Origin of the sequence: Caballeronia eucalypticola, assembly GCF_047608185.1 — a bacterium.
Classification (GTDB): domain Bacteria; phylum Pseudomonadota; class Gammaproteobacteria; order Burkholderiales; family Burkholderiaceae; genus Caballeronia.
On record NZ_JBLKRU010000001.1, the window covers coordinates 112,995 to 228,337 of the forward strand.

96 protein-coding genes, 1 tRNA gene and 8 pseudogenes are annotated in these 115,343 nt (G+C 58.6%); 43 read left to right on the forward strand and 62 right to left on the reverse strand.

Annotated features, from left to right (window positions below; translation table 11 throughout):
* Nucleotides 1–72 precede the first annotated feature (72 nt).
* From esaR to def, 8 genes are all read right to left on the reverse strand, one after another.
* Complete coding sequence (gene esaR / locus ACMX25_RS00565; RefSeq protein ID WP_414947634.1) at nt 73–792, reverse strand: response regulator transcription factor EsaR; 720 nt, start codon at nt 790–792, stop codon at nt 73–75.
* Nucleotides 793–3,180, reverse strand: a complete 2,388-nt coding sequence (locus ACMX25_RS00570; RefSeq protein ID WP_414947927.1) for an ATP-binding protein — start codon at nt 3,178–3,180, stop codon at nt 793–795.
* Between the two features lie 31 nt (nt 3,181–3,211).
* Nucleotides 3,212–3,820: a DUF4390 domain-containing protein gene (locus ACMX25_RS00575; protein ID WP_414947635.1), complete on the reverse strand. Its 609-nt coding sequence runs from the start codon at nt 3,818–3,820 to the stop codon at nt 3,212–3,214.
* Nucleotides 3,817–5,301: a 16S rRNA (cytosine(967)-C(5))-methyltransferase RsmB gene (gene rsmB, locus ACMX25_RS00580; protein WP_414947636.1), complete on the reverse strand. Its 1,485-nt coding sequence runs from the start codon at nt 5,299–5,301 to the stop codon at nt 3,817–3,819. Before rsmB ends, ACMX25_RS00575 begins: the two co-directional genes overlap by 4 nt.
* Nucleotides 5,302–5,508: 207 nt before the next feature.
* Nucleotides 5,509–6,366, reverse strand: coding sequence for a zinc metalloprotease HtpX (htpX, locus tag ACMX25_RS00585; RefSeq protein ID WP_414947637.1), 858 nt, complete (start codon nt 6,364–6,366; stop codon nt 5,509–5,511).
* Nucleotides 6,367–6,520: 154 nt separating this feature from the next.
* Entirely contained in the window at nt 6,521–7,171 is a 651-nt protein-coding gene (locus ACMX25_RS00590; RefSeq protein ID WP_414947638.1) for a LysE family translocator, read from the reverse strand.
* Between the two features lie 73 nt (nt 7,172–7,244).
* On the reverse strand, nt 7,245–8,237 hold the full coding sequence (fmt, locus tag ACMX25_RS00595; RefSeq protein WP_414947639.1) for a methionyl-tRNA formyltransferase: 993 nt from the start codon (nt 8,235–8,237) through the stop codon (nt 7,245–7,247).
* A gap of 49 nt (nt 8,238–8,286) precedes the next feature.
* Complete coding sequence (gene def, locus ACMX25_RS00600) at nt 8,287–8,790, reverse strand: peptide deformylase (RefSeq protein WP_414947640.1); 504 nt, start codon at nt 8,788–8,790, stop codon at nt 8,287–8,289.
* 212 nt (nt 8,791–9,002) lie between these two features.
* Between def and dprA the strand changes: the two are divergent.
* The 3 genes and pseudogenes from dprA to ACMX25_RS00615 all read left to right on the forward strand — a co-directional run bounded on the left by dprA (nt 9,003) and on the right by ACMX25_RS00615 (nt 13,715).
* Nucleotides 9,003–10,320, forward strand: a pseudogene (gene dprA, locus ACMX25_RS00605) (DNA-processing protein DprA).
* 84 nt (nt 10,321–10,404) lie between these two features.
* Complete coding sequence (locus tag ACMX25_RS00610) at nt 10,405–10,782, forward strand: thioredoxin family protein (protein WP_414947641.1); 378 nt, start codon at nt 10,405–10,407, stop codon at nt 10,780–10,782.
* Nucleotides 10,783–11,066: 284 nt separating this feature from the next.
* Entirely contained in the window at nt 11,067–13,715 is a 2,649-nt protein-coding gene (locus tag ACMX25_RS00615) for a DNA topoisomerase III (protein WP_414947642.1), read from the forward strand.
* A 110-nt stretch (nt 13,716–13,825) separates the two neighbouring features.
* On the opposite strand, the gene ACMX25_RS00620 is transcribed toward ACMX25_RS00615, so the two are convergent.
* Both ACMX25_RS00620 and ACMX25_RS00625 read right to left on the reverse strand, forming a co-directional pair.
* Nucleotides 13,826–14,944: a LysR family transcriptional regulator gene (locus tag ACMX25_RS00620; protein ID WP_414947643.1), complete on the reverse strand. Its 1,119-nt coding sequence runs from the start codon at nt 14,942–14,944 to the stop codon at nt 13,826–13,828.
* A 336-nt stretch (nt 14,945–15,280) separates the two neighbouring features.
* Nucleotides 15,281–17,131, reverse strand: coding sequence for a phosphoenolpyruvate carboxykinase (GTP) (locus ACMX25_RS00625; RefSeq protein WP_414947644.1), 1,851 nt, complete (start codon nt 17,129–17,131; stop codon nt 15,281–15,283).
* Between the two features lie 496 nt (nt 17,132–17,627).
* Here ACMX25_RS00625 and ACMX25_RS00630 point away from each other — a divergent pair, with 496 nt between their 5' ends.
* The gene (locus tag ACMX25_RS00630; RefSeq protein WP_414947928.1) at nt 17,628–18,641 is read left to right on the forward strand and encodes a D-2-hydroxyacid dehydrogenase family protein; all 1,014 of its coding nucleotides are present in this window, start codon (nt 17,628–17,630) and stop codon (nt 18,639–18,641) included.
* A gap of 7 nt (nt 18,642–18,648) precedes the next feature.
* Here ACMX25_RS00630 and ACMX25_RS00635 read toward each other — a convergent pair whose 3' ends face one another.
* The 3 genes from ACMX25_RS00635 to ACMX25_RS00645 are packed head-to-tail and all read right to left on the reverse strand — an operon-like array spanning nt 18,649 to nt 20,437.
* Complete coding sequence (locus tag ACMX25_RS00635) at nt 18,649–19,125, reverse strand: OsmC family protein (protein ID WP_414947645.1); 477 nt, start codon at nt 19,123–19,125, stop codon at nt 18,649–18,651.
* A gap of 24 nt (nt 19,126–19,149) precedes the next feature.
* A complete protein-coding gene (locus tag ACMX25_RS00640) occupies nt 19,150–20,025 on the reverse strand; it encodes a patatin-like phospholipase family protein (protein WP_414947646.1) in 876 nt (291 codons plus the stop codon).
* Nucleotides 20,026–20,032: 7 nt separating this feature from the next.
* Nucleotides 20,033–20,437 (reverse strand): PaaI family thioesterase, encoded by a 405-nt coding sequence (locus tag ACMX25_RS00645; RefSeq protein ID WP_414947929.1) that lies wholly within the window; start codon nt 20,435–20,437, stop codon nt 20,033–20,035.
* Nucleotides 20,438–20,687: 250 nt separating this feature from the next.
* On the opposite strand from ACMX25_RS00645, the gene ACMX25_RS00650 reads away from it, so the two are divergent.
* Nucleotides 20,688–20,763, forward strand: a tRNA-Lys gene (locus ACMX25_RS00650).
* A 300-nt stretch (nt 20,764–21,063) separates the two neighbouring features.
* On the opposite strand, the gene vapC is transcribed toward ACMX25_RS00650, so the two are convergent.
* The 3 genes from vapC to ACMX25_RS00665 form a co-directional block, all read right to left on the reverse strand.
* Nucleotides 21,064–21,468 carry a type II toxin-antitoxin system VapC family toxin gene (gene vapC / locus ACMX25_RS00655; RefSeq protein WP_414947647.1) on the reverse strand — a complete coding sequence of 135 codons (405 nt, stop codon included), beginning with the start codon at nt 21,466–21,468 and terminating at the stop codon, nt 21,064–21,066.
* Entirely contained in the window at nt 21,465–21,659 is a 195-nt protein-coding gene (locus ACMX25_RS00660; RefSeq protein WP_414947648.1) for a type II toxin-antitoxin system VapB family antitoxin, read from the reverse strand. Before ACMX25_RS00660 ends, vapC begins: the two co-directional genes overlap by 4 nt.
* A 371-nt stretch (nt 21,660–22,030) precedes the next feature.
* Entirely contained in the window at nt 22,031–22,171 is a 141-nt protein-coding gene (locus ACMX25_RS00665) for a hypothetical protein (RefSeq protein ID WP_414947649.1), read from the reverse strand.
* Between the two features lie 912 nt (nt 22,172–23,083).
* On the opposite strand from ACMX25_RS00665, the gene ACMX25_RS00670 reads away from it, so the two are divergent.
* A complete protein-coding gene (locus ACMX25_RS00670) occupies nt 23,084–23,224 on the forward strand; it encodes a hypothetical protein (RefSeq protein WP_414947650.1) in 141 nt (46 codons plus the stop codon).
* 242 nt (nt 23,225–23,466) lie between these two features.
* Here ACMX25_RS00670 and ACMX25_RS00675 read toward each other — a convergent pair whose 3' ends face one another.
* A complete protein-coding gene (locus ACMX25_RS00675; protein ID WP_414947651.1) occupies nt 23,467–23,826 on the reverse strand; it encodes a helix-turn-helix domain-containing protein in 360 nt (119 codons plus the stop codon).
* 150 nt (nt 23,827–23,976) lie between these two features.
* Here ACMX25_RS00675 and ACMX25_RS00680 point away from each other — a divergent pair, with 150 nt between their 5' ends.
* On the forward strand, nt 23,977–24,402 hold the full coding sequence (locus ACMX25_RS00680) for a hypothetical protein (protein WP_414947652.1): 426 nt from the start codon (nt 23,977–23,979) through the stop codon (nt 24,400–24,402).
* A gap of 30 nt (nt 24,403–24,432) precedes the next feature.
* Nucleotides 24,433–24,879 carry a hypothetical protein gene (locus tag ACMX25_RS00685; protein WP_414947653.1) on the forward strand — a complete coding sequence of 149 codons (447 nt, stop codon included), beginning with the start codon at nt 24,433–24,435 and terminating at the stop codon, nt 24,877–24,879.
* Nucleotides 24,880–24,932: 53 nt separating this feature from the next.
* On the opposite strand, the gene ACMX25_RS00690 is transcribed toward ACMX25_RS00685, so the two are convergent.
* Complete coding sequence (locus tag ACMX25_RS00690) at nt 24,933–25,139, reverse strand: hypothetical protein (protein WP_414947654.1); 207 nt, start codon at nt 25,137–25,139, stop codon at nt 24,933–24,935.
* A 503-nt stretch (nt 25,140–25,642) separates the two neighbouring features.
* Between ACMX25_RS00690 and ACMX25_RS00695 the strand changes: the two genes are divergently transcribed.
* A complete protein-coding gene (locus ACMX25_RS00695) occupies nt 25,643–25,960 on the forward strand; it encodes a type II toxin-antitoxin system PrlF family antitoxin (RefSeq protein ID WP_414947655.1) in 318 nt (105 codons plus the stop codon).
* Nucleotides 25,960–26,436 carry a type II toxin-antitoxin system YhaV family toxin gene (locus ACMX25_RS00700; protein WP_414947656.1) on the forward strand — a complete coding sequence of 159 codons (477 nt, stop codon included), beginning with the start codon at nt 25,960–25,962 and terminating at the stop codon, nt 26,434–26,436. The genes ACMX25_RS00695 and ACMX25_RS00700 overlap by 1 nt, the downstream gene beginning before the upstream one ends.
* 255 nt (nt 26,437–26,691) lie before the next feature.
* Here ACMX25_RS00700 and ACMX25_RS00705 read toward each other — a convergent pair whose 3' ends face one another.
* The 3 genes from ACMX25_RS00705 to ACMX25_RS00715 all read right to left on the reverse strand — a co-directional run bounded on the left by ACMX25_RS00705 (nt 26,692) and on the right by ACMX25_RS00715 (nt 29,134).
* Nucleotides 26,692–27,957, reverse strand: coding sequence for an MFS transporter (locus ACMX25_RS00705; protein WP_414947657.1), 1,266 nt, complete (start codon nt 27,955–27,957; stop codon nt 26,692–26,694).
* 40 nt (nt 27,958–27,997) lie between these two features.
* On the reverse strand, nt 27,998–28,561 hold the full coding sequence (locus ACMX25_RS00710) for an isochorismatase family protein (protein WP_414947658.1): 564 nt from the start codon (nt 28,559–28,561) through the stop codon (nt 27,998–28,000).
* Between the two features lie 108 nt (nt 28,562–28,669).
* Nucleotides 28,670–29,134, reverse strand: a complete 465-nt coding sequence (locus ACMX25_RS00715; protein WP_414947659.1) for a MarR family winged helix-turn-helix transcriptional regulator — start codon at nt 29,132–29,134, stop codon at nt 28,670–28,672.
* 607 nt (nt 29,135–29,741) lie between these two features.
* Between ACMX25_RS00715 and ACMX25_RS00720 the strand changes: the two genes are divergently transcribed.
* Entirely contained in the window at nt 29,742–30,032 is a 291-nt protein-coding gene (locus tag ACMX25_RS00720) for a hypothetical protein (protein WP_414947660.1), read from the forward strand.
* A gap of 69 nt (nt 30,033–30,101) precedes the next feature.
* Here ACMX25_RS00720 and ACMX25_RS00725 read toward each other — a convergent pair whose 3' ends face one another.
* Nucleotides 30,102–30,272, reverse strand: a complete 171-nt coding sequence (locus ACMX25_RS00725; protein WP_414947661.1) for a hypothetical protein — start codon at nt 30,270–30,272, stop codon at nt 30,102–30,104.
* A 302-nt stretch (nt 30,273–30,574) separates the two neighbouring features.
* The gene (locus ACMX25_RS00730) at nt 30,575–30,895 is read right to left on the reverse strand and encodes a DUF4148 domain-containing protein (RefSeq protein WP_414947662.1); all 321 of its coding nucleotides are present in this window, start codon (nt 30,893–30,895) and stop codon (nt 30,575–30,577) included.
* A 267-nt stretch (nt 30,896–31,162) separates the two neighbouring features.
* On the opposite strand from ACMX25_RS00730, the gene ACMX25_RS00735 reads away from it, so the two are divergent.
* The 3 genes from ACMX25_RS00735 to ACMX25_RS00745 all read left to right on the forward strand — a co-directional run bounded on the left by ACMX25_RS00735 (nt 31,163) and on the right by ACMX25_RS00745 (nt 33,922).
* The gene (locus ACMX25_RS00735) at nt 31,163–31,348 is read left to right on the forward strand and encodes a hypothetical protein (RefSeq protein WP_414947663.1); all 186 of its coding nucleotides are present in this window, start codon (nt 31,163–31,165) and stop codon (nt 31,346–31,348) included.
* Between the two features lie 154 nt (nt 31,349–31,502).
* Entirely contained in the window at nt 31,503–32,435 is a 933-nt protein-coding gene (locus tag ACMX25_RS00740; RefSeq protein ID WP_414947664.1) for a 2-hydroxyacid dehydrogenase, read from the forward strand.
* Between the two features lie 122 nt (nt 32,436–32,557).
* Nucleotides 32,558–33,922 (forward strand): MFS transporter, encoded by a 1,365-nt coding sequence (locus ACMX25_RS00745; RefSeq protein WP_414947665.1) that lies wholly within the window; start codon nt 32,558–32,560, stop codon nt 33,920–33,922.
* Nucleotides 33,923–33,965: 43 nt separating this feature from the next.
* Here the strand turns inward: ACMX25_RS00745 and ACMX25_RS00750 are convergent, their stop codons facing one another.
* The 4 genes from ACMX25_RS00750 to ACMX25_RS00765 all read right to left on the reverse strand — a co-directional run bounded on the left by ACMX25_RS00750 (nt 33,966) and on the right by ACMX25_RS00765 (nt 38,117).
* Nucleotides 33,966–35,720 carry a tetratricopeptide repeat protein gene (locus ACMX25_RS00750; protein WP_414947666.1) on the reverse strand — a complete coding sequence of 585 codons (1,755 nt, stop codon included), beginning with the start codon at nt 35,718–35,720 and terminating at the stop codon, nt 33,966–33,968.
* Between the two features lie 109 nt (nt 35,721–35,829).
* Nucleotides 35,830–36,426 (reverse strand): lipocalin family protein, encoded by a 597-nt coding sequence (locus tag ACMX25_RS00755; RefSeq protein WP_414947667.1) that lies wholly within the window; start codon nt 36,424–36,426, stop codon nt 35,830–35,832.
* A 97-nt stretch (nt 36,427–36,523) separates the two neighbouring features.
* Nucleotides 36,524–37,906, reverse strand: a complete 1,383-nt coding sequence (dbpA, locus tag ACMX25_RS00760) for an ATP-dependent RNA helicase DbpA (RefSeq protein WP_414947668.1) — start codon at nt 37,904–37,906, stop codon at nt 36,524–36,526.
* Nucleotides 37,907–37,919: 13 nt separating this feature from the next.
* Complete coding sequence (locus tag ACMX25_RS00765; protein WP_047895277.1) at nt 37,920–38,117, reverse strand: hypothetical protein; 198 nt, start codon at nt 38,115–38,117, stop codon at nt 37,920–37,922.
* A gap of 236 nt (nt 38,118–38,353) precedes the next feature.
* On the opposite strand from ACMX25_RS00765, the gene sbcD reads away from it, so the two are divergent.
* Both sbcD and ACMX25_RS00775 read left to right on the forward strand, forming a co-directional pair.
* Nucleotides 38,354–39,577, forward strand: a complete 1,224-nt coding sequence (gene sbcD / locus ACMX25_RS00770) for an exonuclease subunit SbcD (RefSeq protein WP_414947669.1) — start codon at nt 38,354–38,356, stop codon at nt 39,575–39,577.
* On the forward strand, nt 39,574–43,014 hold the full coding sequence (locus ACMX25_RS00775) for an AAA family ATPase (protein ID WP_414947670.1): 3,441 nt from the start codon (nt 39,574–39,576) through the stop codon (nt 43,012–43,014). The genes sbcD and ACMX25_RS00775 overlap by 4 nt, the downstream gene beginning before the upstream one ends.
* Before the next feature lie 7 nt (nt 43,015–43,021).
* On the opposite strand, the gene ACMX25_RS00780 is transcribed toward ACMX25_RS00775, so the two are convergent.
* Nucleotides 43,022–43,837 (reverse strand): hypothetical protein, encoded by an 816-nt coding sequence (locus ACMX25_RS00780; protein ID WP_414947671.1) that lies wholly within the window; start codon nt 43,835–43,837, stop codon nt 43,022–43,024.
* Nucleotides 43,834–44,232: a tetratricopeptide repeat protein gene (locus ACMX25_RS00785; RefSeq protein ID WP_414947672.1), complete on the reverse strand. Its 399-nt coding sequence runs from the start codon at nt 44,230–44,232 to the stop codon at nt 43,834–43,836. Before ACMX25_RS00785 ends, ACMX25_RS00780 begins: the two co-directional genes overlap by 4 nt.
* Before the next feature lie 413 nt (nt 44,233–44,645).
* Here ACMX25_RS00785 and ACMX25_RS00790 point away from each other — a divergent pair, with 413 nt between their 5' ends.
* Nucleotides 44,646–46,307, forward strand: a complete 1,662-nt coding sequence (locus tag ACMX25_RS00790) for an SWIM zinc finger family protein (RefSeq protein ID WP_414947673.1) — start codon at nt 44,646–44,648, stop codon at nt 46,305–46,307.
* A 595-nt stretch (nt 46,308–46,902) separates the two neighbouring features.
* Complete coding sequence (locus tag ACMX25_RS00795) at nt 46,903–47,550, forward strand: WD40 repeat domain-containing protein (protein WP_414947674.1); 648 nt, start codon at nt 46,903–46,905, stop codon at nt 47,548–47,550.
* Nucleotides 47,551–47,901: 351 nt separating this feature from the next.
* Here ACMX25_RS00795 and ACMX25_RS00800 read toward each other — a convergent pair.
* A pseudogene (locus ACMX25_RS00800) lies at nt 47,902–48,848 on the reverse strand (LysR family transcriptional regulator).
* A 171-nt stretch (nt 48,849–49,019) separates the two neighbouring features.
* Between ACMX25_RS00800 and ACMX25_RS00805 the strand changes: the two are divergent.
* Nucleotides 49,020–50,238 (forward strand): annotated as a pseudogene (locus ACMX25_RS00805) (FAD-dependent monooxygenase).
* A gap of 265 nt (nt 50,239–50,503) precedes the next feature.
* Here the strand turns inward: ACMX25_RS00805 and ACMX25_RS00810 are convergent.
* Nucleotides 50,504–51,049: a MarR family winged helix-turn-helix transcriptional regulator gene (locus tag ACMX25_RS00810; protein ID WP_414947675.1), complete on the reverse strand. Its 546-nt coding sequence runs from the start codon at nt 51,047–51,049 to the stop codon at nt 50,504–50,506.
* Nucleotides 51,050–51,316: 267 nt separating this feature from the next.
* On the opposite strand from ACMX25_RS00810, the gene ACMX25_RS00815 reads away from it, so the two are divergent.
* The 4 genes from ACMX25_RS00815 (at nt 51,317) to ACMX25_RS00830 (ending at nt 55,267) form a co-directional block, all read left to right on the forward strand.
* Nucleotides 51,317–52,678 carry an MFS transporter gene (locus tag ACMX25_RS00815; protein ID WP_414947676.1) on the forward strand — a complete coding sequence of 454 codons (1,362 nt, stop codon included), beginning with the start codon at nt 51,317–51,319 and terminating at the stop codon, nt 52,676–52,678.
* The gene (locus tag ACMX25_RS00820; RefSeq protein WP_414947677.1) at nt 52,675–53,607 is read left to right on the forward strand and encodes an alpha/beta hydrolase; all 933 of its coding nucleotides are present in this window, start codon (nt 52,675–52,677) and stop codon (nt 53,605–53,607) included. The genes ACMX25_RS00815 and ACMX25_RS00820 overlap by 4 nt, the downstream gene beginning before the upstream one ends.
* 56 nt (nt 53,608–53,663) lie before the next feature.
* Nucleotides 53,664–54,740, forward strand: a complete 1,077-nt coding sequence (locus tag ACMX25_RS00825; protein ID WP_414947678.1) for a porin — start codon at nt 53,664–53,666, stop codon at nt 54,738–54,740.
* A gap of 332 nt (nt 54,741–55,072) precedes the next feature.
* Nucleotides 55,073–55,267: a hypothetical protein gene (locus ACMX25_RS00830; RefSeq protein ID WP_414947679.1), complete on the forward strand. Its 195-nt coding sequence runs from the start codon at nt 55,073–55,075 to the stop codon at nt 55,265–55,267.
* 470 nt (nt 55,268–55,737) lie between these two features.
* Here the strand turns inward: ACMX25_RS00830 and ACMX25_RS00835 are convergent, their stop codons facing one another.
* Entirely contained in the window at nt 55,738–56,655 is a 918-nt protein-coding gene (locus tag ACMX25_RS00835; protein WP_414947680.1) for a LysR family transcriptional regulator, read from the reverse strand.
* Between the two features lie 96 nt (nt 56,656–56,751).
* Between ACMX25_RS00835 and ACMX25_RS00840 the strand changes: the two genes are divergently transcribed.
* Both ACMX25_RS00840 and ACMX25_RS00845 read left to right on the forward strand, forming a co-directional pair.
* Nucleotides 56,752–57,648 carry an SDR family oxidoreductase gene (locus tag ACMX25_RS00840; RefSeq protein ID WP_414947681.1) on the forward strand — a complete coding sequence of 299 codons (897 nt, stop codon included), beginning with the start codon at nt 56,752–56,754 and terminating at the stop codon, nt 57,646–57,648.
* Between the two features lie 19 nt (nt 57,649–57,667).
* On the forward strand, nt 57,668–58,180 hold the full coding sequence (locus tag ACMX25_RS00845) for a lipocalin-like domain-containing protein (RefSeq protein ID WP_414947682.1): 513 nt from the start codon (nt 57,668–57,670) through the stop codon (nt 58,178–58,180).
* A gap of 471 nt (nt 58,181–58,651) precedes the next feature.
* Here the strand turns inward: ACMX25_RS00845 and ACMX25_RS00850 are convergent, their stop codons facing one another.
* The 6 genes from ACMX25_RS00850 to ACMX25_RS00875 all read right to left on the reverse strand — a co-directional run bounded on the left by ACMX25_RS00850 (nt 58,652) and on the right by ACMX25_RS00875 (nt 65,617).
* The gene (locus ACMX25_RS00850; RefSeq protein WP_414947683.1) at nt 58,652–59,593 is read right to left on the reverse strand and encodes a CPBP family intramembrane glutamic endopeptidase; all 942 of its coding nucleotides are present in this window, start codon (nt 59,591–59,593) and stop codon (nt 58,652–58,654) included.
* A gap of 314 nt (nt 59,594–59,907) precedes the next feature.
* Entirely contained in the window at nt 59,908–60,708 is an 801-nt protein-coding gene (locus ACMX25_RS00855; protein WP_414947684.1) for an energy transducer TonB, read from the reverse strand.
* 600 nt (nt 60,709–61,308) lie between these two features.
* Nucleotides 61,309–62,193 carry an NmrA family NAD(P)-binding protein gene (locus tag ACMX25_RS00860; protein ID WP_414947685.1) on the reverse strand — a complete coding sequence of 295 codons (885 nt, stop codon included), beginning with the start codon at nt 62,191–62,193 and terminating at the stop codon, nt 61,309–61,311.
* A 144-nt stretch (nt 62,194–62,337) separates the two neighbouring features.
* Nucleotides 62,338–63,423 (reverse strand): alpha/beta hydrolase, encoded by a 1,086-nt coding sequence (locus tag ACMX25_RS00865; protein WP_414947686.1) that lies wholly within the window; start codon nt 63,421–63,423, stop codon nt 62,338–62,340.
* A 76-nt stretch (nt 63,424–63,499) separates the two neighbouring features.
* Nucleotides 63,500–64,357 carry an aldo/keto reductase gene (locus ACMX25_RS00870; RefSeq protein WP_414947687.1) on the reverse strand — a complete coding sequence of 286 codons (858 nt, stop codon included), beginning with the start codon at nt 64,355–64,357 and terminating at the stop codon, nt 63,500–63,502.
* Nucleotides 64,358–64,522: 165 nt separating this feature from the next.
* Entirely contained in the window at nt 64,523–65,617 is a 1,095-nt protein-coding gene (locus ACMX25_RS00875) for an alpha/beta fold hydrolase (protein WP_414947688.1), read from the reverse strand.
* A gap of 226 nt (nt 65,618–65,843) precedes the next feature.
* Between ACMX25_RS00875 and ACMX25_RS00880 the strand changes: the two genes are divergently transcribed.
* Nucleotides 65,844–66,791 (forward strand): GlxA family transcriptional regulator, encoded by a 948-nt coding sequence (locus ACMX25_RS00880; protein WP_414947689.1) that lies wholly within the window; start codon nt 65,844–65,846, stop codon nt 66,789–66,791.
* 147 nt (nt 66,792–66,938) lie between these two features.
* On the opposite strand, the pseudogene ACMX25_RS00885 reads toward ACMX25_RS00880, so the two are convergent.
* From ACMX25_RS00885 to ACMX25_RS00905, 5 genes and pseudogenes are all read right to left on the reverse strand, one after another.
* Nucleotides 66,939–67,016: pseudogene (locus ACMX25_RS00885) on the reverse strand (integrase); the annotation flags it as partial.
* Between the two features lie 241 nt (nt 67,017–67,257).
* Nucleotides 67,258–68,694, reverse strand: a complete 1,437-nt coding sequence (locus ACMX25_RS00890; protein WP_414947690.1) for an ISKra4 family transposase — start codon at nt 68,692–68,694, stop codon at nt 67,258–67,260.
* Between the two features lie 412 nt (nt 68,695–69,106).
* Nucleotides 69,107–70,006, reverse strand: a complete 900-nt coding sequence (locus ACMX25_RS00895; protein ID WP_414947691.1) for a dienelactone hydrolase family protein — start codon at nt 70,004–70,006, stop codon at nt 69,107–69,109.
* 468 nt (nt 70,007–70,474) lie between these two features.
* Nucleotides 70,475–71,677 carry a hypothetical protein gene (locus ACMX25_RS00900; protein ID WP_414947692.1) on the reverse strand — a complete coding sequence of 401 codons (1,203 nt, stop codon included), beginning with the start codon at nt 71,675–71,677 and terminating at the stop codon, nt 70,475–70,477.
* Nucleotides 71,678–72,110: 433 nt separating this feature from the next.
* A complete protein-coding gene (locus ACMX25_RS00905; protein WP_414947693.1) occupies nt 72,111–72,440 on the reverse strand; it encodes a hypothetical protein in 330 nt (109 codons plus the stop codon).
* 147 nt (nt 72,441–72,587) lie between these two features.
* On the opposite strand from ACMX25_RS00905, the pseudogene istA (ACMX25_RS00910) reads away from it, so the two are divergent.
* Both istA (ACMX25_RS00910) and istB (ACMX25_RS00915) read left to right on the forward strand, forming a co-directional pair.
* A pseudogene (gene istA / locus ACMX25_RS00910) lies at nt 72,588–73,933 on the forward strand (IS21 family transposase); the annotation flags it as partial.
* Nucleotides 73,926–74,522, forward strand: a pseudogene (gene istB / locus ACMX25_RS00915) (IS21-like element helper ATPase IstB); the annotation flags it as partial. The pseudogenes istA (ACMX25_RS00910) and istB (ACMX25_RS00915), both read left to right, overlap by 8 nt.
* 9 nt (nt 74,523–74,531) lie before the next feature.
* Here the strand turns inward: istB (ACMX25_RS00915) and ACMX25_RS00920 are convergent.
* The 4 genes from ACMX25_RS00920 to ACMX25_RS00935 form a co-directional block, all read right to left on the reverse strand.
* On the reverse strand, nt 74,532–74,783 hold the full coding sequence (locus ACMX25_RS00920; protein WP_414947694.1) for a hypothetical protein: 252 nt from the start codon (nt 74,781–74,783) through the stop codon (nt 74,532–74,534).
* Nucleotides 74,784–75,245: 462 nt separating this feature from the next.
* Complete coding sequence (locus tag ACMX25_RS00925) at nt 75,246–76,004, reverse strand: molybdate ABC transporter substrate-binding protein (RefSeq protein ID WP_414947695.1); 759 nt, start codon at nt 76,002–76,004, stop codon at nt 75,246–75,248.
* Nucleotides 76,005–76,066: 62 nt separating this feature from the next.
* Nucleotides 76,067–76,666 (reverse strand): cupin domain-containing protein, encoded by a 600-nt coding sequence (locus tag ACMX25_RS00930; protein ID WP_414947696.1) that lies wholly within the window; start codon nt 76,664–76,666, stop codon nt 76,067–76,069.
* 250 nt (nt 76,667–76,916) lie between these two features.
* Nucleotides 76,917–78,125, reverse strand: a complete 1,209-nt coding sequence (locus ACMX25_RS00935) for an alpha/beta hydrolase family protein (RefSeq protein ID WP_414947697.1) — start codon at nt 78,123–78,125, stop codon at nt 76,917–76,919.
* A 501-nt stretch (nt 78,126–78,626) separates the two neighbouring features.
* Between ACMX25_RS00935 and ACMX25_RS00940 the strand changes: the two genes are divergently transcribed.
* Complete coding sequence (locus ACMX25_RS00940) at nt 78,627–79,763, forward strand: sensor histidine kinase (protein ID WP_414947698.1); 1,137 nt, start codon at nt 78,627–78,629, stop codon at nt 79,761–79,763.
* A gap of 250 nt (nt 79,764–80,013) precedes the next feature.
* Here the strand turns inward: ACMX25_RS00940 and ACMX25_RS00945 are convergent, their stop codons facing one another.
* Together ACMX25_RS00945 and ACMX25_RS00950 are read right to left on the reverse strand one after the other, a co-directional pair.
* Complete coding sequence (locus ACMX25_RS00945; RefSeq protein ID WP_414947699.1) at nt 80,014–81,846, reverse strand: sensor domain-containing protein; 1,833 nt, start codon at nt 81,844–81,846, stop codon at nt 80,014–80,016.
* 893 nt (nt 81,847–82,739) lie between these two features.
* Nucleotides 82,740–83,372: a hypothetical protein gene (locus ACMX25_RS00950; RefSeq protein WP_414947700.1), complete on the reverse strand. Its 633-nt coding sequence runs from the start codon at nt 83,370–83,372 to the stop codon at nt 82,740–82,742.
* 110 nt (nt 83,373–83,482) lie between these two features.
* Here ACMX25_RS00950 and ACMX25_RS00955 point away from each other — a divergent pair, with 110 nt between their 5' ends.
* Together ACMX25_RS00955 and ACMX25_RS00960 are read left to right on the forward strand one after the other, a co-directional pair.
* Nucleotides 83,483–84,691: a sensor histidine kinase gene (locus tag ACMX25_RS00955; RefSeq protein WP_414947701.1), complete on the forward strand. Its 1,209-nt coding sequence runs from the start codon at nt 83,483–83,485 to the stop codon at nt 84,689–84,691.
* 251 nt (nt 84,692–84,942) lie between these two features.
* The gene (locus tag ACMX25_RS00960) at nt 84,943–86,331 is read left to right on the forward strand and encodes a sigma-54 dependent transcriptional regulator (RefSeq protein ID WP_414947702.1); all 1,389 of its coding nucleotides are present in this window, start codon (nt 84,943–84,945) and stop codon (nt 86,329–86,331) included.
* Between the two features lie 558 nt (nt 86,332–86,889).
* Here ACMX25_RS00960 and ACMX25_RS00965 read toward each other — a convergent pair.
* Nucleotides 86,890–89,916 carry an ankyrin repeat domain-containing protein gene (locus tag ACMX25_RS00965; protein ID WP_414947703.1) on the reverse strand — a complete coding sequence of 1,009 codons (3,027 nt, stop codon included), beginning with the start codon at nt 89,914–89,916 and terminating at the stop codon, nt 86,890–86,892.
* 722 nt (nt 89,917–90,638) lie between these two features.
* On the opposite strand from ACMX25_RS00965, the pseudogene istA (ACMX25_RS00970) reads away from it, so the two are divergent.
* A pseudogene (gene istA / locus ACMX25_RS00970) lies at nt 90,639–91,370 on the forward strand (IS21 family transposase); the annotation flags it as partial.
* Nucleotides 91,371–91,376: 6 nt separating this feature from the next.
* On the opposite strand, the gene ACMX25_RS00975 reads toward istA (ACMX25_RS00970), so the two are convergent.
* The 3 genes from ACMX25_RS00975 to ACMX25_RS00985 form a co-directional block, all read right to left on the reverse strand.
* Nucleotides 91,377–93,617, reverse strand: coding sequence for a recombinase family protein (locus ACMX25_RS00975; protein ID WP_414947930.1), 2,241 nt, complete (start codon nt 93,615–93,617; stop codon nt 91,377–91,379).
* A gap of 114 nt (nt 93,618–93,731) precedes the next feature.
* Entirely contained in the window at nt 93,732–94,184 is a 453-nt protein-coding gene (locus ACMX25_RS00980; RefSeq protein ID WP_414947704.1) for a helix-turn-helix domain-containing protein, read from the reverse strand.
* A 188-nt stretch (nt 94,185–94,372) separates the two neighbouring features.
* Nucleotides 94,373–94,672, reverse strand: coding sequence for a DUF5372 family protein (locus tag ACMX25_RS00985; RefSeq protein WP_414947931.1), 300 nt, complete (start codon nt 94,670–94,672; stop codon nt 94,373–94,375).
* A gap of 14 nt (nt 94,673–94,686) precedes the next feature.
* Here ACMX25_RS00985 and ACMX25_RS00990 point away from each other — a divergent pair.
* The 3 genes and pseudogenes from ACMX25_RS00990 to ACMX25_RS01000 all read left to right on the forward strand — a co-directional run.
* A pseudogene (locus tag ACMX25_RS00990) lies at nt 94,687–95,466 on the forward strand (Mu transposase domain-containing protein); the annotation flags it as partial.
* 11 nt (nt 95,467–95,477) lie between these two features.
* A complete protein-coding gene (istB, locus tag ACMX25_RS00995) occupies nt 95,478–96,245 on the forward strand; it encodes an IS21-like element helper ATPase IstB (RefSeq protein WP_414947705.1) in 768 nt (255 codons plus the stop codon).
* Between the two features lie 331 nt (nt 96,246–96,576).
* Nucleotides 96,577–97,962, forward strand: coding sequence for a restriction endonuclease subunit S (locus tag ACMX25_RS01000; protein ID WP_414947706.1), 1,386 nt, complete (start codon nt 96,577–96,579; stop codon nt 97,960–97,962).
* A gap of 470 nt (nt 97,963–98,432) precedes the next feature.
* Here the strand turns inward: ACMX25_RS01000 and ACMX25_RS01005 are convergent, their stop codons facing one another.
* From ACMX25_RS01005 to dnaA, 6 genes are all read right to left on the reverse strand, one after another.
* Nucleotides 98,433–98,957, reverse strand: a complete 525-nt coding sequence (locus ACMX25_RS01005) for a hypothetical protein (RefSeq protein WP_414947707.1) — start codon at nt 98,955–98,957, stop codon at nt 98,433–98,435.
* Nucleotides 98,954–99,388 carry a helix-turn-helix domain-containing protein gene (locus ACMX25_RS01010; RefSeq protein ID WP_414947708.1) on the reverse strand — a complete coding sequence of 145 codons (435 nt, stop codon included), beginning with the start codon at nt 99,386–99,388 and terminating at the stop codon, nt 98,954–98,956. The genes ACMX25_RS01005 and ACMX25_RS01010 overlap by 4 nt, the downstream gene beginning before the upstream one ends.
* Entirely contained in the window at nt 99,375–99,791 is a 417-nt protein-coding gene (locus ACMX25_RS01015; RefSeq protein ID WP_414947709.1) for a type II toxin-antitoxin system RelE/ParE family toxin, read from the reverse strand. Before ACMX25_RS01015 ends, ACMX25_RS01010 begins: the two co-directional genes overlap by 14 nt.
* Before the next feature lie 1,001 nt (nt 99,792–100,792).
* Nucleotides 100,793–103,264: a DNA topoisomerase (ATP-hydrolyzing) subunit B gene (gene gyrB / locus ACMX25_RS01020; protein WP_414947710.1), complete on the reverse strand. Its 2,472-nt coding sequence runs from the start codon at nt 103,262–103,264 to the stop codon at nt 100,793–100,795.
* Nucleotides 103,265–103,433: 169 nt separating this feature from the next.
* Entirely contained in the window at nt 103,434–104,537 is a 1,104-nt protein-coding gene (dnaN, locus tag ACMX25_RS01025; RefSeq protein WP_414947711.1) for a DNA polymerase III subunit beta, read from the reverse strand.
* A 342-nt stretch (nt 104,538–104,879) separates the two neighbouring features.
* The gene (dnaA, locus tag ACMX25_RS01030) at nt 104,880–106,481 is read right to left on the reverse strand and encodes a chromosomal replication initiator protein DnaA (protein WP_414947712.1); all 1,602 of its coding nucleotides are present in this window, start codon (nt 106,479–106,481) and stop codon (nt 104,880–104,882) included.
* Between the two features lie 417 nt (nt 106,482–106,898).
* Here dnaA and rpmH point away from each other — a divergent pair, with 417 nt between their 5' ends.
* The 4 genes from rpmH to yidC all read left to right on the forward strand — a co-directional run bounded on the left by rpmH (nt 106,899) and on the right by yidC (nt 109,709).
* Nucleotides 106,899–107,033 (forward strand): 50S ribosomal protein L34, encoded by a 135-nt coding sequence (rpmH, locus tag ACMX25_RS01035; RefSeq protein ID WP_006998755.1) that lies wholly within the window; start codon nt 106,899–106,901, stop codon nt 107,031–107,033.
* 38 nt (nt 107,034–107,071) lie between these two features.
* Complete coding sequence (rnpA, locus tag ACMX25_RS01040; protein WP_414947932.1) at nt 107,072–107,578, forward strand: ribonuclease P protein component; 507 nt, start codon at nt 107,072–107,074, stop codon at nt 107,576–107,578.
* A 68-nt stretch (nt 107,579–107,646) separates the two neighbouring features.
* Complete coding sequence (gene yidD, locus ACMX25_RS01045; RefSeq protein ID WP_414947713.1) at nt 107,647–108,027, forward strand: membrane protein insertion efficiency factor YidD; 381 nt, start codon at nt 107,647–107,649, stop codon at nt 108,025–108,027.
* Nucleotides 108,028–108,035: 8 nt separating this feature from the next.
* Entirely contained in the window at nt 108,036–109,709 is a 1,674-nt protein-coding gene (gene yidC / locus ACMX25_RS01050) for a membrane protein insertase YidC (protein WP_414947714.1), read from the forward strand.
* A gap of 78 nt (nt 109,710–109,787) precedes the next feature.
* Here yidC and ACMX25_RS01055 read toward each other — a convergent pair whose 3' ends face one another.
* Nucleotides 109,788–110,207 (reverse strand): transcriptional regulator, encoded by a 420-nt coding sequence (locus ACMX25_RS01055; protein WP_414947715.1) that lies wholly within the window; start codon nt 110,205–110,207, stop codon nt 109,788–109,790.
* A 313-nt stretch (nt 110,208–110,520) separates the two neighbouring features.
* Between ACMX25_RS01055 and mnmE the strand changes: the two genes are divergently transcribed.
* The gene (gene mnmE / locus ACMX25_RS01060) at nt 110,521–111,909 is read left to right on the forward strand and encodes a tRNA uridine-5-carboxymethylaminomethyl(34) synthesis GTPase MnmE (protein ID WP_414947716.1); all 1,389 of its coding nucleotides are present in this window, start codon (nt 110,521–110,523) and stop codon (nt 111,907–111,909) included.
* Between the two features lie 68 nt (nt 111,910–111,977).
* Nucleotides 111,978–112,115, forward strand: a complete 138-nt coding sequence (locus tag ACMX25_RS01065) for a hypothetical protein (protein ID WP_414947717.1) — start codon at nt 111,978–111,980, stop codon at nt 112,113–112,115.
* 46 nt (nt 112,116–112,161) lie between these two features.
* On the opposite strand, the gene ACMX25_RS01070 is transcribed toward ACMX25_RS01065, so the two are convergent.
* Nucleotides 112,162–112,788, reverse strand: a complete 627-nt coding sequence (locus ACMX25_RS01070; protein WP_414947718.1) for a LysE family translocator — start codon at nt 112,786–112,788, stop codon at nt 112,162–112,164.
* Between the two features lie 537 nt (nt 112,789–113,325).
* Here ACMX25_RS01070 and sap1 point away from each other — a divergent pair.
* Together sap1 and ACMX25_RS01080 are read left to right on the forward strand one after the other, a co-directional pair.
* A complete protein-coding gene (sap1, locus tag ACMX25_RS01075; protein ID WP_414947719.1) occupies nt 113,326–113,670 on the forward strand; it encodes a surface attachment protein Sap1 in 345 nt (114 codons plus the stop codon).
* 318 nt (nt 113,671–113,988) lie between these two features.
* Nucleotides 113,989–114,540 (forward strand): YaeQ family protein, encoded by a 552-nt coding sequence (locus tag ACMX25_RS01080; RefSeq protein WP_031360972.1) that lies wholly within the window; start codon nt 113,989–113,991, stop codon nt 114,538–114,540.
* A gap of 25 nt (nt 114,541–114,565) precedes the next feature.
* Here the strand turns inward: ACMX25_RS01080 and ACMX25_RS01085 are convergent, their stop codons facing one another.
* Nucleotides 114,566–114,973: a VOC family protein gene (locus ACMX25_RS01085; protein WP_414947720.1), complete on the reverse strand. Its 408-nt coding sequence runs from the start codon at nt 114,971–114,973 to the stop codon at nt 114,566–114,568.
* Between the last annotated feature and the right edge of the window lie 370 nt (nt 114,974–115,343).

Below are 115,343 nucleotides of genomic sequence, written 5' to 3' on the forward strand. Positions count from 1 at the left end.
TTATGTCGCTCAAGTGCTTTTTGCCAACTTTTCACTGTAACGATCCTCGTTCACCTCCTCTTCCCCCGCCAGTCAAGCCTCGCTCTTGTTCTTGCCCAGATCCACACCGAGCTGCTTGAGCTTGCGATACAAGTGCGTGCGCTCCAATCCGGTCTTCTCCGCCACCCGCGTCATGCTGCCGTTTTCACGCGCCAGGTGATACTCGAAGTACGCGCGCTCGAAGGCATCGCGGGCATCGCGCAACGGGATGTCGAAAGAGATGGACGCCGTCGCACCAGCCGGACCCGCAGCGGCACCTAGCGCGCCCGAATCTCCGCCAGCGAGACTCAGCGACGAAGCCACCGGCAACGCAGCGGAAGCCGGCAATGTCGAACCACTCGGCGGCAACGCCGGCCGCATGGCGGTGTTCGCGATGGGCGCGGCAGCCGTGCCGCGCGCAAGACCTTGCTCGACCGCCTTGAGCAGTTTCTGCAAAGCGATCGGCTTCTCGAGGAAGTTGAGCGCACCAATCTTCGTGGCTTCAACCGCCGTATCGATAGTCGCATGGCCCGACATCATGATCACCGGCATGGTGAGTTTGCCTTGCGCCGCCCACTCTTTTAGCAGCGTCACGCCGTCGGTATCGGGCATCCAGATGTCGAGCAGCACGAGATCCGGCGCCTGCCGCAACCGGTACTCTCGCGCATACTGCGCATTCTCCGCCGTCTCCACCACGTGACCTTCGTCGCTCAGGATCTCCGAGAGCAATTCCCGGATACCCATTTCGTCGTCTACCACCAGGATGGTTGCCATTTACGCTGCCCTTGTCTGCACTAATGCTTTTGTCGTTCCGTGGCTCGCCGCCGCCAAGGGCGGTGTCGCGCCCGGTTCGGCGGAATCTTCCGCGAGTTGCAGGAACAAAATCGAGATCTGCGCGCCTTCGATCACGTCAGGGGTCTTCGAACGATTGCGGATGTCGATGCGCGCGCCATGCTCATCGACGATCTTCTTTACCGTTGCAAGACCCAGACCCGTGCCCTTCGCCTTGGTTGTCACATAAGGCTCGAATGCGCGCGAGAGAATTCGCGCGGGAAAACCAGAACCGTTATCCGATACCGTCAACCGCACCGCCACGCGGGCATGACCTGACGCATCGGAGTCGCCATATTCTACTGTCTTCGTTTCAAGCAGCACGCGAGGTTCGGCCACATCGGCCACCGCATCCTGCGCGTTCTGTAAAAGATTGTGGATAACCTGCCGAAGCTGCGTGGCATCGCCGCGAATCACCGGCAATTTTGTCAGTTCCACCGTGATGTGACTCTTGCCTTCTTCAATGCCATACAACGTCAGCACTTCGGCCACGAGATCGTTGAGCTGCAGGTTGCCCAGGACAGCCGGCGGTGTGCGCGCGTATTCGCGGAAGTCGTCGACCATCTGCTTCATCGCCTGCACCTGATTCACGATGGTCGTCGCGCCGCGCTTGAGCACTTCGGCGTCGGCAGGAGCGAGCTTGTCGGCGAGCTTCATTTGCAACCGTTCAGCCGATAACTGGATCGGCGTAAGCGGATTCTTGATCTCATGCGCGAGCCGCCGCGCCACTTCGCCCCACGCGACTGAACGCTGCGCGGAGATGACGTCGGAGATATCGTCGAATACGACTACGTAGCCCGTTGTCTCGGCGTCGTCGGTATCGCTTTCGGTCAACGTCAACAACTGCGTACCGCGTACCAGCAAGGTCAACGGATCAGTCTCGCCAGCCACCGGAACGGCCAGTTGCTGTTGCCAGTGACCGCGGTCACCAATCGGCCGACCACTGCCGCTTGCCGCTGCATCGCGATCCGCGAATGCCTTGCGCACCATCGCGCCGAACTCGGACAGCACACCGATCTGTTCAAGCGGCAAGTTCAGCGACGCAGTGAACGGCTGCCGGAAAATCCGCGCCGCGCCGCGATTTGCCGTGGTCAGGCGGAACTGCCGGTCGAACACGAACACGCCGGCGGTCAGGTTAGCAAGAATGCTTTCGAGATACGCCTTCGAATGTTCGAGTGCGATCCGGTTGTTCTCAACCGCCGCACGCGCCTCCGACAATTGCCGCGTCATCGCGTTGAACGACTGCGTGAGGAAACCGAGTTCGTCACGCGACTTCACTTCGCGCTTGGGCGTGTAATCGCCCTCGGCCACTTCCTTCGTGCCTTGCGCGAGCAGGAACAACGGCCGCGCGAGTTGATTGCCAAGCGCGAGCGCCAGCATCATGGCGATGAAAGTCGCGAGGAACAACGCCAGCGTCAGCGTGCCGATATACATCTTGCGCAAGCCAGTCCGCCCCAGCGCCTTTTCCTGATACTCGCGATACGCGCGCTGCACGGCGTCGGCATTGCGAGCAAGCGCGGTGCTGACCGGCTGCTCGATTTGCAGGAAACGTTCCGCCGGCTGCAGTTCAGTCGTCGAGCTATCGGGAATCTTGACGATCACCCTCAGCCTCAGCGCGCCCTTGGGTCCGGTCAGGCTTGCATCGCCATCGACCTCGCCTTCAATAGCGCCATACGGCCTGCCGCGCGCCTGATTCAATTGCAGCGGCGTTGGCAAGTCGTCGGGCACGAGCGCCGCGAAGTTACTCGATGCCTGCGCCACCACGCGCACATCGGGCGCGGTTCCGGAGCCGCCCCTCGCCGGTTCAACGATGGTCGCATCCTGCACGTTGAACTGATCGCGCAAGCGCAACAGCGTGAGCGTGAGACTGGTTGGATCGGCGCTGGCAAGCTGGTCGCCCATCAGGCGGCCTTTGTTCTGCAGATCGGACAGCGATGCATCGAGCATGCCGCGCCCAAGATTCAGCCCCGACGTGAGCGCGGTTTCCACGTTCACGTCGAACCATGATTCGATACTGCGCGACACGAACTGATACGACACCACGTAGATAATCCCGCCCGGGACCACGCCCACGAGCGCAAAGATAAACGCGAGTTTCGCGAGCAGCCGCGTGCCGAATTTGCCCTGCCTGACCCGGGTGATGATGATTGCAACCAGCCCGATCACGATCAGGATCAGCACGACCGCCACCGCGAGATTCGCGGCATAGAGCCACTGATAATAGCGATCGAAGAACTCGGTGTTCGCGCTGGCAAGGGCCAGCATGACCAGCAGCAAAATAGCCGTGAGCGCGACCGTGACCACGAGCACGCGAACCACAATGCCCGTCATGTTCGTGCGGCGCAGCGGCCGGCGGCGTAGTTTATTTAGCACTGGTCGCCGCCGTAAAAGTAAAACGCTTCCAGTCGGAAGAAAGATTCCAGTCGCGGTTGTTGACCGCGTCGATCTGGAACGGCTTGGGCATTAATGCGATATCGAGCTGCATGCGAACCGACGCGTTGTACGTCTCGCCAGGCTGGACCTGGTTACGATCGATCACGTGCCACGACGTCACATGCTTGATGACGGCAAGCGCCTCTTGCAGCGTAGCGAAGCCAAGCTGCAAGCCCCCCGTGGAGACACGATATTCGCGCGTCAGGGGTTGAAACGAAAGCCGAATGCTTTGCGACACGCTCACCGGCTCTTCGTCGAACCAGTACCAGCGCGGCCGGGAGAGATCGAAATCGGTTGTGAAATACAAAGGCACGCCCTTGTTCACGGCGTCTTCAAGACTGCTGTTGAGATCGAAGTCGAAACGGGCGTCGAGACTCCAGCCCGATCCGTCCGCCTGCAACGACGCGCGCTGCACAGCAATGGGATCGGCCTGCGCAGCCGAAACAGGCATGAACGACAGCGCAAGGCTCAATAACAGGGCCAGCACGGCCTGGCCGGCAGGCGCGAGCCGCAGCGGGAAAAAGCGTTTGATCGTCACCGTTTCTGAAAGCGCGCGTAGAAGAATCCGTCATGGTCCGCAAAGGCTTGCGCGTCCCGCGCAGATGATGTGCGGGTACGTTGCGCCTCGCCTGAATTGTCCGTCAGCGAGTTCGTGACCGGGTCCGGTGATACTTGCGAACCAACCGCGCCGGCGCGGCTGGCTGTCGGCAATAATTGCCCCGGCGCGTCCAATCGTACCGCATCTTCGTGCACCTCTCCAAACCACTGCGCCTGCAACTCGCCCTCTTCGGGGAAGATCGAACACGTAACGTAGAGCAACTCACCGCCGGTCGAGACCAGTGGCCAGAGCGCGGCGAGAATGCGGCGCTGCTCTTCGACCAGGGCGGCAATGTCGGTAGGACGGCGCAACCAGCGAATGTCAGGATGGCGTCGAACGATCCCCGACGCTGAGCACGGCACGTCGGCGAGTATGCGATCGAACGGATCGCCGTCTGACCAGGCCGACGGATCGCCGGCATCGCCTACGCGAATTTCCGCCTGCACATTCAGGCGCTGCAGGTTCTCCCCGATACGCCGCGCGCGCACCGGGTCGCTTTCCACCGCGATCAACTCGACATTCGCCAGTTCCAGCACGTGGCCCGTCTTGCCGCCAGGGGCCGCGCAGGCATCAAGCACGCGCATGCCGTCGCGCGCGTTCAGCAACTGCGCGGCAAGTTGAGCGCCAGCGTCCTGCACCGAGACGACGCCATCGGCGAAACCGGGAATCTTCTCGACGGACATGGGCGTCTTGAGGCGCACGGCGTGAATACCGACGGCTTCGGCTTCTATGTGCTCGGCCTTGAGGACGTCGATATATTGCGCGACGCTCATGCGCCGTGCGTTGACACGCAACGTAAGCGGGCCTTGCCGGTTACCGGCGTCGAGGATGTTTTCCCACTCGTCTGGCTGGCTGCGCTTGACCGCGTCGATCCACCACGCGGGATAGTTGAAACGCGCGACGGGGTTGCTTTGAACCTCGGCCAGCAATGCATCACGTTCGCGCAAAAACGAGCGCAGCACCGCGTTGACCAGACCCTTCGCAAACGCGAACTCGCGCCGTGCGGCGATGGCGTTGACGGCTTGATCGACAATGGTGAAAGGCGTGTACGCGGCGTGGGCTTCGTCATCGACCAGCAGCGCGAACGCGCAGGCCATCACATTCGATACATGCGGCGGCGGCGGCTTGCGCACCAGTTTTGCGATCAGCGCGTCGGCCACGGCAAGACGCCTCAACGTGCGATACGCAATGTCCTGCGTCGCCCCGCGGGACACCGCCACGTGCGTTGTCGCAATAACCGTCTGCAAGGCTGCGGGCAACGCGGAACCGGCACGCACCGCGCCGAGCGCTTGCGCGGCGGCATCGAGCGCGAACGCGAGTGAATCGGGAGCGAGGTTAAGCGTGGCGAGACGGGCGTCGGACGACGCTCGGCTGCTGTCCGCCGATGAAGCTGTGCGGCGTCGGAAAGGCTTTTCGGTCATGTCGGGGCGAAGGCGTTCGAGCCGGCCGATGCCGGTCCGCACAAACGAAGCATTGTAACTTGCGAGGGGTTTGGCCTGAGATTAGGACCCGGACGATGGCCGAACGGTCGGGATTAGAGGCAGTCCGCTGTTTATGACATGGTTTGAAAAAGCCCACCGCCGCTTGCGCGGCGATGGGCTTGTGGCTGCGGCCTGAGCCCAGCGTCATTATTCCATCCGTCCGGTTCGCGCCATCTCCATCAGGCGCGCGACGCGCTCCTCGGTCGCCGGGTGAGTGGAAAAAAGCTTGGAAATTCCACCGCCCGCCAGCGGATTCATGATCATCATTTGCGCGGTGGCAGGATGCTGCTCGGCGGTCGGAAAAGGCACGCCCGCTGCATACGCGTGAATTTTCTCGAGCGCGCTGGCAAGTGCCTGCGGATCGCCGGAAATCTGCGCGCCGCCGCGATCGGCTTCGAATTCCCGCGCCCGGGAGATCGCCATCTGGATCAGCGCGCCCGCCAGCGGCGCCAGCATGGCGACGGCAATACTGGCGATTGGATTCGAGCGCCGGCCGTCGGAATCCCGCCCGCCAAAGAACATGGCGAAGTTGGCCAGCGCCGAGATCGCACCGGCCATGGTGGCGGAAACCGTCGAAATCAAAATGTCCCGATGCTTCACGTGCGCCAACTCATGCGCCATCACGCCACGCAATTCGCGCTCGGACAACACCCGCAGGATGCCGGTGGTCGCCGCCACCGCCGCGTGCTCCGGATTACGGCCGGTTGCGAACGCGTTGGGCGCGTTTTCGTCGATGAGATACACCTTGGGCATGGGCAACTGCGCGCGCGTAGCAAGTTCGCGAATCATCCGATAAAACTGCGGCGCGCTGGCTTCGTCCACTTCCTGTGCGTTGTACATCTTCAGCACGAGCTTGTCGGAGAACCAGTATGAGAAGAAATTCATGCCGAGGGCGACGAGCAGCGCGAGCATCATCCCTTTGCTGCCGCCGATCATTCCGCCGATTACGACAAAGAGGGCCGTGATCGCTGCCATCAGCATCGCCGTTTTGACCCAGTTGAACATGTCTTGAACTCCTCACCCAATATCAATGCGCGTTACGCGCGAGCGGCCGAAGCGGCCTTTTTGCCTGACCGGGCAATCCGTCAAAGATAGCCGGCCCCGGATTGTAAGCAAAATGTTAGATAAGGGCATCGCGGAAAAATTCAATCGCTTTCGACTACCTATGCGAACTCGCCAGCTTGATGCCCAATCCGACGAACGCACTACCCACCACCCGGTCCAGCCAAAGCTTGACGCCCGGTTTCCCGGAGAAGCGTTGCGTCACGCTGCCCGCGATCCACGCCACGAACGTATTCCAGAAGGTGCTGACCAGCACGAACACCAGGCCGAGTGCGAGGAACGCGAGGGTCTTGTGCGCGCTGTCGGCAGCAACGAATTGCGGGATGAACGAGACGAAGAACAGCACCACTTTCGGGTTCAGCACGTTGGTGACGAAGCCCTGCGTGAAAAGCTGTTGCAGCGACTTCGGCGCAGTGCGAACGCGGGAATCTTCTACTTCGTCGCTGGCTTTCGTTACCGCCGGCTTCGCGAAGATCAACCGCACGCCGAGATAGATTAGATAAATCGCGCCTGCGAACTTGACGATAGTGAACGCGGTAACCGACGCCGCCAGCAACGCCGTCAGCCCGAATGCGCAGGCCAGCGTATGCACGATGCAGCCAAGCGCAATACCCAGCGCCGATACCACACCCGCGCCCCGTCCTTGCGCAACACTTCGGCCGACGATGTACGCCGTATCCGGTCCCGGCGTAACGCTCAGCAACATGACGGCGACGATAAACAGCGTGAAACCGGTGATTCCAAGCATTGCGGGACCTTCGTTTTGTTTTTGCTGGCTTTAGATGTTTTGGCAGCTGCGCAGGAAACGCTCCGGCACCGGTTCAGGCACCCGGCGCCACTTCCTGAAGTTCGAATCGTTGCCCTTTAACAATAGGCGATCCGGCAAGAAATTCGCGTACCGGGAGTCGTTTGCCGCCGGGCTTTTGCAACTGCGTGAGACGCAAGCCGCCCTGAGCGCAGGCAACCACGACACCCTCCGGGCTGCTTTCCACAATCACGCCGGCTTCGGCATCGTCCGGCAATTCGACCGGCTCCGCCGCCCAGATCTTTACGACCACGCCATCAAGCGTTCCAAACGCGCCGGGGAACGGGTCGAAGGCGCGAATCTGGCGCGCGAGCATGCTTGCCGGACGCCGCCAGTCGAGCGCCGCTTCGTGCTTGGCAATCTTCTCCGCGTAGGTCGCGCCGTCCTTCGGCTGTGGCGCGGCGGGCAAGGCGCCGTCGCGCTCGATATCCCGCAGCGCTTCAACGATCAGATCCGCGCCGAGCTGCGCCATGCGGTCGTGCAGCGTGGCGGTGGTATCGGTGGAACCGATTGGGATATGACCTTTGACGATCATCGCGCCGGCATCGAGCCCGGCATCCATCTGCATCAAGGTGATACCCGTCTCGGCGTCACCGGCTTCAATCGCACGATGAATGGGCGCGGCGCCGCGCCAGCGAGGCAACAGCGAACCGTGGATATTGATTGCGCCCAGCGGCGGGATGTCGAGCACTTCCTGCGGCAGGATCAGCCCATATGCCGCCACGACCATGATGTCGTGCGGCGTGGCCTTCAAGAGCTCAATAGCAGCGGCCGCTTCCTCGGGATACTTGCCGTTGCGCCGTAACGAGGTTGGCTGCGCCACCGGCAAGCCGTGCTCGGTCGCAAACCGCTTCACCGGCCCGGCGGCCAGTTTCAAACCGCGCCCGGCAGGCCGGTCCGGTTGCGTCAACACGAGCGGCACAGGAAAACCCGCTGCGTGAATGGCGGCCAGCGCGGCAGCGGCAAATTCGGGTGTTCCGGCAAATACGACACGCAGCGATTGAGTCATCGATTCAGCAACCTGCAAATTCCAGCATCAGTCTTAATGAATCGACGCGTCACAGCGCCTTTTCGAGTTTTCTCATCTTGCCGCGAATTCGCGTCTGCTTAAGCGACGACAAGTATTCGACAAACACGCGCCCCATCAGGTGATCCATTTCATGCTGGATGCACACGGCGAGCAACTCGTCGCAGTCGATTTCGAACGTCTCGCCCTTCTCGTTCAGCGCGCGCACGCGGACCTTTTCCGGGCGCTCGACGAAGTCGTAAATGCCTGGCACCGACAAGCAGCCTTCCTCGTGATCCTTCTTCTCGTCACTCGACCAGATGATCTCCGGATTGATGAAGGCCTGAAGCTGGTCGTGCGTGTCCGATGTGTCGATCACGATCACGCGTTCATGCACGTCAACCTGGGTCGCGGCAAGGCCGACGCCAGGCGCCGCGTACATGGTTTCAGCCATGTCGGCGACAAGCCGGCGAATCCGGTCATTGACGACCTCTACGGGCTTCGCGACCTTGTGCAGACGCTTGTCCGGGTACTTGAGTATGTTGAGCAGAGCCATGATTCAGATTATCGACGCACGCCGCAGCGCGCGATAGTCGGCCATTCGGCCAGGTTGTAAAAGAGTGCCGGTATCGGGAAGATGATTGGGCCGAAATGCGGCGCTTCAACGTCGTTTCTGCGCCGCTCGTGGGGCGGCAACGCGTAGTCCGAACAGCCGGAAATCAGGCCGCTCGACAATCCTTTCGTATTTCGGAATATGAAAATTTTAACATGACAGCTTTCCTGCTGCCGACGGCCGACGCCACGCCCTGTCTGGGCGAAACCGATTTACAGGACCTTTCAGCGTGGCTGCGGCTAGCGAACGCGAGCGGTTTGCCGCTCATCGCGCTGCGTGCATTGCTTGCGGAATTCGGCGGCCCGCAGGCGGTATTGAACCAGCCATTCGGTGCGCTCGCAGGGTATCGCCAGCGTGAAAGCTGCGCATGCCGTGCTGGGTCCTCCGCCACGCTCGGAACTCGGCTCATTCGACGAATGCCTGGCGCGCACGCTCGAGTGGGCGTCGGTTCCAGGCAACAGAATCGTCACGCTTGCTGATTCAGCGTACCCACCTGCGCTTCTGACCATGCCCGATCCGCCACCGCTGCTATATATAAAGGGCCGGCTGGACCTGCTCCAGGCGCGAGCAGTTGCGATCGTCGGCAGCCGGAGTGCAACGCATCAAGGTATTGATGACGCCCGCCGCTTCGCGCACGCCCTTTCCGAGGCGGGCCTCGTGATTGTGTCTGGGCTCGCGCTGGGTATCGATGGCGCCGCGCATCGCGGCGGGCTGATCGGTCCGGGCGGCACGATTGCGGTTATTGGAACGGGTGCGGATCTTGTTTATCCGCCACTGCATCACGCGCTGGCGCATGAAATTGCGCTGAACGGCACCATTGTGTCGGAATGGCCGCTCGGCACGCCGGCCCGGCCGGCGAATTTTCCGCAACGTAACCGGCTGATTGCGGGGCTGACGAGTGGCGTGCTGATCGTCGAAGCAGCCATGCGCTCGGGTTCGCTGATTACCGCCCGGCTCGCGAACGAAATGGGGCGCGATGTTTTCGCGATTCCCGGATCGATCCACGCGCCGCAGTCGCGCGGGTGTCATCGGATGATCAAGCAGGGGGCGAAGCTGGTCGAAACGCCCGAGGATATTCTCGAAGAGTTTGGTTTCGCGGTTTCTGCCGTAGCTGCGGAGGCTTCAGTTCCAACACCACGAAGGCGGGGGAAACCTCGGCCAGCAGAAGTCACCAGCACCGAACCGGCTACCAGTGAATTCGCGCTGGAGCTTCAAGACGCGTCAGGCGCATTTTCCACCGCGCGCGGCGCCAAGCCGGCGAGCGCGTCCTGGGCCTACGCTTCCCTAAAATCTGCCAATCCCGAAGCCGAACGCCTGCTCGATGCACTCGGACACTCGCCCGCGACGCTTGAAATTCTCGCTGAACGGACCGAAATGAATGGCGCAACGTTGCAAAGCCTGCTGCTGCAACTCGAAATGTCGGGGCGCATTGGGGCATCGCCGGGAGGACGCTTTACCCGGCTTGAACGCTGATTTTTCGACGCCATGCTACATTCGCGACAAAATCCGCTTCCTGCAAGACCCGCACATTACCGACGAAAAGGATCGCAAGGAACCATGCCCGCGTTGAATCTCGACACCGACGCCGATCAGATTGCCGAGCGCCTGGCCAGCGCCGGCACGCTGCTCGTCGCCTGCCTGTGCGCCGAATGGTGCGGGACGTGCCGCGATTATCGCGAGAGTTTCAACCTGCTCGCCGATGCCCATCCGGACATCTGCTTTGCATGGATCGACATCGAGAACCAGGCGGATCGCTTCGATGACCTCGATGTGGAAAATTTTCCGACTGTGTTGATCGAAGACGCCGTGACAACCCGTTTTTTTGGAACGGTGTTGCCCCAAACGTCCATTGTTGCGCGCATGTTGACCGACTTGAGCGCGTTGCCGCGTATGGTGGGCGCACCGAAGATCCGGCCCGCGCTGGTCGTCGCGTGAACTGACGCGCGAGACGACGCGCGAGACGAGGTTTGCATCAGCGGGTGAATCAGATCAACCGACAAGAACACCATGCGCACCTGAGCGCATCCGTAAGCTGAAACGGCTTTTGCGCTTGCATCACAAAGCGCCCACATTCACCGTTCGGCATCCCGCGTTTCATTAATTGCCAGACCGCGCGCCGCACGCCATATGCTATAAAGCGGACGTTAACGGGTCCGAACCGTGGTGGCGCAAGCCGCCCAAACCCGGCCTCAATGCCAGTCCCTAACTAGAATCGAGTCATGTCCAAAGCCCTGATCATCGCTGAAAAGCCTTCTGTCGCGAACGACATCGCGCGCGCTTTGGGCGGCTTCACCAAGCATGACGAATATTACGAAAGCGAAGACTACGTGCTGTCGTCGGCTGTCGGCCACTTGCTCGAAATTGCCGCGCCGGAAGAGTACGAGGTCAAGCGCGGCAAGTGGAGTTTCGCCAATTTGCCCGTCATTCCGCCGCATTTCGACCTGAATCCGATCGCGAAGAGCGAATCGCGGTTGAAAGTGCTGACCAAGCTGCTCAAGCGCAAGGACGTCGATCGCCTGATCAACGCCTGTGACGCGGGGCGCGAGGGCGAACTGATTTTTCGCCTGATCGCGCAGCACGCGAAGGCCAAACAGCCGGTGCAGCGCCTCTGGCTCCAGTCGATGACCGCCGGCTCCATCCGCGACGGTTTCGCGAACCTGCGCAGCGACGCCGACATGCAGCCGCTCGCCGACGCCGCTCGTTGCCGCTCCGAGGCCGACTGGCTGGTGGGCATCAACGGCACGCGCGCCATGACTGCGTTCAACAGCAAGGGCGGCGGTTTCTTCCTCACGACGGTTGGCCGCGTTCAGACGCCCACGTTGTCTATTGTCGTGGAACGCGAGGAAAAGATCCGTCGCTTCGTGTCGCGTGATTATTGGGAAGTGCGTGCCGAATTCATTGCCGCGAAGGGCATGTATGAAGGGCGCTGGTTCGACCCGAAATTCAAGCGCGTCGAAGGCGATCCGGAGCAACGTGACTCGCGGCTCTGGAGCTTGCCGGCCGCTGAAACCATTGTTGCGGCCTGCCGCGGCAAGACCGGTACGGTCACCGAAGAAGCGAAGCCGACCACGCAGATGTCGCCGCTGCTGTTCGACCTGACCAGCTTGCAGCGCGAAGCCAACGGCCGTTTTGGCTTTTCGGCCAAGAACACGCTCGGCCTGGCTCAGGCGCTGTATGAAAAGCACAAGGTGCTGACCTACCCGCGTACCGACGCCCGCGCGCTGCCCGAAGATTACATCCCGACGGTGAAAGACACGCTCGCCATGCTCAAGGAGAGCAACAACTACTTGCCGCACGCGAAGCAGGTGTTGGACAAGGGCTGGGTGAAGCCGAACAAGCGCATCTTCGATAACTCGAAGATCAGCGATCACTTCGCCATCATCCCGACGCTGCAGGCGCCGAAAGCGTTGTCCGAGCCTGAGCAGAAGCTGTACGACCTGGTCGTGAAGCGCTTCCTTGCGGTGTTTTTCCCGGCGGCCGAGTACCTCGTCACCACGCGGATCACCGAAGTCTCGGGCCATCATTTCAAGACCGAAGGCAAGGTGCTGGTTGAACCGGGCTGGCTGCAGGTCTACGGCAAGGAAGTAGGCGGCGAAGAGGCGAATCTCGTGCAGGTTCAGAAGGACGAGAAGGTCGACGTCGAGAAGGTCGCGGCGGTCGGTCTCGTCACGAAACCGCCTGCGCGATACAACGAAGCATCGTTGCTCTCGGCCATGGAAGGCGCGGGCAAGCTCATTGAAGACGAGGAATTGCGCGAGGCGATGGCCGCGAAGGGTCTCGGCACGCCGGCTACGCGCGCGGCGGTTATCGAAGGTCTACTGGGCGAAAAGTACATGGTGCGCGAAGGCCGTGAGCTGATTCCAACGGCTAAGGCATTCCAGTTGATGACCTTGCTGCGCGGCCTTGGCGTCGAGGAATTGACGGCGCCGGAACTGACCGGCGAGTGGGAGCACAAGCTGTCGCAGATGGAACGCGGCAAGCTCCCGCGCGACGAGTTCATGCAGGAAATCGCGCGCATGACACAGACCATCGTGAAGCGCGCGAAAGAGTACGACTCCGACACCATCCCGGGCGATTATTCGACGCTCGAAACTCCGTGTCCGAATTGCGGCAGCCAGATCAAGGAGAACTATCGGAGATTCGCTTGTACGAAGTGCGAGTTCTCGATGTCGAAGATTCCTGGCGGACGGCAGTTCGAGATTCCGGAAGTCGAGCAGCTGATCAAGGACAAGACCATTGGGCCGTTGTCGGGTTTCCGCAGCAAGATGGGCCGGCCGTTCTCGGCGATCCTGAAGCTGTCTTTCGACGATGAAATCAAGAACTGGAAGCTTGAGTTCGACTTCGGTCAGGATGCAGGCGGCGAAGACGGCGAACCAGTGGATTTCTCGGAACAGACGCCTGTTGGCGCGTGTCCGAAGTGCCACTCAAAGGTCTATGAGCACGGCATGAGTTACATCTGCGAAAACTCGGTGGCGAACCCGAAGACCTGCGATTTCCGTTCGGGCAAGGTGATCTTGCAGCAGGAAATGTCGCGCGAGCAGATGTCGAAGTTGCTGGAGGAGGGCCGGACGGACTTGCTGACGGGCTTCAAGTCGTCGCGCACCGGCCGGAACTTCAAGGCATTCCTCGTGAAGCAGCCGGACGGCAAGATTGGCTTCGAGTTCGAGAAGAAAGAACCGAAGCCCGGTGCAAAACCAGCCGTCAAGCGCGGTGCGGCGGCAGCGACTGAAACGGAGGACGAAGGTGACGGCGACGTCGCCGTGGTCGCCAAGAAAACAGCCGTGAAGTCTGCGGCCAAGGCTGCTGCGAAGAAAGCGCCGGCAAAGAAAGTGGCGGCCAAGAAGGCACCGGCTCGGAAGGCGGGTTAGTTTTCGGTTTTCAGGGACCTGTTGGTTAGGCCCGCAGCATTAAAAAAGCCCGCGATTCATTCGCGGGCTTTTTTCGTTCATCGTAAAGAAACCTCACCACTGCGGTCTCCTCAAAAGGGCGAGGGCATCGCCGGCATCGCACGCGAGCGCGACTTGGCGGCCTTGCCAGCGACCTTGTTGTCATCGGCGGAGGGCAAATCGGCTTCAAAGCGTGCGCCGCCTTCGGCTTCCGCGTAAGCCGCGTGCGCGACCAGCGGCTCGGAATCGCGTTCATCGATTGCCGGCGCGCCCGGCTTCACGAATCCGTCCTTCACCCACTGCTCGCCTAGCTGATGATTCGGCGTCTGGCTGAAATGCTCGACAAGGTGATCGATGAACGTGCGAACCTTCGCGGGCAAATGGCGCCGGCTCGGATACGCGACGTTGATCTCGACCTGCGGCAACTGGTAGTCGCTTAGCAAGCGCACCAGCTTGCCGCGCGTGGTGTCGTTGCCGATCAGGTAGCTCGGCAGGATGGCGATGCCCATGCCTAGCAGCGCGAACTGGCGCAGCATCTCGGTATTGTTCGCGACAATCACGTTCGTCGGCCGCACGCGCACTTCGCCTTCCGGCCCCGTGAAAACGCGCTCATCGCCGAAATATTCGGAGGGCAAGCTCAGCGACGGATGTTCGGACAAGTCTTCCGGCCGCGTCGGCACGCCATGCTTTTCGAGATACCCGGGCGTGGCGCAGACGGTCAGGCAGCCAGTCGTGAGCCGCCGCGTGACAATGCTTGCGCTGCGCATCTGGCGCGCGATCACAATGCCGACGTCGAAGCCCTCCTCCACCAGATCGACTTGCCGGTCCACCAGCGTGACGTCCGGCACGACTTTCGGATAGCGCTCCGTATAGGTTTGCAGCACGGGCGCAAGGTTGTGCAGGCCGAATACGACGGGTGCGACAATTCGTAGCGATCCAACCGGCTCGTGGTTACGCGCAACCACCATTTGTTCGACATCCTCGAGCTCGTCGAGGATCTGGCGGGCGCGTTCCAGGTACACCTGGCCCGACTCGGTCAGCGACAGGCTGCGCGTGGTGCGGTTGAGCAGCCGAGTGCCCAGGCGCCCCTCCAGGTCAGCGATATGACGTGTTGCCACTGCATTCGAGATATCCATCGCGCCGGCTGCGCGGGCAAAACTGCCGAGATCCGCCACACGGACGAATACTTTCATCGACTGCAAATGATCCATGAGACAACTCCTGCTGCTAGACAGCCTCTTTTAAATACCAGAAGCAATTCGGAATTATCCTAGGACTCCCGTTTTCGTGCAGAAGTTGCCTTAAATGTGACTTTTTCCAATAAAAGATTTCGGCTTTACCATTCGGTAAGGTGAAACACGGTGCATTGTTGCTAAATTCGGAACGATGTGACTAACAAACGTCCACCGTCATATTTCTGAAAAGCTGGCTGAAGCAATTTTGACGCAGTAAGGCGGGAAATGCATAAGGACCGCTAATGCGGCCCTTATTTCATCGATTATGTCGACTTCCGTCACTAATCGCGCTTAACTAGCTTTCACAAAAAATCAGGCCGATACCCGTTTTTCGATCGCCGCTTTTGTTTCTGCAAGTTCAGCGGGCAGCCCTTGAGCGAGTTTCGTGAACAACTCATCGTGCAGTTCGAGTTCTGCGCGCCATGCCGAGTCTTGCACGGAGATCACGCGCTCGAACTGCTCGCGCGTGAAATCAAGGGCGCCCCAGTCGATGTCCTCGAAGCGCGGCGAAAGCCCGAACGCGTGTTCAACGCCGTGAGCGGTGCCTTCAATACGGCCGATCATCCAGCTCAGCACGCGCATGTTGTCGCCGAAACCCGGCCACACGAACTTGCCGTCCGCGTCCTTGCGGAACCAGTTCACGCAGAAGAACTTGGGCAGTTTGGCATCGAGTTGTTCAAGCCGTTCGCCCATTTTCAGCCAGTGGCCAAAGTAGTCGCTCATGTTGTAGCCACAGAACGGCAGCATGGCGAACGGGTCGCGCCTGACCACGCCCTGCTGGCCGGCCGCGGCGGCGGTGGTTTCCGAGCCCATGGTCGCGGCCATGTAGACGCCCTCGTTCCAGTTGCGCGCTTCTGTGACGAGCGGCACGGTGTCGGAGCGGCGCCCGCCGAAGATAAACGCATCGATCGCGACGCCGGCCGGATTTTCCCAATCGGCATCAATCGATGGACATTGCGCAGCCGGCGCCGTGAAACGCGCGTTCGGATGGGCGGCCTTCTTGTCCGACTCTGGCGTCCAGTCGTTGCCCTGCCAGTCGATCAAGTGTGCCGGCGGCGTGTCGGTCATGCCTTCCCACCAGACGTCGGCGTCGTCGGTGAGCGCCACGTTCGTGAAGATCACGTTCTCCTTGAGCGTCGCCATGGCGTTGAAGTTGGTCTTTTCGCTCGTGCCCGGCGCCACGCCGAAATAACCCGCTTCGGGATTGATTGCGTAGAGCCGCCCGTCGCGGCCCGGCTTGATCCAGGCAATGTCATCGCCAATGGTCGACACCTTCCAGCCCGCCATGTCCTGCGGCGGGATCAGCATCGCGAAGTTGGTCTTGCCGCACGCCGACGGAAACGCCGCCGCCACGTGATACTTGCGCCCTTTCGGCGACGTCACGCCGAGAATCAGCATGTGTTCGGCGAGCCAGCCTTCGTCGCGTCCCATCGTCGATGCAATTCGCAGCGCGAAACATTTCTTGCCAAGCAGCGCGTTGCCGCCATAACCCGAACCGAAACTCCAGACCTCGCGGCTTTCCGGAAAATGGACGATGTATTTCGTGTCGTTGCACGGCCACGGCACGTCCTTCTGTCCTTGTTCCAACGGCGCGCCGACCGAATGCACGCAGGGCACGAACTCGCCCTCAGTGCCCAGCACGTCATACACCGCGCGGCCCATGCGCGTCATGATGCGCATGTTCGTCACTACGTACGGACTATCCGTCAATTCCACGCCGATATGAGCGATCGGCGAGCCGAGCGGACCCATCGAAAAGGGGACGACGAACATCGTGCGGCCGCTCATGCAGCCGTCGAAGAGACCATCCAGCGTGAGGCGCATTTCCGCGGGGTCGATCCAGTTGTTGGTCGGACCGGCCTCTTCGGGGCGCGCCGAGCAGATGAACGTGCGATCTTCGACCCGCGCGACGTCGGACGGGTCCGAGCAGGCGAGATAGGAATTAGGCCGTTTGGCCGGATTGAGGCGTTTGAGCGTGCCGGCATCGACCATGAGTTGCGACAGCCGGTCGTACTCCTCTTCTGATCCGTCGCACCATTCGACGCGGTCCGGCTTCGTCAGCGCGGCGACTTGCTGCACCCAATCGATGAGTTTCTGATTCTTCACGTACCCCGGCACGTCGTTGTCGGCGACGTGTTGATCTACTACTGCGGGCTGGTTCATCGAGCACACTCCGTTCTTGGAAGAGAAAACGGTTTGCAACTCGCCGGCGCTGCTCGCGAGAGGCGCATTCCGGTCGCGGTTCATCTGCACGGAGGAATTCACGTAGCAGGCGGGGCGACACAAAAACAAGGCATGCGTCGGGAGTTGTCTAGACTTGAAGGCGACTGCCGTCCTGAAATCGCGGCTTGCGTCGGCACGGAACAAGCTGTTAAAAAGGGATAGGAATTGTCTCCATCGTTGCCGGTATTCCGGCGGTAGCGACGCGTGAATGGCTAAACTGCCTGTTCCGCATTCGAATTCTTTCGAACACCATCCGACGACCGGTAAATTCGTCGGGTTCCACCAGCAGCTTAACGCGACGCGATGCCCGTATTTTGGCGAATTCATACGTAATTACCCGATTTCTCCGTAATTACCCGAACTTACCGCGTTGATCCCTGTCCATCCTCGAATTTCTGCAGCACGTTTGATGCCAATCAAAAGCCAATCCATGCCAATCAAAATTGCCATCCTGGACGACTACCAAGACGCCGTTCGCAAGCTCGATTGCTTTAGCCTGCTCGCCGATCACGAGGTGAAAGTATTCAATAACACGGTGCGCGGACTCGGACAGTTGGCTAGCAGACTCTCTGAAGTAGAAGCGCTCGTCTTGATTCGCGAGCGCACCCGGATCAGCTCGCAACTGCTCGACAAACTGCCGCGGCTGCGCATGATCAGCCAGACCGGCAAGGCGGGCGGCCATATAGAACTCGATGCCTGTACCGAACGGGGCATTGCCGTGCTGGAAGGCAGCGGCTCACCCATCGCGCCGGCTGAATTGACCTGGGCGTTGATCATGGCTGCGCAGCGCCGGATTCCTCAGTACGTCGCGAACCTGAAGCAGGGCGCGTGGCAGCAATCCGGTCTGAAGACCTCGGCGCTGCCGCCCAATTTCGGCCTGGGCCAAGTGCTTCGCGGCCAGACGCTCGGGATCTGGGGATACGGAAAGATCGGCCAATTGCTCGCCGGTTACGGCAAGGCGTTTGGCATGAAAGTGGTGATCTGGGGCCGGGAGCGCTCACAGGAAGCCGCACGCGCGGACGGCGTGGATGTAGCCGAAAGCCGCGAAGCGTTGTTTGAACAAAGCGATGTGCTCTCGCTGCATCTGCGGCTGAGTGACGAAACGCGCGGCATTGTCACGGCCGCCGATCTGATGCGCATGAAGCCCACCGCGCTGTTTGTGAATACCAGCCGCGCGGAATTGCTCGAAGAAAACGCGCTGCTCAATGCGCTGCATCACAACCGGCCGGGGATGGTGGCTATCGACGTGTTCGAGAGCGAGCCGATCCTGCAGGGTTACAGCCTGCTGCGCATGGAAAACGTCATTTGTACGCCGCACATCGGGTATGTGGAGAAGGAGAGTTACGAGCTCTACTTCTCGGCGGCGTTCAAGAACATCCTGGCCTTCGATGCCGGCGACACATCGAGTGTCGCCAATCCGGAAGCGCTGGTGGGCGGACGTCGTCGATAGCCGATAGTTAGACGGTGGAAATGTCCGTGGACGGCTCGCATCGGACGGGGAAGTTGACCGAGTTCGCGATGAAGCAGAACTTATGCGCTTCCTCGTGCAGACGGGCGGCCAGCGTCACGTCGCCGCCCGCGCCGATGGTCACTTGCGGGCGCAGGACGACGTCGGTGAAGCGGCCACTTCCTTGCGCCGTTTCCTCCATCGTGCCGACCGGATCATCCACGTAACCGGTCACCGCGATGCCATTCACGGCGCAAAGGTGCAGGTACCAGAGCATGTGGCACGACGACAGCGACGCGACGAACAATTCCTCCGGGTTGTGGCGCGTGGCGCTGCCGCGAAACGCCGGGTCGCTCGATGCCTCGATGGCCGGTTTGTTCGCCGCACGCACCAGATGGTCGCGGGAGTACGCGTCGTAGCGTGAGGTGCCGGAGCCCTGATCGCCGGTCCAGACAACTTGCAGCGTGTATTTGTGGTGTTTGGTCATCGGTTCAACACTCCTTTTGAGATGCTAGAGATGCGCTGCTGCGCCGAGCAGATCGGGCAAGCGTGTCAGGAATTGCTCACCATCGTTGCGGCCCAGGTCGTATGCAGGGCGCATTAGCGACGGGCTCGTGTAATCCCATGCCGAAATTGGCACCTTGCGCGACGGCTGCACATACACGCGACGCTGGTCGCAATTCGCGCCGCGCTCCACGACAAACATCTGCGGTCGCGGATACACGCGCGTCACCATCACGAGAACGAGTCCCGGCGATGCATCCAGCGCGCCGACCGGCACATTGTCGACCATGCCGCCATCGAGCACTGGCCGCCCGTTCCGGCGCATGACCGGCGTGAACGGCGGCGTACACGATGATTGCAGGATCAGGTCGGCGAGGTCATCGACGGTCGCGCAGTCTTGCGCCTTCACGAATTCCGGATGAAAACCGAGGGACTGGCCGAGTGTCGGATGCAGCTTCTTGCGCACGTACTTTTCGATGTTATAGGCGTTCAGCCCCGCGGCCACCGCGCTGCGGGCGCCTAGCCAACGCGGCAAATGCGATACGCCGATACGAATTTCCGGCGCGTTTTCCAGCGATGGAAACCCGGCGCCGTAGATATCGAGTAGTGCCTGCCTGTAGATCCGATAGTGCGGGAACACCGATTGGCCGCGCAGTAAATTGCCCCAATACGCGTTCTTTGGATTGTCGCGCAGCGCGTGCGCGTAATAGTCCATCACCCATTCGGAGTGGTTCAGATACAGCATGCAGGCCGTGGCCGCGCCGGCCGAAATGCTGGTGATCACGCGCGGGCGCAGGTTGAGTTCCGGCTGGACAATGTCCCAGAAACCGGCCTGCCACCAGCAGCGGTTACCGCCGCCGGCGAATACGACTTGATCGAACATGGGTTTTTTAGGTGAGAAGCATGACCGTGGTGGTCGCGTGAGCGGCGAGCGCGCCGGTTTCATCGTGGAGTTCGATTTCGCCGAAGACCAGGTTGCGGCCGCGGCGCAGGATTGACGCTGTTACCAGGACATCGCCCGTTTTTACGGGGCGCAGGAAGCTTGTAGTGAGCGAGACGGTGGTCATCGGCTGGAAACCGCCTAGTGCGTGCGCGATGGCGACGATCATGGTGGTATCGGCGGCGGCCATGAAAACCTGGCCGCAGATCACGCCGCCCACGTGACGAAGTTTGTCCGCCTGCGGCAAGCGCAGGGTGACGCTGGTATCGGTGGAGCTTTCCGGCGCCAAGCCCAGGTCGCGGATCCACGGCGCGAAGGTGGTATCGAGCAAAACGCGGATGGCGGATTTGTCCATGGGGTTGGGTTTATTGATGATCGGGTCGCGCCGCTGCTTTCGTGCGGTTGTATGGCCCGCAGAAAGGGCGTCCGTCATGATAACGGCTCGTGACAATTGCTCGAAGCGAGGCTTTTTGGGATAGACGATAGACACCTGAGCCATGTGTCATGGGCTTACAGACGTCTGCGAGACGGTTTATTTCAGTTTTTGAGTTGCGGATAGTTGCGCCATCGACGAAAACGTAGCTATAATTCGGATTCAGTTTTTTGGGGCGTTAGCTCAGCTGGTAGAGCAGCGGACTCTTAATCCGTAGGTCGACAGTTCGAATCTGTCACGCCCCACCAAGTATTTAAAAGGGTTCCGAGCGATCGGAGCCCTTTTTCTTTTCAACGCAAAACCATCGTTGCCTTCTTTTTGTCTGCCGTGCCGGTTGGAGTGACGCCGAGGCGTATCCCAGTATTGAGCACACCGACCAGCGGGATTTCCTCGTGCGACTTGAGCTCCCTAGTGGGAGTGCGGTCAACCAGAGCCGGCCTTTGATGTGCGTCTCGATCGCCGCCTGACACAGGAAAGGGACGATGCGCTCGCCCCAAATCCCGGAAGCGGAATACAGGCGTGGGTTGCGCACGCAATCGTCGACCTGATCAGTCGTCCAGTGCAGCTGATCTAAGGCCTAGGTAATCGACAAAAGGATTGAAGTCCCTGTCGCTGAACAGCAGCGAAACGCCATTCTCGATGCAGTAAGTTGCGATCAGCGTATCGATGGTTTTCCGGATCGTCACGCCCTGCGCTCTCAAGGCACGGTAATTTCGCGCAGCCTGAACAGCGTTATCAGGGCCGACGAGCGACACAACGCTCAGGCGCGTCGTCATCAGTTGCCTGGCTGTGTTGAATTCGGACTCGGCCGAGAAGCCCTGCAATACTTCCGCTACGATCAGGTCACCGGTTAGCAGCGCTTCCATGATCAGCAAGGCGTCGAGTTTGTCGGTTTCCGGCGAGGTCACGCCCCGAAAATAATCGATCCAGACGCTCGAATCAACGAGCGTCATCGATCCGTTCTCATTGCATCAAGATCGCCTTCCCAGTGAAGCTTCCCCCGGAACTGGCGGATCTGTTCCTGCTGTTTGAGCCGGATGATCGTCTTCAGGCCGAGTTCGACAGCTTCCCGCTTGGTCTTGACGCCTGTCGCGGCGAGTGCTTCGGCCATCAGCATGTCGTCGATGTCGATGTTGGTGCGCATGGCATACCTCGCAATGTGTATAGTCTATTTAAATTATACACATCTCGAACTTACGCAAATTTCATTCGAGCCGTCGGATTATTGAACTGCTGACGGAGGAAGTCATCGAGCATCTGGTGTTTGGCCTGATGGACGGTAAGCGACATCCATCTCCGTTAGGCCCATCCAACGTGCCGCCGCCCCAGTCATATGCAACCATCGGTGACCGTGCTGACGCCGCAAGCTCAGCCGTCAGTTCATGATGCTTGATATTCATGCGCAAGAGGGACGGCACTGCGCCCCAGGGCGCGAAGCGGCCCTGTTCACGATCTCGCAGAGCAGCGACCGGCGTCCAACGCACAGCAAAGGTAGATTGGCTCACGCCAGACGCTTCACGCCTGCCGCACGAGTATCTGTTCGGGAGTGTTCACACGACCGACACGCGCCTTAGCTTGCTCAAACGCCTGGCGCAGATCCGGCAGCGGCGCGCCGGTATCGACCTCGATGGCCGTGGCGATTTTCTCGATGTACATCACGCCACCTTTCGGATGTCCTTGGGAAGCATGATCTCGCGCTCGGCCTTGGCATAGGGCGCCACGAGCAACAGGATTTCCTCATCGGTTTGATTGAGTAGATCACGCGGCTGCCGCGAGACTTGCCGGTACCTTCGCGCTTCCAGTAAACCTAACGAGCACCATCGTTGCCCGGGATCAAATCCCCCGCATCAGGGTTTGCGGCGATCCAAGTGATCAAGCCGAAGCGCTCGGCCTCGGACCAGACACGCTCAGCTTACTTCTGGAAGGTCAGGGTTTCGATCACGGCCGTCGGAAGTCTTGCCATGCAGCCAAAGAGAGCAGATGCGCCGCTGCGGCCCTTCGGATAGAGGATCGGAGCAAACACCTTGACCAAAACTTGACCAAAGTAGGCAAAAATTGCCTCAAAAAGGGCTTAAAGCTTAGCCCGTTTGTGGAAGGCTACCACTGCAAGTGGTTTGATTTTGCTGAACTTATATTCTTGCCTATTTGCTGCAGATGGGACTCTTAATCCGTAGGTCGACAGTTCGAATCTGTCACTCCCCACCAAGTATTTAAAGGGTTTGTGAGCCGTGCGCTTGCAAACTCTTTTTCGTTTCGAAGCAGTTCGGCCGGTTCTTTGCCCCACTCCCTCTACCCGATAGCTTTTATCGAGCGGGAATGAGCAGAAATTCAAGGATCGGATGCGTCAATTCGAAACGTCACAGCATGAGCCCCCAGATGTGCCTCCGATGCGCCAACGCGCTGAGTGAGGGGTCGGCGTGCTCGCCAATCCGGGTAGGCTTTTTCCTCGAAAGAAGCGGTGTTGCGCTACGCCCATGACGCTTTGGAAGGGGGTGAATTAGCCTCTCGATGCCGGTGTTAGGGCTTAGATGGCGCCAAAGTTTTCGTGCGGACGTCGAAAACCAGCCCATGAAAAACAATAGACCCCTCGAAATCATCCTCGGCGGCTCGGTGGACATGGAAGCGCAGTCGCTCGGCTTGTCGGTGGCGGCGATCCGCAACGCCCAGGGCAAGAAGAACCCTGGCGACTTCCCCCGTCGATTCGACTGAATGGCATCGGGTGTGCGAGGAATTCGTTAGTGACGTGTATGTGGCGCTCGGCGGAGATCCGAACGACATGTGGGACGATTCCGCATTTTTCGAGTTTGGCTACGAGAGCGAAGAAGGCTATCAGCAGGCGCTGGACGAAGAGTTGCGCAATCAGACCTAAGGTCTCCACCGCCAGAATTAATAACCCATCTGCAAAGCCCTTCCCGTTGATACCGTCGGAAAGGCCTGGAAACGCCTTGCCTTTACCCGGGTTCCGCCTCCCCGGTGTTTTCTTTGTCCTCCGGTGCACCAATGATCGCCGCCACGAGCCCCAGTACTCCCCTCTTTTCCCGGGGTTTAAGCTCGCGATAGCCGGCGAGCAACCGTTCCTCGTCGCTATCGAGCGCGAGAGTTGACTGGTCAGACGTACGTCCAGTCAGGAGATACAGCACGTCGACGCCAACCTCCGCGATCCCCGCCAGATAGCCGGCATCCGGATATCTCAACCCTTTCTCGTAGTTGAGCTGCGCATGCTTCTGCACACCGCCAGCATTCGCCAGCACCGCCTGGTTCAGGCCCAGCCGACGTCGCTCCTGCTTCAGTCGCGACGGAAAGGTATCCATTTGTGAAACTTGTCTTGAAATATTCACGTTTAGATACTATTGTTAGTGGTATATCCAATTGGCTACCAGATGATGGTATCGCGCCTAGCGCGATACGCACCTGTTTTACGCTTCTACAATCGTTTGCGTCTATCCGAAAGGGGAAATGTCATGCTGCACAACTACGAAATTCGCGGTGCCCTAGCGGTCCGCGCCGGCTTCAGACACGCCCACGCGCAACAGCTCGCTGAAAGCCTTGCCAAGCCGGCCGACGTCTATTTCGCTACCGATGCGGTGACCCATTCGCTCGTGATACGCGTGCGTGGTGCGCTCTCGCCAGACGCACAGCAGTCGATCGAAGACACGCTCGCACGGTTTTCGCAGAAATGGTCTGCGGCCGGCGCGATCTTCGTCCGGCAACGCTATGGCGAGTCGTCGTTCGTTGCGTTCGGGCTTTCAGCCCATGTCGAACTGCTCGACGAACTTGCCGATCTTCGCCTCCAGCTGGAAGCGCTAGTGGGGCGTCACGCCTTCGTTCTCGGCCAACTGGGCGCAACGGCCACCGAAACCAGAACGGGGCCGGTCGCCGACGACTAACACGACTTCAAGCATACAAGGATAACTGCCATGGAAAACGGAACGTACATCCTCTCGGGCGCGCTGCCCGTGCATGACGACCTCGAAGTGGAACAGATCGAACGGATCAGGCAACACCTCGGTGGCATCGCCACAGTGTATCTGGCGCACGATCAGACCGCGCATGCGGTATCTCTGCATATCTCCGGCACGATGCTTCGGGATGATGCCCGCATCATCGAGAAACGGATCGAGAAATTCGCCGAAGAAAACGGCACCGCCGGCGCCATCCTCCTGAGCGAATGGAACGGCCTGTCGGACTGGCTCATGGTCGGGTTGAACTGGCATGTGCAATGTCTGCTCAAGCTCGATGCCGTGCAGGAACAGTTCGCAAGACTCGTGGAACGCGACTTCGATTTCCTCGTGCGACTTGATCCAGCCAACGGGAACGCGGCCCGTGAGGGCCGGACGTTGATGTGCGTTTCGGTCGCGACGTGAGCATCGCAGCCATCGTCCGGAATCCTCGATCAGGAGAGGGACGACCCTCCTAACTAAGCTGGGAGTGTGCTGCCCTGCCAGCCCGAAGCAAAATCGCTGCGACATCCAACATCCGGCGGACCAGCCTGAACGCTGGACATGATGATCTCGAAATGCTCGAGAAAAGCGGAATCGATGTTCGGACGTTTGATGTCGGGCGCGATTTCGTAGAAAAGTTCGTGTAGCTGCTGGCGGTTATTCATGTAGTTCTTGATTTTCATCGACCGCTCCTTGTGGCTTGGTGGACACCTAAATTGTGTCGGCACGTGCGTCTCATCATGTTAGAAGCGCCCGAATTACGGAAGCCTATCGCGAAAGCACTGGGACACTAGCTAACCATTTACTGGCCCGGTGCTCTGACTGACCCGGCAGCTGCGTGATTCGATCCAGGGCGGCTTTGCGGTGCGCTTGACATCGACATGATAGCGATCCGCCGCCCTGTTTGAGTCGGACCACGAGTTTGGCGACGGCTTTCGGCGTGTTCACAATTCCACCGACATATACGACAGCGATGGTGTGACAATGCACATTCAGAGCAACCTACTGGCCAACATGTGCGTGATCTGCCCCCTCAATGCGCCTCTAGCTGCTGGTTTGCTCCGTCTCAAGCTTAATCCGCATACATTGAAGTGCGGCAGGCCGATACATGATATTGGCCGCCTAAACCAGCTTGACATGGTAAGGAATATTCCTTACCATGAACTGAAGTTTTCAGGAGAATGCCATGTCCACCCTACACGAGTTTGCGACGATCACCTCCAAGGGACAGATCACATTGCCCAAGCCCATTCGCCAGGCCCTTGGGGTTGATACGGGCAGCAAGGTCGCATTCGACCTGCACGATGATGGGCACATTACTGTCAGCCGTGCAGATGCTGAGCATGAAGATCCGGCTATCGGCGCGTTCCTGGCGCTGCTGGCCCAAGACGTCCAGCACGGTCGCCATGTCCACGGGGTATCTGATGAACTAGCTAAGGCGATGCTGCGGCATGCAGAATTCGCCGATCTGAGCGAGGACATAGCCGGCGACGTGGCTATCTGATGCAGCAACATGGTTGGACGCTGCTGTTCCACGATTGCATCATTGGGCAGCTACAGGCATTGCATGCTGCCGTTCAGCGTGCAGAGCAAAACGACCCGACGGAATTCGAGTCCAATGCGAACGTCAAGTTGTTTCGTGCCATGAGTCAGTTGATTACTGACATCGTGCCAGGCGATCCCTCTCGCGATGAGTACCGACAGGGCAATACCTTGGGTGCTGCTTACCGACACTGGCGGAGAGCCAAGATCGGAAGGCGGTTTCGCTTGTTCTTTCGCTACGACTCGAAGGCGCGCATCATCATCTACGCTTGGGTAAATGATGCGGAAACCTTGCGGTCGTCCGGCAGCAAATCTGACCCGTATGCCGTATTCGAGAAAATGCTCGGTCGTGGCAATCCACCGGATGATTGGGATGCCTTGCTGGCAAGTGCACAGGCGGGCTGGCCATCGTTGAAATCAAACTTGACCAAAACTTGACCAAAGTAGGCGGACATTGACCCCAAGAGGCCTGAAAGTGGAGCTGGCTAGTGAATGGCTTCCGCTGGAAGTCTCTGATTAGACTGCACTTTTACTTCTGCCTATTTGCAAATGGCGGGACTGTTAATCCATAGGTCGACAGTTCGAATCTATCCCGCCCCACGAAAGGTTCATGTAAAAAGCCCAGTCTCGGTGACTAGGCTTTTTGTTTTGTGGCGTCGCTCGACGCCGCTTGCCGGATCCCCCACATGCCTCTCAAACCACCGCATCCCCTTCATCGATACTAAACCGCACTCTCCCCGCATCGATAAACACCCTCAACTGCCGATACCTTACCAAGTACCGCACTCCAACAATCGCCGCCGCGAATCCCGCCGCTGCTGCTACGCCGAGCGCCCAACGCGGGCCGAAGGTATCGGCGACCCAACCTACAACTGGCGCGCCTAAAGGCGTTCCACCCAACGCTATCGCCAGGAAAATTGCCATCACGCGACCGCGCATGGCGGGCTCGGTGGACAGCTGCATCGTGCTGTTTGTCGTTGTGGTGATGGTTTGCGCGGACACGCCAATGACCACCAGCGCAAGACCAAAGAACCCGTAGCTCGGCGCGATCGCCGCCAGCGCACAGCCACCGCCGAAGACCGCGGTACTCGCGAACAATACGGCAATCCGCGGCTTCGCCCGTCTCGCGGCGAGTAGCGCGCCCGCAATTGTTCCGATCGCCATGATCGATGTCAGGAGTCCGTATTGACTCGCTCCAGCATGAAAGACGGTGACGGACATCGTGGAGATAAAAATGGGGAAATTGAGTCCGAACGTGCCGATCAAAAACAGCATGAGCAACACCGCTTTCAGATCCGCCCGCTTCCAGACGTATCGAAACCCTTCAGCAAGACTACCGCGTGCGCGCACAGCCCGCTTGCTCTGATGAAACTCACTAACGCGAAGAAATCCCAGCGAGCAGAGCACTGCGACGAATGACGCCGCGTTGATCAGGAACACCCATCCGGTCCCCACTGATGCAATCAGCACTCCGGCAATGGCAGGACCAATCATTCGCGCGGCGTTGAACGACGTGGAGTTCAGCGCGACTGCATTCGACAGATCGGTTTCGCCGACCAGTTCCGCGACGAAGGTCTGGCGCGCGGGGGCATCGAAGGCGCTGACGCTGCCGAGCAAAAACGCAAACAGGTACACGTGCCACAACTGGACCCATCCGGCGACGGTGAGAATGCCCAGTCCAAGCGCGAGCGTCCCCAAAGCCGCCTGGGTGCCGATCAGGAGTTTGCGGCGATCAAGATGATCGGCCGCAAAACCTGTGAAGGGCAGCAAGAGAAGATGCGGACCGAACTGGAGCGCCATGACCACGCCGACCGAGGTCGCATTGTGGTGGGTCAGTTGCGTGAGCACGAGCCAATCCTGGGCCGTTCGCTGCATCCATGTCCCTATGTTGGAGACAATCGCGCCGCCGGCCCAGACTCGGTAATTGAAGCTGTTCAGCGAGCGGAAGGTGCCTTTCACCGGGCGACTCCCGAGGCTGCTATCGCCGCGCTGGACGAGCTCACGCGCGCGTGCTGCCGAGCAGGTCGATAATTTCCCTGGTCGTCCCCGTCTCGCCCAGTCTTGGGAAGATCCGCGTGATGCTGTTGGTGTGGGCATCGGCATTCAAGTCGGTCATGGCATCGATGGCCAATGTCACGTTGAACCCAAGCTCGTGCGCATATCGCGCGGTCGATTCGACACCCACACTCGTCGCCACCCCGGCGATAACGACCTGCGTGACGCCCAGCCTCTTCAAGTGATCATCGAGACCGGTATTCGTGAACGCACCCCACGTCCGCTTCGTGACGACGTGATCTTCCGGCTGCTGCTTCAACTCGGGGACGAGATCGGTCCAGTCGGCGGGAAGCCCGGCAAGGCTACGCGTCTGCTCGGAGCGGCCCGGCGCGCCGCCTGCAACGTTGACGAGCACAATGGGCAGTCCGTGGCTACGAAACGCGTCGAGTAACTCGGCGGCGTGCTTCACGACTTCATTGGTCGGCTGCGCGGTGGGAAGCGCGACAATGCCCTTCTGCAAATCGATGATGACAAGCGCCGTCTTCGGGTCGAGCGTGGTGACTGCCATGGTGGGTTTTCCTGTCTTCAAGTTGGATGCGACGCGCCCTGCAACCAGACGCGGCAAAGGGTGTTGAAGCGCCGACGAAACAGCTTCTGCTATGCCGGCCTGGAGCCGTCACGAATCGACGAGCCGGTTGAGCAGCGCCACGGTGGTCGCCAATTCCTCTTGCTCCGCAGGCGTGAGCTTGGTTCGAATGGCACGGAACAACCAGTCTTCCCGGGCCGCGCGGCTTGCTTTGATCCATTCGCGGCATGCGTCGGTGAGGGACAAAATGGTCTGGCGTCCGTCGGCGGGGTCCGGTGTGCCGGTCACAAACCCGGCCGCTTCGAGACCGGAAACCGTGGCGCCCATGGATTGCGGGCGCACGCCTTCAGCACGCGCGAGCGTGGTGACGGTCGCGGGACCTTCGCGCTCCAGGCAACTGAGGGCTGACATCTGGGACAAAGTGAATTCTCCCAGACTTGCCTCTTCGCGCAACCGCCGCTTCAGCTTGCCAAGTACCACGCGCAATTCCCCTGCGACAACGTGCGCATGGACGACTTCGGGATCGGTGGGTTGGGTTTCGTCGGTCGTGTTCATGAACGAACTCTAGCAGATACGAAGTCAAACTACAAAGTTAAACTTTGCATTCCGGGAGGGAACGCGTCCGCGATCCGGGGCTTCTCCTTGCGCCCAGATGAGTTCGACGCAGGTAATTTTTGGTGACTGCCGGTCGCTGAGTGAAAGTCATCTATTGCAAAAGCGCGCTGTATTCCGACGGGAAATTGCGTCGTTAGCTTAATGGTCAGATCTCGCTTATATGCATCCCACCGATGAGATGACGGCAGAAGATTCAGCGGCGATAAATAGATTCATCGATAACAACGCCCTATTCGAAGTCGGCGCAATAACTCCACGTAACTCGCCTCCTTCACGATGAAAATATTTCACGGATACCTCGCAATCGCGTTACCGGGTTCATGGCCGGTAATGGACGATTGCTAACGCACAATTATTCCCGTAAGGATCGCATTTGAAGGGTGCGCAAACACTCGACGCGACTCAAAGCGGTCGTTCACAGCCTTACCCAGCATGCGCCGGACTTTTTGCACGCGTTGTTTCTGTTTTTTTCAATTACTAACAACCACGTTTACCCCAACACGGGAAAATCACTAATCGAAAAACATCGTTTAAACGAGGAGACTAAATGCACGCCATTCCACTCAGCTATAACGATCATGTTTTAGTGCCACTCGCAGCGGGAGAGCGCGGCAGTTTCGCTTCGATGGTCATTGTCACCAAGCCGAACGGCGCACGCTGGGCATCGGGCGTGCTCGGCCACTTCACCGAAGCGGATGACGCCTGCCGGTTTGCTATCGCTTATGGAAAAGCAGAGGTCGACGGGCGGCGACGTCCGCGAGCCGTGAAGCTGTCGGCCAAGTCGGAGCCGGGGACGGCCCGCACGACGGCCCCTTGTACTTCCGGATCCGCGCCATGAGGATGCGCCGCCTAATTCTTCTTTGCCCACTGCGCTTTGCGGGTGGGCTTTTTATTTTTTAGCGACCCATCAATGCTTGTGGTGCATCCAGCTCATGTGATGTGAATCGAGCCATTCGTGCATGCGTATCCGTCCGCTATCGTCTTCCGGGTGCTCGCGCCGATACCGGCGGCCCATTACGGCAGCTATGCCGATCATGACCGCGAGGCCCACCACAAAACCGATCATCGACTCAGTCATGGCCCCCTCCTTCATATGCCACAGTCCGCTTACATTCTAGGTCACGCATTTTGAAATGCGAATCGAGCCGTGTAAGCGCTGTTTGCGCGGGGCTTTCGGAACTTGCCTTTTATGTATCTCCGCAATACGTGAACACGCAAAAAAGCCCAGACAAAAGAGCTGGGCAACTTCACCGGAATAAAACCCGCTGCGGGAGCTACGAATTCACTTTTTCTGGATATGCTGCGCAAGCGTTGTGCTTGCTTTGCGTTACGCTGGCCGGCGAATTAATTTACTCGCCGGCCACTTGGTAATTAATGTGATTAATGACCGTGGTACACCGGCTGCACGTTATCGCCGAATGACGACTGAACGGCGGTACCGGAATCCGCCGATCCATTAGCCACGCCACCGTAGCTGCTGGTGCTGCCGTTTTGGGCGGCCACGCGTGCTTCTGCGGCTTGAATGTTAGCCGGATAGTCGTAATCGTTGGCTGTGCCGGGGTTGTAGCCGGCCTTCTCGATCTGGATCAACTGCGCCTTCACTTCTGCACGCGTCAAATGTTGTTGGCTGGACTGAGCGAACGAAACAGCCGGGACGGCGAGCACTGCGGCAACTACAACGGCTTGAATGAGCGACTTCATGATACGTACCTCCGAATCTTGTTTTGTCGCGAACAACCTTGTTCGCGTTCTATGGATTCAGTGTAGGTAAGCCGTTTCCGAAAATTAAGCGCGATGAGCGCAAGAGATTATTGTTGTTTTAGGTAGAAACCCTAGGATGGCTGGGGACGGACTTACGATTGGCGTCGCCTGTAATTTCCCGAAACCAATGGGCGACAAGCGACACAATTCCAACCCGAACGATGGCCCGATTTCATCTCTCTAAGCAGCTGCAACAGGAGAAAAATCATGGTCAGGCTCTTTCTCGTCTTGGGACTTGCAGTTGGGTTGACGGGGTGCGTCGTCGCCCCGCCTTATGGATATGCACCAGCGCCCGGGTACGGGTATGCCTATGCGCCGGGGTATTACGCAGCGCCGACGGTCGGCGTGGGGATTGGGTTTGGCGGTGGAGGCTGCTGTTGGAGGGGAAGGTAATGGTCGCAACATGGCTGTCGCAGCGCCGTCAACGAACTCGCCTTTCGGATCTGGGCGCCACGTTCTGGACCTTTTGAACGCCCGTGGGACGTTCCCTACGCCATCTCAAAAAAATGCGAAACTTGGCGCTCCGCTCCTTCGGTCCTCGCGCCCCATGCCGCCCACCATCCTCGTCCTCGTCCCGCTTCGTCCTGAAAGCCATACCCTTATCGCGAACGCCTTCAACGTCATCACAGCGCTTGACCAAGCCGCACTCGATCAGGCACTCACCGATCACGCCGACACAATCCGCGCTGTCCTGACGAACGGCACTATCGGCATTGATGCAGCTTCCATCGCGAAACTGCCGAATCTCGAACTGATCGGTGCGTTGGGTGCGGGCTACGAAAACATCGCGCGCGATGAAGCGAAAGCACGCGGCATCATCGTCGTGAACGGCGCGGGTACCAACGACGACTGCGTCGCCGATCACGCCTTCGCGCTGCTGCTCGGTGTTGTCCGTCAGATCCCCGTGCTCGACCGCGCATGCCGCGCCGGCGTGTGGCGCGACGACCTGCCCTTCCAGCCGAACTTTTCGGGCAAGAAACTAGGTGTGATCGGGCTTGGCAATATTGGCGGGAAGGTGGCAAAGCGGGCGCTGGGATTCGATATCGACATCGGTTATCACAATCGCCGGCCACAACCGGACTCGGCATATACGTATTTCGACTCGCTGATAGCGCTAGCCGAATGGGCCGATTACCTTGTGGTCGCCACCCCGGGCGGCGCATCGACGAAACATCTGATCAACGCCGACGTGCTCGCCGCACTCGGCTCACAGGGCTACGTGGTGAACGTGTCGCGCGGCAGCGTTGTGGATACCGCCGCCCTCGCAGACGCGCTCGAACGCGGCGTGATCGCCGGCGCGGGACTCGACGTCTACGAAGGCGAGCCCACGCCGCCCGCGCTGCTGACAGGCTCTGACCGCGTGGTACTGACGCCGCACGTGGGCGGGCGCTCGCCGGAGGCGGTAGCGGCATCGGTCCAGATGTTCGTCGATAACGCCACGCGGCACTTCGCCGGCGATGCCGTACTGACACCTGTTTGAAAGCTGCCGTGAGGGTGCCCGGCGAGGTTCGCCCTGATCCCGTATCGTGTCGGACTATCGCCGATCACGTCCAATCCTAAAAAACTGTGTCAGACCAGACCTCTCTCCTCGCCGACGGTCCCATGACCGCGCTCCAGCGTCGCGGCATGGCGGCAATCCTGCTCGCCGTTTCGCTCGCCACGCTCGATACCGCCATCGCGAACACTGCGCTCCCCGCAATTGCCGCCGATCTCCACGCAACCCCCGCCGCTTCCGTCTGGATCATCAACGCGTACCAACTCGCGATGGTCGCCACGCTGCTGCCGTTCGCGGCGCTAGGCGGGATCGTCGGGCACAGGAAGATCTATCTGGGCGGGCTGATCCTGTTTCTAGCGGCATCGCTGACGTGCGCACTGTCCTGGTCGCTGCCAACGCTCACCGCGGCGCGTCTGCTGCAGGGCGTTGGCGCGAGCGCAATCATGAGCGTGAACACCGCGCTGATCGGCGCGATCTATCCGCATCACAGGCTCGGGCGAGGGTTTGGGCTGAATGCGCTGGTGGTGGGGATATCGTTCGCGGTCGGACCGACGGTCGCGTCCGTCGTGCTCTCGCTTGGACCATGGCCGTGGCTCTTCGCGGTGAATGTGCCAATTGGACTGGTGGCGCTGGCTATCGGCTGGACGGCGTTGCCGCAAACACCGCGCGCCACGCACGGTTTCGACCGGGTGGCGGCTGGACTGAACGTGGTCACATTCGCCGCGCTGGTGTTCGCGCTAGGCGAAGCGGCGCAGCGCGCGCCTGCGCATATTGTGCTGATTGCGCTCGCGGTAACGGCGGTGGCGGGCGGGTTGATGCTGCATCGGGAGCGCGGTCATCCGGCACCAATGCTCCCCGTCGATCTCTTCAAGCGCCCGATGTTTGCGTTATCGACGGCAACCGCAGTCTGCTCGTTTGCCGCGCAAGGGCTGGCGTTCGTGTCGCTGCCGTTTTATTTCGAAAGCGTGCTCGGGCGCAGTCAGGTGGAGACCGGCTTCCTGATGACGCCGTGGTCGGTGATGGTGGCGCTGCTCGCTCCGGTCGCGGGTCGTTTATCGGATCGATACCAACCGGGGTTGCTGGGCGGCATCGGCCTCGCCGTCATGTGCGCGGGCATGGCGTCGCTGGCGTTGTTGCCGGCTCATCCCCATGCGCTCGATATCTGTATCCGCATGGCCATATGCGGCGCGGGTTTCGGGTTCTTCCAGTCGCCCAATCTGAAGGCGCTCATGGCGAGCGCGCCGCGCGAGCGTAGCGGTGGCGCGAGCGGCGTGGTGGCAACCGCCCGGCTGATCGGCCAGGCGACCGGCGCGGCGTTGGTCGCGCTGAGCTTTGGTATTGCGGGGCATCACGGGCCGGCACTGGCGCTGGCGATTGGCGCGGCATTCGCGGGCGTCGCCAGTATTGCAAGCGGCTTGCGGCTGATTACCCGCGATAAACCCGTCGAATCGATGCAAACAGCGCAGAAGTAGGCTGTTCTGCGCAAGGAACCAGCGCAGAACAATCACCCCGCCATCAACGCCGCTTTCGCCCGCGCCACCGGCTCTGTCCAGTCTCCAAGCCTAGTCTGCTTGACAGCCGCGTGTGCGGATACCACGGGCTGTCGTCACGATCCAGCATCCAGCGCCAGTCGTAGTTCGCCGGCAGGAATATCCACACGGGTTTGCCCAGCGCACCGGCCAGGTGAGCCACCGATGTATCGACCGTTATCACCAGGTCGAGTTGCTCGATCAGCGCGGCGGTATCGGCGAAATCGTGGATGTCGTCCGTCAGGTCGTGGGGTTTCAACGCGCAACCGGGCTGCGAGAGCTGATCGCGCGCAGCGCCCTTCTGCAGCGAGAACCACGCCGTGTTCGGCACTTCCGCGAACGGTGACCACGCGGCGAACGGCATCGAGCGGAATTGATCGTTGCCGAAGGTCGGACTGCCCGCCCACACATTGCCGATCTTCCTACGAGCGCCCGCCAGTTTTTTCACGCGCGCCGGCCACGATCCGATCCGCTCGGCGCTTACGCTCATATAAGGCGTGTCAGCGATAACGCCCGGAACAAGATGGGCCACGCGATGCGGAATACTCATCGAGGGCGTCCAGTAGTCGTATCCTTTCGTCGGACCCGTTGACAGCGCCCGGCGCACGCCGCGCACGCTCTGGATCAGTTCCACGACGTTCTCAGGCACCCACATGTCGACTGTCGCGCCCATCTGTTCAAGCACCGTCACATAGCGCGCGAACTGCATCATGTCGCCGTGACCCTGCTTGCCGACGACCAACAGCGCCTTGCCTTGCAGCGATTCCCCGCGCCATTCCGGCACGCCGGGAATATCCATAGGTTTGTACTTGCTCGAGCGCCAGCGCACTTCGTGCAGCGCCCAGCCTTCCTTGAAGTTGCCGCGCCGTAACTCCAGCAACGCGAGATTGTGTAGCGCGTCCGCGTGATCGGGGGCCAGTGTCAACGCGTGACGATAGTACGGTTCCTCCTCCTCAAAACGACCCTCCGAGCCGATAGCCGCGCCCACGCAGACGTGAATCTGCGGATCATCGCGAAGGGTCAGCGCCCGGCAATATTGCGCTTCCGCCTGCACAAATTTCCCAAACAGCCCGAGCGTCGTGCCGAGATTCACGTTGGCCTCGAAGTGGTCTGGTTTCAAAGCAAGCGCCCGATGCAAGCTCGCCACCGCTTCATCGAATCGCTTCAGTTCGCGCAGCGCATTGCCTTCGTCGAAATGCGCGTGGAAGTTGCCGGGATTGCGGAGAAGCACATCGCGATAGGTGGCCAACGCCTGTTCGTGGCGCTTCGCGGCAGCGAGCGTGGAGCCAAGGTTCAAACGTGCGTCGATGAAATCGGGATCCTGGGCGAGCAACGTCTCGAGCTGTTCGATGGCTTCGTCGAAGCGGCCTTGCTTTTGTAGCGCCGAGCCAAGGTTATTGCGTGCGTTGGAAAACGCCGGATCGATGGCAAGCGCCCGCTCGTAGCACGCCACGGCATGGGGAAGATCGCCCAGCGCCGCCGCCACGAGCCCGCGATTGACCAAGCACGCCGACGCATCCGGGGCCAGGCCAAGCGCACGATCCAGCAACTTCGCAGCGCCTTCGTTGTCACCACGTTGATGCAGCAGCACACCGAGGTAATGCAGTGCATCGACGTGATCAGGATGTTCCTTGAGAACCGCGCGATAACCGCTTTCGGCTTCGGCCATATGGCCTGCCTGATGGAGAGATAAAGCGGCGGCGAGCGGTTCGGCAAGTTGATTTATGACGGGCGTATTCATCAAGGTGGATAACCTCTCGATGCTATGCGCTGCCCTCCCGTCCGACTATCGGATTCCTCCTATCCCTTGTTTCGCAAGTTGAGGTTATGAGTTTCGCTGATCGGGGGTATCAGTCTTTATCGCCGGGGGAATGGAAACCCGGCTTGCCGATTTGTTCCGGCGTCTGCGGCACGCGACGAAACCGCGAAGTGTCATAACCCATCTCGTCGAGGCGACCTAGAAGTTCGCGATATTTCGCGTCGCTGATATCCGGTGAACGCGCGAAGATCCAGCCTAGCTTCTTGCCCGGATAACCGAGGATTGTGTATTGATAATCCGCATCGACATAAAGCGTTTGCTGACTCGCGTAAATCGGCCAGAAAATGCGCACGCTCCATTCGGCGCTATTCGTCCCGGGAACAATAGAATCCGTGAACTGATAGTGCTTGAGAGGAGCATCGAACGAGCCCTTGTGCCCGTAATACGAATCGTCGATTTTGCCGTCATCGCGAAGTTTCCATTGCGCGTAACTGCCAACGAAATTCTCTTCGGCGAAATACGGAATGTTCGCGACGATATACCAGCGGCCCATATAGCGCGGCAAATCAACGGATGCGAGCTTTGGCTCACCATTCGCGCGCGGATTGGGGTTCGGGGGGGACGACATGCACGCGCTGAATAGCAGCGTGAACAAAACAACGACAATAACGCGCGAATAGCGGGACATGGAGCACCAAGGTATCGATTAAGGGCGGATATGAATGCATACGCATATCCGCCCTGACTGGTTTCATCGATTCAATGGTGCAAGTTGCAGGCCCGACTTAAATGCGCCGCACCTTCACCTTCTTGCCCTTCACCTTTCCCGCCGATAACTTCTTCACGGCCTGATCCGCAATATCGCGCGCGACCGCCACGTACGTGACCATGTCCGTCACGTTGATCTTGCCGATCTGCGAGCCTTCGAAACCGGCGTCGCCGGTCAGCGCGCCGAGGACATCGCCGGGACGAATCTTTTCCTTGCGTCCGCCGAGGATCTGCAGCGTGGCCATTGGCGGTTGAAGATGACCCGGCGTCGCCGGCGTCAGTTCGCTCAGCTTGTGCCACTCCACTTCCTTCTTCTGCGCCTGTTCGATCGAACTCACGCGCGCCATTTCATTCATGCTCGCGAGGCTCAGCGCCCAGCCTTCCTGATCCGCCCGGCCCGTGCGGCCAATCCGATGCACGTGGATCTCAGGATCTTGCGTGACATCGACGTTGATCACCGCTTCGAGCTGCGTGATGTCCAGCCCGCGCGCGGCGACATCGGTCGCGACCAGCACTGAGCAACTGCGATTGGCGAACTGCACGAGCACCTGATCGCGTTCGCGTTGTTCGAGTTCGCCGTGCAGCGCGAGTGCGTTAAAACCTTGCGCGACCAAAACATCGAGCAAGTCGCGGCATTGCTGTTTCGTGTTGCAGAACGCGAGCGTGCTGACCGGCTGATAGTGATCCAGCAACTGGCCGACCGCGTGCAAACGTTCGTTGTCGTGCACTTCGTAGAAGCGCTGCTTGATCTTCGAATTCGTGTGCTGCTCGGTGAGCTTGACTTCCTGCGGTTTGCGCAAGAATTGCTGGCTCAACTTGGCGATGCCTTCCGGATACGTCGCGGAAAACAGCAGCGTCTGACGATCCTTCGGACATTGCTTGACGACGGCGACGATGTCGTCGAAGAAACCCATGTCGAGCATGCGGTCGGCTTCATCGAGGACGAGCGTCTTGAGCGCGGTCAACGGCAGCGTGCCGCGCTCAAGGTGATCCATGATCCGCCCGGGCGTTCCCACGGCGATGTGGCAGCCGTGTTCAAGGCTTGCGATCTGCGGACGCATCGGCGAACCGCCGCACAGCGTCAGGATCTTGATGTTGTCCTCCGCGCGCGCGATGCGGCGGATTTCCTGCGTGACCTGATCGGCGAGTTCGCGCGTCGGGCACAACACCAGCGCCTGAACGGAGAAAAGCTTTGGGTCGATCTTCGCGAGCAGCGGCAACGCGAACGCGGCCGTCTTGCCGCTGCCCGTCTTCGCCTGCGCGATGAGATCGTGGCCTGCGAGCGCGATCGGCAGGCTGGCGGCCTGGATCGGGGTCATCGTCAGATAACCGAGTTGTTCGAGGTTCGCCAGCATCGCCGGCGAAAGCGGCAGGGAGCTGAAAGAAGTAGACGTGGTCATGAGGGTGTTTTACTTATTTTGCGGCAGGTTTCGGCGGGACCGAATTGTCCTGCTCGTAGGTGATCGTGCCGTCGGGCGCGTCGTGGCGCAGCACCTTGTTGCGCGCTCCGCACATGGGGCAGCGGAACATGAGGCCCTGGCCTTCGTTCTTGATGAGCACGTCGGCGAGTTGCCATTCGGCGCCGCACGGCTGGTTTCGGCAGATAAACATGATTGATTTGAGCGTAATTGATGGGGTTGCGGCGTGAAAAGGGCATCGGCGAGGGCCGACGCGCGCTGTTTTCGGCGCAATTAGAAGCCGAAGTGTACGCGTACGCCGCGCAATTGCCTCGTTTTGCAGCATTTTCCCGGGTCTTGCCGGCCCGCTCGCGCGTTTGGATAGAGTCGATCGGCTAAACTGGCAGCCACCAAAACGATGCGCGGCAACGCCTTCCACCCTACTCTTCGATGCGAATCCTGCACACCTCGGACTGGCACCTCGGCCAGTACTTTCTTGGGCATTCACGCCAGGCTGACCATCAAAAGCTGATTGCGTGGCTGGTCGAGCAAACGCGGCTGCACGCGGTCGATTCAGTGCTGATAGCCGGCGATATCTTCGATACCGGCGCACCGCCCAGCTACGCGCGTGAAATGTATTACTCGCTGATTCTGGCGTTGCGCGATGCGGGCGTCGGCTTGACGCTGCTGGCGGGCAATCACGATTCCGTCGCCGTGCTGGAAGAGTCTCGCCACTTGCTGACGGCGTTGAATACGGTGGTCATTCCCTCGGTGCAAGACGATCCGAACGAGCAGGTTCGTGTGCTCACCAAGCGCGATGGGAAACCCGGTGCGATCGTCTGCGCCATCCCGTTCATCCGTCCGCGCGATGTGTTGCAGAGCATCGCGGGACAGAGCGCGCGCGAGAAGCAGGAGTCGCTGCAAGACGCGATTCACGCGCATTATCGGGCGCTGTTTGCGTTGGCTGAGCAAAAGCGGACTGAGCTTGGCGTGCATTTGCCGATCATCGCGACCGGGCATTTGACGACGGTCGGCGCGAGCGCGAGTGAATCGGTGCGGGAGATTTATGTGGGCGCGCTGGAAGCCTTTCCAACGAGTGCGTTTCCGGCCGCCGATTACATCGCGCTCGGGCATATTCATCGGCCGCAGAAAGTGGGCGGGTTCGAGCACATTCGATACAGCGGTTCGCCAATTCCACTGAGCTTCGATGAAGCGCGCCAGCAGAAAGAGATGCTGCTCGTGGATGTTTCCGAGGACGGCCTTAAGAAGATAACTGTACTCAATGTGCCGTGCTTCCAGCCGTTATTATCGGTGAAGGGGTCGTTGAAAGAGCTTGAGGTCAAGGTCACGGAGGCTGCGTCGCAGGCTGTTAGAGGCGAGACCGTGTGGTTAGAAATCGTCGTCTCCGCCGATGACTACCTCAGCGATCTCCAGTCGCGTATCCAGAAGATCACCGAAGACCTGCCGGTCGAAGTGCTGCGCATTCGTCGCGAGCGTTCTTCCGCTGCGAGCACGCTGCATCGCCAAGCGAAGGAAACCTTGAACGAGCTCACGCCCGACGATGTCTTCGCGCGCCGCCTGCAAACGGAAACCATCGATGAGGAAACGCGCGCGCAGCTTTTATCGATGTATCGCGGGGTCGTGGCGCAGATTGGCGAGGCAGATTCAGCATGAAGATTTTGTCGTTGCGTCTGCGCAATCTGAACTCGCTCAAGGGCGAGTGGAAGATCGATTTCAGCCAGCCGCCGTTTCGCGATAACGGCTTGTTCGCGATCACCGGCCCGACCGGCGCCGGCAAAACCACGTTGCTCGATGCAATCTGTCTTGCGCTCTATCACCGCACGCCGCGCATGGACACGATCTCGCAAGGGACGAACGAGCTGATGACGCGGCACACGTTCGAATGCCTCGCGGAAGTGGAGTTCGAGGTGAAGGGCGAAGGGTATCGGGCGTTCTGGAGCCAGCGTCGCGCACGCGATAAAGCCGATGGCAATCTGCAAGCGCCCAAGGTCGAACTCGCGCGTCTCGATGGCACGATCATGACCGAGCGAATCGTGGATAAATTGCGTAAGGTTGAAGAGATCACCGGTCTTGATTTCGGCCGCTTCACCAAGTCGATGATGCTCGCGCAAGGCGGCTTCGCCGCGTTCCTCGAAGCGAAGGCAAACGAGCGCGCCGAGTTGCTGGAAGAGCTCACCGGTACCGATATCTACGGCACGATCTCGCGGAACGTTTTCGAGCGGACGCGCAACGAGAAGCTTGCGCTGGATACGCTTTTGGTTCGCGCCGACGGTGTGCAGCTGCTGACTGAGGAGCAGCGGACCGAATTGCAGCAGGAGTGCATCGGTCTTGCCGCGCAGGAAACCGCACTCGGCAAGCAAGTCGAGACGACACGCGCGATGCAGACCTGGCGCCTTGCGTTATCGGAAGCGGAAACGCAGCTTGAACAGGCGCTGGCCAACCAACAGCAAGCAGACGCAAAGATCGCCGATGCCAAGCCTTCGCTCGACCGCCTCACCGCAAGTGACCCTGCCGAAAAGCTGCGGGCCGAACATACGGCGATGCTTTTAGCGCGCGAGAGACTTGCGGATACCTCGCGACAACTGGCGCGCTCGAAGGACGAAAAGCGCGCCGCTTCGCTTGATGCGACGCGTGGTCTGCGTTCCGCGTCAGTGACCAGCCGACGAATCGTGGAGATCCGGGAAGACGCGCTGAATCGCGTGCTGATCGAAAGCAAAACCGTTCAGTCCGCACTCGATGAACATCCGCATCGAAGCAAACTTGGTGAACTGATTGTGCTGTGGCATCAGCACTTCGATGCGCGCGGGCAGACGCTGAATGACATCGAGACTAACGCCGCGAAGCAGAAAAAATTGAGTGGTGAAATTGATAAGCGGACGCGTGAAATTGATGCCAAGCAGGTTGCTGCACGCGACGCCTCGGCGGCAGCGGAACTCGCACGCAAGGCTGAAAGCGAGCAACGGGAGAAGCTTTCGAGCACGCTAGGCGGCGAGAGTGAAGCGGCATTGAAAGCGCGTTGCCAGCTTCTTAACGAGCAACATCATTTGTTCGGCAAGCTGGCGGATATCCGCGAAACGGTTGCACGCGGGACCAAACAAGCCGCGATGGATCGTGACGAGCGGGCTCGGAAAAATACATCATTGGCGTCACTGAACGAGCAACGTGATCGCCTTGTCAAGGATGTGGCGACGCTTACCGAGCAAGTTGAAGACAAGCGCAAATTGCTGCATCAGGAACAGCGCATTCTCGATCTCGCCGGACATCGTGCAGCGCTACAACCCGACGAAGCGTGCCCGTTGTGCGGATCAACCGAGCATCCGTCCATCACTGCCTATGCCGCGCTCGATGTCTCGGCGACCGAGCAAGCGTTGAAGGACAAGCAAGTCATATTGCAGCACGCGAGCAAGGAAGCCTCGGCGGTCGATGTGTCTATCGCGGCGTCGGCTGCGGAGATCAAGGCGTTGGGGACGCGTATCGATACATGGCTTGAAGACGGCGCGCGGCACGCGGAGAACTGGCAAAAGCTGTGCGTTGATCTTGGACTCGACGCCGTCGGCCATGACGGACTCGGTGCACTCAAGCAGGCGCACGCGGCAACGTTGAAACTTGCGCTGGACACGTCCGTCGCGGTCGATCAGCAGATAGCGCTGATCAAGCAGCACGAAACGTCGCGGCATGCCGCGGAGCGTGCGGCGCTCGATCACCAGCACGCATTGAAGCTTCTTGAAGAGCGACGAGTCGCCGAGCGGAAATCCTTGAAGGATGTCTCCGATCAAGCCGACGTTTTGCGAGCCGTGGCGCTCAAGAGAGAGCAGGCGCTTGATGAATCGGTGACGTCCGTTGGTTATGCTCGGCCGGATTCCTGGACGCATTGGCAGCAATGGCTCACCGAGCGCGATGCGGAATGGAAGGCGTGGCAGAAGGCATCGGAGCAGGTTCGCGCTTTGGCGCAACAAGCCGATCGAGCGAAGCACGCGGTTGAAGGTGCATCGGTTGAAGCCGCGAAGTGGTCCGCGCGATGGGCCGATTGCGAGAAGGATTACGCGGAGTTGGGAACCGAAGCCGGCGTTGCCGCGCCCGCTAATCCCGATGCTGCGTTTGTATCGGCAATAGAACGCTACGAAACCGCAGCCCATAAAACCAGCCTCCTCGAAGGCACCGAGCGCACGTTGACGCAGCAGTTGAACGAAGACAAGGGACGCGCGGAGCAAACATCGGGGACATGGACCGCTGCACTAAGCAAAAGCATCTTCGCCAACGAACAGGCGTTCTCCGAAGCGCTGCTGCCGAGCGAAGAACGCGAGCGCCTGCAAACGCTGAAACGCGAAATCGATGAACTGCGCACGAAGGTTCACACGCTGCGCACGACTGCGGAAAACCGTCATGCGGAATTGCTGAAAGAGCCAAAGACCGAGCTGGACGCCGACGCGTTGCAACGCACGCTTGACGACATGCTGGCAACTTCAAAAGGCTTGAGCGAGAAACAAGGCGAGCTTCGCGCGATGCTGAAGAATGACGACCGCTTGCGCGTGGAGAAGCAGGCGCTGTATCAACAGATCGATGCTCAACGCGCGCACTACGATATGTGGCAGCGCCTGAGCAGTCTGATCGGTTCCGCCGATGGCGCGAAGTATCGAAAGTTTGCGCAAGGCCTGACGCTCGACCATTTGATCTATCTCGCGAATCGGCAACTCACGCAATTGCATGGGCGTTATCAGTTGAACCGCAAGCTTGGCGGCGATCTGGAAATGGAAGTGCTCGATATGTGGCAAGGCGATGTTGCCCGCGATACACGCACGTTATCGGGAGGAGAAAGCTTTCTGGTGAGTCTTGCGTTGGCGCTGGCTTTATCGGATCTGGTGAGTTTCAAGACTTCCATCGACTCCCTGTTTCTCGATGAAGGATTCGGCACGCTCGACGGTGAAACTCTGGAGGTTGCGCTCAACGCACTCGATTCGTTGAACGCAAGCGGCAAGATGATCGGTGTCATCAGTCATGTGGAAGCGCTCAAGGAGCGCATTCCGTTGCAGATCAGAGTGGCGAAAAGCGTGGGGATCGGCTTCTCGACGGTTGAAGTAGTGGGCGCATAGCAAGCGTTTATTCGTTGCGGCGGATCGCGATTTCCTGTGACGCAATCTTCTCGATCACGAAGAACGGCATGTCCAGGCGCCACTCGCCGTTTTGCACGGTTGTCTTGTAATCGAACAACGTCTTGCCATCCGCCGAACTAAAAATCAGCCGTTGCTCGGCGCCATCCGGCAGTGCGCTTTCCCCGCCTATCGCCTGATAGCTTGTATTGCTGCCGACGTGGAACTTGTCGGTATTCCATCGGTTCGGCGCATGTGGCGGGAACGGTTTGGCGTCGTGGAAGCCGAACAGATCGTCGTGAGACAGGACACTTTTGCGCAACGTTGGCCACACGTTTTCACGCAGATAATGCTGGTCGATGAAACGGCCGCTATCCGCGTTCTTCGCAGCGAATTGCTGCATCGATTCAACCGCGTTATGCAAAACGCCTGCGCATCCGCCCCATAAGCCCGCGAGAATCAACTCCGTATGGGTGAAGTAGTCGCGGATGATGTGGAAGTAATACGGGCTTTCGACCCACTCCTGTACTGCCGCATATTCGCGTTCTGAGAGGAGCGCGTCGGCATCGCGAAGAAGGAAGCGTTTGATGCTGGAATCGTCGATCACCAGGAATCGCCACATCAGCGGATGAACGCCCGAATCGCGGTCCATGAAAACGACTTCGGCGCCCGCCTCTTTGAGTCTGCGTCGAACATGCTCGGGCACGGTTGCGTCGAGATAAACGCGACATGTCCATCCCTTGAAAACGTCGCGCGTTATCTTGGCGTTCATCACGGCGAGTTCGCAGTATCGCGGATTCGATCCGAACAGCGAATAAGCGATCACGTTTTCGGCGGGGTTCGCGGGTTGAACGCGGGCGGTGGGGAATCAGGAATTGGCTGGCTCGGATTTGCGCCGCGTTTTGCATCGGAAGCGCGTAACGAGTGCAGACCGTACTCGCGCATTTCTTCGGTTTTGCCCAGCCAGCCACAGACTTCCACCAAGCCGTCCAGCCAGGTCGCCGAAGCCAGCTTGCGCTGGCTCGCCGGCGCGTTGTGGATGGTCATGTATGTCTTGTACGCGTGGTCGTAGGCTCCAGTACGCATCAGGCACAAGGCGTAGTCCGGCAGGATGGACATGTTGCCGGGCGTGATCTGAAGCGCTTCTTCCGCGAATTTCGCGCCGCTTTGAAAATCTCCAGCCGAGTAAGCCGCCTGGAATTGTTCGGCAATTTTGGCCAAGCGCGCCTGCATGACCGCAGGGGGCTGGCGCATAGCGCCGGATTGTTTAACTTGTTGAAAATTAGGTCGGGCCATAAGTTTTTATCGGTGGTTATCGAGCAGGCATTGTTCCTACGCGCGTTTGTGCGATAGCGCCGAACCGCTCAGAAGTAACCGTGGACTTTAAACGGCGCAATGCCCGATGCCGACGCTTGAGATCGTTTTTCACAATTTCATGGGGCGAAATCGTTGGAGCGAGCCGTCGTTGGGACTCGCACATGACCGGCTTCGATTGATCCCGTAACATGAGATTTTTCGTTCCCGGTTATAGACTGGCGCGATTGCCGGCAAGACGAACCGCCGCTTTCGCAGCAGATATCATCGCCACTATTCGCCGCATTTCGCGGTATTGCCTCAATGGCACGCCCTGTTCCATGTCCGAATCTGCAAAGCTCGCTGAAGCCCTAACCCCTGCCGAAGTCCAGTCGCTCGCCGACACGAAGACATTCGCGCGCGGCAAGGCCTATTTCCACGATGGCGTCGTCTCACGCCTGGAAGAGCGCGATGGCGTTGTCCGCGCCACCGTGCACGGCACCTACCGTTATCGGGTCGAACTGGCCGCCGAGGATGGCGAACTCGCCTACAACTGCAACTGCCCGGTGGGCGACGATGGCGTTTTCTGCAAGCACGCTGTCGCCGTTGCGCTTTCGTGGCTCGAGAATTCCGGTGAAGAGGTGTTCCATGTCGAAGAAACGGCGCCCGGGAAGCTGCGCGACAATCTGCTGTTCGCCGCACGAGCGGCGGGGGCCTCCGATTTTCCCAGCCTGAAGGCAGCCGTCAGGCAGGCGACACGTATTTTCCGCGCGCTGGACTGGCGGGAGTCTGGCGCCTATGGCGAAGGCCTGACGTCGCTGGCCGACATGCTGCACCAGAGGCTTTCCGGACCTCATGCCGCGCAGGTGGTCGAGCTGACCGAGTTGGCAATTGCGGGCGCGGAAAAGAGTCTCGAACAGATTGACGACTCCAATGGAGACGTGATGCCGGCAATTCTCGAGCTGGCGGCGGTTCACCTCGAAGCCTGCACGTTGACCGGCCCCGACCCGGTGAAGCTCGCGGAGCGGCTCTTCCGTTTCCAGACAGAAGGCAGCTGGGACACCTTCTACGACGTCCTGCCGGCGTACGCGGAGCCACTGGGCGAGGACGGACTGCGCCGTTATCGCGAACTCGTCAACGAGGCTTGGGATACGCTGCCCACGCTCGCCCCGGGCAAGAAATATGGACAGTCAAACAAGTTGCCGCGCATGCAGCTCGAACACGCGATGGAGGCGCTGGCTGAACTCGACGGAGATGTCGACGCGCTCATCCGCGTTCGCTCGAAGGATCTGTCGAGTCCGTACCGCTTTCTGTTGATGGCGGATCTTTGTGTGAAGCACGGTCGCCCGGACGAGGGGCTCGCGTGGGCTGAGCGCGGCATCGAAGAATCCGGCGAGAGCGTCGACCGGCGCCTCCTCGACTTCTGCATTGACGCATATCTGCGGCGCAGCGAATTCGACAAGGCCGATGCATTCGCGTGGCGCCGGTTCGAAATGCACCCCACGGCCGATGCATTTCGCGCGTTGATGGAGGTTGCTGCATCTACCGGCAGGCATGACGAGACACAGGAGCACGCGCTCACGCACCTTTGGGCGCTGGTCAGGGAAGAGGAGGCAGCTGCAAAATCGAAGCGCCCCGTCTGGTCGCGCTCGACACGGAGCGAACTGGTGAGAATTTTTCTTGCGGGAAAAAAGAACGACACGGCGTGGGAGACGTTTTCCGGCGGCCCGGTCACCACACAGCTATGGGCGGAAATGGCGGCGGTTCGTGGCAAGACCCGTCCGCACGACGCCATCGCCCTCTATCACAGGCTGCTGCAGGACGCTGCCGAAGCCGGCACGCGCAACGGCCGGTATGACGAGGCGCACGACATCGTGCGGACCATCGGCATGTTGCGGAAGAAGCTGGGTGAACGTGCAGAATTCACCCGTGAACTGGAGGGGATTCGGGCGACATATCGGGCGAAGCGCAACTTCATCAAGCTGCTCGCCACGCTGTCCTGAAGTTGATCTCAGGCCTTGAAGTGACATTCGAGAAATACCGCGAGAGTCGCTGATACTGCCGTCCGGCATCGAAAAATCCGTTCTTGGGTCGTGGAATTTTCACAATACCGGGGTTTTCAGCTTGCTCCTCGAAAAGCATGCAGGTTTTCGGATACGCCCATTCATCCAGACGGATGAAATTTAGACGGAAATCGGGCTGACAAGCCCTTCACTGCGTTGCCCAGAATGAAAAAACGACGGCCACCTCGAAGAGGCGGCCGTCGTTTTCCCGGCTGTGATTCTAGTTAGGCACCCCATCGATCTATGAGCGTCTCAGCGGATGCCTCTCAAAATCTCAGGTTATGCGTTCAGCTACTGCAGGGAAACCGAATTAGTGAGACTGGGGCGTTTTTCGTGAGACTGGATTTACCGAATTAGTGAGACTGCCCGGATGGGGCGGTCGCTTCTTGCGGTAAGCTTGGCCAATCTTGTTCTCTGACGCAGGCAGGCGACGGGACTCCAATCCGACTCCGACGACAAAGACACGGACGGCGATACGCAACAGTTCGATATAGAAAAAATCGCGCGCGTCCTCTCATTGGTCGCGATTCCTATCGTGCTTGCCATTGTCGGTTGGCTGATCCAAGAACGCCTCGCAGAGCAGAATGTCCGCCAGGAATATGTGAAGCTCGCGGTTTCCATATTGGAGACCCCGGCGTCCACGCAGAGCCCTGTCGAATTGCGGGACTGGGCCGTAGACCTGCTCACTCAAAACTCACCTACTAAATTCAGTTCTGAGACTATCCAGCAACTTAAAAGCGGGCAAATAAACCTCAGTGGAGTTATCAGAAGCATGGCTGCGACATCCAACAACGGCGGAGGGATTGCGCTCGCACCTAACGGCATTGCTATTGCAACAGCACAAGGTGATGACCACATACGCATTTGGGATCTACGAACGGGCCACTTGCTGTCTGAGCTAGTCGAACGTGGCGGACAAATTACGACAGTAACGTTTTCGCCGGACGGAAAAAGTCTCTTCTCTGGCAGTCTCGATAAATCTATTGTCAGGTGGGACGTCGTGACGGGACGCCAGTTGATGAGGATTGAGGGAAGATCGCCAATCCTCGGCTTGGCATTGTCACCGGACGGCAGGACGCTTGTGAGTCGAACAGAAGATCTCCTTCCAAGTCTGGGATTGTGTCTCGATGCGACTCCTATCCGAGACGGCAATCCAAACACACTGACTGACCCAGTCTCATAGTTCGGTCTCCCTGCATCGGGGAACTCGAACGGGCGAATATCTTTTCGTGCGACTGTAAAACCGGAGGGCGTGGGACTGGCCGGGCGCTGGCGGAGGGTTGGAGTGCAGTGGTCGGCGAAGGCCAGCCGACGCGCTGAAGTTACTGGAGTATGAGATCAACCGCGAAGGGCAGCATGCGACCCACTACCGACGGTCGGGTCGGCGCGCCGTCAACGGCCGCTTGCGGAGCGGTGCCGACACCGGAATGTCCGACCGACGACGCCTGTGAGCGGCAGTTTATGGCGCCAGATCCAGTCATATGCTCGCTCGACCGCCTCGATCAGGCCGCTCGACCCGATGTCCTGTTTCGAACTACGAGCTTTTTTGCACGGACTTCGTTCTCCGCGTTTGCATCGCCGAGTCAGCGAACAGGTCGATCACCACCCCGCGCAGCCAGAGATTGCCTTCGTCCTGCTGGACTCGCGCGTGCCAGAGCAAATGGATCGGCGCGGCGGGCAACGTCGAGGGCAATGCGCGCAGGCTCAGTGAGAACGGCGCTGCCAGCTGCAAGGCCAGTCGCTCCGGCACCGTGGCGATCAGATCGGTGCGTTGCAGGATGTAGCCGACGCTCATGAAGTGCGGCACGGTCAATCGCACCCGGCGCTGCACGCCTCGCCGTTTCAGCCAATCGTCCACCTGACCGTGTCCGGTGCCGGCGGACACCACCACCAGATGCTCGGCTTCACGCCAGGCAGCGAGCGTGAGCGGCGCATCTTCGAGCGCATGGCCGCGCCTGAACAGGCAGACATACCGCTGATCGAACAGGCGACGCTGATAGAAGCCGCCCTTGAGTTGCGGCAGCAGGCCGATGGCGAGATCGACCCGGCCCTCGGCCATCTCGTTGCTCAGATTGACGCTCGTGTCGCGAACGGTATTGAGCGCGATGCCCGGCGCCTCGCGCGACAGTCGTTCGACAAGCGCGGGCAGAAAGACGGCCTCGCCGATATCGGTCATGCCGATCGTTATCGTGCGCGTGACACGAAGCGGATCGAAACGGTCTCGGGATTGAGTGCGGCGTGCAGGATCGCAAGCGCCTGAGAAACCGGCTCTGCCAGGCGCAACGCGAACGGCGTGGGCACTACTCCGCCCGGCCCACGCACGAACAGCGGGTCACCGAGCCGTCGACGCAGTTTGGCGAGGGCGTTGCTGACGCCGGGCTGACTCATGTTCATCTGCTCGGCCACGGTCGAGACTCGCCGCTCCTGCATCAACCGCTGGAAAAGCAGCAGCAGATTGAGATCAACTTCACTCAGCTTCATGACGCGGATATCCCGGGCTCATTGATTTCAGTGATGATGCAGATTCACCCCATCTTATTGTGAAATGGACGACCAGTGCCGAGAATTCAGACACGGCGCACGCATCCGACTTCAGCACAGTATGCGTGCCGTGCCGACTCAAACATACAGTCTGAATACTGGAGACACCCCATGGAACAGCTGGATCTGAAGATCGCAATAATCGGTGCTGGCATTGGCGGCCTCACGCTCGCGCTCGCCCTGCGAGAACATGGCATCGACGCGCAGCTCTACGAGCAGACTGACGAGCTTCGCGAGGTTGGAGCGGCAGTCGCGCTGTCGGCGAATGCGACGCGGTTTTACGAGCGCATGGGACTGCGTGCAGCCTTCGACGCGATGTGCGCTGAAATACCCGCTCTGATCTATCGGGACGGGCGCAGCGGCGAAGTGATTGGACAGCATCGTGGCGAACCGAGCTATCGCCAGCAGTTCGGGGGGGTCATATTGGGGCGTGCACCGCGCGGACCTGCAGGCCGTGCTGTCGAACGCGGTCGGCCTCGAGCGCATCAATCTCAGCCATCGGCTGACTGATCTCGTGCAGCATCCGGATCGTGTGAGTCTGAGTTTCTCCAACGGTCGGCACATTGACGCCGATCTGGTGATCGGCGCGGACGGGGCGCGCTCGATCACACGGCACTGGATGCTCGGCTACGACGACGCGCTGTATTCGGGTTGCTCAGGTTTTCGTGGCGTGGTGCCGGCTGGACGCATGGATCTGCTGCCCGATCCCGAGGCCATTCAGTTCTGGGTCGGACCACAGGGCCATCTGCTTCACTATCCGATCGGCGACAAAGGCGACCAGAACTTTCTGCTCGTCGAGCGCCATCCCTCGCCGTGGCCGTCGCGCGACTGGGTCACGCCGGCGAGCGAAGGTGAGCAGTTGCGCCTGTTCAAGGACTGGCATCCGGCGGTGGTGCAGATGATCACGGCGGTGCCGATCAGCCAGCGCTGGGGCCTGTTCCATCGTCCCCCGCTCGGGCGCTGGAGCAAGGGCCGCGTGACGCTCATCGGCGATGCCGCGCATGCGCTCGTGCCGCATCATGGCCAGGGCGCCAATCAGTCGATCGAAGATGCCGTGGTGCTGGCCGCGCAGCTGGCCAAGGCCGGCCCGGGTCGCTGGCGCGAGGCGCAGGAGGCCTACGAGCGGTTGCGGCGGGGCCGCACGCGCAAGGTGCAATACGCCTCGATATCGACGGCTGACGTGTTGCATCTGCCGGACGGACCCGAGGCGCAGGCGCGCAACGCCCGCCTTCGCGCACGCGACAGGCTGCGGCATCATCTGGACTGGATTCACGATTTCGACGCCCTTGCACAAGAGCCGACTGAACGCCAGGGGGGCACCTGGCTTTGAACTGCGCTCGTCTCGTTGACGTCTGCACGACTGTCCTGGCTTATTGATGGTTGTTCGATGCCCGCCGTGGCCGCCATGACTGTGAGCATGCTGCGCCGCGTGCCGGCAGGCGTCGAACAATCCTCAAGGTCAGCGCCTATTCGAATTTTCCTGGACAGGTTCAAGATCGGCCAATGATCGGCGGAGCTCTCTCATAGGCGGCAATTTGCGGACGTGTGAGGACGTTGCAACCGGTTTGAATGGAAAACTTCAGATACCCTCAATCTCACTGGCCTATTTCTTTATCGACGCGCCTGAAGTGATCAATCAACTGTCGCGTGAGGCTTGTAAAGCTGCTCATCTCCTCGTCGGTCAGAACGCCAGTCAACGCTTCCAATTGACGATTTTTCGCATCCAACTGTTCGCCGAACGCCGCCTGGCCTTCCTCGGTGAGGCGTAGCTCTATCCGCCGTTTATCGGTCGCGTGAGGACCCGATTCGATGAGGCCTCGATTTTTCAGCGTCTGCAACGCCCGGCTTACGGTGACTTTGTCGTACACCCAGTATTGCGCGAATTCCGCTGCCGTTATGCCGGGCGCAAGGCCAATTGCCTCGAGCAAACGCCACTCCATTAATGGCAATCCATGAAGTGGGAGCAACTCTCGAGCATAGATACGGTTTAGCAGCGCTGCCAGGATCTGGACTTGCGACAGCTCATATCGATAGGTTTCCGGCGGAAAGGTTTTCCCGGCCGCCACCCCGTCCTTCCCCGAAAGCCGCTTCAGAAATGCCTGGGCCTTGCGTGCCTCTTCGCTAAGTACGCGGGTCTTCAAAGTCTCACTCCTTTTGTTACCGGCTATCAGCATAGCCGCAACTTGATAAGCGCCGTTATGCGACGGAACTCGGGCACTTTACATCTCCATCACCTCTGACTGTCCTCCCAACGCGAGCACAGCAAACGTCGTCGAAGCAAGTGCGGCATCGCGTTCGGCGCCGCGTTAACCACTACTTGTGAAGGCTTGTTTGTAGTTTCATTTGAAACTATTATAGACTCATTATAAACAATATAGCGCGAGAGTTCTCGCGGTCCAGGAGACTTGATGGATTCGCCACATGAAAGGCTGCACGTCGTCACTGCGACGAGGCATCGATGGCTGGTCGTCGCGCTGTTCACGTTCGCTTTCGCCTTCGCATATCTCGACCGCCAGGTGTTGACGCTGTTGATCGATCCAATCCGCCACAGTATCGGTTTGAACGATACGCAGGTGGGATTGCTGCAGGGGTTTGCATTTGCGCTCTGCTTCGCGGTCGGCGGTGTTCCACTTGGATGGCTGATCGACAACTGGAATCGCACACGTGTCGCGTCAGCCTGCGTGGCTCTCTGGAGCCTATCCACCGTGTCGTCCGGAATCGCGGCAAGCTACTCGCAGTTACTGGCCGTACGTTCCATCACAGCGTTGTCGGAAGCGGGGTGCTCGCCAGCGGCGTTATCGATTTTCGCCGACATCTTCCCGCCGCGGTTGCTGCCTCGCGTGACGGCAATCTATACCGCCGCCCCGTATTTCGGCGGTGGCGCCTCGCTCTTTGCCGGTGGCTACCTGCTCGCCCGCTTCAACCGAACGAGCGGACTCGACATCCCTTGGCTCGGTCATCTGCTGCCGTGGCAAGCGGTTTTTGTGGTGATCGGCATGCCGGGCTTGTTATTGGCTTTGCTGATTCTGCTCTGCCTATGCGAACCCGCACGACGCGAAGGCGACAAGCTTGCGGGCGGAACGATCCGGCTGCGCGACGTGCTGCGCTTCATCGGGCGTGACTCCGGATATCTGCCGGCCTACTTCGGCGCCTATGCCTGCATTCTTGCCGCGTTTTTCTCGCTCATTACCTGGTATCCCACGCTTGCGATACGCAGCGCATTTGGTTCCGCGGCTTCGCTCGGACCGAAGCTCGGCGTGACGTTCCTGGTCTGCGGTCTGATGGGCTCCGTGAGTGCGCAATGGTTCGTCGGGCGCGCAGGCGACGCCCAGATCGTGCAGCGCGTAATGCGGCTGGCGAGCTGGTTCATCGCGCTGCAATTGCCAGCATCGTTGATCCTCGCACGGGCCGCGTCGATCGAAACATCGATCATAGGCTATGCGGTGATGGTCTTCGCCATCGGCGTGCTGACCTCATTGATGCCAATACCGCTGCAGGTCGGTGTACCGAACCGGATGCGCGGGCGTGTGATCGGTCTATTCATCTTCGGCGTCAACGTGGTGGGGACAGGTGCCGGCCCTGTACTGGTCGGTTCGCTGAGCGACGCCCTCGGGAACACCGCCAAAGCACTCTCGGCTGCGCTACCGGGCGTGTTGCTAGCGTGCTCGTGCGCGGCATTTTTCTGCATGAGATACGCGCTCAAACAGTTGCTGCGAAAGCAGGACCTCCCCTCGACCTCTGTCGTTCAACCTACCGACGTATCGCTATGAAGATCAACTATTTCGAATCGACCGCTGAGGATCGCTGCTTTGTCGAGAACCTGCTTGGCAACGCAGACTTCGCGCGAATCTATGCCGGCCCGCAGTCTGCCAGCGATATGCGCACCGCGTCGAAGACGATTCTGCAAACGAATACCTCTTCGGCCGTATCTCAAAATGTCTCCGTCACAGCATGCGAGATAGCCGGCGTGCCGTGCGAGAGGCTCACGCCCAACAATGCCGAGAGCGGAGGCATCATCGTCTTTCTGCACGGTGGTGGATTCGTGCGCGGCAGTCTCGACCTAGGGAGGCAGAATGCAACGGAGTTGGCCGCGCTCACGGGAACACCTGTTGTCGCTGTGGGTTATCGGCAGGCGCCGGAACATCGCTTTCCAGCGGCGAGCCAGGATGTACTGAACGTCTACCTCTCGCTACTGGAGCAGGGTTATTCGCATCGGGCCGTCGTCATCGTGGGCGAATCGGCAGGCGGTTGCCTTGCATTGACACTGCCGACTTATCACGCCCGCGGCGTGTGCCCGCTTCCCGCCGGACTGGTCGGCATCTGTCCGATGGCCGATCTACGGATGAATAGCGCGTCGTGGTATGTCAACGCGGCTCGCGATATCGCCACCCTGTCGATGGGTCAACGCATGATCGACCTCTACATCGACGAAGCCGACAAGGGCGACCCGCTCGCCGCGCCGCTGAACACCCCTTACTCGCGTGACGCATCGATCCTGTTATGCGTGGGCGCGAATGAAGTCATGCTCAGCGACGTCGAGCGCCTCGCCGTCCATGCCGAACGCGCCGCGGCCCGCGTCACCCTGAATATCTACGAGGCCATGCCGCATGGCTTCACCAAATTCAATATTGACATGGCACGGCAAGCCATGCGCGACGTTGCGGGATGGTGTATGCGCAGGCTCGACACGGCGCCCTAGCTAGCCCGCTTTGTGCAATTCCCTTCATAAAAATAAACTCGCGGTTCGGAGACACTATGAAACAGCACCTTGTGGCGGCTGCGCTGGCGGCTGCTTGCATTTCATCGGTACACGCGCAAAGTTCGGTCACCTTGTACGGAATTCTTGATGCCGGCATCACTTGGGTGAATAACCAGAATGGCCATAGCGCCCTGATCGAAGACACCGGCATCGCACAGGCCAACCGCTGGGGCCTGACGGGCGCTGAGGACCTCGGCGGCGGCGTGAAAGCGATCTTCACGCTCGAAAACGGCTTTACCCTAGGCAACGGCGCACTCGGACAAGGCGGCGCAATGTTCGGCAGAACAGCCGTCGTCGGGCTGTCGAGCCGATACGGTACCTTGACCCTCGGACGCCAATACGATTTCATGCTCGACAATATCGTGCTCGATACGGCAGGGGCACGTTTTGCAGGCGTGTATGGATTTCATACGCTGGATATCGATCGCCTGGCTGGAGAACAGGTCAACAACGCAGTGAAATATGTCAGTGGCAGTTTGAGCGGTATCACCGCGGGCGCCATGTACGGTTTCAGTAATGTCGCCGGCTCATTCGGTGGCACGGCCGGTGCGCCGCGATTCACCAGTTTTGGCCTCAACTATGACAACGGCGGCCCACTCGTTATCGGAGCCGCGTACACCAATACCAACGGGGCCAACGCGTCCGTCGCTGAAGCCGCGCTGAAAGCGAGCGCCATGCGCAATATCGGCTTCGGCGCGCGTTACCGTTTCGGGTCATTGACGGTATTTGGCAACTACACCAACAATCGGGCTAGCGGCATTGCGGGAACCGGCACAGTGATTGTCAGCGTGATCGAGGCCGGCATTGACTGGTTTGTCGCGCCGGATGTGGACGCGGGGATCGGTTACTCGTACAACCACTATCCCACCACGCAAATCAGCCAGATCAATGCGGCTGTCCATTACTTCCTGTCAAAAAGTACGGATCTGTATGCAAGCGCAAACCTTGCTCGCAGCAATTCGGTCAACCAACCGGCCGGGTTGTTCCTGATCGTCAACCCAGCGACGAATATCGGCTACTCTAGCAATCAGAATCAGTTGGCACTGCGGATCGGTTTGCGCAAAAGGTTTTGAGGATGCGTCGGCTTCCCGGAGGCTGGCCTGAACCATTGGTCTTGGTCAACACCTTGGTTCGCAGGCGGCCCTTCCGTTGGGTACGAAGCCCATAAACTGTGGCACGACGAATTTCTTAAGAATGACCTTGCAAAATAAATCGCCGACAGACGGTCTCAGATCGACCCCGAGCCGACTCTCGACAGCACCACTTCCGTGTGTCCGTTTTAGAGCAGGTACGGACTATTGCTAGGTCGACTGGTGGGTTAAAAGTGAAGCGTACTGCAACAGTCGGTAAGCAGACTCCAGCGCCTTCAACATGCGACGACGCTGCGCAACGTTGGAACTCATATATGGCCGCTTTCGGCGCTATCGCCGAAGATGAACGCGAACGCCTGCTTGAAGGAAGCGTTTCCGAAGATGTCATCTTTACGAACCCGGGCGGAGACGGCAAAAGTCGCGTTGGGCTGATTGCTCACATCGAGAAATTCCAAAAGGCTAATCCGGACGCATACTTCAGCACCGAAAAGCTCTACACCCCAACATGACAAGCATCTAGCGATATGGTCCATGGACAAGCAGGACGGAACCAAGGTCGCCACGGGCTACAATTTTGTTCGCCCCGATCAGGATGGCCGGTTTAGTTATATGGCAGGCTGCTTCTAGACTTCGGAGGTGCCACCCTGCTGTTCGCGTGCGCGGCGAGCAAGCAAATCGATAAGTTTATCCCTCGCAAGCTTAAGGTTCAGCGGTTTCACGACCGGTGCTGAACTCTGCGTCGACGGCGGCGCAGCGCAGGCCTGAGGGTCAAGGATCGCGACCCGTGAATTGAACGTCGGCCTGAAGTTGTGCACGGATGCCGCATACACTTTGGTGGACGCTTGCACAGATCGCTCAAGCGACGACTTGCAAACCGTCAACTCAAACTTTTACCCACCTCATTTTGGTAGCTGTTTGTTGATTACCAGCAAACGATCAAATCGATCGAATGCCTCAGCCGGTGCACCATCGAGATGGTTCAGTCTGGCGAGCCCTGAGCAACTTTTGCATGGGCCTCTTTCAGGACGTCAATGAACGCCCGCAGTGCCGAGGGCACATGTCGATTGCCGGGATAGTAGAGTGCGAGGCCCGGTATTGCCGGGCACCAGTCTTCGAGGACCAGAACCAGCCGACCGGAGGCGACCGACTCGCGCGCGAACGCCTCCGGCACGTACGCGACGCCAAGGCCATCCCGTGCTGCCTGAACCATGAGGCCGTTGTCGTCGAGGGTCAGCAAGCCCGGCACATCGACGACCATCTCCTGCCCGTGTTTGCTGAATTCCCAGCGGTATCGTCTTCCGCTTGGCAACCGATAGCGGATGCAGCCATGTCGGTGGAGATCATCGGGCGTCGTGGGTTGACCATGGTCTGCCACATAGGCGCGAGACGCCACCGCCACAAAGCGGACATCGCCGCCGAACTTCACGGCGATCATGTCCTGCGGCACATCTTCGACGAGCCGGACGCCCGCGTCGAAGCCAGCCGCCACGATATCGACAAACCGACCATCGGACACCAGATCGAGTTCGACGTCCGGGTACTGAGAGAGAAACGACGGGACGACATCGCGTAACAGCAGATGCGCGGCACTCTTGTTCAGGTTGATGCGCAAGGTCCCCTTGGGTGCACCGCGCGCCGCGGCCACGGTGTCGAGTGCCGTGTCGAGGTTCTGCAACAACGGCCGGATACCTTCCAGGAGATGCGTGCCGGCTTCGGTCAGCGAAACGCTGCGCGTCGTCCGGTTCAGCAACCGGACTCCGAGATTCTGTTCCAGAGCCAGCAGCGCATGGCTCAAGGCCGACCGCGTGAAGCCGGTCGCATCGGCCGCCTTGCGAAAGCTTCGATGCTCGGCAACTGCTGCAAATGCTCCCAGCTCATTCAGCGATGGCCTTGCCATTGGTGAAGTCTCCTCACTGCCCCATCCCGGATTGGGAGACTTATATCACGAATAACGATGGGCTAGATTAGGGATTCAACTTCCAGGGAGAATCTCATGAGCAAAAGCTGGTTGATTACCGGAACATCGTCTGGTCTCGGGCGAACCATGACCAAGCGACTTCTGGACCGCGGCGATCGCGTCGTGGCGACTGTACGGCGCGCCGGCGCCCTCGCTGATCTTCAACACAAGCATGGAGAGGCTTTAAGCGTCCTGAAGCTCGATCTCACCGACATCGAAGGCATGCGGGCGACTGTCGCACATGCGTGGGGTCAGCTTGGACGGATCGATGTCGTGGTCAGCAATGCGGCTTATGGCCTGGTCGGAGCCGCCGAGGAACTCACGGACACGCAGATCGATCATCAGATCGCGACCAATCTCACCGGCTCTATCCAGTTCATCCGCGCGGTATTGCCGCACTTACGCCGGCAGGGTGGTGGCCGTATCGTTCAGGTTTCATCCGAGGGCGGCCAAGTGGCATACCCGAGCTTCAGCCTTTATCACGCCACCAAATGGGGTATCGAAGGCTTCATTGAATCCGTCGCCCAAGAGGTGGCATCCTTCGGCATCGATTTCGTGATCGCCGAGCCGGGCCCTACGGCGACGAAGTTCGGTGCCGGTATCGTCATGGCGCCGGCGATCGACGCCTACGCCGAGACGCCAGCAGGCGCCGTGCGGCGCGCCGTGCTTGAACGAACCTTTGACATCAAAGGCGATGCCGGTCGCACCGTCGATGCGTTGATTGCCACCGCCGACAGTGCAAAGCCTCCGTTCCGGATCGCTCTCGGCAGCGTGGCGTATACCAATCTCACGCGGGAACTGGCACGCCGGCTTACCGAGATTGAAGCGCAACGCGACATTGCCTTCGGGGCCGACCGAGACGCCGTGACGGCGCCCTTGCAAAGCCTGGGCGGCGTGGAAGCGCAAACGTCCCCGACGCCAGGCCGCTCGTGACGGAGCCGAGAAACCATCCATGATCAGACTGAAACCCATTGCCGCCGTCTTCGTCGTCACCGCGCTCGTCATGTCCGCATCGGCCTCGGCTAAACCACTCAACAAAGTGCTCGGCACCTGGCGAATGGTGTCGGCGCAACTCGATCCCACGGGCAAGAATCTGCCCGCTTATGGTCCAGCGCCCAACAGCCTTCTCGTCTTTACGCCCGACATGCATGTCATCGAAGTCATGACCGACTCCACGGTGCCGAAGTTTGCGTCCAGTGCCCGCGGCCATGGTACGGCGGAAGAAAACCAGGCAGCCATGGCGGGCAGCATCGGCTGGTTCGGGACCTATACAGTCGATGACAATGGGGACTTGAACGGTGATCGCGTCGAGGGCTCGACTTTTCCTAACTGGGTCGGCGACGTTCGCACCGCCAAGGATATCCATATCACTGTGGACGGCGATCGTTTGTTGGAAAGCTTCCGAAGGCCGGAAGGGACGCGGATCGTCATTACCTGGATGCGCGTGCCGCCGCCGCGGCCTTAGCCCGGCCCTCGATAGCGCGCTCGCGGACCGTACAGCCGTGGACATGAAAATGCAGCCTGCGAAGGCAGTTGCCGCAACTTAACACGACGTTCGCCTTTAGATACCAGTCCATACAACGGCCCATTGTTCGTTTGGATGCTACGCCTTAGCACAGACCCACGTTCATACGCATTAGCGCAGACCGGTTTGAGGGGCCGTGAATGGCCAGTCGCTTTATGGATTGTGAATGACCGCACCGATAGAACGACGCCGGTCCGCGATCGAATGGCCGATTACTGAGTGAAGCGGCCCCCTGAATGTCCGTGGGACGCGTCGGCCGAAGGTCTCTTCCTGGCCGACCCCTGCCCGTCGGCGATCGGCTGAGGACCATCCTGAGCCGCACTTCAATCTCGCGATACCGGACATTTAGCGCCCGACGAAAGGGAGCGGATATTTGCTTCTCGGGCGCGCCTCTGATAAACGTCATTACCTTCATAGGTAGCCTGGCTGAACCTCGTCCGGACTCGCCAGGCGAGCGTCGGTTGGGGCAGACCAACCGCCCGTTTTCTGCAGCACGCCATACATCAATACGAGGGGGAGAGCCCCTTTTAGGATGACTAGGGTGCACCAATCGAGCATTGTTGCCGGGACCTGAGCTTGAGGCAAGGGACCCGTGAAAAACAGTACTTGCAGCGTCGCACAGACGTTCATCATCGAATGCGCGCCGATCGCAAGCTCAAGGCGCTGGTCGCGCAAGCTCAAGGCGGAAAAGCCGAGCGAGGAAACCACCATCAGCATTTTCTCTCGCAAGTCATATTGCGTGTGGTAAGCCGCAAATAGGACGGCGACCAACGCAACGACAATAATCGTGGAGCGTATATAGTGCCTGATAGTCTGAGTTAGCCACGCCCGGAAAAACAGTTCCTCTGCGAATGCAAGGAATGGGATGACGATGAGCATACCTATTGATGTGATAACCTGGTCTTTGTGATGCGGCCATTCGAAATGACGGAATGGAACTAGCCAAGCACTAGCTCGCATCGAAAAGAAAAGCGACATAGCCACCAGACCGAGCACGTTCGCGGGCAGATATAAAGCGGCACCCAGCAAACAACGCCGGATATTGAACCTCATGTCTGTAGAGATCAAAGACCGAAACGGACGCCGCAGGATCTTTTTGCATGCGAGCCAAAATCCGAAAATGGAGGCAGTGGCCTCCGCCAATTTCAATACGATGGTTCGGTCCGCGTCCGGGATATGAAAAAACGGATGTTTGAAAAAAGTTGGCAAGATCCCGACGATCAAGCTAATCATAACGATCAGGATGCTTAGGAACTTGACTAGCAAAATAGTCAAAGCAACCCTTCGCCAGTCGGTTTGCCCCATTTCGGCAAGACCGATAAAGTCACGCGATAAATTGTTTTTTGGTTTCATGAACACTGTTCAAGTGAAACAACGCCTGCTTTTTCGCTGAAGACATTGAGTAAAAGCTCGTGTCCTGCGGCGAACAGCCAGGCCAATATTTTGAGTGATCGCGCATCGTGGTCGCCTAATTGCCGCTTCCATTTCGACGTCGGTCGATTGTCATCGATTTGGCCATCTCTGTCGAACGTCCGTTGTTGGCCGATCAGTGCACGGCGCGGTCTGCTGAAGTCCGATTAAGGCCGCCTTTCGGCGGCCGCCATCGTGCGCCATCTCCTCAAAATGCTACGCGCTCAGTACAGCCCAATCTCCAATCGCGACAACAACTATTTGATGCAATACTGTTTCGTTACAGCCGCTAGCGGCGACCCGGTGCGAATTTCACCATACCCGGTGCCATGTATTGGCGGATCAATCGGTCCTTCTTGATTTGAGAAGACTCCGGCCAATATTGCACCCCGATTGCGCTCGCAGTCGATCGTGTAGTTAATCAATTGCTCGGTCACCGGTATAAAAGCGATAGAAATCTTGAATGGCTCGTCCCACTGTGTTCGCACCCATAGATTGACGGCATTGTCATTGCGTTGTACCGACGACGCATCGAGTTCTGTATGAGATCCCTTGTACGTCGCGATCACGGTCCAGTTCGCGAGATGCCCCTTACGTTCGGCGATCTCTCTTGCTAACACCGCAGCACTGGCGGCGGACACATTACGCTCCAAATCAGGCGACAAGGTACGCATCGATGGGCTCATTGAAAATCGAACCGTGACGCTTTGAGCGACTCGGCGCACCGAGCCTTCCAAGATATACGGTGAACAGTGCCCTTTCAGGACGGCCGCTCGGGCAGCCGAATCGATAGCAGAGTTACCACTGCCTTTATCAACGAGCGCATTCGTAATTGTTCCGTCCGTCTCGACGATAAAAGTCACGCCGACTGTGCCAGCTTGCCCGACTTGACGGGCATCTTGAGGATACTCCGGGGCTACAATCTGGCAGGTCAGGTCGATCGGCGGTCTGGCTAGCACACTGGAAGCGGATGCCGGTCTGCTCGGTGCACAAGCGGTCGCCATGATTGCGCAAACGACACAGATCAGTATCCTCGCGAGGCCGAATTGAATCGACATCAACTCGCACCTAGCGATATGCGCCGAACGCCCTAAAACGTGCACAATGCCTCTAGATATTTTCATGAGTCTCCGTTCTATCTGGGCGCATACGAGAAGGCATCTGAAGCCTGAGAATAAATCAAGCGCGTGGTAGCCCAAGGGTCCGCGATAACGGGTTATCGGCTCACCGCGTCCAGCACGCCGTCATGACCGGCGCGACCCCACGGTCCTGGATTGTCGTCAATTTTAAAGCGTCTGTCGATTGTCTCTAATTGGCCGGGTACCGCCTGATGCAATGAGCATCCGCAGCTCGAAGCCTGCAAAGCAGCGATTGGCGGTACGCGACCCGTTACCGTCAGTCGGCGCCGCCACAGGAACGACTCCTTTGCATTCGGTAGCGGCCGTATGCAAGACCCGTTCTCTCGGGTCAAAGTTTCAGATCCGATTCCGAATCAACTACGTCATATATCGCGGGTATTGGAGCCGAAAGGGTTCGCACTTTGCGGTCAGTGCCAACTACTTCATGCGTTCTCTGGTGATCGGGATACCTGCTCACGAAGCGTCCTACGCAAGTCCAGGCAATCGCGAGCAGCTTCTTTCGAGGGCAGGACTAGACCGTCAGTCTGCGAAGACCGCCACGTGCTTCCGGATGAACGCCTCGACGGTCATGGGCGGGGTGCCCGTTAGTTCCTCGACCAGCGTATTCGTACCGGCGAAAACTCCATTTTGATAGTCGACAGCGACAGACAGGAGATGCTGTGAAAATGCATCGCTAAATTTCGAATCGGTATTCAAACGCTTTTCGAACATATCGAGGTCAATCGGCTGGTACTTCACTTCCCGGCCCAGAACCTTGCTCATTTCATCAGCGATCTGATGGTGGTTCATCTCGATGGGGCCGTATAGCGGGTAGACCTTGCCAGCGTGCGGAGCTGGATCACGAAGAATCGCAGCGATGACGCGCCCCTGGTCTTCTGCTGCAATCGGTGCATGACGCCCGTTACCAAAGGGCAGCCTCAACGTTCCGTCCTTTTTGACGTTTGCAACCTGGCCGGGATAAGTTAACCATTGTGCGAAGAACGTCGGGCGAATGTGGGTGACCGGGATTCCCGACCAGTCAAATACCCGCTCCGAGATCCAGTGGTCACGTGCGGCGTGACTCGTTGCATTCCTGCGAGCGGAAATTTGCGACATGTTCACGATCCCGCTGATTCCAGCCTCCCGGGCCGCCTGAGCAAAATAAACGCTCGCCAGTATTCCCCCGGATTCGATTGGATAGACAAAGTAGGCCGAAAAAATGCCTTCGAGAGCTCGTGCCACGTCGTCCAAATTGGAAAGGTTACCGACCAAAACCTCGACTCCACGGGACTTCAGTCGTTCCGAACGTTGGTCCTCCTTCCGCACCAGTGTGCGTACCTTTTCACCAGCCGCTAGAAGTGCTTCGGTAGCTGCTCCACCGGTATCGCCTGTCGCTCCGGCAACAAAAATTTTCTGATCAGACATTTCGAACACTCCACGCTGTAGGGAAAGGACTGTTGGATCTGTGGCATGTCGGGGTGCTTGATTAACCTCATGCGAGGAAGCTTTGCCTCAGCCAATCGACGAACTGGTTCACTTCGACCGGGAAACGTTCACCCGGCCCGCCTGCTACAACCCGCTCGTCTTGAGCCACGAACCAATGGTTTGGACAAGCTCAGTCTTGCGCTCAAGTGGAAGCCAGTGGCCAGCGGGCAGGTTCGTTACGGAAAGGTCGGCGCAGGCGCTGCGCATGGGTTCTCCGAGGTGACTGCGGTTGATGTCGCAGATTGCGTCCCAATCACCGTTGACGAACAAAACGGGCTGGCGTAGCTGGCCGCCTTTCGGCGCTGTGCGCGCGTATGCAATGTTGGCGGTGTCGTTCAGGTACCAGGCATTGACCGAACGGAAACCACTGACATCGAACGCATCGACCAGCGCGTTAAAGTCGGTGGGCATCCAGAGCGCTGGATCAGGCGGCGTCGCCGGGGCGCGATGCGCCGAGCCATAACGCCCACCGTTTTTTGTGATCAAGGCGGACGGAGAGACCTGGCCGACAGACGTAGGATTGCCGCGCCGATAGAGCGACGCGAGCGTTGCCGGGGTGTCCGCCTCGAAATCGCTAACCGTCTGGCTGAAGTGCGTCAGGTAAAAGCGGAAGTAATCCCACTGCCCATCCGGATATTGATCCGCAGGGTACAACTGACGGTCGATCAGCGGCACGAGATTGGGCAGCGCGAAGCCCTCCGGAAAGTAAGGGACTGAGATCAGCACCACGCCGCGACTGCGCGCCCCGTGGTGCGCAGCGAGTGCTCCGGCCACGGGGCTTCCCCAGTCGTGGCCAACCCAGATTGCCGGGCGCGCCCCCAAATGGTCGTGCAGTTCGACCATGTCGTGGACGATCTCGTTCAAGGCATAGGCCTCGGAAGCGGCCGGCACCGATGAGCCGCCATAGCCACGCATATCCGGTGCAACGCAGCGCCAGCCTTCGGATGCGAACGCCTCGATCTGCGTGCGCCACATCAGGCCGATCTCGGGCCAGCCATGGAGGAAAATCATCAACGGCCCATCGGCCGGGCCAGCCTCAAGGTAGCGCGTTGTATGGCGCGGCGAGCTGAAGGTATGCACGGTCAGGTTAGGGACGTTATCTGAACTGGCGCCGACGGCTACCCTCCCGAGGGCAACGCCAGACCCAGCTCCCAAAGCTGCCTTACTCATCAACAGGCTTGCACCAAACGCGGTTCCATTGGCTGACAGAGTGCGGCGTGACATAGCTGACATAGGTAGGTCTGGTTTAGTCACGATTGATTATAGGAAGGGTTTGCGGACTCACGTGCTCCGGGTCCGGTCCGCCACGTTCGCCGGTGTCGAGCGCGCTGATTGCCTGAACTTCCTCCGACGCAAGTGCGAAGTCGAAGATATCGATGTTCTCGGCAATCCGTTCCGGGCGCACGGACTTCGGGATAGGAGACGTGCCCAACTGGATCTGCCAGCGCAGGATAATCTGTGCCGGGGTCTTTCCGTATTTCCTGGCGAGCAACACCACTGCCGGATGCGAGAGAGGGTCGTGCGCCTCCTGCGAGCCCTTTGCCTTATCTCCGTCGCGTTTGATACCGCCAATCGGAGACCACGCCTGGGTAATGATTCCGTGCTTCTCATTAGCTTCGCGAAGTTCACGCTGAATGAAGAAGGGATGCAGTTCTACCTGATTCACCGCGGGAATATGACCCGTTTTCTCAATCAGACTGCGGAGATGGTTGGAGCTGAAGTTGCACACGCCAATCGCGCGAACGCGCCCTTCCTCAAGGAGCTTCAGCGCGGCTTTGTAGGCATCGATAGTTGCCTCAAAGGCCGAAGGGACCGGCCAATGAATCAGATACAGGTCCAGGACATCGAATCCCAGCTTCAGAAGACTTCGGTCGAAAGCACGAAGGGTCTGGTCGTAGCCATAGTCGGTGATCCACACCTTGGTCGTCACGAAGACGTCCTCCCGAGGGACGCCAGACGAGCGGATACCTTCCCCAACCTGCTGCTCGTTCACATAGGCCGCAGCGGTGTCGATCAGCCGGTATCCATTTGCGACTGCCGATCTGACCGCAGCTACGGTTTTCTCAGGCTCGCTGCGAAACACCCCAAGTCCGAATGCGGGCATCTCAATTCCATTGTTCAACCTGTACACGGGGCTTTTGCCTGTCACCATCGTTAAATCCGTTTCTCAGTTGGATGTCTCTTGCCGGCGCGGCTGCTGCAGGGTGCGTGGGCGTGGGGGCGGTGACGCCGGATAGGTGCCCTTTCCGCGTATCAATCCCATAGCGAGTCAGGTGGGGGTCACGGTTTGCAGGAACTTCACGAGTTGCTCATTGACCACATCAGGGGCTTCGTGTTGTACCCAGTGGCCCACATTGTCGAGTTCGAGACCGCCAATGAGACTGGGAACGCCCGAGCGCATCTGGTCCACGGTCAGCGGATAGAGCTCTTTCAAACCATCCGCCTTCCCCCAGATGAAAAACGAAGGCTGCGTAATCCTGGCGCCTTTCCACGGAGCGGACAGGTAGAAGTACGGTTCAGCGGCCCGATAGTAGTTCAGGGCACCGTGAAAGCCGGTACGCTGAAATTCCGCCACGTTATGAGCGACGTAATCAGGCTCCGCCCATGACGGTAACGGTCCGGGGGCCGCACGGTGAAGGCTGCGTGCCGGATCCATCGGACTCCACCGCTTGTCTGCGGGAGCGGAGCCCGATGCCCAGTACAGGATTCCCGGAATTGTCACCGGGGCGTCGGCCCAGATCTGATCGGCGTCCGGCCGGCTCTGTTCGAACATGTAGAAGTCTTCCTGGTGGCCGGACTTGCGCATCTTCTCGAAGACGCTGACATCCCCTCGAGGAACGAACGGCACGCTCAGACAGAACACGGCCTTGAATCGATCGGGACGCATCAACGCTGCTTGCCACACATGCGTCGCACCCCAGTCATGACCCACGAGGACAGCGCTTGGAATCTTCAACGCGTCGAGCAGGCCAACGAGGTCGCCGACCGTTTGCAATGGCGTGTACAAGGTTGGGTCTGTCGGCGCCGAACTGCGTCCGCAGCCGCGCATATCGGGAGCAATGGCCCGATATCCGGCAGACGCCACGGCTTTCATCTGCTGGCGCCACGTGTAGGAAGTGTCCGGAAACCCGTGGCAGAAGAGTACGGCTGGCCCATCTCCCTGTTCGGTTACGTGCAGGATGATGCCATTGGTATTGACGTCGTACTCCTTGATACCTGATACGCCGCCGGTTCCAGGGCTTTGCGCCTGCGCCCCGCGCTCCAGCAGCAGGCTCGCACCAAAGGCCGTCCCGCTCGCGAGGAACGCGCGGCGCGAAATAGAGGGTGCGGGAATAGACACTGTTCCAGAGAGGTTGCTTTCCATAGGGGTTTCTCGTTTGGTCCGATGTGAGACTCGGGAATCCGCTAATGGTAGAAGCCCTCAACGAGGCGGGAGGGACGTATTTCCGACAATTCTGGCCATGCTGGCGCGGCCACTCTTATCGGCATCAGGATCGCTGGTTAGAATCACGGCTCAGCAGGCGACGGCTCGCGCCAGGCGCCAGCGTGCAGGACGTAACGTTATGTCCTGCTATTTTCCGGGACCTATCATGCTGCGCATTGGCTATATCGTCGTTCCAGGCTTCCAGGTCATGGTTTTCGGCGGACTAACCGTGTTTGAGCTCGCAAACCGACTGACCACTGAGCCGTACTACGAGATACGTCTGATATCTGAAAGCGGTGGGCCGGTTCAAAGTTCTCTCGGATACTCCGTCATGACGGATAGTTTCGCTGAAGGTGGGTTCGATACGGTGATCATCGGCGGCGTCATCACTGGCGCGCACTTGGCGAGCGCCGCACTGATTGAATATTTGAGAGGCGCGGTGAAAAACACCCGGCGCGTTGCCTCAATGTGCACGGGCGCGTTCTTTTTGGCGCAAGCCGGCGTTCTGGACGATCGACGCGCCACGACTCACTGGGCACACGCGCGCGAATTGCAAACGACGTATCCGAAAGTCAAAGTCGAAGAAGATCGGATATTTATCGTGGATGGTCCGGTATGGACATCCGCGGGCATGACGGCGGGGACCGATCTTGCGGTTTCGATGGTGGAAAGAGATCTTGGTGCAAAGGTAGCGCGAATTGTCGCCAAGCGAATGGTCATGTTCCACCGCCGGGCCGGCGGACAGTTACAGCACTCCACACTGCTGGACCTCGATGCAAAAACTGACCGGATACAAACCGCGCTGGTCTACGCGAAAAGAAATTTGCACACCCCACTGACGGTTGACAGACTCGCTGAAGCCGCCAATCTGAGTGTGCGGCAATTCACCCGGGCGTTCCGTGAGGAGACCGGGCAATCACCTGCAAAAGCTGTCGAGAACTTGCGGTTGGAAGCAGCGCGTCTCATGGTCGAGCAGGGCAGGCTGCCGATTGACGTCATTGCGCGAGAAACTGGTTTTGTTGATCCAGACAGAATGCGCCGTGCGTTTCTGCGAGCTTTCGGTGAACCACCTCAGGCTATTCGCCGCAACGCGCGTGAGCACGCCGACAATTGAGGCATCAACTACCTGTCGTGGGCACGGCGCGCGGTCCAGATTTCGCATCAATCGAATGACCGATACCGTCGAAGCTGCGGTCGTCGCTCGCACATTCGCGACTGGCTCTTAGTGGCCGACAAGCGCACGCTCGCCGGCCGCCGGCTATCAAACTTCAGTCTGCTCGGCCATCTCGAGTGCATCGTCTACCTCGATCCCAAGGTATCGCACGGTACTTTCCAGCCTATTGACTGCAGTCAATAGGCTTGACTATGTCCTGCTCAGAACTATGTCCCGTGGCGCACGAGACTTACGGGACGACATCAGCCGGCCGTGCGCAGCGCAGGACATAGGTGTGGCCTACAGGCCCTTCAAGAACGCCAGCAATCGGTCATCTGGGCGATACCGTCCCGGCTTGCCTTTAGGGGGCGTAGTCCTGTCCAGAACCGCCTGCTTTAATGGAGTGCAGTCAAAACCGGAGGCAGCGCTAGGCGACACGTTGGCAGCGATCGTCACGTTTCCGCTCTGCGGAGAATTGCAGTGGTTCCGGCATTTCCCGCATTTTTAGATCCCCGTTTAGCACGGCGACCCGAACCTGAACGAGCAGGTGCGCGCCCTTACTGGTCCAGCGCATCTGCCGCTTCTTCGCACAGCGCAAGCTCACGACTTCATTGACCGCCGATTCCGCGATACTGCTGCTGATTGGCATGCCGCGCCGGTAGCGCCATCCGTAGTTGACCAGGTATTGGCCATTGGATTCCAGGTACCAATACGTCCCGCGAAGATTCCACCACAACGCCATGTGCGCGGAGTCTTCCGGTAGGAGTCCGAACATGTCATGGATGCTCTTGAGTCTTTCGACGGCTTTGGAACCCTTGCCGTGCCATGTCAGCCATTTCGCCGATGCGATTTCGTCTTGTACGGGGCGCCCGTTGAGCGCCAACAGGTGAGGAAACTTTTGTGCCGATTGCTCGATCGCGCGAAATTTCATGGCAATGTGAAACCGATCCAAAATTTGCTTCAATCGCCTCTTGGATCCATCGACGGCTTTCTCAAATTCGCCTGCCCCGTCGGAGACGATCGTGATTTCGCGATCATTCGCGACGCCCTGCTCCGAGAGAAAATGATCAAGTCGGGTCGCGGCCGACGTGACCTCCCGATTGACGTATCCATAAACCTTACAACTACCATCGTCGCGAACCGCACGGCCGGCGATGATGTTCACGTGCCGCCCGGTAGGCGGTGGGCGCTTCGAAGGGTAATACTGTGAGAACTTGGCTTCATCCTGTTCTTTGCGAGAAGGCCGCTGGCGCAGCCATGCGGAATCCACCGCAAGAGCGACAATCTTGACGTGGCTATCGGCCGGCGGATAGTCTCGTTCACCGCGAATCGCGCTTTCGGCGTGATCGTCGAGTTCTTGGCCGACTGCCCATACGCGATTCCTCAATCCGGATGTAGAGATCGTTTGATCGACCGGCAAAATCTCTTTCAGCAAGGTCGTCGCCACCGCATAGGGAAGATGCGCTGCCCACTTGACTTGCAAGTATTCGAGCTCAGGACTGACGCGCAGCGGCATCGCTAGTGCGAGCGGGCTGAACGATTTTGCGCTTTGGTCTTGAACGCACTTGCAGACGCGCAGCTGCGGGCTGTCGATCGTTACTTTGCCGAAAACCGTTCGGTATCGGATCGCGTGGGTCGCTTTGATTGATAATGCCCTGCCGCACTGCGGGCAATTCACAAAGGCCGAAACAACAACACGGGTCTGCGCGCAGATCAATGCCCGCTGCGCCTCGCGTACCAGACTTCTTCCCTCAGCCAAGTTGAGACCCAGTTGCTTCAGGTCGCCGTCGAGCCGTTCAAATTCAGCCAATCGTATTGCCTCGCCACTGCCAACGCCGTCGTCAATGCGCGCCTCGATGATCATCCGCATGACAGCCTCCGCAATTGATTGCAAGGCAACAAATATATCTCTTTACCTTGCTAGCTGCCTCCGGTTTTAACTGCACTCGTCGGGAGTGAGATTGATTTCGCAGCTTGGTCCCTTGCGGCATTCACTCACATAGCGGGGGCTATCCGGCTCCTCGCCGTAGCGTCTCGCGCGCTGGCGTTGAGGAGGGGCGTCGATTCCGACGCAAATGGACTGTGATTTAACGGCAGTCAAGCGATGACCCCATAAGCCGCATCTTTCGCGCACGAGATAAGATCCAAGTGACGCTGCCGATGTCAACGATCTATGTGCCAATGTCGAATGTCAACTACTGACCGTCGCCAGCGAAAGTCGATATAGCGAAAGCCACCCGGACACCCGTCCTCCGACGGGTCTCTACATTTACAAATTACAGCGAGCTTCCGGGCGCTTGAACCTGTTTCATTGATACAAGCGGAGCAAGGAACTGCTCGAAGTGTGGCAACCAGATAGGAATTGAGTCCTTGGCGCTGAACATGCCATGGCCGTTCCTGCCGAAGGGTGGTTCGACGATCATCTGCCCTTGACCGCCTGCTGCCTGAAACGCTGCAAACCATGTTGCAACGACTTCAGGCGAAAAAAACTTATCGTTTTGAACGTAATGCCAAAGTACCGGAACTCGTGTTGTCGACGCAAAGTGCGCGATCGTATCGGCCATCTGCTGCGGATCACAGGGCATGCCCGGATGTCTAAAAGGGTTCCCGCCACGACCGCCCGAAAAGTTGACGACTGCGACTAGTCCCTTCGGTGCAAAGCTTGCAGCTGCGAGAGACGCGAATCCCCCTGCTGACTGCCCTACCAAGACGACATGATCGCGATCCACTTGAGGCAACGTCTCTGCGTAAGCAAGGGTTGCAAGCACATCTAACGACGCCTGATTTCCCGCAGTCATGTAATCAGGATGCTGGCACGAACCAGCATCTTCCTCGTCCGTGCCTCCCGTGGCTCCATAACCCCGCCGGATCGGCACAATCACAGCGAAGCCAAGTTGAACGAATGTTCGAATCTGCGGCAGTTCACGGTAGCGGCCCACCTTCGGCCGGTCCCGAGGATCAGGTGGGCTGCCGTGACTCAAAATGATCAACGGAAACGGTCCGGGGCCGTCAGGCATATAGGTGGTCGCGACTATGTCCCGGTCGTGATCGCCAGATAGTCGGTGCTCAATCACAGGAACGTTGACGACAGTTTCATGAAGGTCTGCTGCGATTGGCTCGACCTCGCTTGCGGTTAATGCGCAACCGGCCACAGACGCGATCAAAGCGCCTGACATTATTAGCCGGCTTAAGTGGAAATAATTTCGTTGCGGACGAGTTCTTATTGGCATAGGTAATATTCGAGGAATCCCGCAGCACGGTCGTTGCCTGGATGTATGGTGGCATTTGGTCACCGGTTCTAATCGGACTGCAGGCACTTCGAAAATATCCGTTGCACCAGATTACTGATTCCCGGACAGATTTTCAATGATCTATCTGGACAAGTACGCGAAACGACCTGATGCTCTTTACAGTGAACGCGGCGTTGCAGGCTTCAAATTCTGATGCAACGAAAGCGTCATCCTGCTCATTCCGCACGTCGAATTAAAAAAGCATTTGCGCGACACAACGATCGACCCATCGTCAGCTCCGGTGCTGCGAGAAGATGTCAGCCTAAGCGTCGCCGCACATTCACGCGTGGGGATCGTTGCATTGCACTGCTGCTTGCTAAAAGCCTGATGGTCGCTGCCTTTTTGCCATCACATTCATTGTGCGACGATGTTGAACGCGCGGCGGTACATAAGGTGTTGAGAGCCGACGCCGGTCCCCTTTGCGTAGTAAACGTAACCCGTCTGGTCCGAAGTCTGATCGGACGGCTGATCAGTGCTGGCAATAGTCGGATACCAGTTGAACGGCGATGGCGGCTTCGTCGAGAAGCTCACGGTTGAATCTGGAACAGGAGCTTGCACAATGACGACGCCCGGTGTCCAGCTAATCAGATCGGGCGATGTCTGGGCGTAAATTCCGCCATTGCCGATACTGACCATTAGGAACTGATTGAGATAAGTATTGAACGAGACCTGGGGTTGTCGCATATCGCCCGGGACTTTGGGATCGAGAACAATGTTCAACGGCGTAAATGTGCCGCCCAAGCCTGGAGTGCTAAAAGTGCCGCCGCTGTACTTTTGCCAACTTCCCGGTACGCCGTCGCTGGCGATCGGTGCTCGGGCGATCGCTAAGCCTGTCACCCCGCTCTGCGGATCGATTTCGCGAAAGACAACATAGATGTACCCTCCCGACTCGATGGCGGACGGCGTGAGCGCGCCTGCGCCGCCACTGGCCTGCATCGGCAATTGGGGATCGTGGGCCCCGATAATCTCCCCCTCCCGCGTCCACGTCACGCCTCCGTCGCTAGACCGCGCGAGTCCTATAGCGGCATAGAACGGATTCCCCGAAAAGAGAACACCATTGAAGAGGTGATTTTCGGCGTGATAGATCATCAATAGATCGATCCCGTTGACAGATGGGAACACACTGCCAGCACCGACGTAGTCGGCATCGAACGCGGTGGTTCGAGGTCCGGAAGGTAGCAAGACGCCTGTCGGAACGCCACCGGAAGCCGCGAGCGACGTAAAAGACAGCAAATCCGGGCTCGCCAATCCGTAGGTCCCGGCACTACCGCCACCAGCGACCCAAAGACGAAAGCTTCCGTCCGCCTGTCGCCGAAACGACAAATGTTCATCCGGGTTGTCCGCCCCGAAGGGTGAACCCGGGGGGATGACATTTTGTTCGTCGGAGCTCACGGTGAACGATGAAATCGACTTCGCAGTGGCGGCCGGCGCGGCCGTGTTTCCACTGCCTCCACAGCCACATAGCGACAGGATCACCGCGCAGGCGATGTTTTGTTTTCGGTTGTAAGCTGAAAACCACAGGATAGATCGAAAGGACAGGAACGAATGATTGAACATGTGACCATCGCCTTGGTTAAGCCAAGTTGGCTGAAGTTAGGGACATTGAACTAGGAGTGCATTTCAAGCATATGGCCGCGTGCGGGAATACCCTTCTAAAGGCGTCGCCTCGTAAGCATGGGCATTGGGCAGGTGAATAAGACCGTATCCCAAGTGACCCAAATTTTGCAACAAAACGTAGCCTTGGTCGAACGGGTCTCGGTCGTCTCGCGAGCGCTCGCTGAGCAGCCGAAGGCATTGCGCAATACCGCTGCGGTATTACGGTTGCGCGATGACTACACGGTGACTGACTGTAGGCTGACGTCGGCTGCCGCCCTGGGTTTCACTGTTGAGGATGACAGATAACGGCCCTCATCTCCTCAGATTTGGTGCTCGCAACGCTTGACGCTTTTGCGAAGCCCGAATCTGGGTAGCGTGTTGCCTTGATATCGGCTTATTGTGGCGGCGGATGGCCATGCGCGTCTTCGCCACCACGATGCTCTGGCATCGTTTCTTCGCGATTTACACCCGGTGGACGCGAGTGCCCATAGTTGCCTTGAGGCGCTCCGGCGAACTGGGTGAATGGCGCGCGAGCCGCACCGAGCATCGTGGCCAGTTGCACATCGGACGCGGACTCGCCCCACAAGACACGCTGAACCAACGCCACGCCCCCGTGCCGTGCGACCAGGCGCAGCGCATAGCCGAGCGACGTGTTGGTCGGAATCTCGTCGCCGTAGGTGTCGGCGAGCGCCGTGAGGATCGTCAGTTCGATGGACGGCGACAATCAGCAAGTCCGGCGTAGCGACAATCATCTTGTCCGGTAGTTCGGAGTCGAAGGCGGCGTAGCCGCCGTAGACGACGAGCTGCCGGAAGGCGCCTGGTCGGCGGCAGAATAGGATGGGCGACTAGAAGCTAAAGAAGCAGTCAGCCCATGTCTGGAACCCGCATCACCGATCGACAGGTCCGCCTCTACATGACTAATCGTAAAAGTCACACGCAAGAAACCGCAGCTGCAAAGTCAGGCATGAGCGAGCGCACCGCTCGGCGCATCGAACACAACGGCAAGCTTCCATCGCAGACGCCTCGGCGCTATTGGAGATCGCGCCCCGATCCATTCGCCGATGTATGGGAGAGTGAAGTCGTACCGTTGCTGCGCGGTGTCCCCAAGCTGAAGGCGATCACGTTGCTGCGCAAACTGCAGGAGGACCACCCGGAGCGCTTCCCCGACAGCATGCGTCGCACCCTTGAACGGCATATCAGCCAATGGCGCGCGCTCGAAGGACCCGGCAAGGAGGTGTTCTTCCCTCAAACCTACCAGCCCGGCGTGCGCGGGCTGTCGGACTTCACGCACATGGAGAAACTGGGTGTAACGATCGCCGGTGTTGCGTTCGGACATTTGCTCTATCACTTTGTGCTGGCGTTCTCGCGCTGGGAATACGCCAGCGTCGTTGACGGCGGAGAGAGTTTCCAGGCACTGGCAGCAGGATTGCAGAACGCTTTATGGCAGGCGGGCGGCTGCCCCAGCGAGCACCGCTCCGACAGTCTGTCAGCAGCTTTTAAGAACCTTCAGGAGAAGGACGACTTTACGGTTCGCTACGCGGCGTTGCTTGGGCACTATGGCATGGAAGGCACGCGCAACAACCGTGGCTTAGGTCACGAGAACGGCAGCGTGGAATCATCGCATCGCTACTTGAAGGACGCGGTCGATCAGGCACTGGAGCTGCGCGGTCATCGCGATTTCGCTGATCGGGCGGCCTACGAGGAGTTTGTGCGCAGCGTGGTGATGCGCCGCAATCGACGTAATGCTGCCGCGTTCCAAGTGGAGCGCGGATACCTAAAGGAGCTGCCTGAGCATCGTACGACCGACTTCATTGAGGACGAAGGACGCGTGACACGCTCTGGCACATTTACGGTGGATGGCAGCATCTACAGCGCGCCCTCACGCCTAATCGGACATCGCTTGAAAGTACGACTCTACAGCGATCGGCTTGACTGCTATCTGTCGGGAGCGCTCGTGCACACACGGCGCGAGTCAGGCGTACGAGCACAGGTCGCGGGCGTGGAATTGATTATCGACACTTTATTGAGTCGCTCAAACGCAAACCCCAAGCCTTCAGGGGCCTCGTGTTTCGTGACGATCTGTTTCCACGCGAGGCGTACCGCCGGACTTGGGAGCGCCTGGATCAAGCACTGAGCCCGCGCAACGCGTGCAAGGTCATCGTGGGCCTGCTGGAGCTTGCCGGCAACTACGGCGTAGAGGCAGAACTTGACCCTCGCCACGTTCGACTTCAGCGTCGTGCCCATGGTATCGAAGGCACATGTCATGGCGCTGGCCACAGGCGATGCGTGGCTCGAGAAAGGTGCCACGATCCTCCTGTTTGGGCCACCCGGTGGAGGAAAAAGTCACTTGGGATCAGCGATTGGTCACGCCCTGATCGACGCGGGCTATCGGGTCCTGTGCACCCGCACCAGCGAATTGGTGCAGAAGCTTCAGGTGGCGCGAAAGAGCCTGCAATTACCGTCGGCACTTGCCAAACTCGATCGTTTCGATCTGATCATCTTGGATGATCTGTCGTACGTGAGAAAGGACCAGGCCGAAACCAGCGTGCTGTTCGAGTTGATCGCCGAGAGGTATGAAAGAAAAAGTCTTTTGATCACAGCCAATCAACCATTCTCGGGCTGGAATGACGTCTTCCCCGATCCCGGCATGACCGTCGCCGCCATAGACCGCCTCGTTCACCACTCAACGATCTTCGAACTGAATGTCGAAAGCTATCGGCGACGCAACGCCAACGACAGACAGAAAGAGCGGCGGCGTCAATCAACCAACAACGATCAAGAAGGAGCGACAACCATGCCAATCTAGCAGCGACAATCAGCGCGCCGACCGGCCAAGATGGTTGTCGGTAAACCGGACGTTCTGGTTGACGCTATCCAGTTCGACCCGTTCCGGTCGGCGCGGCACGCGTGGCCGGTCGCCCCGCAGCGCGGCCGCACTGGTACTCGCATCGTCAGTCAGCTCGCCGATCAGACGACTGGCCGAATCCAGAGCCTGCAGGCCCGTTCCCTGCCCGGCCCGGAAGGTCGAGATGGCGTCGTCCGGGCGCAGGACGATGCGGGCTGTCACAGGATCACGGGTGCGTCCTTATCCGGCGGGGCTGCGGGCGGTGGTTGGGTCATGGAAACTCTAGGCCTGCAACGAGGCGCGATGGGAAAAAATGCCCTATTGTACGCTTCAACTGCAATCCCGATAATACGAACAAGCAGGGTTGACCAAGTCCTAGTTGATTGAATTTAAAAGGCTTTTTATGAATCCCCGTCTCGCGGAAAGCGAGGGTCATACGTCGCTATAGCCGTGCCGTTAGTAGTTGGTTTGCTACGGCAAACGGAGATCCTGTGTGCCCGTGTAAATCTGCACCAAGGTGATAAATACCCTTCAGAAAAAAAACGCAAAAAACTTTATCGGAGAGTCATTTTCGCGGCTGGACAGTATCGCTTCCTTCGAAGAGCGTCGGCACGTGCCCCCTCATTCGAAATCGTATTGGCTTTCAGAGCTAACCCCTCTCTGATTTATTGGCGGCCTCTTAATTCACTTCGCGCCATTTTCGGCGAAAGTCGCCCTCGCATCTGGTGACACCAGGAACTTGATGAACCCTTCAGCTGTATCGCGTTGTGAGGTGTTCGCGATGAGCACAGCGGTGTACGTAAGAGTGCTCTGAAGATCGCCGGGAAGCGGGCCAAGGAACTTTATGCCGGGTGTCGTCGCGATGAGCGGTATCGTCCCGGCCACTATATCGTTGCCGTTGCCTTTTAGCACAGGTTCAAAAATCCCATTGGGCGTCGTGCGTACAATTTTCGGCTTGAGCATTTCTGCAATTCCCAGCCGTTCAAGAGTGCTTTCAAATGCCTGTCCCGATTTAACACTGTTAAAGACAAGGAGGTCCGCGCCGAGCAGAGTGTTCTTGAATTTTTCAACAGTGGAAATGTCGTACGCCGGACTGTCCTTGCGGTTGCCGAGACCGACGCCAACGTGAGCGATTATCGGTCTGTCGCCGACACTCGCCTTGCCTGATTTCGTAAGGTCCTCAGCAAAGTCCGGCTGAACGATAACGACGTCGGCCGCTTCGCCGTCTTCAATCCTTTTCTTCACAACGGGCGATGGATCGAACACCAAGCTGACCTGGTTATGTGTCTGCTGGCGATAAAGATCGACCACCTTGGTCAACGCAGGCTCGAGGGGGCTATCGCTAATGACCTTGATGTCGGCCGCTTGAACTATCGCTGCGAACATAGACAATGAGCCGGCCAGAAAAGTGCTTAGGCTGATGCGCTTAAGTTTTGCGTTCATGGTTTGCCCCTGTGAGGGGACCGCCGGTGTTGGTCGTTGCGCGTTAACGCGAACGCCACCGCTCACGGTAATTTTGCGGGAGATGAAAACGGTTTGGTGGCATCGAGCACGAACATCACTAGGGCGTGCAGATCCGTCGAGCCGGTGGACAAGACTTGCATCGGAATACCAGGGGCGTGGCCGGGCTCGGCATAGCCCGCTTTGACGACCATCACCCCGTCTGGGGTATGAACGCTTTGTGCTCCGGTAAGTACGAAGAAAGTCTCCAAGCCAGGATGACTGTGCACAGGAGTCGTGCTGCCAGGAGCACCACTAGCCGCATTGATCCTGAGTAGGTACTGCGGCGCATCAAACCGGGGGATGGGCCCAACCTCGGCAACCTTCGTGCCGCCCGCTGACAATCCGCCCACCGGGCCGAGCGTGAAAAGCAAGGCTTTGCCCGCCGACTCGGCTACGAGTGCCCAGGCGCCTGCAGCGGATTGTGCCTGCTCACGTGTCGGAAAGCTTTCTATTCGACAGAAAAGTTGTCCAGGTGGTAACTCCGTGACCTTTTTCTCGGCCAACGACTTGATGACCAATGTTCCCTGCGCGACGGCCGCCGACGGCAGCAAGCGCTGTCCCAACGTCAAAGCCAACAGCAAACTGAAAAGAAAGCGTGCCATGAGAACACCGCCGTTCGAGCATTGATACAAGCCTCTCTGGAGCGTCAGCTTGCGAGAAAGAAGCGCTTCTAATGTAAGAACCCTAGGGCACGAAGCGTGCCTTCGTCAGGCTCGTTTTCCCGCATCGCGAGTGACCGTTAACCAAACCGCAACCGCCGTCGAGGTCCCTGAACAATGAGGCGGTTGACGGTCACTTCCTGGCCGCGAATTGCCCGAGGTTTGGCTTCGCACTACAGGACGGTAATAGCCCTCAACCAAAAATCTCATCCAGCCAATCCAACACACGTCGGTTCACCAGTGAGCGGTTGCGCATCTCGCAGTGCTCGCCGGCACCCTCGTCGCTGGTGAAGCGAACCAAGGTCTTGGGACAACGTAATGCGTCGAAGAAATCCTGTGTTCCTGAAGCGAGGGTATCGTCCTCAGCCAGCGTGAACAGCGTCGGGCAGTGAATGTCTTCGATACGCCCATCCATCGTGTAGCGTTCGACCGAAGCGAGGTAATCGCGCAGCGTTGCGACGCCATTCACCCAGAAGCCGCGCTTCGCGACGCTCCAGCGCAGCTTCCGATCGTTCGCCACGACCTGCTCCAGACGTTCCATCAGCGCCGTAGGCATTTCACTGAGGTGCGCCGCCTCCTCACGACTTGCACCGAGCTTCATCGCGTATGCCCGGAATCCGTCCGCCACCGACCCCAGCGCGGGGTCCGCGACACAGGCCGCAAGACGATGCTCGCCGGACGCGGCACGTGGCGCCAGATAACCGCCCAGACTCCAACCGCACAACGCAATCCTTCTTGGGTCGACGTTCGGCAACGTGTGAGCAAAATCCACGACGGCCTTGATCACCGTTTCCCAGTCCGGTCTAAGCGGCATGCCCTGTTTAATCAAGGTGGTGCCCTGGCCGGGACCATCGAAGATCAACGCGTGATAGCCCCGTCGAGATGCCGCGATGGCGGAGGCAAAGTACAGATCGGTGATGGTGCCGTCGTAGCCATTGTTGAAGATCAGCAGTGGCCGAATTTCGTCGGCGCGGCCTTGCGCGGGTATCACGTAGGTGAGTAGCGAGACTCCTTCGAACCGAATATGTTGCGGCGCAATGGTCACTTCGCTCAACGCCAGCCCGCGCTCGAACGCGGCAATCTGTTTTTGCGAACCAGCAATTACACGCGGATCGACCGGCTGTCCGAACAACGGATGGAACGACTTACCGTAAAAGCACGCGGCCCTCAGGAAACTCTCGCGCGCGCTCGCCCAATGTCCCGCGGCTTCGGCGCGTTGCCCATCCTCCATCATCCGGTCCGCGGCTGCGCTCCACGCATCATGAAAGGCCGTGTCGTCCCCGCCGCCGACGGCCTGCGCGATAGCCTCGATTTCTCCGTAATCAGCGCCGCCGTATGGAATGTAGCCAAGCGGCCATGTTCCGAGTTGATCGTGAAGCGCATCCTTGAAGATCGCAACCACGTTTCGCTCCTTTAGGTCTCTCTGACTAGCGACAGATTGGTTTTGCAAGAGTCGGGCATCTAGCCTGTGGCGTCAACTGCCCCTTCGTGGCTGGCGACTGCCTCATGCTAACGGCGTACGTAGCCAGAACCTCGCGCGAGGGCGCGATCGGCAGCACACGACCCTCTGCGGACATCCGCGACCTAGCGTTGGATGACCGCTCTGCGTCCGCGGACGGCCCTTCGACGGCATGAGCGGTGTTGGCTACGATTCGAGCGGTCAATATAGAGATCAATCGCGAGCAGTAGTCGAATTAACCAGACGAGGCCTGCAAAGTCGCCTTGAACGGTAGGTTCATCGATTGGCATGGACCCGAACGCACCGACATTCGGGAGCTTCTCAGAAAGGGTATACAGTGAATAACGCGTCGCGTTGAGCTAAGCCCGTATCGCTCAGGCGAACCGCTCGCCAAGACCCCAGGGTGGTCCGCCGCTTGGAGTCGACAAAAGGAGGTAATGCGCCATGATGCATGAATTCCTTTCAAATAATCGCGATGATCTTATCGAGCGATGTCGGATAAAAGTTGCGCACAGGCCCGCCAGAGGCGCAACCGCACAGCAACTGCAGAACGGTGTCCCACTTTTTCTTGATCAACTTGTCCAGACGCTTCGCCTTGAACAGACGGCTCAGCCCATGGATAGTCGTAAGATTTCGGGACCCGCCGGCGGGGAATCCTCATTTTCGGCAATCGGAAACTCGGCCTCACAACACGGACGAATGCTCTTAGAGCTCGGATTCTCCGTTGACCAGGTGGTCCACGACTATGGGGACCTTTGTCAGGCAATTACCGATCTTGCGTATGAACGTGATGCACCCTTCCAAATAGACGAATTTCGAACACTCAACCGCTGCCTGGACAATGCAATCGCGGACGCAGTGACTGAGTTTAGCTATCAACGCGACTCAGTAGCGGCGGACAAGTACGCCACGCAGATGAATGAACGAATAGGATTTTTCGCTCACGAATTACGCAACTTCCTCCAAACCGCAACGCTCGCTTTTGGCGCTGCGAAGGCCGGGAATCTAAATCTGTCAGGTGCGACAGCATCAGTGTTGGAGCGCAGTTTGGACGGCATGCGTGATCTGATAGACGATTCATTAGCCGACGTGCGCCTGACAGCCGGCAGTGCAACACCGCCGCAGATGTTCTCGCTGGCCGACCTAATTGACGAGATAAAACAGGCTGCGAGCCTCGGAGCTAAGGCTCGCGGCTGTGCGCTCACGGTTTCAGACGTTGACGCGAGACTTGCCGTACGCGCGAATCGGGATCTTCTGTTCTCGACGCTGGGAAACCTGCTGCACAACGCGTTCAAGTTTACCCATCCCGACACCGAGGTCACCCTTGACGCGTACGCAGTTGCTGACCGAATCCTGATAGAGGTGAAAGACCATTGCGGCGGTTTGTCCACTGCGGATGTGGAAAGCATGTTCGAGCCATTCAGGCAAAACGGGGTTGATAGAACGGGTCTCGGGTTGGGACTTTCGATTGCTCGCCGGAGTGTAGAGGCAAGCGACGGCGTTCTCAGCGTTCGCGACATTCCCGACACGGGTTGCGTTTTTACTATAAGCCTGCCGCGACATGCGATGGTTGAACAGTGACGCGACTACTATCATCCTCCGCCAAGCGGGATCTACGTCGTATAGGCCGTCGGATCGTCAACGCGGCCCTGAACAACGCGACGTCAGTCCCAGCTTAGCTCTACATAAGCACTGCCCTGATCATGTTCAGAAGCGGAACGTGGGAACCTCCCTTCTGCAGATTCCTCTAGACACCACGTGGAATGCGCCTGACACCGAGTTCGGATTTACGACTGAATATGACACCTTCGAACCGTCACCGATTGGGAACTTAACAAACGGGGGCATCCATGTATAGACCATCACAAAATCCACATTGTTTTTGGAGAAGTGCCCCGCACGCAGCCGCATCGAGTGGCGGCGAGAACCAGAAGCCTTGCAGCTCGTCGCAGCCGTAGCGCAGCAATTGGTCACGCTGCTCGGCGGTCTCGACTCCTTCTGCAATAACCTGCAGATCGAGTTTGTGAGCCATCGCGACGATTGCCTCGACGATAGTGTGGGCGCTCGATTGCGAACCGAGCTCGCTGACGAACGAACGATCCAGTTTGATGCGACGCACGGGGAATCGACGCAGGTAAGCAAGGTTGGAATACCCGGTGCCAAAGTCGTCGATCGCGATGCCGATGCCAAGTGCCTTGAAGCTGGCCAAGATGCGAACGCTCTCTTCCGCGTCCTTCATCGACAAGCTTTCGGTGATCTCTAGCTCCACCTGTTCGGGGGGAAGGCTGTGCTCCGCGAGCACCTGCGCAACCACTGATTCCAGCGCTGGGTTGTAGAACTGCCGCGCTGAAACATTAATACCCATGCGCACGGCCGGCATTCCGCTGCGCCGCCACGCTGCAGCCTGGGCGCAAGCAGTGCGTAACACCCATTCGCCAATCGGCTCGATCAGCCCCGAATCTTCGGCGAGCGGGATGAATTGCGTCGGAGGCACCAATCCGCGCACCGGATGCTGCCAGCGCACCAGCGCCTCTACGCCGACGATGCGCCCGCTGGCGATCTCGATCTGCGGCTGGTAGTGCAGCAGGAACTCGCCGCGCTGGAGTGCGCGCTTTAACTCGGTCTCGACCTCCAGTCGCTCGTTGGCGCGCGAGCTCAAATCAGGCGTGTAGCGCCGCACCCGGTTTCCGCCGTCTTCTTTCGCACCATACATCGCGGCGTCGGCACGCTTGACCAAAGTAATTGCATCCCCGCCGTCCTGCGGATAGAGACAGTAGCCCAAACTGCATGTGACGTTCACTTCGCGGTCGGCGACGAGCACCGGCTTGGCTACCACTCGGGAGATATGGTTGATCAAGTTTGTCAGCACGTCTGCGGGCATGGGATTGGGCAGCAACAGGACAAATTCGTCGCCACCAAGGCGGCCGAACGTGTCGCATGTGCGCACCAAGCGGCCGACGCGTCGTGTCACAACACGCAGCAATTCATCGCCGGCCGCGTGGCCCAGGCTGTCGTTGACGAGCTTGAACCGATCGAGATCGAGGAACAGCAATGTGAATGACTCATCGCGACGCCGGGCCAGCTCGATCGCTTGTTCAATGCGGTCCATCAACAGAGCCCGGTTTGGCAAACCGGTGAGAGTATCGTGCATCAACTGATGCCGCAGCTCCTGCTCGAAGCGTTGCCGCTCTTTCACTTCGAGATCCAGTCGTGCGACGGTGGCCTGCAGCTGAAACGCCCCCTCCGCCGCCTGCGCGTGAGCGGCCTGCAGCGCCAGTTCCGCTGCCTTCTGCGTGGTGATCTCGTAGTTGATGCCCACTAGCCCGACGATGCGGCCGGCGTCATCGCGCACCGCCACCTTGGTCGTGACCAGCCAGGCTTCTTCTTCGAGCAGCAGATATCTGGCGTGCTCTTCCTGATTCAGGAGCGAGCGCCCGCATCGTAAGACTTCCTGTTCCTGTCGGTTGTATTCGCTCGCTAACTCGAGTGGATAAAAGTCGTAATCGGTCTTCCCAAGCAGCTCTGTGGGGTCGGACACGCCCATGCCCCGGGCCACCGCGCCGTTGGCGAAGATGAACCGGCCTTGAATATCCTTCGCATAGATGCGGTGCGGTACGTTCTCGGCAAGCGCACGCAGTAGGGTGTGCTCGAAGGCGCTGGACACGCTGGCAGTATCGCCAACTGCTGAATTGGACCTGGAAAAATGCTTCGGAGGCGCAGTCAACATGACTCCACGCGCTTGCGCGAACTGACAATCGACCAAGGCGCTAGATCGATCACGCGTCGGGCTGGCAGCGAATGAGCAACGTGAACGTTCATTATTCGAGGCCTCCAAAGCCGACTCGGTGATTAAGAGCGCCGAGAGGCGCTCTTAATGCCTTTAACGGCAGGCCCTCAGTCTACTCCATGGTAAAGAACCCGAAACGGGATGCGAACGGGCTGCCGAACCGAAAAGAGGAAATTGAACGGCAGTTTCGCCTGATAATGAGATGCGGAGCGATTGAGGCACATGGCAGTTATATACGCTTCGACGCTTGCACCGGTCATCGTCTTTACCGGCCGTAGTTTGATGCAAGTAGATAAAACAAATACGTTGCCTTATTCACAACTAAAAATTACAAAATGTACCCCTCCTCGATAAGAGCACATTTTCCTTCATTAGGTTGTATCGGATTGTTGTCCGAGCAGCAAGCAACGCTGAGCTTTCTATCCATCGGATCGTGTGCCCTAGTTGTGAGACGTCTCGAAATCTCAAAACAGAGTTTCACCCCAATCGCACGAAGCTCTTCACAGCGTCAAATTTTTGTTCGCCCTCCTTAAATTAAGGTACTCTACTCCCTGTTCTGGACCAAACAATATCGAAACATGCGTCGGAATTCGGTAGTCTTTTAGAACGGAGATAATAGTCTAACCAATTAAATTTCTCGCGCTTCGCCATTGTGCAGTTTGCTTTCCAGCTTTGTTGGAACGATCGTGCCGATTTGCCGTGTTTGAGAATGCGACCCTGTTTTTCTGAAAAAAGATAGAGCGGACGATTTTACTGATCAGCGCTGTCCGTTAAGGCGAATTACCTTCCCCAAAAGCTGCCCTGCTAATGGATAACCGATTTGCGGCGGCCGTGGCAGCCATTGATGCGCAAAAACAGTACAGAGAATGACGGAGTGCACATGACCGTTTTTTCTTCGACAAAATCGTAATGGCGATGTGCAGCGAACTGGTTCGAGCCATGATCTGCAGCATTGTTGATGCCGTAAGCGCAACAAATACGCTCGGAATTGTTACCTTCGCAAATTCAGAGACATTCCGGATCAAAGAGCGGACGCGAGGGAATGCCTCAACAAAGCTGATTCGTAGCGTGTTGATCCCTGTGAGCGAAGATGGCTGAAGCACATCTGATTTTGTCGTGTCACGCGCCGTAGACAAATAAGCGGGAGCGCACACATCGCCCTGCGCACTGCTATTGGCGAGAGACCATGGTGTATTGGCGATCGAACACACTTGCCTCGCCCTTTGGGCAATCAAAAGGAAAAATTCGATGGAATTCAGGTGGTTTTCGCGGACACGAAAGAGCTCACGCACCTGCAACCCGTTGAAAGGGAAGATCTGCTCGCTGAAGCTCTCTTCCCATGGAATACGCGATCGCGGGATAAACATTATCGCCAGGACCATCGCCCCCGTTTCGCTGCGCACCCACTAGCACGTGACTCATCGAACCGGAATTACAGCAAATCAGAGCCTAAAGCGCAGATCCCAGATTCCCCGCGTAGCGCTGCCTTGTTGCCGCAGAGTGCGCCGGACCGATGAATGTTTTTGAAAAAGTGTTACACCGCTACGCGCAAGGTGACGCAATGATGCACGAATTCTTGTTGAATAATCGCAAGGCCTTGATTGAACGCTGTAGGAGTAAAGTCGCTCGGCGATCTGGCCGTGCGATGAGCAAAGAACAACTGCAAAACGGCGTTCCATTATTCCTGGATCAAGTGATTGAGACGCTCAAAATCGAACAGACAAGCGATCCCTTATCCCGCGGCGGAAATCACGGCTTGTCGGTGAGCGAATTGATTCCGGACGACGCGGACCGAACAGCCGCGGATTACGGGCGCGAACTTCTGATTCTCGGATTTTCTATCGACCAAGTCGTACACAGTTATGGCGATTTGTGTCAGGCGATCGCGGACCTTGCGTACGAGTGCGAGGCACGCTTTGAGATCGATGAATTCAGAACGCTCAACCGCTGCCTGGACAATGCGATAGCTAGCGCTGTCGTGGAGTACAGCACGCAGCGTGATTTCACGTCGGCGCATAACACCGCGCTCGAGATGACCGAAAAGATAGAGTACCTGGCCGAGGATTTACGAAGTCGTCTCGGAACTGCAATGCTTGCCTTTGCGGCCGCGAAGGCAAGCAATCTAAGTCTTAAGGGGGCAACCGGTTCGGTGCTCGAACATGGCTTATTTGAGTTACGCGATTTGATCGATCGGGCGCTAGCCGAGACACGCTCAGCGGCCGGAGACTCCCAATACGAGGAAGTGTTTTCCGTCGCCGAGCTCATCGAAGAGATTAAATTCGCTGCGGAGCTAGCTGCTCAGGTACGCGGTTGCTCCCTACTTGTTACAGCTGTTAGTCCAAATCTCAATGCCAAGGGCAATCGAGACCTACTATATGCCGCTCTCGGAAGTCTGGTGCAAAACGCTTTCAAATTCACCAGAACACACACCGCAGTCCTATTGAATGTACAGACAGCGGCGGACCGCATCTTGATTGATGTCGTTGATCACTGTGGCGGCCTTCCAAGGGGAGATACGGAAGACATATTCTTGCCTTTTACGCAGAGCACTCATGACAGAAGCGGACTTGGCCTTGGCCTCGCTATTGCCAGGAAAAACGTCGAAATGAATGGAGGGAGTCTCACCGCACGCGATATGCCCGGAAAAGGCTGTGTATTTACGATAAGTCTTCCTCTTTACGATGGGTCATCGCCTGGCTCGAGAAAAAATCGCTCCCTCTGATACACACCGCGAGCACTGTACGCGACGTTACATCCAACGCCGGAATTGGCCTTTTGTGTGTGTGTACCTTGCAGCGCGGGTCGGATAGACGGATTTCCGACATTTCGTATCTGCAAAGTTTCGCTACCGTGCCACCATCAGGCCGATCGTCTGAAGCACACAGTTGCGAGCACGATGCTGAACATTTTCCGATTCGACCCGTTCTCCAGCGGCATCCCCTCGGAATAAAGCGTGATCCATGAGAGAGAACGATGACCGAGGATGCGAGGACGCTCTACTATGTTGGCGACAAAGTGGTTGCGTCTTTACGAGCGCTCATTGAGGATCGAGCATGGCAAGTTGAAACGATCGGGCCGGACGACGACTTTGGGATCACACGCCGGTTCGAAAGTGCGTCGGCGGGGTTATTTGACTTCTCCACATGTCAGCGTCCACTGGATTTTCCGGTTCTTCGTGGGTTGCTGTCTCATTCGCAAATCGGATGGGTGGCGATATGCCATCCGACCAACATTGAAGACGCAGGCGTGCTCCAGCTGATTCGCGATTATTTCTTCGCCTACGTCACGTTGCCGGCATCGAACGATCGAATCATTGATGCCATCGACCACGCCTACGGCATGGCCTCGTTGGTCGAGCGCGCTTGGAAGGATCAGCCCGACAGTCACTCAGAGGGTCACATGGTCGGATCATGTGACGCAATGCTTGCGCTGTTCAGTTCTATCCGGAAGGTTGCAATGACGGACGCGCCCGTGTTCATCTCTGGCGAGTCGGGAACAGGCAAAGAATTGACCGCGCTCGCCATTCACGCCCGTTCGGTGCGGTGTGATCGGCCGTTCATCGCGATCAACTGCGGCGCTATTCCTACTCACTTTCTTCAATCGGAATTGTTTGGCTATGAACGCGGTGCGTTCACAGGTGCTAACCAGCGCAAGATCGGACGGGCGGAGGCTGCAAACGGTGGCACTCTTTTCCTCGATGAGATCGGAGACTTGCCGCCCGAAAGCCAAGCGAGCTTGTTGCGCTTCCTGCAAGAGCGCACGGTTGAACGGCTCGGTGGCCATGCCCCCACTCCCGTAGACGTGCGCATCATTTCCGCGACACACGTGGCGATGCGGACGGCCGTGAGCGATGGTCGTTTTCGGACCGATCTGTTCCACCGCCTGTGCGTGCTGCAGATCAAAGAACCTCCGCTGCGCGCGCGTGGCAGAGATATCGAGTTGCTTGCGAACCACATACTCGAGCGTTTCAAGATGGACGCCAGTCGTCGAGTACGCGGATTTGCGCCCGATGCGATCGCTGCAATCCAAGTCTATGGATGGCCCGGCAACGTGCGCGAGCTGATCAACCGCGTGCGCCGCGCGATTGTCATGTCCGAGGGACGACAGATCCACGCGGTCGATCTCGAACTCGGGGAGCATGTCGAGGGCGCGCCAATGTCGCTGGCACGGGCGCGCGAAGCCGCAGAACGCCAAGCTATTGAACTGGCATTGCTGCGTCATCGAGGACGCCTAGGCGATGCAGCGAAGGATCTGGGAATTTCCCGCGTAACGCTATATCGATTGCTTAACACTCATGCATCGCGGGGGGCAACGTCACTTCCAGACGTTGACATGGAGGACGCGTCCGGGCCGAATGACTGAGCTTCGTCCATGGTGTGCCGCACAGTTTGAGCCTAAGACGATTTACTCGTCGATCAACGACGGGACTCCTAATCGAACGAGCGTCTACAAACGAGCATCATCCTCAGCCAACTTGGCTGCATGCTGGTGTTTTGAGTGCGATTGTCCCCATGCCGAAAGGGTACATAGCTTACCCAGGGGATGAGTGAATTTCTCCTCGCATGAGCGAACCTTTTTTGCAGCGAACGGCCGTATAGATGACGGAATTGCCCCTCGGCGCCCGAATCAAAACACAGAGGTCAGGATTCCGCAAACCAACAGGGTTTCTCTATGCGACGAAAGTTAACTCAACGTCGGCTGTGCGCCGAACTTCGGTCATTCGACCGCGTCTGGTGAAATTCTCTTAGTGGCCGAACTGAGCCCGACTACGGCCGGCTCTGATCGACCGACTGCCGCCGCCCCGAACAGCGCCGCCACTGTGACCGCTTCCAAGCCACAGCGGCCGTCGACTCTTCGAGTCCACCGGCGATTAATCGGCGTTATGCAAAGCGCTTTATACGGCCAACGAGGATCGGCACGTCAATCCTTCTTCCGTCTTTCGATTTCTTGTCTCACACGTTCGATTTCAAGCCGTTTGGCTTCCTTTGTTCCCCATGGTGGCGCTCTGTTCTGGGTGGCTTCGGCGGCGGCATGAATACGTGCTTTGGCCGCAAGTTGGTTGGCTCTGCGTTCGTCCAACTCCCTCATTTTGGCCGCTTGCCGCTCGGCGGAGCGCTCAGCCGCAATGGGTGTAGTTCGTTCAGGTAGTCCGGCAAGGATCACAAGCTTGTCAATATTGTCCCAGGTGCTGATCCAGCCGTCGTTGTAGGCAAACTCGCTAATCAACGGGAGGTTGAGTGCCGTGTAGATCGGGAACCAGTTTTCTTCTTCGCCCTGGCGGCGGCGCACAGCAAGTTTGGGATTGAACTGGTACCGCCCGGTGGATACGCGCAGAAACAGGGATCGGTTGTAGGCATAGTCTCTGTCGATTTCGTTCCTCGCCAGCACGCCAGAAAGATGCTGGCGCTTGTTGCGCTCTGGCCGCACTAGGTTAGCGGGTAAGTGTTGCCAGGCATCGAGGATGATTTGGGTCTGGAACGCGCTGTCCGCATTGCGTCGTATCTTGCTGAATCGGGCTTTGAACAATACCCACAGGGTCTGGAACAGAAAGTATTCAGACAGATGCCGGTCGATGCGGACCAAGCGATCACCCGCTCTGACATCAATGCAGGGCGGAGCCAAGCATTCATAGATTGCCGCCAGCGGGCCAGCAGCGAACTTTGCATCGCCAAATGCCTGACGCAAAGCCCAGTGCAGTGCATTGTGACCATAGTGATCGACGGCATCGCGGTCGGCACCGCGCTCCAGCAGGGCTTCCACCAGCGCCACATTTCCTGCAGCAGCTGCGGCCATCAGTGGCGTCTGGTTCATTGGCAGGCGATGATCGACGCCATGCTGGTCGCACTGCCTGAGGATATCCTTGAAGTGATTGGCGAAGAAAGGGACGTAGCTCTTGCGGGCGAACACCGCACGCTGCTGATCAAAGGTTCGTGCCTGCTCGAACTTCGCCTCAACGGCCAGCCACTCGGCGAGCTGCGGTTCATCGAAGCAGGTGGCATAGTCAAAGAGTTGCTGCTTGCTCTTGTTACCCGGAGACTGCTCGCGGAAGACCTTGATCAACAGCTCCCTGACCTTGGCCTCATCGAACACCGGCCATGGCACCGGGACCTGCTTCAATATGGTGCGGCGGATGGCCTCCGCCTGCTCCTGCTTGCCCTGCAGTTCGAGTTTTCGTGCTTCCTTCTGCCAGTCTTCGAGCGTGGATTGTTTGGCCTCGATCTTGGTCTGGCCCTCGATCAGATCCAGCAGCCCGAACAGATCATGCCCTGTGTCCGACTCGATCATGTAGATGTTCTTGATGGCGCGCGTCAGCGCTACATACAGCGCATTGACGAAGAACTTATAGACTTCGAGCGACTTGTCACTCTTGTCTTTGGCGCGTTTGTAATCCAGTGTCTCGACCGCCAGATCGGTCTTGACGATGCCCTCGGCGATGTCGTTGAACTCGCCGCGGTGATCCGAGATGAAACGGTAGAGCACAATGTTCTCGTATTCGAGACCCTTGGCTTCGTGGATCGAGAACAATAGCGGCGTGGCAAAGTGCTTGCGGGCGTCGGCCTTGTCCTCATCGCGCATCACCAGGACGGCGAACTGGGTGGATTGGCGAATCTTCTGGTCCAGTTCGCGCTTGGTGGCGTCCTTGTCGGGCATCAGCGTAACCTGGCCGGTCTCGCCGCCGACGGCCTGGACCAAGAAGTTGCTCTCGCGGTCGATGGAGCCGAAACGCCGCTGCTTGACCTTGAGCAACTGATTGGCGACGCGTGTGGCCTCCAGGCCGTTGCGAAAGTTGGCCGTTAGCACGCGCAATTCCTGCCGCTCGGCCACTTTCGGGTCTTTCCAGAACAGGCTCTTGACTTGGCTCCAGGAAAAGAAATTGGGATGGACTATCTGGTTGGAATCCCCGCAGAGCATGAAATAGCCAGGCTTCTTCAGGGTTTTCAGCACGAGCGCGAGTTGCACGGTGGTGATGTCTTGCACCTCGTCAATAACCACAAAGTCGTAGCGCGGCGCGGCCAGCGCTTGCCAGTCCTGGGCGACAAGATTCAGGTCGTAGAGCTTTGCCTCGGCGAGCCAGGCGCGGTACTTCTCAAACAGATTGTAGAGTTGGTCGCGCCGTTCTACGGAAAAGATCGATTGACGCACCCCCAGTGCTTGATACTCGTCGCGCCACAGGACGCCGCTCGCCCCGGCAGCAATCACGCCGCGAATCTCCTCGAAAGCCTGATGGGCTTCTACATCCTTGAAGTTCTGCCGTATGCGGGAGTACCAGCCCGAAAAGTCACGCCAGGTAGCTTCGCGTCCTGCCGGAACGCGGATCGACTCGACAAACTCGCGGTAGGACAGAAATACAGCATCCTGGCCGCCATGCTCGAAACCGTTGGCGTAATAAAGGTCGCGGGCGCTCTGCGCGAGGAACGTGGAGTGAGTGACGTAGAGGACCTCACCTTCGGCATGCTTGAGCTTTTCAAGCGTCAGTGCGGTCTTGCCGCTGCCAGCGCTGCCGACGACAATTAAGGGAGGTGGCTGTCGGTAAATAGTCTCTTGCGTATCATCAAACGAGATCGGTTTGTCGAGCAGGTGAATGCCGGTACGCTCGGGATGAAGGTAGCGTAGAGCTTGCGCCTCCTTAATGGCGTCATCGGCGCTGATGTCTGAAATTTTGCTCTCGTCAATCACCGCGCCGCGCAAGAAACGTGACTTGTCGTAAGCGTGATTGGCGATCACTTCCAGCATCAGTGCGCAGACTTCATCCCCGTGGCGCACCAGAGAGAACAACAGCCGGTCGGCGTCATCCAGCTTCGCCCGGTAGAACTTGCCGTGGCTCAGATTGGCGAGCTTCTTGACTTGGGCAGCACGGAAGTCGTGGCGAGCGATGGCCGCGCACACCTTGTCGTAGCTGGCCTTGACGCGTGAGGTGTCGAGGCCGGTGTATTCGAGGATCTTCATGAGGCGACGAGGATGCGAACATGTACAAGAGCAAGAATTCTCTCATGGTCGTGTGGCCTGCCAACTTCTATAGCAAGCTTTCCGTTCTTGAACGGCAGTTATGCGGCATGAACCGGACGCCCTATGACTGACGATTTCCTCATACTGAATGACGGGTTTTGGCCGGCTACCGTCTGTCGCCGATCGGCGGTACCCGACCCTTCTCCGACATACCGATCTGCGGGCGGAATGGCTGCTAACCATGGTTGAACCGTCAGACTGCGCCGGTGTACATCAAAGCTCGCGGAGAAACTCAATCAATGCCGCGTTGACAAAATCCGGGGCCTCCTGTTGCAGCCAATGCCCTGCTTGCGGAACGACCCGAGAGGCTGACAACTTGGGCACGATCTGAGGCATGCCACCGATAATCTCGTGCATGCCTGGCATTGCCAGACCCGTGTCTCGCTCGCCGACAAGGTACAGGGCGGGAACCTCGACGAGCAGGCCCTCCAAAGCTGATTGCACTTCCCAATTGCGGTCGAGGTTGCGGTAGTTGCGTATTTCGGATGAAGGTGACCGGCCGTTTCGGGATCGTGACCGGCCGTTTCGGCAACGTGACCGGCCGTTTCGGGAACGTGACCGAGCGGACCGGACAGCAGGATTGGCGTTGCGCATGACATCAATCACGCGGGTTATGCTCGCCGGCTTTGGCCGGAGAGACGATGCCCGCGCACCGGATGAACATGCGCATGATCAAGGACGTTTTACGACTTAAATTCGACGCTGGCTTCTCGCACGATCGAATCGCCGCGTCGCTGGGCATTTCCAAGGGTGTGGTCACAAAGTACGTCGGGCTGGCTGGTGCCGCCGGGCTCGACTGGGCGAGCGCTTGCGACATGGACGAAGGCGAGCTCGAGCGGCGGCTGCTCGGCAAGCCCACCGGACCTGCTGCCTACGCCCAACCCGACTACGGGCGCATCCATCAAGAGCTACGCCGTAAGGGTGTGACGCTGACGCTTTTGTGGGAGGAATACCAGGCTCAGTTTGCGAACCGGCAGACCTACCGTTACACGCAGTTCTGTGAACACTATAAGGCGTTCGCCAAACGCCTGAAGCGCTCGATGCGACAGATCCACCGAGCTGGCGAGAAGCTGTTCGTCGACTTCGCCGGCCCCACGCTGGCGCTGACCACCGGGCGTCGCGCGCATATCTTTGTGGCCGCCATGGGCGCATCGAGTTATACGTTCGCATGCGCCACGCCAGCCGAGACGATGGAGGACTGGCTGAACGGTATCGGCCGCGCGCTGACGTTCTACGGCGGCGTTCCACAACTGATCGTGCCGGACAACCCGCGTGCGATGATCGCTGACCCTGACCGTTACGAGCCGCGCGCAGGCGACACCGTGTTGGACTTCGCGCGTCACTACGGAACCTCATTCTTGCCGGCACGCGTGTATCGCCCCCAGGACAAGGCGTACGCTTCATACTGCACCTTGTGTGGTTGGTGGAACAGCGATAAACGTCGGTTGTGTCGAACTGTAGCGGCCGCCTTGCCCTTTGACCAAGACGACGTCGCCGACGGGCTCGTAGAGGCAACGATGCAGGTTACCGTAGCGATGCTGACGCAACACCCCGCGTTGGCCCCACAGGTAGACGCTAGTCGGGCAGACTCCGAGTTGTGCGGCGAGCTCGTTGGCTGTCACCATGCCGCGTGCGCGAAGGCGTTCAAACCGGCTCTTGAGCCGGTAGGCGGTGCGGATGATGAGAACCTTCTTGTGCGTGAACGCTTCACCTTTCCAGTTTGTATAACCGAGCGCATTAAGTTGTTCGGCGACTTGCCGATCCGAGCCGGTTTCGAGGAGTTCGTCGACCTTCGCAACGACTTCCGGCAGCGTCTTGCGAATCAGTGCGATGGGCTTGGGCTTATCGATCTCCAACGAAGTTGTTCGGCCGCCGCGAAAGCGTACATGGATCGCAACGCGTTCGGACTTGACCAAGGTTACGTCTTCAATGAGCAAAGCGACCATGCGCTTGCGCTCGACCGGCACGACTCGTCGGTCATTCCAAACGCGGGGGAAGTCTTCGGCGAGCGCCTGAATCTGGGTTCGCGCATCGCTGCTTAATAGCTTGTGATCGGCGTTCTGAAGTCGTTCGTTCTCCTGTTGCAATCCATCCAGCACGCGCAGACGTTCGTTCCAGTCCGCTTCCAGCGTGTCAGCGACAAGCCGGTTGGTCGGATCGACACTCATATATCGCCGGCGCGCAAGCTCGGCATCGTAGCGCGCTCTAACCAGTTGATTCTGACGCCGAACCGCTGCCTGTTTGACTCGCCCCGATATCTCGTCTTCGACCGCTAGTGCGACTTCGAGCACAGCGGGTGCGACGCTGTCCAGAAGCAGCGAGCCTATCGCGTCATCGATGGCGCTCCCGCGAACAGACTGACAGGGTTTGCCGGCGCGGCGCACCGGATTCTCCGTGCACATATAGTACGGCTCGAGTTTATTGCCCACGACTTGATACCGTACGCGCATGCGTGCGCCACACACTCCGCACACGACGCGCCCCTGCAGGAGCCCAACGCCCTCGCGTGGCATGCTGCCTCGTCGATCGCGCCCGAATCCGGTTAAATTCTGCTTAAGCGTCGCCTGGTTGCGTTCGAACTCCTCCCAATCGATAAAGCCTGGATGAGCCTTCTGAATTAACACCTGCCAATTCTCTCGATCAACCTTAAGCGCCGTGGATTTACGTCCCGGACGATACGCTCCGCGTGTGCGGCCATATACGAAGGCGCCAGCATAACGGGGGTTGTGCAGTATCTGGATGACGCGGCAGTGGTCCAACGGCCCCCAAAGCAGGTCCCCTTTGCCAACTCCCCGACGGATGCGACGCGGAAACTGCCAGCCTTCCTGGCGAAATCGCTTGACCGTAGCGGTAGCTGACGCAGCAAGCCGAAATGTGTCGAAGAGCAACTGCAGCGCGCCCCGGACCTGTTGATCAGGATCGAGCGCCACTGAGCCATTCGGGTGGTACACAAGCCCGATGGGCAAAGGTATTTCCAATTCGCCCCGGCGTGCCTTGTTCTTGATCCCGCCTTGTAGCCGACCCTTGAGAATATGAAGTTCGGCCTCGCTCATGGCGCCCTTTAAGCCCAATAAAAGGCGGTCATTAAACTGACCCGGATCGTAAATTCCATCTTCGTCCAAAATCAAAGTTTGCGTGAGCGATGCAAGCTCGATCAAGCGATGCCAGTCTGCATTATTGCGCGCAAGACGCGACACTTCCAAGCCCAACACGATGCCGGCGTGACCGTTAGCCACCTCAGCGACCAGGTGCTGAAAGCCGTCTCGATCCTTGGCGCTGGAACCGGACATGCCAAGGTCGTTATCGACGACGTGAATGCGTTCGATCGGCCAGCCAAGCGCAACCGCGCGATCGCGTAGCGCATATTGCCGCTTCGTACTCTCGGTGTTCTCGAACACCTGCCGAAGCGATGACTGTCGAATATAAAGAAACGCATCTCGCCGCAAATGTTCGGCGGTGACCTTCTGAGCGGAGTTAGTAGACATGGGCAAGCTCCTCGTGGGCGCGCAGCACGAGGTTGGCCAGCACGCGGACAAGCGCGCCGTTATCCCGCACTGAATTGGAAGCAAGAACGGTTGGGGTGAGAGCCTCGATGCGCGAAGCGTCCGGGCGTTGGATCGCCAGCCCGTGCAACAGGCCATGAAAGCGTATCGCCGCGTGACCTTCTGAGTTGGGACCTGTGCCGAGGAGGTCGGCCCGTAGCGCTTCGTAGCGAGCAAGCGCCGACGATGGCGGACGGAATTGAGGCGAATAGTCTACGGTTTTTTTTTGCGCGCTAACGCGCGTTCGATACTGCGCGGGTGGATCGACAGCTCTAGCTTGGTTTCGATCTCCTGCGCAAGCGCACGAGCGCGGATGCTGCCATCTTGCTCCAGACGCTCCTCGATGAACGCCATGACCACCGAGTTGAGTTTGTGCGCGCCCTTGGGCCCGCGCTGTTTCGGGAGCAGCCCTGGCAGCCCCTCGCTCGCAAAGGCGCTCTCCGCTTGATAGAACGTCGGTCTGGACATTCCGAATAAGGCCGCTGCCTCGGCCTTGGAAGCGCCATCGACCTGAACATGACGCAACATCTCGTACTTGACCTGAACCATGTCGTCGGGATCGAAGAAATCGCCTGATCGAAACCATGGAGCCCGTATTCGATCGGGATGAGGATTGAGACCACCGAGTTCGCGTAGTCGATCGCGCTTTGACGGCGGCTTGGTCATTACACGAGCCTTCGTTGATGTAATGGCAATTAAAATATGCCTGAACATTCGATATGTCAAGCATTTCGGTGATCAGGTAAATTCCTAATACAGCCGAATTAGTGCGGCAAAAATGCAGATTATCCTCTTCAAGCGGATGCAACGGCATCTTCAAAGCGGCGTATTTATCTTTACGTATACGGCGAAATTTATTTGACATCGTGCGCTCCCAACAGATCGTCAACAAGCGCGCGCAATCGAAGCAAGTCGTCCGTTCTGAACGAGGATCGAACTCCCGAAGCTTGTGCGAACAAATCCGGTTCCGGCACGTCTGTCCAGGACGCTAAAACCGAGCGCAGCCGCTTGTTCGCGTCGAAATACATCACCCGGTCTTCGCCCCAATTCAGCCGCCGGCTCACCAAAACGAAGCTATTTCCGTGAAGCGGGTGAAATGGATGGGTGATCTCGAAGAACGCGCCTTTGACTACGCGTTGTTCCTCATGACAGATAGTTGCTGACTTGCGAGAAGCCGAAGGTTGAAGTAGCGGTTCAAATCGTCGAGCGCTGGATCATGGCGCGCCTGCGTCATCATCGATTCGAAACTATTGAGTCGGTCAACGACGCGATCCGCCCACTACTGAAGAACCTGAACGGGCGTCCGTTTCAGAAGCTGCCGGGATGCCGCGCCACCGCATTTGCCGAACGGGACGCGCCGGCTTTACAACCGCTGCCGGTGCAGCCGTATGAGCTGGCGCGGTTCAAGTCGGTCACGGTCCACATTGACTATCACGTTGAGATCGACAAACACCGCTACAGCGTTCCGCAAGCGCTAGTCGGACTCAAGCTCGATGCGCGAATCACGGCAGCCGCCGTCGAGTTGCTTCATCGCGGCCGCCGCGTGGCCAGCCACGCCCGCAACGATCGCGTGGGAGGCTACACGACAGTCGTAGAGCACATGCCGGCGGCACACCGCGCCCATCTCGAATGGACTCCGCAGCGCCTCATTCACTGGGGCCAGCAGATTGGCGGCGCAACCGGCGCGCTCGTGAGTCGGCTTCTTCAGGAGCAACGTCATCCCGAACATGGTTATCGGGCGTGCCTTGGACTGCTCTCACTCTCTCGTCGCTATGGCCCCGAGCGTCTGGAAGCGGCGTGCGCATTGGCACTCGAACTAGGCGTACACCGTTACCGCCACGTGCGCGACATCCTGATCAACAACCGTGACCGAGCCGCAGCAACAACGCCGGTTGAATGGATCAGCCCAAGCCACGCGCATGTGCGCGGCCCCAGCTACTACCAATAAGAGAACCCACCATGATGATGCAACAGACCTTGACGCAACTGCGCACCTTGAAGCTCGATGGCTTTGCCGACGGCTTGGAACAGCAATTGACGCAGCCCGGCACGGCGACTCTCAGTTTCGAGGAACGCTTGTCATTGTTGGTCGACCGGGAAGCGAGCTGGCGCGATGATCGCCGTCGCACCCGACTGCTTAAGCAAGCGCGCCTGAAGTATCCGCAAGCCGCCATTGAAGATCTGGACACTCGCGCAGGTCGAGGGATCGACCCGCGTTCGCTCACAAGCCTGGCTCTGGGCGACTGGGTTGAGGCCGGATACAGCCTGCTCATTAGCGGCGCGACCGGCGCCGGTAAGTCATGGCTCGCCTGCGCCTTGGCGCAGTATGCCTGCCGACGTGGACACTCTGCGTTGTATCTGCGCGTGCCGCGGTTGGGCGAGGAACTACGCGTTCTGCACGGCAACGGCGGCTTCACCAAATGGCTGCTGCAGGTTGCTCGCACTGATGTTCTCTTGCTGGACGATTGGGGAATGGCTCCGCTCGACGCAATGGTTCGAAATGATTTACTCGAGATGATCGACGACCGTTCTGCCGGCAAGGCCACGATCGTAACCAGCCAGCTACCGATCGAACACTGGCATGGCTGGATAGGCGACGAGACCATCGCCGACGCAATGCTTGATCGCCTCATGCACCGTCACCACCGCATCAAACTCACAGGCGAATCTCTAAGAAAGCCGCCTCCGAAGTCCAGCGTATTTGAACCAGCACTCGACCAAAACTAGGGAGGAACTCTACAATCGAAACCGCGCAACGCCCAACCTCGCCGAATCGGTCACGTTCCCGAAATCAGCGGTCACGTTCACCGAAATACGCACGGTAGTAATTCAATCCACCGAGAAAGCCAGAGATGCTGAATGCTCGGACAAACTTGTCGAGGTCGGCGGGTGCGAGCCACGCAGGTAACGAAGGCGGATCTATCAGAGAGTCGAGGAGCCCGCCACCCCGCGGCACTAGTCCGAATGGATTGCTCGCACGCGAGACCATGGAAGAATTGAATGGCGCCATCGAGGAGTTAAGAGCAATCCTGCTGGAGATAGGTGAGGAGGCCGATCAATGAGTCTGCTCCCTCCTATGTGGACTCGCGCGACGTTCGGTGCGCTAAATCGTTTCAGAGGTACATCTGTTGATCCGAGTAGCGCGCCGAATGAAATGTTTGAGCTGTACAGCGTTCCTGCGTTTCCTCTGCGCGTGCCAGAATATCTCCTCGGTCGGACCATTGGCTCGACTAAACAAGCGGTTCAACCTGACGATGTACTTGTCTGCAAAATCAATCCGCGAATCAATCGGGTCTGGCATGTCGGGAAACATACTAAATTCGGCCAAATCGCCTCTTCAGAATGGATCGCTTTTAGATGTCCCATCCTTGATTCGACGTATGTTCGCTACTTCTTTCGCAGCGCGGCCTTCCGAGAACTGATCTGTCAAGACTTAACTGGTGTCGGTGGGTCGCTAACGCGTGCGCAGCCCAAGCGCGTCGCCGAATTTCAGGTGCCAATTGCCCCACTCGCCGAACAGAAGCGCATCGCTAACAAGCTTGACACTGTGCTTGCACGCGTGGATGCATGCGGAGAACGGCTCGGGCGGGCGTCGGCGCTCCTTGCGCGTTTTCGGCAATCTGTCCTTTCCGCCGCTACTTCGGGCGAACTGACGAAGGATTGGCGATCAATATCAGGGCTTGCTGAGAAATGGACTGAGGTTCGGCTTGGCGAGATTGCCGATGTGCAGGGCGGCGTGACGAAAGATGCGAAGAAGCAGTCGCCCACTGATGAAGAAGTGCCCTACCTCAGGGTCGCAAATGTTCAGCGCGGCTATATAGATCTCACGGAGATCAAATGCATTCGAATTCCGAGTAGCAGGCTAGATAACTTGTTACTGGAAGCAGGAGACATTTTGTTTAACGAAGGTGGAGATATCGACAAGGTGGGGCGAGGTTGGGTATGGGAAAGTCAGATTCCACGGTGTTCGTTTCAGAATCATGTATTCAGGGCGCGCTTACACGACAAGCGAAACCAACCCAAGTACATTTCTTGGTGGAGCAATTTCCGTGGATTGGAGTACTTTTTGCGAGCCGGCAAACAGACAACGAACTTAGCCTCTATCAACAAGACAGTGTTGAGTGACCTGCCAATTTCGCTACCGCCGCATGAGGAACAAGCCGAAATTGTCCGCCGTGTCCAAATTCTCTTTGGCTATGCTGATCGCATCGAAGCTCGACTAACCCAAGCCCAAGTCGGCACTGACCGTCTAACGCCTGCTCTACTCGCCAAGGCATTCCGTGGCGAACTGCTGCCGCAAGACCCGAGCGACGAACCCGCGTCGGAGCTGTTGAAGCGTTTGGCCGAGAAGCGATCAGTGGCAGGCGTTGCTGCCAAGAACTTGCGCGGGCGAAAAGCGAGCCGGGTCGATGAGGACGAAGAGGAAAGCTCAGTCGCAGAGTAGCGAGGTTTTGTGGCGAAGATTGTATGCTTGGAGTGGGGGACGCTAATCTGGAATGCCGGAGCGTTGCCCCTCAGGTCTGGCTGTTTTGACGATGGCCCCCTTGTGCAGGTGAAATTTGCATGTCAATCGAAGGACGGTCGAATCTCGCTTGTACTGGATCGAGACACGTCAGCGGTTCTGTCACTGTGGTCCGTGATGGACTCTCGCGACCTAGGCTCAGTACTCGAAGATTCAGTTTTTAAGGCCGCTGTCGTACATTTCGCCCGCTTGAGGCCGTGCTTGTCGGTCAGGAGGCGCAGCGCTACTGCGGCTCGGCTTTCGGGACGTGCGACAACGTGCCCGTTGCGAAACGCTAAGGTTCCCATATCGGGGATATGCAAAGCAGCGAACCACATGCCGTCATACTTGCCATGGGCATTGACACTTCCGTTACCAGTAAAAAGCCCCGCTGGAGGCGGGGCAAGATGAGATCATTTTTTTACTGCTTGGTGAGATTTGGGCACTCGGAACGCAGGAATTGTGGGGATTGGGACTCGGAGCCTCAAGGCTGTGCTTTGCGCAAGCTCTCTAAAGTACGGCCAAAGATGGTAGGGCATGTTATGCGCGGTAAATTCCGCCATGCCTTCGTCATCCAACTCGGTCGGCTCGCAACCAGAGATTACGTATTCAATGGCAAAGTCTGCGTACAAATCGAGAACCACGTCGTCCACGTTTAGATCTTGCGTGTCGGGCGGTATTCCGTCATCTCCGATCCTGACAACCCTCGTCCTTGTCTTGGCGAGGAACTTCAGCATGTGCATTTTTCTCTCGCCTTCCGCCGATTGAAATTGAACCTCCGCCACCGAAATCTCCGATGCGCTCCAATTCACACGCGTGAACGTTTCGAGCGTCACCCGCGGGTCAAAGAAAGGCGCAACTGTTGCATCAATGCGTGTCGGGTAAGCAGCTTGCACAAGAAGGTGCTTAAGTACCTTGTCGAGTTTCTCGCGATTCATGCGGCTTTTCGGATGCGCTCTTGAACGGTGGAAGTGATGCTGTCGTTGGCCTCTTTTACGTGCACCAAACGCAGATTTTTAACGACTACTCCATTGCGCGGGATGAATGTGTTCTGATCGGTCGTGACACTGAAACTTCCTTTCCGATCGAGCTGGGCATTCGCAACCAGCCTCACCTCCAAATGCATGTCCATCGCGTGCGCAACAAGCGCGACCGTCTCCAGCGTGACATTGTGGCGACCGCTCAAGACACGACTGAGAAACGCCGGTTTCTTGTCAATTTTTTCGCTCAGCGCCTTCTGGCTGAGTCCAAGGCCCTTCATTGCGTCGGAGATTTGTCCTGTGAGTTCGAGCAGCGTCCGCTCGGTCCAATAAGTGGCAGATTTTTGAGCCTGCTGAAAAGCCTCTTTGTAGCGGCTACTGATCTTCATCTTCCTCTCCTTCAATAAACTCAAGAGCGCCGGCAAGCTTCGCTTTCTCATACGCAACGTAGACCTGTTGCGCCGCCTTAACGAAAGTTTTGGGAGTCTTCCCAGACTTGCCACCTGCTTTATAGAAACACTTTGTCAGGACAATCACTCGGCCTGCGTCATAAAAATAGAGCAGCCGCAAAGTTCCTGTTACGTCGAATTGCCATACCTTCGGGTCGTCGCCGACATGATGGGTCCTATTTTCAGCGAAAGCCTCAGGTCCATGCCGGGCGGCGTGCGCCAGGAATGCCGCGCACCGGTCCCAATCTTTGCCACCCGCGATGTCCCCTAACACGGTATCGCCACGGGGGTTCAGCACCTCATACACCGACCATGTATCTTGGATTACGGCAGCTAGTTTCAAGATCTTAACTTAAAAGTTATTTTTTTGTGTGGAGAGCTTGACTCTCAGATGTGGGTTTGACCACGTAGCATTTGAGTATTTTTTACCGTTTCGCTCCTCATGCGGGCGGTAGGGACATTTCGAAGTAACTTCGTACTAAACCGTAAACCTGGAGTGATGACAAGGGCGGCTGCACTTTTCGGCGGAGGTATTGTTTGCTCCGATCGTTGACGCGAAGGCCTTAGGGCTCGTTGCACACCTACCCGCCGTCAGTCCGCCATATTATGGGTATTCCAGAATCGTTTATTCGGTCGCGCCGGCGAGTTCCGGGCCGGACTGGACGGCAGCCAGGAAGCGGCCAAGCGGCATAAAGCCGAATCGATACCAAAGTACCTGTTCGGACGAGAGCGGCGCGTGAACAAAGGCTTGGCTCCAGCGCCAGATTATTGACAATAGCGACATCGGGCGGAAACAGTTGCCGGCGACTCGATTGCAACCGCGTTCGTAAAGCGCGACTCGACGGGCCATCGAGCTTGGCGGGTACCGCGACGAAATCCAGGACCTTTTCCATCCGATACATGCGAACAAAAGGCGCGCCTGCGCCTCGGTTTGGCCCGACGAAAGCGCGGCTCGGGTGCCACGATCGCGTTTTCCGGCGGTTGGTATTTCCCGAATGGGGTTACATGGCGGTTACATGAGATTGAAACAGAAAAGGGTTACACGCTTTCGCATGTAACCCTTTGATTTCTTTGGTGGGGCGTGACAGATTCGAACTGTCGACCTACGGATTAAGAGTTGGATAACAACGAATTAAATCGGGGCCGCACCGCTTGCATCATTCGTCCGTGTCTAAATCCGGCTAGTCGTAACACTTTGCACCTCACGCGATTATTTTGGCGGTCTGCGCCTCTTTTGGCTCGCGCAGGCACACCCTGTAGGGCAGTAGCACTAATTTTGTCGCCCAGTAGCAAAACTGTGGCGCCAGTAGCATTTACTCTGGCGCCCTACGACTACAAGCACCCTCAAACGTCAATATTCCCCGCCCGCAACGCGTTCGATTCAATAAACGCGCGACGCGGTTCAACGTCATCACCCATCAGCGTCGTGAAGATGCCATCGGCTGCAATCGCATCCTCAATCTGAACCCGCAACAAACGACGCACGGTCGGGTCCATCGTCGTTTCCCACAACTGCGACGGGTTCATCTCGCCCAGGCCTTTATACCGCTGCTTGGTCACGTTACGCTCGGCATCCGCGATCAACCACTTCATCGCGCTCTTGAAGTCGGTCACCGCCATTGAACGCTCGCCGCGCTTGATCACGGCACCCGGCCCGATCAAACCCTTGAACGTATTTGCGGTCGTCTGCAATTGCTTGTAATCCGCGGTCAACTGGAAGTCTTCATCGATTACCGACGTCTTTACATTCCCGTGATGCCGGCGATTGATATGCAACGACCGAACCTCGCGCACCGTGTCGTAAGCCGGCTCAACCGACACTTCCGGCTTCAACGGATCGGCCCTCAAGGCGGCCTGCAAAGCGGCAGCCGAAGCCACGGTGGATTCTTGCGTCGACAGATCCAGCTCGATGCCATCCATCACCGCGCCAAGCGCATTGACGTCGTAGAACCGGCTGAGACGATCCACGACCGCTTGTGCGAGCAGATAAGCGCGCGCCAACTCACCTAAAGCGTCGCCGGTAATCGGCGTGGCGCCTTCAGCCGCAGTCAGCTCCGAACCCTGCAGTGCCAGCTTCAACATATGCTGATTCAGTTCGTGCGTGTCCTTCAGATACCGTTCGTCCTTGCCCGCCTTGATCTTGTAAAGCGGCGGTTGCGCGATATAGATAAACCCGCGCTCCACAATCTCCGGCATTTGCCGATAAAAGAACGTCAACAGCAGCGTACGAATGTGCGCACCGTCCACGTCCGCATCGGTCATGATGATGATGCGGTGATAGCGCAGCTTCTCGAGGTTGTAATCGTCCTTGCCAAGCCCGGTTCCGAGCGCCGTGACCAGCGTGACGATCTGCTCCGATGAAATGAGCTTGTCGAAACGCGCGCGTTCCACGTTCAGCACCTTGCCACGCAGCGGCAAAATAGCCTGGAACTTCCGGTCACGCCCTTGCTTCGCCGATCCGCCTGCCGAGTCACCCTCCACGATATAAATCTCGGACTTCGCCGGATCCTTCTCCTGACAATCGGCCAGCTTGCCCGGCAAACCAACGCCGTCCAGCACGCCTTTACGCCGCGTCATTTCGCGCGCTTTACGTGCGGCGTCGCGCGCCCGCGCGGCATCGATAATCTTGTTCGTAATGATCTTCGCGTCGATAGGCGTTTCCTGCAGGAACTCCTCCAGCGCCTTCGCGACCACGTCTTCCACCGGCGCGCGCACTTCCGACGACACCAGCTTGTCCTTCGTCTGCGAGCTGAATTTCGGCTCCGGCACCTTCACGGACAACACGCACGACAAGCCTTCGCGCATGTCGTCGCCGCTCGTCTCGATCTTCGCTTTCTTCGCGATATCGTGGTCGGTGATGTACTTGTTCAGAACCCGCGTCATGGCCGCGCGCAAGCCGGTCAAGTGCGTGCCGCCGTCCCGCTGCGGAATGTTGTTCGTGAAGCACAGCACGCTTTCGTTGTAGCTGTCGTTCCACTGCATGGCCACTTCGACCGTGACGTTGTCCTTCTCGCCAATCGCGTGGAACACGTTCGGATGCAGCACTTGCTTCGCTTTGTTGATGTATTCCACAAAGCCCTTCACGCCGCCGATAAACGCGAAATCGTCTTCCTTGCCATCACGCTGGTCGGTCAGGCGAATCCGCACGCCGTTATTCAGGAACGACAGTTCGCGCATACGCTTGGCGAGGATGTCGTAGTGAAACTCCACGTTGCCGAAGATGGTCACGTCGGGCATGAAATGCACTTCGGTGCCGCGATTTTCCGTGTCGCCTACAACTGGCATGGGCGAGTACGTAATGCCGTCTTCCGTCACGAGTTCGCGGTTCTGCACCACGCCCTGGCGGAATTCCATGAAGTGTTTCTTGCCGTCGCGGCGCACGGTGAGGCGCAGCCATTCGGACAGGCCGTTCACGCACGACACGCCCACGCCGTGCAAACCGCCCGACACCTTGTAGCTGTTCTGGTCGAACTTGCCGCCCGCGTGCAGCTCGGTCATCACGATCTCGGCGGCGCTGCGCTTCGGATCGTGCTTGTCGTCGAGCTTCAGACCGGTCGGCACGCCGCGGCCGTTATCGGTCACGGAGATGGAGTTGTCCGCGTGAATGGTGACGTGGATGTCGTTGCAATGGCCGGCGAGCGCTTCGTCGATGGAGTTGTCCAGCACTTCGAAAACGAGGTGGTGCAGACCCGTGCCATCCGACGTATCGCCGATATACATACCCGGCCTCTTGCGGACCGCCTCCAGACCCTCGAGGATCTGAATGGAGGATGCGCCATAAGCGTTGTCGGGTTGCGAAATTGGGTTTTCAGTCATGGGTTTTTTTCCGGTTCTGCGTCACTACGGGGTCGTTACTGGGTCACTGCGCGGTCACTAAGCGGTCACTGCGGGGTTGCTGCGCGGTCGCTGCATGAGACTTTTCGAAACACCTTAAAAATGCCAAAGGGGCAATGCGCCCCTTGGAAAGTTTTTAGATTTGGCCGCGTCAGATGCGCATTGGCATCACCACATATTTGAACTCGTCGTTCTCGGGAATCGTGATCAAGGCGCTTGAGCTAGCGTCGCCGAGACTCACTTGCAGCATGTCGATCTTCAGGTTCGCGAGCACGTCGAGCAGATACGTGACGTTGAAGCCGATGTCCACGCTGTCGCCCTGATACGCGATTTCCAGCTCTTCTTGCGCTTCTTCCTGGTCGGCGTTGGTCGACATGATCTTCAACTGGCCCGGCTCGATCAGGCAACGCACGCCCTTGAACTTGTCCGACGTCAAAATGGCGGCCCGCTGCAGCGAACGCTGCAATTCTTCGCGGCCGATCAGGAACGTGTTCTTGTGCGACTTCGGGATCACGCGCTGGAAGTCGGGGAATTTGCCTTCCACGAGCTTCGACACGAGTTCGACCTGGCCGAACGTGAACTTGACCTGGCTTGCTGCAATGTCGATCACCAGCAAGTCGTCAATTTCCTCAAGCAGGCGCTGCAATTCAAGGATGGTCTTGCGCGGGATGATCACTTCCTGGCGCGGGAACGACCCCTCGATTTTCATCGATGAAAACGCGAGCCGGTGTCCGTCCGTTGCAACTGCCATCAACTGGTCGCCGTCGACCACCAGCAGCATGCCGTTCAGGTAATAGCGGATGTCCTGCTGCGCCATGGCGAAGTGGACCATGCCGAGCAACTGCCGGAAGGTCTTTTGCGGAACCGACAGGCTCGCGCCGAACTCTGTCGCCTGGTTGACGGTCGGGAACTCATCGGCAGCAAGCGTCTGCAGCGCAAAGCGGCTTTTGCCGGAGCGCACGGTCAGCTTCTTGTCGGTGAGATCGAGCGACACTTCTCCCGGCGGCATGGCGCGCAGGATGTCGAGCAGCTTGCGCGCGGCTACGGTGGTGGCGACCTGATCGCTGCCGGTGCCGAAATCGGCACGCGTGGTGATCTGAAGTTCTAGATCGGTCGAGAGGAACGACACGTCGGCGCCAGTCTTGGTAATCAGCAAATTGGCGAGGATCGGCAACGTATGACGGCGTTCGACGATTCCGCTCACGGTTTGCAGCGGCCTTAGGAGATTATCTCGTTCGGTCTTGACCAGTTGCATAGAGTTCCTTCGTTGATGTGACGGCCGTCCGCCGCGTGTGTCCCCCGCTTTTGCCACCGCTTTTTAAGAAGCGTTGCCACCGCATGGATGACCTTCGGACGGTCTCGTGTCACGCGCTTGCAGCGATTGCCACCCGCACGTGCCAGGCTTGCGCCAAAACGCCGCCCAGCGCCGCTGGACGGTCAAACCCGTATTGTGCCTCAAAACCTGACCGCTCCCTGAAAATGGGGGCAATTTCGTCAATAAACAGGCCCGTTTTTTGACGCTTTTTGTGGCGCTTTTGGGCGCAGGCGGCAAACGGCCGGGCGCACCCTGATCAGCAGCCGCTACAGCACGGAAAGCTCAACCTTTTAGCGTTTGCTCGAGCACGTGCAGTTCGTGGTTCAACTGGGCGTCCGTGCCCCGTTCCGCCGAAATTTTCCGCACGGCGTGCAGCACCGTGGTGTGGTCGCGCCCGCCGAACAGCTCGCCGATCTCCGGCAAGCTCTTCTGCGTGAGTTCCTTTGCCAGATACATCGCGATCTGACGCGGCCGCGCGATGTTCGCCGGCCGCTTCTTGGAATACATGTCGGCGACCTTGATGTTGTAGAAGTCCGCCGCCGTCTTCTGGATGTTTTCCACCGATATCTGCCGGTTCTGCACCGTCAGCAGGTCTTTCAGCGCTTCCTTCGTCAACTCGATCGAAATCTCGCGGCCGTGGAATCGCGAAAAAGCCAGGATCTTGCGCAACGCGCCTTCCAGTTCACGCACGTTCGAGCGCAAATGCTTCGCGACAAAAAACGCCACGTCCTCGGACAAACTCACGCCTTCCGATTGCGCCTTGCGCATCAGGATAGCCACGCGCATTTCAAGCTCCGGCGGCTCGATCGCGACCGTCAGGCCGGAGTCGAAGCGGGAAATCAGCCGGTCATCGATACCCGAAATCTCCTTCGGATACGTATCGCTCGTGATGATCACCTGTGCCTTGTTCGCCACCAGCGCCTCGAACGCGTAGAAAAACTCTTCCTGCGTCCGCGATTTACCCGAGAAGAATTGAATATCGTCGATCAATAGCAGGTCGAGCGAATGGTAATAACGCTTGAAATCGTCGAAAGCCTTGCGCTGATAGGCCTTGACCACGTCCGACACGTATTGCTCCGCGTGGATGTAGCGAATGCGCGCGCCGGCCTTGTCCTGCAACAGCTGGTTGCCGATTGCGTGAATCAGGTGGGTCTTGCCCAGGCCCACGCCGCCGTACAGGAACAACGGGTTGTACGAGATGCCGGGGTTATCGGCGACCTGGATCGCGGCTGCCCGGGCGAGCTGATTCGCCTTGCCGGTCACGAAGTTATCGAACGTTAGAACCGGATTGAGCTTCGAGCGCTCGTAAGCCGAATCGTTTTCCCCATTCGACGATGCCGTGCCGCCCGGGCGCCATGTCCGGCGCGCGACGGCAGCTTCGTTGGCATCAAGGCTCGGCAGGTCGAGATCGCCGTTATCGGCCTGATCGTTATGTTGCAAGGATTGCGCGTGCTGCGCGGCTTCTGCCGCGAGCGCGTTGATGTGGGCGCTCGCGTTCGCGTGGCCGCCGTTGCTTCTCTCAGCGGGCTGAGGCACGGGACGCTGCACAGGCGGGGAAACGGGCGCGGCGCCGGTAACGGATGAAGCAGGCGACGCCGACGACGCGGGCAGGCCGCCCATCGCCTTGCGCGCGGTCGCTTTTGGGTCCAGAACAAACTGGATATCGACGGGGACGTGCCAGAATTCCCGGGCCATATCGGCGATACGGCCGGAAAACTGACTTTTCACCCAGTCGAGCTTGAACCGATTGGGCGCGGCGATGCGCAGCGTGCTCGCATCGGCATCGAAGTCGACCAGGGCCAGCGGTTTGATCCATGTGACGTACTGCTGCGGCGTGAGTTCGCGCTCCAGCAATGCGGAACAGTGTTGCCAAAAATCGTTCATCGAATGCAGTCGTTAGGGTTTACCGCAGATCTTGCCGCCGCCCTCGCCGCCACTTGGCGACAAGGCCCGGTGCGCGCGGGCAAGCGTGCCCCAAAGCCTTGTCCACCATGCGTTTGCAGGCGGTACAGCGGACCGGGACAACGTGCGGTTACGTCGGATTGAGCGGAGATTCTAACGCCAAATGCAACCGCGGCGCGAGTTATCCACAGGGACGGACCATGCGGCCTATTGAATCGCCAAGCCTGTGGACTTCTTCGAAAACCGCTCGTCATGCCTCATAACCTATTGACGGTCAATAGGAAAACGGTTTAAATAGCGGGTTCCGCAAAACCCGAATTCTTGTACCACCGGCCGGTACGTCGCCTTTTTGTCGCTCACGTATGGCCGGCGGTCCGTTTTTACCCAAGTGAGACCAACATGAAACGCACTTACCAACCTTCCGTCACCCGCCGCAAGCGTACCCATGGCTTTCGCGTCCGTATGAAGACGGCCGGCGGCCGCAAGGTGATCAATGCACGTCGCGCGAAGGGCCGCAAGCGCCTGGCTGTATAAGGTCGCTGTTGACGGCGCGCCCCGGCACTCGCCCAGATGTGTGCGACGGCCAGGTGCGCAGCACGACCAGCTCCGGACAGGAAACCAGTCAGTTGCGAGCAAGTGCCGCGTTCCCCAAGGCCGCAAGGCTGCTGAAAACGGATGAATACTCATCCGTTTTTCGTTTGCGCCCTTGGCGCCGGTCTCCGCATTTTGTCTTGTATGGCAAGCCGACCGGCAACGAGGCGCGACTGGGTCTGGTTATCGGCAAGAAGTTCGCGCCGCGTGCGGTGACGCGTAACCTGATCAAGCGGTTAGCGCGCGAGGCTTTCCGGCTTCGGCGTGCAGAGCTTGGCGGCTGGGATATCCTGCTGCGGCTGCATGCGAAAATTGACCGCAAGGTGATGAAGAGCGCGAAATCGCCGCCGCTGCGCATGTTATTTCGCGAAGAGATCGACGGCCTGCTTGACCGTGCAGTGCGCGAAGCAGCGCGGCGTACTGAAGGTGTAAGCGAGCAGGGAGCGTCGCCCATCGTCAAGGACCCACCCGCGCCTGCGGGCTCATGAGCCGCTTCAGGCGTACACCGGCTTGGTCCGGCGTCGACCCGAGCGCGAATTCTATGCAGACGGCACGAATGGCAGAAACGGCGTTGATCGCCTTATTACGCTTCTACAAGGTTGCAGTGAGCCCCATGCTCGGCAACCGGTGCCGCTTTTACCCATCGTGTTCTGACTACGCGCGCGAAGCAATCCAGTATCATGGCGCCGCGCGTGGCTCATTCCTCGCAGCAAAACGTCTGTGCCGCTGCCATCCGTTTTCGGCTGGCGGCATCGATCTGGTCCCCGTGCCTCCGTCCGCCGCCGGCTGCGTTCAGCAGGATGGCGCGTCAGCGGCCGACCCAGTCGACGACTCTGCCCCGAGCTCATCGGATGTGCCGAATCCTTCGCCGGATCCGGCACATTCAGTAAGTTCAAACCACCACGGCGCCAATAACGCGCTCTTCGATCGACACTGAGACAACGCATGGATATCAAACGTACCGTCCTATGGGTCATCTTTTTCATGTCGGCTGTCATGCTGTTCGACAACTGGCAACGTGACCATGGGCGCCCGTCGATGTTCTTCCCGAGCGCCGTCCCGACCAAGACGGTCGGCAGCGCTGCACCGGGAACCACGACGCCGGGCACGCAAGCCGCCGATTTGCCGTCAACGCCTGGCGTAGCGGGCGCACCGGCCGCACCGGGTTCGACTGCACCCGCATCCGCCGCAGACCAACTCGTGAATTTCTCCACGGACGTCTATTCCGGCCAGATCGATACGCGCGGCGGCACGCTGTCGAAGCTGTCGCTCGTGAAGGAAGGTGACGGCAAGCAGCCGGATCTGTACATCACGCTCTTCGACCGCACGGCAACGCACACGTATCTCGCGCGCACGGGCCTGCTCGGTGGCGACTTCCCGAACCACAACGACGTCTTCACGCTCGTACCGGGCAGCCAGACGACGATGGGTGACAGCAAGACGATGTCCATCTCGTTCGAGTCGCCGGTCAAGGGTGGCGTGAAGGTCATCAAGACCTACACGTTCACGCGCGGCAGCTATGTGATCGGTGTGGACACGAAGGTGCAGAACGTCGGCACGGCGCCGGTCACGCCGCGTCTCTATATGGAACTCGTGCGCGACGATTCGCCGGTGGAAACCCCGCGCTTCTCGCATACGTTCATTGGGCCGGCTGTTTATACCGAGCAGCATCACTTCCAGAAGATGACGTTCAGCGATATCGACAAGGGCAAGGAAGATTTTGCGCCCTCCGCCGATAACGGCTGGGTCGCGATGGTGCAGCATTACTTTGCGTCGGCGTGGATTCCGCAGCAGGGTGCGAAGCGCGATATCTACGTGCAGAAGATCGATCCGGCGCTGTATCGCGTGGGCGTGCAACAGCCGTTGCAGACCATTGCGCCGGGACAGACTATCGACGTGCAATCGCGGCTTTTTGCCGGTCCGGAAGAAGAGCGGATGCTGGAAGGCGTTGCGCCGGGTCTTGAGCTCGTGAAGGACTACGGCATGGTGACGATTATCGCCAAGCCGCTGTTCTGGCTGCTCGAGAAGATTCATAGCTATGTGGGCAACTGGGGCTGGTCGATCATCCTGCTCACGCTGTTGATCAAGGCCGTGTTCTTTCCGTTGTCGGCGGCAAGCTACAAGTCGATGGCACGGATGAAGACCATCACGCCGCGTATGACGCAATTGCGTGAACGCTATAAGGGCGATCCGCAGAAGATGAATTCGGAGCTGATGGCGCTCTATAAAACCGAGAAGGTGAATCCGTTCGGCGGCTGCCTGCCGGTCGTTGTGCAGATTCCGGTATTTATCTCGTTGTATTGGGTGTTGCTGTCATCGGTGGAAATGCGCGGTGCGCCGTGGGTCTTGTGGATTCACGACTTGTCGCAAGCCGATCCGTTCTACATTTTGCCGGTACTGATGGCCGTTTCCATGTTTCTGCAAACGCGGTTGAATCCCACGCCGCCAGACCCGGTTCAGGCCAAGATGATGATGTTCATGCCACTGGCGTTCTCGGTCATGTTCTTCTTCTTCCCGTCAGGACTGGTGCTGTATTACGTCGTGAATAACGTGCTTTCCATCGCGCAGCAGTATTACATCACGCGCATGATGGGACAGAAGAAGGTGGCGAAGGCTTAGGTTTTCACCCTTCGGTTGAATTGAAAATGCCCGGCTTGCCGGGCGTTTTTGTTTCTGTGGAATGTTTACGTATGCGCTTTATCGTTTCCCGCCCGCCCCATAAAACTGGTCAATAAGCTCCTCCAGCAAATACCGGTGATGCGGCGAAAGCGCCTCGATCTTCGACGCCAGCTCAAGCGTCTCCTCCGAGGCCGGATACTTTTCGTCGTGAATGATCGGCTTCGGCGCGCTTTGCGGATTCCCGGTTGGCGGCGGTCCGTAATGAAGCCAGTGCTGCTCGACCTTGAACCACTCGGCGAGTGTCGCCAGTTTGTCGGTAGTAGGAATTGAACGCGCGGTCAGCCACTTGTGCGTGGTTTGCGGCGACACGGGTTCGCCGTGATAACGCAAATTGAAATGCAAAGCGAGATCGGTTGCACCGCGCATTTTCTCGGGCGCGCGTGTCATCGAAAATTTGAGCCGATCCGAAAAATCGGTTTTCTCTTTGGGTGTTGGCATGGTCGCGATTGTGCGAGGCAAACGCTGTGACGGAGTCAACCGCCTACGCTAGATATGGCGCATCTTTCTCATTTTTAGCGCGCACAGGAAAAATAATGTCGGAATGCCGCGATGACCGCTTGATCGGCGTGGCCCAATACCGATCACATTTTCACGCAATGAAACGGAGCACGCCGACAGCCATTCCTAAAGTCGATCATATCCCACATAAGATAAATTGAGAATCATCCTAGCGACTCGTGCGGCCCAGCGAAACGAGGGCGCCACGCTACAATGCCGCCACTCGTTCATTCGCGTTCCGCTGGAAACAACCATGTCCAATAACGATACCGATCCGATTGTCGCGATCGCCACCGCGCCGGGGCGTGGGGGTATCGGCGTGATCCGGCTGTCGTTCGGGCGAGCGGGTGAGGCAGCGGCGAAACACGCAATGCTGGCGCTGTGCGGCCAATTGCTCGATGCGCGGCACGCGAGCTATGTACCGTTTATCGATGCACGCGGTGAGGCGATCGATCGCGGGATTGCACTGTATTTTCCGGCGCCGCATTCCTACACCGGCGAGCACGTGCTCGAGTTGCAGGGGCACGGTGGTCCGATCGTGCTGCAACTGCTGTTGCAACGTGCAGTAGAAACCGGTCGTGATTTCGGCGTGCGGTTGGCCGAACCTGGCGAGTTCACCCGTCGCGCATTTCTCAACGACAAGCTCGACCTGGCGCAGGCCGAGGCCGTAGCAGATCTGATCGAGGCAAGCACGGAAGCCGCGGCGCGCTCGGCGGGCCGCTCACTCGATGGCGCTTTCTCGCGCGAAATCCAGGCGCTTGTGGCAGACGTGATCACGTTGCGCATGCTGGTCGAAGCGACGCTCGATTTCCCCGAGGAGGAGATCGATTTCTTGGAAGCCGCCGATGCCCGCGGCAAGCTCGCCCGCATCCGTGCGTTACTCGACAAGGTGCTCGCCGACGCTCGTCAGGGCGCGCTGCTGCGCGAAGGGCTATCGGTCGTGCTCGCGGGGCAACCGAACGTGGGGAAGTCGTCGTTGCTGAACGCGTTGGCGGGCGCGGAACTCGCCATCGTCACGCCGATTGCCGGCACCACGCGCGACAAGGTCACGCAGACTATTCAGATTGAAGGCATTCCACTGCATGTCATCGATACCGCCGGCCTGCGCGACACCGAGGACGAGGTGGAGCGGATCGGTATCGAGCGGACCTGGGGGGAAATCGGCCGCGCGGATGTCGTCCTGCATCTCATGGACGCGCGCGAGGCGCTGAGCGCCGACGATGCCGCAATCTCGGCGCGTTTTCCGGCGGGCGTGCCGGTCGTGCGCGTGCTGAACAAAGCGGATCTGGCGGGCGTGGAAGCATCGGCGGAAACGGCTGGCGATGGCGTGCGCGACGTGCGGTTATCGGCGAAAACGGGTGATGGCATTGCGCTGTTGCGTAGCGAATTGCTCAAGATTGCCGGGTGGCAGGCGGGCGCGGAGAGCATCTATCTGGCGCGCGAGCGGCACTTGATTGCGCTGCGCGCGGCGCGGGAACATCTGGCGATTGCCTCGGACCATGCAGAGCAGAATTCGCAAGCACTCGATTTGTTCGCCGAAGAGTTGCGACTTGCACAGGATCAGTTGAATTCGATCACCGGAGAGTTCAGCTCCGATGATCTGCTGGGGGTTATTTTCAGCCGCTTTTGTATTGGAAAATAGGCGTCGCATGGCTCATGGCGATCCTTGATGTAGGATTCCCAGTAGAGAAGCCACGCAGGGAGCCCAAAATGGCCAAACCCAAGGGTCTCGAGGACGAACAAGCCATTCGCTGTCGAAGGCAGATAGCATTGGCGACCATCGCTGCCGTGATCATTATCGCGGGACTGTGGCGCATGGCCGTGCAGTATGGGTGGCTTGGCTTGTGAGTTCGGGCGACGCGTTTAGAGCGTCGCGACGACGCCCACCCACACCTCAAACGGCCTTCTTCCAAGCCGCCGCGAACACTCCCGCTCCCATTAACAGCGCGCCGCCGGTTCGATTCACCGTCCGTTGCACGCCTGGCCGCCGAATCGCTTTCCGCGCGACCGAAGCGAGCATCGCGTAGCCAAACGCATTCGCGGCCGCCAAGCCGACAAACGTCGCCTCCATGATCGCTATCTGCGAAATGCTCGCGACATGCGGATCGATGAATTGCGGCACGAACGCGACAAAGAAAATGATGCTTTTCGGATTGAGCGTGGTCACCGCGTAAGCGTGAGCGACGATCCGGCTCGTACGCAACTCGGCAGGCGCGCTGACGGCATCGGTGTCCATCACCGGGGCGCGCCACAACTTGATGCCCAGATAGACAAGGTAGGCCGCGCCCACCCATTTCAAGACGATGAACAATTCCGCCGATGCCGCGAGCAACACGCCAAGTCCGAGCATGGACGCGGTCATCGATGTGAGGTCGCCCAATGCGACGCCGGCCGTCGTGGCAAGCGCGTATTTGCGGCCATGGCCGAGCGCGTAGGAAACAACCAGCAGCACGGTCGGTCCAGGAATGGCAACGAGGATGGCGGAGGTGACTGCGAACGGCAGCCATTGAGCGAGGGTCATGGAAGCTCCTTTAAGAAGCATCGATTAATCCATGGGAATTCGCCTCTGACAAGAGAATATGTAAAAAATGGCAGCAACCACGACCCGGCCCACAGCGCGTCGTGGAGGTACAAAAAACGCGTCGTACCAAGTGCCTGTCTTGAAACAGTTTCTTCCGCAGAATCGCTGTTTCTTGAATCCATTTCGGCGTTCGGCACAGATTCTGCTTGGAACTAATCGGGCTTTGACCAGCGATCAGGCCTGAATTCTGTTGTGTCTCCTCCCTCACTTGTGAGGTTAATGCCCGGTTCCAGCGAACCGGGCATCTTTTATTGTATTTTCTGTTTGCGCCGCATCAATCCGGTTTTTGATTACGGTGCCGCGCGCTTAAAGCCGCTTAATCAAGAAAGCGCGTCTGCGACAATCTGTCGTGTTGCAAACGCACACAAGATGTGCTTGCCTCTTGCAAATTCTCATCTAGGATTAACGCTGCAAATTAATAACTAGTCACTGAATACATAGCTGAATCCCCGCTAAAGAGTTGCATGGAGGCTATAGATGAAAAAGCGCGCCATTGCTGGTTTCGTAATGATCGGCTTATTGGGCGCGATCACCTCGACCTACGCTCAGGACAAAGTGGTCCAGCCGCAACAAACGTTCAGTTTCATGCCTAATGCGTACGGTTGTTTATCGAAAGACAAATTCGATTCCGCCGATCAGCACGCCCAAGCAGGCGAACAGCAGAAAATGCAGGAATTCTTCGCCGGTTTTCAATGCATTCCCACACCGGAAGGCGCTCATTTCCGTGTAGTGCAGGTCGTCGGACATGATGTTGAATTCGTGAATGCTGCAAATAGCGATACCCAAGGTTTGTGGACTGCGGATCGATTCATTAAACAATGAGTTAATCACCGGCAGATCGCGATTTAAATCGATGACGGCGGTTTAAAAACCGCCGCTTATCTGCTATCGCGACGAAATCACGGAGCGAATTTATTCACTCCCATCGGGTTCGTTGCGTGTCCTGCGGGACAATCGCCGGCAGGATCGGTCACGCCAGCTCTCCCGTCTTTCCCCCGCAACACATCCCCTCCACCAACCTTTCCCCGCAACGAACGAACGCGTTCGGTATCATCACGCGTCGATAAGCAGCGGCTCCGCCCGAAACATCCGTTCCGAATTCCCTTTTTCCGGCCTCTTAAACAGGCTTTCTGGTGTTGCATGGCCCTTAAATCCACAATCTATAAAGCTGAGTTGCAAATCGCCGACATGGATCGGCACTACTACGGCGACCACGCGCTGACGATCGCCCGGCATCCGTCCGAAACCGACGACCGGATGATGGTGCGTGTCGCCGCGTTCGCGTTATTCGCCAGCGAACGCCTCGAATTCACCAAAGGGCTGTCCGACACCGACGAACCCGATCTCTGGCAAAAGGATCTGACTGGACAAATCGAAACGTGGATTGAAGTCGGCCAGCCGGAAGAACGGCGCATCGCCAAGGCGAGCGGACGCGCGGATCGGGTGATCGTGATCGCGTATGGCGGCCGCACCTCGGAAATCTGGTGGCAGGGCGTCAAGGCGAAGGTCGAACGCATGCAGAACGTGACCGTGTGGTCGCTCACCGATGGCGTGGCCGCAGCGCTCGGCGCTCTGGCCGAACGGACTATGCGGCTTCAATGCACGGTGCAGGATGGCGAGGCGTCGCTGGGAAGCGCGACGGTCGATCCGGTCGCTATCGATTGGACGGTGTTCAAGGGAAAACCGCGCTGACCGGATATCCGGGCACGCTCGCCAATCAAGCTTCCGGCGGCCCTTTCAGTTCGACGAGATTGCCTTCCAGATCGAAGAGATAAAGCGACGGGCCGAAACCTTCAGCACCGTAGCGACGCCCTTCTTCCCCCAGGCGCACGCCGTTTTCAAGCAAATGCGCGCGCAACGCGGCGGAATCGAACGGTTCCACGCGCAGGCACAGGTGATCCATGTTGTTGCCCGCGCCCGGCGTGCCGCTTTCGGGCCGGTCGATCTTCGCGCCCACCGCAAGCAGGTCGATCAGCGAGCGTCCTGCGCGCATCTGTACAAGTCCGATTTCTCGTTGTTCCTTCTCCACCGGACATCCCAGCACCGTCCTGTAAAAGCCGACCATGGCGTCAAGGTTCGCACAGCGAATGACAACGTGGTCAATCTCGCGAATGGGTATGTGCATCGCATGTCTCCGTTTTTTATCGTGCTGCCAACCAATGGATTGGCGCAATAACCAGACTGAAGTTTAGCAAGTGTTGCGAAACAGCACGGCTATCAAGGCTTCAAAGCGTACAGACGAAAAAAAGCCCACTCGTTGCGGAGCGGGCTGAATCCATATCAGGAGGAGACATGGAGGAGACAGTTCCGATATTACACAGCCGATACGAGCGATGCAACACTTATCGTAGTAAAAACCCCTATGGTGGTGATGTGTCGCATCTGTGCGTCATTTGTCCATGCGTGCACATCCCCGTCATTCAAGGAAGTAATGACAGAGCAAGATCCGGCGAGTACCTATAGACGTGCGCCTCTAAAGTAGTCACGTACCCTTC

What these genes read in the sequence shown, in the direction of transcription:
- ACMX25_RS00880 (WP_414947689.1), top strand. Translation starts at nt 65,844, where the DNA reads ATGCTGCGCATTGGCTATATCGTCGTTCCAGGCTTCCAGGTCATGGTT.
- ACMX25_RS00860 (WP_414947685.1), bottom strand. Translation starts at nt 62,193, where the DNA reads ATGTCTGATCAGAAAATTTTTGTTGCCGGAGCGACAGGCGATACCGGT.
- ACMX25_RS00890 (WP_414947690.1), bottom strand. Translation starts at nt 68,694, where the DNA reads ATGATCATCGAGGCGCGCATTGACGACGGCGTTGGCAGTGGCGAGGCA.
- sap1 (WP_414947719.1), top strand. Translation starts at nt 113,326, where the DNA reads ATGAAAAAGCGCGCCATTGCTGGTTTCGTAATGATCGGCTTATTGGGC.
- ACMX25_RS00980 (WP_414947704.1), bottom strand. Translation starts at nt 94,184, where the DNA reads ATGACCAAGCCGCCGTCAAAGCGCGATCGACTACGCGAACTCGGTGGT.
- ACMX25_RS00940 (WP_414947698.1), top strand. Translation starts at nt 78,627, where the DNA reads ATGATGCATGAATTCCTTTCAAATAATCGCGATGATCTTATCGAGCGA.
- dnaN (WP_414947711.1), bottom strand. Translation starts at nt 104,537, where the DNA reads ATGCAACTGGTCAAGACCGAACGAGATAATCTCCTAAGGCCGCTGCAA.
- ACMX25_RS00680 (WP_414947652.1), top strand. Translation starts at nt 23,977, where the DNA reads ATGCTGCACAACTACGAAATTCGCGGTGCCCTAGCGGTCCGCGCCGGC.
- def (WP_414947640.1), bottom strand. Translation starts at nt 8,790, where the DNA reads ATGGCTCTGCTCAACATACTCAAGTACCCGGACAAGCGTCTGCACAAG.
- ACMX25_RS00725 (WP_414947661.1), bottom strand. Translation starts at nt 30,272, where the DNA reads ATGACTGAGTCGATGATCGGTTTTGTGGTGGGCCTCGCGGTCATGATC.
- ACMX25_RS00755 (WP_414947667.1), bottom strand. Translation starts at nt 36,426, where the DNA reads ATGTCCCGCTATTCGCGCGTTATTGTCGTTGTTTTGTTCACGCTGCTA.
- ACMX25_RS00710 (WP_414947658.1), bottom strand. Translation starts at nt 28,561, where the DNA reads ATGGCAGTCACCACGCTCGACCCGAAGACGGCGCTTGTCATCATCGAT.
- ACMX25_RS01085 (WP_414947720.1), bottom strand. Translation starts at nt 114,973, where the DNA reads ATGCACATACCCATTCGCGAGATTGACCACGTTGTCATTCGCTGTGCG.
- ACMX25_RS00570 (WP_414947927.1), bottom strand. Translation starts at nt 3,180, where the DNA reads ATGACGGGCATTGTGGTTCGCGTGCTCGTGGTCACGGTCGCGCTCACG.
- ACMX25_RS00870 (WP_414947687.1), bottom strand. Translation starts at nt 64,357, where the DNA reads ATGCCCGCATTCGGACTTGGGGTGTTTCGCAGCGAGCCTGAGAAAACC.
- ACMX25_RS00645 (WP_414947929.1), bottom strand. Translation starts at nt 20,437, where the DNA reads ATGGACAAATCCGCCATCCGCGTTTTGCTCGATACCACCTTCGCGCCG.
- ACMX25_RS00740 (WP_414947664.1), top strand. Translation starts at nt 31,503, where the DNA reads ATGCCGCCCACCATCCTCGTCCTCGTCCCGCTTCGTCCTGAAAGCCAT.
- ACMX25_RS00670 (WP_414947650.1), top strand. Translation starts at nt 23,084, where the DNA reads ATGAAAAACAATAGACCCCTCGAAATCATCCTCGGCGGCTCGGTGGAC.
- ACMX25_RS00735 (WP_414947663.1), top strand. Translation starts at nt 31,163, where the DNA reads ATGGTCAGGCTCTTTCTCGTCTTGGGACTTGCAGTTGGGTTGACGGGG.
- ACMX25_RS00635 (WP_414947645.1), bottom strand. Translation starts at nt 19,125, where the DNA reads ATGACCAAACACCACAAATACACGCTGCAAGTTGTCTGGACCGGCGAT.
- mnmE (WP_414947716.1), top strand. Translation starts at nt 110,521, where the DNA reads ATGTCCAATAACGATACCGATCCGATTGTCGCGATCGCCACCGCGCCG.
- gyrB (WP_414947710.1), bottom strand. Translation starts at nt 103,264, where the DNA reads ATGACTGAAAACCCAATTTCGCAACCCGACAACGCTTATGGCGCATCC.
- ACMX25_RS00845 (WP_414947682.1), top strand. Translation starts at nt 57,668, where the DNA reads ATGATCAGACTGAAACCCATTGCCGCCGTCTTCGTCGTCACCGCGCTC.
- ACMX25_RS01010 (WP_414947708.1), bottom strand. Translation starts at nt 99,388, where the DNA reads ATGAAGATCAGTAGCCGCTACAAAGAGGCTTTTCAGCAGGCTCAAAAA.
- ACMX25_RS01000 (WP_414947706.1), top strand. Translation starts at nt 96,577, where the DNA reads ATGAGTCTGCTCCCTCCTATGTGGACTCGCGCGACGTTCGGTGCGCTA.
- sbcD (WP_414947669.1), top strand. Translation starts at nt 38,354, where the DNA reads ATGCGAATCCTGCACACCTCGGACTGGCACCTCGGCCAGTACTTTCTT.
- ACMX25_RS00900 (WP_414947692.1), bottom strand. Translation starts at nt 71,677, where the DNA reads ATGTTCAATCATTCGTTCCTGTCCTTTCGATCTATCCTGTGGTTTTCA.
- esaR (WP_414947634.1), bottom strand. Translation starts at nt 792, where the DNA reads ATGGCAACCATCCTGGTGGTAGACGACGAAATGGGTATCCGGGAATTG.
- ACMX25_RS00925 (WP_414947695.1), bottom strand. Translation starts at nt 76,004, where the DNA reads ATGAACGCAAAACTTAAGCGCATCAGCCTAAGCACTTTTCTGGCCGGC.
- ACMX25_RS00750 (WP_414947666.1), bottom strand. Translation starts at nt 35,720, where the DNA reads ATGAATACGCCCGTCATAAATCAACTTGCCGAACCGCTCGCCGCCGCT.
- ACMX25_RS00615 (WP_414947642.1), top strand. Translation starts at nt 11,067, where the DNA reads ATGTCCAAAGCCCTGATCATCGCTGAAAAGCCTTCTGTCGCGAACGAC.
- ACMX25_RS00625 (WP_414947644.1), bottom strand. Translation starts at nt 17,131, where the DNA reads ATGAACCAGCCCGCAGTAGTAGATCAACACGTCGCCGACAACGACGTG.
- ACMX25_RS00815 (WP_414947676.1), top strand. Translation starts at nt 51,317, where the DNA reads ATGGATTCGCCACATGAAAGGCTGCACGTCGTCACTGCGACGAGGCAT.
- ACMX25_RS00620 (WP_414947643.1), bottom strand. Translation starts at nt 14,944, where the DNA reads ATGGATCATTTGCAGTCGATGAAAGTATTCGTCCGTGTGGCGGATCTC.
- ACMX25_RS00855 (WP_414947684.1), bottom strand. Translation starts at nt 60,708, where the DNA reads ATGTCGATTCAATTCGGCCTCGCGAGGATACTGATCTGTGTCGTTTGC.
- ACMX25_RS00660 (WP_414947648.1), bottom strand. Translation starts at nt 21,659, where the DNA reads ATGCGCACCAACATCGACATCGACGACATGCTGATGGCCGAAGCACTC.
- ACMX25_RS00835 (WP_414947680.1), bottom strand. Translation starts at nt 56,655, where the DNA reads ATGGCAAGGCCATCGCTGAATGAGCTGGGAGCATTTGCAGCAGTTGCC.
- dnaA (WP_414947712.1), bottom strand. Translation starts at nt 106,481, where the DNA reads ATGAACGATTTTTGGCAACACTGTTCCGCATTGCTGGAGCGCGAACTC.
- ACMX25_RS00965 (WP_414947703.1), bottom strand. Translation starts at nt 89,916, where the DNA reads ATGAAGATCCTCGAATACACCGGCCTCGACACCTCACGCGTCAAGGCC.
- fmt (WP_414947639.1), bottom strand. Translation starts at nt 8,237, where the DNA reads ATGACTCAATCGCTGCGTGTCGTATTTGCCGGAACACCCGAATTTGCC.
- ACMX25_RS00640 (WP_414947646.1), bottom strand. Translation starts at nt 20,025, where the DNA reads ATGTTCGATCAAGTCGTATTCGCCGGCGGCGGTAACCGCTGCTGGTGG.
- ACMX25_RS00830 (WP_414947679.1), top strand. Translation starts at nt 55,073, where the DNA reads ATGGCCGCTTTCGGCGCTATCGCCGAAGATGAACGCGAACGCCTGCTT.
- ACMX25_RS00955 (WP_414947701.1), top strand. Translation starts at nt 83,483, where the DNA reads ATGAATGTTTTTGAAAAAGTGTTACACCGCTACGCGCAAGGTGACGCA.
- ACMX25_RS00895 (WP_414947691.1), bottom strand. Translation starts at nt 70,006, where the DNA reads ATGTCAGGCGCTTTGATCGCGTCTGTGGCCGGTTGCGCATTAACCGCA.
- ACMX25_RS00715 (WP_414947659.1), bottom strand. Translation starts at nt 29,134, where the DNA reads ATGAACACGACCGACGAAACCCAACCCACCGATCCCGAAGTCGTCCAT.
- ACMX25_RS01080 (WP_031360972.1), top strand. Translation starts at nt 113,989, where the DNA reads ATGGCCCTTAAATCCACAATCTATAAAGCTGAGTTGCAAATCGCCGAC.
- htpX (WP_414947637.1), bottom strand. Translation starts at nt 6,366, where the DNA reads ATGTTCAACTGGGTCAAAACGGCGATGCTGATGGCAGCGATCACGGCC.
- ACMX25_RS00665 (WP_414947649.1), bottom strand. Translation starts at nt 22,171, where the DNA reads ATGTACATCGAGAAAATCGCCACGGCCATCGAGGTCGATACCGGCGCG.
- ACMX25_RS00745 (WP_414947665.1), top strand. Translation starts at nt 32,558, where the DNA reads ATGACCGCGCTCCAGCGTCGCGGCATGGCGGCAATCCTGCTCGCCGTT.
- ACMX25_RS00820 (WP_414947677.1), top strand. Translation starts at nt 52,675, where the DNA reads ATGAAGATCAACTATTTCGAATCGACCGCTGAGGATCGCTGCTTTGTC.
- ACMX25_RS00720 (WP_414947660.1), top strand. Translation starts at nt 29,742, where the DNA reads ATGCACGCCATTCCACTCAGCTATAACGATCATGTTTTAGTGCCACTC.
- ACMX25_RS00790 (WP_414947673.1), top strand. Translation starts at nt 44,646, where the DNA reads ATGTCCGAATCTGCAAAGCTCGCTGAAGCCCTAACCCCTGCCGAAGTC.
- ACMX25_RS00675 (WP_414947651.1), bottom strand. Translation starts at nt 23,826, where the DNA reads ATGGATACCTTTCCGTCGCGACTGAAGCAGGAGCGACGTCGGCTGGGC.
- ACMX25_RS00700 (WP_414947656.1), top strand. Translation starts at nt 25,960, where the DNA reads ATGCAGCAACATGGTTGGACGCTGCTGTTCCACGATTGCATCATTGGG.
- ACMX25_RS00610 (WP_414947641.1), top strand. Translation starts at nt 10,405, where the DNA reads ATGCCCGCGTTGAATCTCGACACCGACGCCGATCAGATTGCCGAGCGC.
- rpmH (WP_006998755.1), top strand. Translation starts at nt 106,899, where the DNA reads ATGAAACGCACTTACCAACCTTCCGTCACCCGCCGCAAGCGTACCCAT.
- ACMX25_RS00690 (WP_414947654.1), bottom strand. Translation starts at nt 25,139, where the DNA reads ATGAAAATCAAGAACTACATGAATAACCGCCAGCAGCTACACGAACTT.
- ACMX25_RS00730 (WP_414947662.1), bottom strand. Translation starts at nt 30,895, where the DNA reads ATGAAGTCGCTCATTCAAGCCGTTGTAGTTGCCGCAGTGCTCGCCGTC.
- istB (WP_414947705.1), top strand. Translation starts at nt 95,478, where the DNA reads ATGATGATGCAACAGACCTTGACGCAACTGCGCACCTTGAAGCTCGAT.
- ACMX25_RS00840 (WP_414947681.1), top strand. Translation starts at nt 56,752, where the DNA reads ATGAGCAAAAGCTGGTTGATTACCGGAACATCGTCTGGTCTCGGGCGA.
- ACMX25_RS00865 (WP_414947686.1), bottom strand. Translation starts at nt 63,423, where the DNA reads ATGAGTAAGGCAGCTTTGGGAGCTGGGTCTGGCGTTGCCCTCGGGAGG.
- ACMX25_RS00685 (WP_414947653.1), top strand. Translation starts at nt 24,433, where the DNA reads ATGGAAAACGGAACGTACATCCTCTCGGGCGCGCTGCCCGTGCATGAC.
- vapC (WP_414947647.1), bottom strand. Translation starts at nt 21,468, where the DNA reads ATGACGCTCGTTGATTCGAGCGTCTGGATCGATTATTTTCGGGGCGTG.
- yidD (WP_414947713.1), top strand. Translation starts at nt 107,647, where the DNA reads ATGGCAGAAACGGCGTTGATCGCCTTATTACGCTTCTACAAGGTTGCA.
- ACMX25_RS01055 (WP_414947715.1), bottom strand. Translation starts at nt 110,207, where the DNA reads ATGCCAACACCCAAAGAGAAAACCGATTTTTCGGATCGGCTCAAATTT.
- ACMX25_RS00875 (WP_414947688.1), bottom strand. Translation starts at nt 65,617, where the DNA reads ATGGAAAGCAACCTCTCTGGAACAGTGTCTATTCCCGCACCCTCTATT.
- ACMX25_RS01005 (WP_414947707.1), bottom strand. Translation starts at nt 98,957, where the DNA reads ATGAATCGCGAGAAACTCGACAAGGTACTTAAGCACCTTCTTGTGCAA.
- dbpA (WP_414947668.1), bottom strand. Translation starts at nt 37,906, where the DNA reads ATGACCACGTCTACTTCTTTCAGCTCCCTGCCGCTTTCGCCGGCGATG.
- ACMX25_RS00850 (WP_414947683.1), bottom strand. Translation starts at nt 59,593, where the DNA reads ATGAAACCAAAAAACAATTTATCGCGTGACTTTATCGGTCTTGCCGAA.
- ACMX25_RS00695 (WP_414947655.1), top strand. Translation starts at nt 25,643, where the DNA reads ATGTCCACCCTACACGAGTTTGCGACGATCACCTCCAAGGGACAGATC.
- ACMX25_RS00960 (WP_414947702.1), top strand. Translation starts at nt 84,943, where the DNA reads ATGACCGAGGATGCGAGGACGCTCTACTATGTTGGCGACAAAGTGGTT.
- ACMX25_RS00825 (WP_414947678.1), top strand. Translation starts at nt 53,664, where the DNA reads ATGAAACAGCACCTTGTGGCGGCTGCGCTGGCGGCTGCTTGCATTTCA.
- ACMX25_RS00975 (WP_414947930.1), bottom strand. Translation starts at nt 93,617, where the DNA reads ATGGCCTGTTGCACGGGCTGGCGATCCAACGCCCGGACGCTTCGCGCA.
- ACMX25_RS01070 (WP_414947718.1), bottom strand. Translation starts at nt 112,788, where the DNA reads ATGACCCTCGCTCAATGGCTGCCGTTCGCAGTCACCTCCGCCATCCTC.
- yidC (WP_414947714.1), top strand. Translation starts at nt 108,036, where the DNA reads ATGGATATCAAACGTACCGTCCTATGGGTCATCTTTTTCATGTCGGCT.
- ACMX25_RS00590 (WP_414947638.1), bottom strand. Translation starts at nt 7,171, where the DNA reads ATGCTTGGAATCACCGGTTTCACGCTGTTTATCGTCGCCGTCATGTTG.
- ACMX25_RS00775 (WP_414947670.1), top strand. Translation starts at nt 39,574, where the DNA reads ATGAAGATTTTGTCGTTGCGTCTGCGCAATCTGAACTCGCTCAAGGGC.
- rsmB (WP_414947636.1), bottom strand. Translation starts at nt 5,301, where the DNA reads ATGACCGAAAAGCCTTTCCGACGCCGCACAGCTTCATCGGCGGACAGC.
- ACMX25_RS00765 (WP_047895277.1), bottom strand. Translation starts at nt 38,117, where the DNA reads ATGTTTATCTGCCGAAACCAGCCGTGCGGCGCCGAATGGCAACTCGCC.
- ACMX25_RS01065 (WP_414947717.1), top strand. Translation starts at nt 111,978, where the DNA reads ATGGCCAAACCCAAGGGTCTCGAGGACGAACAAGCCATTCGCTGTCGA.
- ACMX25_RS00930 (WP_414947696.1), bottom strand. Translation starts at nt 76,666, where the DNA reads ATGGCACGCTTTCTTTTCAGTTTGCTGTTGGCTTTGACGTTGGGACAG.